At 43.3% G+C, this 104,118-nt stretch carries 104 protein-coding genes, 5 pseudogenes and 2 riboswitches; of the genes and pseudogenes, 27 read left to right on the forward strand and 82 right to left on the reverse strand.

The genetic code is table 11. The features are described 5' to 3' along the window. Together JL57_RS19210 and JL57_RS19215 are read left to right on the forward strand one after the other, a co-directional pair. Window positions 1-259 (forward strand): annotated as a pseudogene (locus JL57_RS19210) (hypothetical protein); the annotation flags it as partial. A gap of 101 nt (window positions 260-360) precedes the next feature. Next, window positions 361-864, forward strand: coding sequence for a helix-turn-helix domain-containing protein (locus tag JL57_RS19215; protein WP_291300282.1), 504 nt, complete (start codon window positions 361-363; stop codon window positions 862-864). A gap of 239 nt (window positions 865-1,103) precedes the next feature. Here the strand turns inward: JL57_RS19215 and JL57_RS34870 are convergent. The 3 genes and pseudogenes from JL57_RS34870 to JL57_RS19230 all read right to left on the reverse strand — a co-directional run. Further along, window positions 1,104-1,467 (reverse strand): annotated as a pseudogene (locus JL57_RS34870) (GMP synthase (glutamine-hydrolyzing)); the annotation flags it as partial. A gap of 371 nt (window positions 1,468-1,838) precedes the next feature. Further along, window positions 1,839-2,933 carry a macro domain-containing protein gene (locus tag JL57_RS19225; RefSeq protein ID WP_291300304.1) on the reverse strand — a complete coding sequence of 365 codons (1,095 nt, stop codon included), beginning with the start codon at window positions 2,931-2,933 and terminating at the stop codon, window positions 1,839-1,841. Next, entirely contained in the window at window positions 2,908-3,540 is a 633-nt protein-coding gene (locus tag JL57_RS19230) for a DUF4433 domain-containing protein (protein ID WP_291300283.1), read from the reverse strand. The genes JL57_RS19225 and JL57_RS19230 overlap by 26 nt, the downstream gene beginning before the upstream one ends. Before the next feature lie 459 nt (window positions 3,541-3,999). On the opposite strand from JL57_RS19230, the gene JL57_RS19235 reads away from it, so the two are divergent. From JL57_RS19235 to JL57_RS34875, 6 genes are all read left to right on the forward strand, one after another. Then, window positions 4,000-4,560: a site-specific integrase gene (locus tag JL57_RS19235; protein ID WP_034143593.1), complete on the forward strand. Its 561-nt coding sequence runs from the start codon at window positions 4,000-4,002 to the stop codon at window positions 4,558-4,560. Window positions 4,561-4,716: 156 nt separating this feature from the next. Then, window positions 4,717-5,154, forward strand: a complete 438-nt coding sequence (locus tag JL57_RS19240) for a hypothetical protein (protein ID WP_291300284.1) — start codon at window positions 4,717-4,719, stop codon at window positions 5,152-5,154. Window positions 5,155-5,169: 15 nt separating this feature from the next. Next, the gene (locus JL57_RS19245) at window positions 5,170-5,997 is read left to right on the forward strand and encodes a hypothetical protein (protein ID WP_034143594.1); all 828 of its coding nucleotides are present in this window, start codon (window positions 5,170-5,172) and stop codon (window positions 5,995-5,997) included. Between the two features lie 67 nt (window positions 5,998-6,064). After that, window positions 6,065-7,729, forward strand: a complete 1,665-nt coding sequence (locus JL57_RS19250) for a hypothetical protein (protein ID WP_291300285.1) — start codon at window positions 6,065-6,067, stop codon at window positions 7,727-7,729. Between the two features lie 72 nt (window positions 7,730-7,801). Beyond that, window positions 7,802-8,614, forward strand: a complete 813-nt coding sequence (locus tag JL57_RS19255; protein WP_034143596.1) for a DUF932 domain-containing protein — start codon at window positions 7,802-7,804, stop codon at window positions 8,612-8,614. A gap of 30 nt (window positions 8,615-8,644) precedes the next feature. Continuing rightward, entirely contained in the window at window positions 8,645-8,884 is a 240-nt protein-coding gene (locus JL57_RS34875; protein WP_291300286.1) for a hypothetical protein, read from the forward strand. A 1-nt stretch (window position 8,885) separates the two neighbouring features. On the opposite strand, the gene JL57_RS19260 is transcribed toward JL57_RS34875, so the two are convergent. Then, window positions 8,886-9,224 (reverse strand): helix-turn-helix domain-containing protein, encoded by a 339-nt coding sequence (locus tag JL57_RS19260; protein ID WP_034143597.1) that lies wholly within the window; start codon window positions 9,222-9,224, stop codon window positions 8,886-8,888. Between the two features lie 134 nt (window positions 9,225-9,358). Here JL57_RS19260 and JL57_RS19265 point away from each other — a divergent pair, with 134 nt between their 5' ends. Continuing rightward, the gene (locus JL57_RS19265) at window positions 9,359-10,141 is read left to right on the forward strand and encodes a hypothetical protein (RefSeq protein ID WP_034143598.1); all 783 of its coding nucleotides are present in this window, start codon (window positions 9,359-9,361) and stop codon (window positions 10,139-10,141) included. 160 nt (window positions 10,142-10,301) lie between these two features. Here JL57_RS19265 and JL57_RS19270 read toward each other — a convergent pair whose 3' ends face one another. From JL57_RS19270 to JL57_RS19315, 9 genes are all read right to left on the reverse strand, one after another. Next, on the reverse strand, window positions 10,302-10,631 hold the full coding sequence (locus tag JL57_RS19270) for a hypothetical protein (protein WP_291300287.1): 330 nt from the start codon (window positions 10,629-10,631) through the stop codon (window positions 10,302-10,304). Between the two features lie 313 nt (window positions 10,632-10,944). Next, the gene (gene fxsT, locus JL57_RS19275) at window positions 10,945-13,833 is read right to left on the reverse strand and encodes an FxSxx-COOH system tetratricopeptide repeat protein (protein WP_034143599.1); all 2,889 of its coding nucleotides are present in this window, start codon (window positions 13,831-13,833) and stop codon (window positions 10,945-10,947) included. Window positions 13,834-14,230: 397 nt separating this feature from the next. After that, on the reverse strand, window positions 14,231-14,836 hold the full coding sequence (locus JL57_RS19280; protein WP_034143600.1) for an SOS response-associated peptidase: 606 nt from the start codon (window positions 14,834-14,836) through the stop codon (window positions 14,231-14,233). Window positions 14,837-15,076: 240 nt separating this feature from the next. Then, window positions 15,077-15,607 carry a hypothetical protein gene (locus JL57_RS19285; protein WP_034143601.1) on the reverse strand — a complete coding sequence of 177 codons (531 nt, stop codon included), beginning with the start codon at window positions 15,605-15,607 and terminating at the stop codon, window positions 15,077-15,079. A 28-nt stretch (window positions 15,608-15,635) separates the two neighbouring features. Continuing rightward, entirely contained in the window at window positions 15,636-17,276 is a 1,641-nt protein-coding gene (locus JL57_RS19290) for a hypothetical protein (protein ID WP_034143602.1), read from the reverse strand. 326 nt (window positions 17,277-17,602) lie between these two features. Then, the gene (locus JL57_RS19295) at window positions 17,603-18,469 is read right to left on the reverse strand and encodes a PIN domain-containing protein (protein WP_291300288.1); all 867 of its coding nucleotides are present in this window, start codon (window positions 18,467-18,469) and stop codon (window positions 17,603-17,605) included. Between the two features lie 555 nt (window positions 18,470-19,024). Beyond that, window positions 19,025-19,738, reverse strand: coding sequence for a DUF5131 family protein (locus JL57_RS19305; protein ID WP_034143604.1), 714 nt, complete (start codon window positions 19,736-19,738; stop codon window positions 19,025-19,027). A gap of 3 nt (window positions 19,739-19,741) precedes the next feature. After that, complete coding sequence (tcmP, locus tag JL57_RS19310; protein WP_034143605.1) at window positions 19,742-20,932, reverse strand: three-Cys-motif partner protein TcmP; 1,191 nt, start codon at window positions 20,930-20,932, stop codon at window positions 19,742-19,744. 471 nt (window positions 20,933-21,403) lie between these two features. Continuing rightward, the gene (locus tag JL57_RS19315) at window positions 21,404-22,399 is read right to left on the reverse strand and encodes a P-loop ATPase, Sll1717 family (protein WP_034143606.1); all 996 of its coding nucleotides are present in this window, start codon (window positions 22,397-22,399) and stop codon (window positions 21,404-21,406) included. A 153-nt stretch (window positions 22,400-22,552) separates the two neighbouring features. Here JL57_RS19315 and JL57_RS19320 point away from each other — a divergent pair, with 153 nt between their 5' ends. Next, entirely contained in the window at window positions 22,553-24,208 is a 1,656-nt protein-coding gene (locus JL57_RS19320) for an IS1634 family transposase (protein ID WP_034143607.1), read from the forward strand. A gap of 444 nt (window positions 24,209-24,652) precedes the next feature. On the opposite strand, the pseudogene dinD reads toward JL57_RS19320, so the two are convergent. The 11 genes and pseudogenes from dinD to JL57_RS36525 all read right to left on the reverse strand — a co-directional run bounded on the left by dinD (window position 24,653) and on the right by JL57_RS36525 (window position 35,672). Further along, a pseudogene (dinD, locus tag JL57_RS19325) lies at window positions 24,653-25,507 on the reverse strand (DNA damage-inducible protein D). 476 nt (window positions 25,508-25,983) lie between these two features. Then, the gene (locus tag JL57_RS19330; RefSeq protein WP_034143608.1) at window positions 25,984-27,738 is read right to left on the reverse strand and encodes a type I restriction-modification system subunit M; all 1,755 of its coding nucleotides are present in this window, start codon (window positions 27,736-27,738) and stop codon (window positions 25,984-25,986) included. Further along, window positions 27,735-29,051, reverse strand: coding sequence for an AAA family ATPase (locus JL57_RS19335; RefSeq protein ID WP_034143609.1), 1,317 nt, complete (start codon window positions 29,049-29,051; stop codon window positions 27,735-27,737). The genes JL57_RS19330 and JL57_RS19335 overlap by 4 nt, the downstream gene beginning before the upstream one ends. Next, window positions 29,048-30,247, reverse strand: a complete 1,200-nt coding sequence (locus tag JL57_RS19340; protein ID WP_034143610.1) for a restriction endonuclease subunit S — start codon at window positions 30,245-30,247, stop codon at window positions 29,048-29,050. Before JL57_RS19340 ends, JL57_RS19335 begins: the two co-directional genes overlap by 4 nt. Beyond that, complete coding sequence (locus tag JL57_RS19345) at window positions 30,240-33,248, reverse strand: type I restriction endonuclease subunit R (RefSeq protein ID WP_034143611.1); 3,009 nt, start codon at window positions 33,246-33,248, stop codon at window positions 30,240-30,242. The genes JL57_RS19340 and JL57_RS19345 overlap by 8 nt, the downstream gene beginning before the upstream one ends. Window positions 33,249-33,330: 82 nt before the next feature. Continuing rightward, window positions 33,331-33,516 carry a hypothetical protein gene (locus JL57_RS19350; RefSeq protein WP_034143612.1) on the reverse strand — a complete coding sequence of 62 codons (186 nt, stop codon included), beginning with the start codon at window positions 33,514-33,516 and terminating at the stop codon, window positions 33,331-33,333. A gap of 281 nt (window positions 33,517-33,797) precedes the next feature. Further along, window positions 33,798-34,181: a TnpV protein gene (locus tag JL57_RS19355; RefSeq protein WP_366557059.1), complete on the reverse strand. Its 384-nt coding sequence runs from the start codon at window positions 34,179-34,181 to the stop codon at window positions 33,798-33,800. Window positions 34,182-34,187: 6 nt separating this feature from the next. Continuing rightward, window positions 34,188-34,577, reverse strand: coding sequence for a hypothetical protein (locus tag JL57_RS34880; RefSeq protein WP_291300289.1), 390 nt, complete (start codon window positions 34,575-34,577; stop codon window positions 34,188-34,190). After that, window positions 34,555-34,932, reverse strand: a complete 378-nt coding sequence (locus JL57_RS36515) for a hypothetical protein (protein WP_366557054.1) — start codon at window positions 34,930-34,932, stop codon at window positions 34,555-34,557. The genes JL57_RS34880 and JL57_RS36515 overlap by 23 nt, the downstream gene beginning before the upstream one ends. Beyond that, window positions 34,887-35,216 (reverse strand): plasmid recombination protein, encoded by a 330-nt coding sequence (locus JL57_RS36520; RefSeq protein WP_366557055.1) that lies wholly within the window; start codon window positions 35,214-35,216, stop codon window positions 34,887-34,889. The genes JL57_RS36515 and JL57_RS36520 overlap by 46 nt, the downstream gene beginning before the upstream one ends. 27 nt (window positions 35,217-35,243) lie before the next feature. Next, entirely contained in the window at window positions 35,244-35,672 is a 429-nt protein-coding gene (locus tag JL57_RS36525) for a hypothetical protein (protein ID WP_366557056.1), read from the reverse strand. Window positions 35,673-36,065: 393 nt separating this feature from the next. On the opposite strand from JL57_RS36525, the gene JL57_RS19365 reads away from it, so the two are divergent. From JL57_RS19365 to JL57_RS19370, 3 genes are all read left to right on the forward strand, one after another. Further along, complete coding sequence (locus tag JL57_RS19365) at window positions 36,066-36,335, forward strand: tyrosine-type recombinase/integrase (protein WP_034143614.1); 270 nt, start codon at window positions 36,066-36,068, stop codon at window positions 36,333-36,335. Between the two features lie 281 nt (window positions 36,336-36,616). Beyond that, window positions 36,617-36,769 carry a helix-turn-helix domain-containing protein gene (locus tag JL57_RS34890; protein WP_291300309.1) on the forward strand — a complete coding sequence of 51 codons (153 nt, stop codon included), beginning with the start codon at window positions 36,617-36,619 and terminating at the stop codon, window positions 36,767-36,769. After that, window positions 36,715-37,116, forward strand: coding sequence for a helix-turn-helix transcriptional regulator (locus JL57_RS19370; RefSeq protein ID WP_291300290.1), 402 nt, complete (start codon window positions 36,715-36,717; stop codon window positions 37,114-37,116). Before JL57_RS34890 ends, JL57_RS19370 begins: the two co-directional genes overlap by 55 nt. 112 nt (window positions 37,117-37,228) lie before the next feature. On the opposite strand, the gene guaA is transcribed toward JL57_RS19370, so the two are convergent. The 3 genes from guaA to JL57_RS19385 form a co-directional block, all read right to left on the reverse strand. Further along, on the reverse strand, window positions 37,229-38,761 hold the full coding sequence (gene guaA / locus JL57_RS19375) for a glutamine-hydrolyzing GMP synthase (protein ID WP_034143671.1): 1,533 nt from the start codon (window positions 38,759-38,761) through the stop codon (window positions 37,229-37,231). A 24-nt stretch (window positions 38,762-38,785) separates the two neighbouring features. Continuing rightward, the gene (gene hpt / locus JL57_RS19380; protein WP_034143615.1) at window positions 38,786-39,328 is read right to left on the reverse strand and encodes a hypoxanthine phosphoribosyltransferase; all 543 of its coding nucleotides are present in this window, start codon (window positions 39,326-39,328) and stop codon (window positions 38,786-38,788) included. Window positions 39,329-39,543: 215 nt separating this feature from the next. After that, window positions 39,544-40,206 (reverse strand): hypothetical protein, encoded by a 663-nt coding sequence (locus tag JL57_RS19385; protein WP_034143616.1) that lies wholly within the window; start codon window positions 40,204-40,206, stop codon window positions 39,544-39,546. 311 nt (window positions 40,207-40,517) lie between these two features. Here JL57_RS19385 and JL57_RS36530 point away from each other — a divergent pair, with 311 nt between their 5' ends. Next, on the forward strand, window positions 40,518-41,075 hold the full coding sequence (locus JL57_RS36530) for an MFS transporter (protein ID WP_366557057.1): 558 nt from the start codon (window positions 40,518-40,520) through the stop codon (window positions 41,073-41,075). Here the strand turns inward: JL57_RS36530 and JL57_RS19395 are convergent. The 11 genes from JL57_RS19395 to JL57_RS34900 all read right to left on the reverse strand — a co-directional run bounded on the left by JL57_RS19395 (window position 40,971) and on the right by JL57_RS34900 (window position 48,544). Next, entirely contained in the window at window positions 40,971-41,804 is an 834-nt protein-coding gene (locus JL57_RS19395) for a sulfurtransferase (RefSeq protein ID WP_291300292.1), read from the reverse strand. The two genes, JL57_RS36530 and JL57_RS19395, sit on opposite strands and share 105 nt — an antisense overlap. Continuing rightward, on the reverse strand, window positions 41,797-42,501 hold the full coding sequence (locus JL57_RS19400; protein WP_291300293.1) for a TVP38/TMEM64 family protein: 705 nt from the start codon (window positions 42,499-42,501) through the stop codon (window positions 41,797-41,799). Before JL57_RS19400 ends, JL57_RS19395 begins: the two co-directional genes overlap by 8 nt. 64 nt (window positions 42,502-42,565) lie before the next feature. After that, complete coding sequence (locus tag JL57_RS19405; protein ID WP_034143619.1) at window positions 42,566-43,090, reverse strand: rhodanese-like domain-containing protein; 525 nt, start codon at window positions 43,088-43,090, stop codon at window positions 42,566-42,568. Window positions 43,091-43,148: 58 nt separating this feature from the next. Next, entirely contained in the window at window positions 43,149-44,150 is a 1,002-nt protein-coding gene (locus tag JL57_RS19410) for a radical SAM protein (RefSeq protein ID WP_034143620.1), read from the reverse strand. Further along, window positions 44,147-44,890, reverse strand: coding sequence for a TIGR04282 family arsenosugar biosynthesis glycosyltransferase (locus JL57_RS34895; RefSeq protein ID WP_291300294.1), 744 nt, complete (start codon window positions 44,888-44,890; stop codon window positions 44,147-44,149). Before JL57_RS34895 ends, JL57_RS19410 begins: the two co-directional genes overlap by 4 nt. Next, window positions 44,872-45,591, reverse strand: a complete 720-nt coding sequence (locus JL57_RS19420; RefSeq protein WP_045690963.1) for a TIGR04283 family arsenosugar biosynthesis glycosyltransferase — start codon at window positions 45,589-45,591, stop codon at window positions 44,872-44,874. Before JL57_RS19420 ends, JL57_RS34895 begins: the two co-directional genes overlap by 19 nt. 102 nt (window positions 45,592-45,693) lie before the next feature. After that, window positions 45,694-46,422 carry a TVP38/TMEM64 family protein gene (locus JL57_RS19425; protein WP_366557058.1) on the reverse strand — a complete coding sequence of 243 codons (729 nt, stop codon included), beginning with the start codon at window positions 46,420-46,422 and terminating at the stop codon, window positions 45,694-45,696. After that, window positions 46,370-46,813 carry a C-GCAxxG-C-C family protein gene (locus JL57_RS19430; protein WP_034143621.1) on the reverse strand — a complete coding sequence of 148 codons (444 nt, stop codon included), beginning with the start codon at window positions 46,811-46,813 and terminating at the stop codon, window positions 46,370-46,372. Before JL57_RS19430 ends, JL57_RS19425 begins: the two co-directional genes overlap by 53 nt. A gap of 19 nt (window positions 46,814-46,832) precedes the next feature. Continuing rightward, window positions 46,833-47,777 (reverse strand): selenium metabolism-associated LysR family transcriptional regulator, encoded by a 945-nt coding sequence (locus tag JL57_RS19435; protein WP_045690962.1) that lies wholly within the window; start codon window positions 47,775-47,777, stop codon window positions 46,833-46,835. A 157-nt stretch (window positions 47,778-47,934) separates the two neighbouring features. Next, entirely contained in the window at window positions 47,935-48,228 is a 294-nt protein-coding gene (locus JL57_RS19440) for a universal stress protein (protein WP_291300295.1), read from the reverse strand. Beyond that, the gene (locus JL57_RS34900) at window positions 48,179-48,544 is read right to left on the reverse strand and encodes a hypothetical protein (protein WP_291300310.1); all 366 of its coding nucleotides are present in this window, start codon (window positions 48,542-48,544) and stop codon (window positions 48,179-48,181) included. Before JL57_RS34900 ends, JL57_RS19440 begins: the two co-directional genes overlap by 50 nt. A 247-nt stretch (window positions 48,545-48,791) precedes the next feature. On the opposite strand from JL57_RS34900, the gene JL57_RS19445 reads away from it, so the two are divergent. The 3 genes from JL57_RS19445 to JL57_RS19455 all read left to right on the forward strand — a co-directional run bounded on the left by JL57_RS19445 (window position 48,792) and on the right by JL57_RS19455 (window position 49,956). Continuing rightward, on the forward strand, window positions 48,792-48,983 hold the full coding sequence (locus JL57_RS19445) for a helix-turn-helix domain-containing protein (protein ID WP_034143622.1): 192 nt from the start codon (window positions 48,792-48,794) through the stop codon (window positions 48,981-48,983). Window positions 48,984-49,070: 87 nt separating this feature from the next. Beyond that, window positions 49,071-49,532, forward strand: a complete 462-nt coding sequence (locus tag JL57_RS19450; RefSeq protein WP_291300296.1) for a type VII toxin-antitoxin system MntA family adenylyltransferase antitoxin — start codon at window positions 49,071-49,073, stop codon at window positions 49,530-49,532. Beyond that, on the forward strand, window positions 49,525-49,956 hold the full coding sequence (locus tag JL57_RS19455; protein WP_034143623.1) for a type VII toxin-antitoxin system HepT family RNase toxin: 432 nt from the start codon (window positions 49,525-49,527) through the stop codon (window positions 49,954-49,956). The genes JL57_RS19450 and JL57_RS19455 overlap by 8 nt, the downstream gene beginning before the upstream one ends. A gap of 395 nt (window positions 49,957-50,351) precedes the next feature. Here JL57_RS19455 and groL read toward each other — a convergent pair whose 3' ends face one another. The 9 genes from groL to moaA form a co-directional block, all read right to left on the reverse strand. Next, window positions 50,352-51,995: a chaperonin GroEL gene (gene groL / locus JL57_RS19460; protein WP_034143624.1), complete on the reverse strand. Its 1,644-nt coding sequence runs from the start codon at window positions 51,993-51,995 to the stop codon at window positions 50,352-50,354. A 34-nt stretch (window positions 51,996-52,029) separates the two neighbouring features. After that, window positions 52,030-52,314, reverse strand: a complete 285-nt coding sequence (groES, locus tag JL57_RS19465) for a co-chaperone GroES (protein ID WP_034143625.1) — start codon at window positions 52,312-52,314, stop codon at window positions 52,030-52,032. Window positions 52,315-52,593: 279 nt separating this feature from the next. Next, window positions 52,594-53,421, reverse strand: a complete 828-nt coding sequence (locus JL57_RS19470) for an NYN domain-containing protein (RefSeq protein ID WP_034143626.1) — start codon at window positions 53,419-53,421, stop codon at window positions 52,594-52,596. A 310-nt stretch (window positions 53,422-53,731) separates the two neighbouring features. Continuing rightward, window positions 53,732-54,073, reverse strand: coding sequence for a hypothetical protein (locus JL57_RS34905; protein WP_291300297.1), 342 nt, complete (start codon window positions 54,071-54,073; stop codon window positions 53,732-53,734). Window positions 54,074-54,169: 96 nt separating this feature from the next. After that, window positions 54,170-54,421 carry a hypothetical protein gene (locus JL57_RS34910; protein ID WP_045691171.1) on the reverse strand — a complete coding sequence of 84 codons (252 nt, stop codon included), beginning with the start codon at window positions 54,419-54,421 and terminating at the stop codon, window positions 54,170-54,172. Window positions 54,422-54,617: 196 nt separating this feature from the next. After that, window positions 54,618-55,121 carry a molybdopterin adenylyltransferase gene (gene mog, locus JL57_RS19480; RefSeq protein WP_034143627.1) on the reverse strand — a complete coding sequence of 168 codons (504 nt, stop codon included), beginning with the start codon at window positions 55,119-55,121 and terminating at the stop codon, window positions 54,618-54,620. Further along, on the reverse strand, window positions 55,121-55,555 hold the full coding sequence (locus JL57_RS19485; protein ID WP_034143628.1) for an MOSC domain-containing protein: 435 nt from the start codon (window positions 55,553-55,555) through the stop codon (window positions 55,121-55,123). Before JL57_RS19485 ends, mog begins: the two co-directional genes overlap by 1 nt. Window positions 55,556-55,658: 103 nt before the next feature. After that, a complete protein-coding gene (gene moaC, locus JL57_RS19490; protein ID WP_045691170.1) occupies window positions 55,659-56,162 on the reverse strand; it encodes a cyclic pyranopterin monophosphate synthase MoaC in 504 nt (167 codons plus the stop codon). 3 nt (window positions 56,163-56,165) lie between these two features. Next, window positions 56,166-57,137: a GTP 3',8-cyclase MoaA gene (gene moaA, locus JL57_RS19495; RefSeq protein ID WP_034143629.1), complete on the reverse strand. Its 972-nt coding sequence runs from the start codon at window positions 57,135-57,137 to the stop codon at window positions 56,166-56,168. Window positions 57,138-57,211: 74 nt separating this feature from the next. Further along, window positions 57,212-57,342, reverse strand: a riboswitch (molybdenum cofactor riboswitch). Window positions 57,343-57,499: 157 nt separating this feature from the next. Here moaA and fdhD point away from each other — a divergent pair. Continuing rightward, window positions 57,500-58,285, forward strand: a complete 786-nt coding sequence (gene fdhD, locus JL57_RS19500; protein ID WP_034143630.1) for a formate dehydrogenase accessory sulfurtransferase FdhD — start codon at window positions 57,500-57,502, stop codon at window positions 58,283-58,285. On the opposite strand, the gene JL57_RS19505 is transcribed toward fdhD, so the two are convergent. The 18 genes and pseudogenes from JL57_RS19505 to JL57_RS19585 form a co-directional block, all read right to left on the reverse strand. Then, window positions 58,275-58,883, reverse strand: a complete 609-nt coding sequence (locus tag JL57_RS19505) for a molybdenum cofactor guanylyltransferase (RefSeq protein ID WP_034143631.1) — start codon at window positions 58,881-58,883, stop codon at window positions 58,275-58,277. The two genes, fdhD and JL57_RS19505, sit on opposite strands and share 11 nt — an antisense overlap. Before the next feature lie 4 nt (window positions 58,884-58,887). Then, a pseudogene (locus JL57_RS36535) lies at window positions 58,888-59,073 on the reverse strand (glutaredoxin family protein); the annotation flags it as partial. A 226-nt stretch (window positions 59,074-59,299) separates the two neighbouring features. Next, window positions 59,300-59,974: a class I SAM-dependent methyltransferase gene (locus tag JL57_RS19515; RefSeq protein WP_034143633.1), complete on the reverse strand. Its 675-nt coding sequence runs from the start codon at window positions 59,972-59,974 to the stop codon at window positions 59,300-59,302. Between the two features lie 37 nt (window positions 59,975-60,011). Further along, complete coding sequence (locus JL57_RS19520) at window positions 60,012-61,037, reverse strand: radical SAM protein (RefSeq protein ID WP_291300298.1); 1,026 nt, start codon at window positions 61,035-61,037, stop codon at window positions 60,012-60,014. Beyond that, entirely contained in the window at window positions 61,034-62,140 is a 1,107-nt protein-coding gene (locus tag JL57_RS19525) for a radical SAM protein (RefSeq protein WP_034143634.1), read from the reverse strand. Before JL57_RS19525 ends, JL57_RS19520 begins: the two co-directional genes overlap by 4 nt. After that, the gene (locus tag JL57_RS19530) at window positions 62,133-62,555 is read right to left on the reverse strand and encodes a glycine cleavage system protein H (protein WP_034143635.1); all 423 of its coding nucleotides are present in this window, start codon (window positions 62,553-62,555) and stop codon (window positions 62,133-62,135) included. The genes JL57_RS19525 and JL57_RS19530 overlap by 8 nt, the downstream gene beginning before the upstream one ends. 76 nt (window positions 62,556-62,631) lie before the next feature. Continuing rightward, the gene (locus JL57_RS19535; RefSeq protein ID WP_034143636.1) at window positions 62,632-63,801 is read right to left on the reverse strand and encodes a (Fe-S)-binding protein; all 1,170 of its coding nucleotides are present in this window, start codon (window positions 63,799-63,801) and stop codon (window positions 62,632-62,634) included. Then, a complete protein-coding gene (locus JL57_RS19540) occupies window positions 63,798-65,306 on the reverse strand; it encodes an FAD-binding oxidoreductase (RefSeq protein WP_034143637.1) in 1,509 nt (502 codons plus the stop codon). Before JL57_RS19540 ends, JL57_RS19535 begins: the two co-directional genes overlap by 4 nt. 2 nt (window positions 65,307-65,308) lie before the next feature. After that, window positions 65,309-65,743 (reverse strand): glycine cleavage system protein H, encoded by a 435-nt coding sequence (locus JL57_RS19545; RefSeq protein WP_034143638.1) that lies wholly within the window; start codon window positions 65,741-65,743, stop codon window positions 65,309-65,311. A 14-nt stretch (window positions 65,744-65,757) separates the two neighbouring features. Next, window positions 65,758-67,299 (reverse strand): lipoyl synthase, encoded by a 1,542-nt coding sequence (lipA, locus tag JL57_RS19550; protein WP_034143639.1) that lies wholly within the window; start codon window positions 67,297-67,299, stop codon window positions 65,758-65,760. An 18-nt stretch (window positions 67,300-67,317) separates the two neighbouring features. Next, window positions 67,318-68,910 (reverse strand): 2-oxo acid dehydrogenase subunit E2, encoded by a 1,593-nt coding sequence (locus JL57_RS19555; RefSeq protein WP_034143640.1) that lies wholly within the window; start codon window positions 68,908-68,910, stop codon window positions 67,318-67,320. A 52-nt stretch (window positions 68,911-68,962) separates the two neighbouring features. Further along, window positions 68,963-69,988, reverse strand: a complete 1,026-nt coding sequence (locus tag JL57_RS19560) for an ATP-NAD kinase family protein (RefSeq protein ID WP_034143641.1) — start codon at window positions 69,986-69,988, stop codon at window positions 68,963-68,965. Between the two features lie 82 nt (window positions 69,989-70,070). Then, window positions 70,071-71,042, reverse strand: a complete 972-nt coding sequence (locus JL57_RS19565) for an alpha-ketoacid dehydrogenase subunit beta (RefSeq protein ID WP_034143642.1) — start codon at window positions 71,040-71,042, stop codon at window positions 70,071-70,073. A 24-nt stretch (window positions 71,043-71,066) separates the two neighbouring features. Further along, window positions 71,067-72,029, reverse strand: coding sequence for a pyruvate dehydrogenase (acetyl-transferring) E1 component subunit alpha (pdhA, locus tag JL57_RS19570; RefSeq protein WP_034143643.1), 963 nt, complete (start codon window positions 72,027-72,029; stop codon window positions 71,067-71,069). A 1-nt stretch (window position 72,030) separates the two neighbouring features. Beyond that, a complete protein-coding gene (locus tag JL57_RS34915; protein ID WP_291300299.1) occupies window positions 72,031-72,207 on the reverse strand; it encodes a hypothetical protein in 177 nt (58 codons plus the stop codon). 286 nt (window positions 72,208-72,493) lie between these two features. Next, window positions 72,494-73,552, reverse strand: coding sequence for a 2,3-butanediol dehydrogenase (locus JL57_RS19575; protein WP_034143644.1), 1,059 nt, complete (start codon window positions 73,550-73,552; stop codon window positions 72,494-72,496). A gap of 26 nt (window positions 73,553-73,578) precedes the next feature. Next, complete coding sequence (locus JL57_RS19580) at window positions 73,579-74,724, reverse strand: hypothetical protein (protein WP_034143645.1); 1,146 nt, start codon at window positions 74,722-74,724, stop codon at window positions 73,579-73,581. A 319-nt stretch (window positions 74,725-75,043) separates the two neighbouring features. Next, window positions 75,044-77,017: a sigma-54-dependent Fis family transcriptional regulator gene (locus JL57_RS19585; protein ID WP_291300300.1), complete on the reverse strand. Its 1,974-nt coding sequence runs from the start codon at window positions 77,015-77,017 to the stop codon at window positions 75,044-75,046. Window positions 77,018-77,121: 104 nt separating this feature from the next. Between JL57_RS19585 and JL57_RS19590 the strand changes: the two genes are divergently transcribed. Further along, a complete protein-coding gene (locus tag JL57_RS19590) occupies window positions 77,122-78,165 on the forward strand; it encodes a lipoyl protein ligase domain-containing protein (protein WP_034143646.1) in 1,044 nt (347 codons plus the stop codon). 33 nt (window positions 78,166-78,198) lie between these two features. On the opposite strand, the gene JL57_RS19595 is transcribed toward JL57_RS19590, so the two are convergent. After that, window positions 78,199-79,311: a geranylgeranyl reductase family protein gene (locus JL57_RS19595; RefSeq protein ID WP_034143647.1), complete on the reverse strand. Its 1,113-nt coding sequence runs from the start codon at window positions 79,309-79,311 to the stop codon at window positions 78,199-78,201. Then, window positions 79,287-80,348: a biotin/lipoate A/B protein ligase family protein gene (locus tag JL57_RS19600; protein ID WP_291300301.1), complete on the reverse strand. Its 1,062-nt coding sequence runs from the start codon at window positions 80,346-80,348 to the stop codon at window positions 79,287-79,289. The genes JL57_RS19595 and JL57_RS19600 overlap by 25 nt, the downstream gene beginning before the upstream one ends. A gap of 612 nt (window positions 80,349-80,960) precedes the next feature. Between JL57_RS19600 and JL57_RS19605 the strand changes: the two genes are divergently transcribed. From JL57_RS19605 to thiC, 6 genes are all read left to right on the forward strand, one after another. Then, window positions 80,961-81,269 carry a DUF6506 family protein gene (locus JL57_RS19605; protein ID WP_034143648.1) on the forward strand — a complete coding sequence of 103 codons (309 nt, stop codon included), beginning with the start codon at window positions 80,961-80,963 and terminating at the stop codon, window positions 81,267-81,269. Window positions 81,270-81,474: 205 nt separating this feature from the next. Further along, a riboswitch (TPP riboswitch) is annotated at window positions 81,475-81,575 on the forward strand. A 133-nt stretch (window positions 81,576-81,708) separates the two neighbouring features. Next, window positions 81,709-81,909 carry a sulfur carrier protein ThiS gene (gene thiS / locus JL57_RS19610; protein WP_034143649.1) on the forward strand — a complete coding sequence of 67 codons (201 nt, stop codon included), beginning with the start codon at window positions 81,709-81,711 and terminating at the stop codon, window positions 81,907-81,909. A 13-nt stretch (window positions 81,910-81,922) separates the two neighbouring features. Then, entirely contained in the window at window positions 81,923-82,717 is a 795-nt protein-coding gene (locus JL57_RS19615; RefSeq protein ID WP_291300306.1) for a thiazole synthase, read from the forward strand. Between the two features lie 3 nt (window positions 82,718-82,720). Beyond that, window positions 82,721-83,851: a 2-iminoacetate synthase ThiH gene (gene thiH / locus JL57_RS19620; RefSeq protein ID WP_034143650.1), complete on the forward strand. Its 1,131-nt coding sequence runs from the start codon at window positions 82,721-82,723 to the stop codon at window positions 83,849-83,851. Further along, window positions 83,848-84,525 carry a thiamine phosphate synthase gene (thiE, locus tag JL57_RS19625; RefSeq protein ID WP_291300302.1) on the forward strand — a complete coding sequence of 226 codons (678 nt, stop codon included), beginning with the start codon at window positions 83,848-83,850 and terminating at the stop codon, window positions 84,523-84,525. The genes thiH and thiE overlap by 4 nt, the downstream gene beginning before the upstream one ends. Window positions 84,526-84,552: 27 nt before the next feature. Then, window positions 84,553-85,830: a phosphomethylpyrimidine synthase ThiC gene (gene thiC / locus JL57_RS19630; RefSeq protein ID WP_034143651.1), complete on the forward strand. Its 1,278-nt coding sequence runs from the start codon at window positions 84,553-84,555 to the stop codon at window positions 85,828-85,830. 253 nt (window positions 85,831-86,083) lie between these two features. On the opposite strand, the gene fdhF is transcribed toward thiC, so the two are convergent. The 11 genes from fdhF to JL57_RS19690 form a co-directional block, all read right to left on the reverse strand. Next, window positions 86,084-88,765 carry a formate dehydrogenase subunit alpha gene (gene fdhF, locus JL57_RS34920; RefSeq protein WP_291300307.1) on the reverse strand — a complete coding sequence of 894 codons (2,682 nt, stop codon included), beginning with the start codon at window positions 88,763-88,765 and terminating at the stop codon, window positions 86,084-86,086. Window positions 88,766-88,815: 50 nt separating this feature from the next. Continuing rightward, window positions 88,816-90,612 carry an NADH-quinone oxidoreductase subunit NuoF gene (nuoF, locus tag JL57_RS19645; protein WP_034143654.1) on the reverse strand — a complete coding sequence of 599 codons (1,797 nt, stop codon included), beginning with the start codon at window positions 90,610-90,612 and terminating at the stop codon, window positions 88,816-88,818. A 12-nt stretch (window positions 90,613-90,624) separates the two neighbouring features. Continuing rightward, window positions 90,625-91,107, reverse strand: coding sequence for an NADH-quinone oxidoreductase subunit NuoE (gene nuoE, locus JL57_RS19650; protein ID WP_034143655.1), 483 nt, complete (start codon window positions 91,105-91,107; stop codon window positions 90,625-90,627). Between the two features lie 11 nt (window positions 91,108-91,118). Further along, complete coding sequence (locus JL57_RS19655; RefSeq protein WP_034143656.1) at window positions 91,119-91,718, reverse strand: 5-formyltetrahydrofolate cyclo-ligase; 600 nt, start codon at window positions 91,716-91,718, stop codon at window positions 91,119-91,121. A gap of 681 nt (window positions 91,719-92,399) precedes the next feature. Further along, the gene (tsaD, locus tag JL57_RS19660; protein WP_034143684.1) at window positions 92,400-93,422 is read right to left on the reverse strand and encodes a tRNA (adenosine(37)-N6)-threonylcarbamoyltransferase complex transferase subunit TsaD; all 1,023 of its coding nucleotides are present in this window, start codon (window positions 93,420-93,422) and stop codon (window positions 92,400-92,402) included. A gap of 2 nt (window positions 93,423-93,424) precedes the next feature. Beyond that, window positions 93,425-93,892 (reverse strand): ribosomal protein S18-alanine N-acetyltransferase, encoded by a 468-nt coding sequence (gene rimI, locus JL57_RS19665; RefSeq protein WP_034143657.1) that lies wholly within the window; start codon window positions 93,890-93,892, stop codon window positions 93,425-93,427. Further along, window positions 93,885-94,610, reverse strand: a complete 726-nt coding sequence (gene tsaB / locus JL57_RS19670) for a tRNA (adenosine(37)-N6)-threonylcarbamoyltransferase complex dimerization subunit type 1 TsaB (protein ID WP_034143658.1) — start codon at window positions 94,608-94,610, stop codon at window positions 93,885-93,887. The genes rimI and tsaB overlap by 8 nt, the downstream gene beginning before the upstream one ends. A 20-nt stretch (window positions 94,611-94,630) precedes the next feature. Beyond that, on the reverse strand, window positions 94,631-95,116 hold the full coding sequence (gene tsaE, locus JL57_RS19675; protein ID WP_034143685.1) for a tRNA (adenosine(37)-N6)-threonylcarbamoyltransferase complex ATPase subunit type 1 TsaE: 486 nt from the start codon (window positions 95,114-95,116) through the stop codon (window positions 94,631-94,633). Window positions 95,117-95,322: 206 nt separating this feature from the next. After that, on the reverse strand, window positions 95,323-96,258 hold the full coding sequence (locus JL57_RS19680; protein WP_045691168.1) for a DMT family transporter: 936 nt from the start codon (window positions 96,256-96,258) through the stop codon (window positions 95,323-95,325). Then, window positions 96,255-97,406, reverse strand: a complete 1,152-nt coding sequence (locus JL57_RS19685) for an amidohydrolase (RefSeq protein WP_045691172.1) — start codon at window positions 97,404-97,406, stop codon at window positions 96,255-96,257. The genes JL57_RS19680 and JL57_RS19685 overlap by 4 nt, the downstream gene beginning before the upstream one ends. A gap of 515 nt (window positions 97,407-97,921) precedes the next feature. Continuing rightward, the gene (locus tag JL57_RS19690) at window positions 97,922-98,281 is read right to left on the reverse strand and encodes a helix-turn-helix domain-containing protein (protein ID WP_034143659.1); all 360 of its coding nucleotides are present in this window, start codon (window positions 98,279-98,281) and stop codon (window positions 97,922-97,924) included. Between the two features lie 127 nt (window positions 98,282-98,408). Here JL57_RS19690 and JL57_RS19695 point away from each other — a divergent pair, with 127 nt between their 5' ends. Beyond that, a complete protein-coding gene (locus JL57_RS19695) occupies window positions 98,409-98,768 on the forward strand; it encodes a PleD family two-component system response regulator (protein ID WP_291300303.1) in 360 nt (119 codons plus the stop codon). Window positions 98,769-98,794: 26 nt separating this feature from the next. After that, entirely contained in the window at window positions 98,795-99,469 is a 675-nt protein-coding gene (locus JL57_RS19700; RefSeq protein WP_034143661.1) for an HD-GYP domain-containing protein, read from the forward strand. Window positions 99,470-99,617: 148 nt separating this feature from the next. On the opposite strand, the gene JL57_RS19705 is transcribed toward JL57_RS19700, so the two are convergent. From JL57_RS19705 to JL57_RS19720, 4 genes and pseudogenes are all read right to left on the reverse strand, one after another. Continuing rightward, window positions 99,618-101,786, reverse strand: coding sequence for a Tex family protein (locus tag JL57_RS19705; RefSeq protein WP_034143662.1), 2,169 nt, complete (start codon window positions 101,784-101,786; stop codon window positions 99,618-99,620). Between the two features lie 102 nt (window positions 101,787-101,888). Then, complete coding sequence (locus tag JL57_RS19710; protein WP_034143663.1) at window positions 101,889-102,584, reverse strand: DUF2225 domain-containing protein; 696 nt, start codon at window positions 102,582-102,584, stop codon at window positions 101,889-101,891. 209 nt (window positions 102,585-102,793) lie between these two features. Further along, window positions 102,794-103,411: an MATE family efflux transporter gene (locus JL57_RS19715; protein WP_291300308.1), complete on the reverse strand. Its 618-nt coding sequence runs from the start codon at window positions 103,409-103,411 to the stop codon at window positions 102,794-102,796. 444 nt (window positions 103,412-103,855) lie between these two features. After that, a pseudogene (locus tag JL57_RS19720) lies at window positions 103,856-104,118 on the reverse strand (preprotein translocase subunit SecA); the annotation flags it as partial.

The raw sequence follows: 104,118 nt of genomic DNA on the forward strand, positions 1-104,118 counted from the left end.
AGTTCCCGAGTTTCCCAATTTTACGGTCTCCGGATTTGAAAACGCCAATCCCGAATACTATACCAGGCAAGCCGAATCTCTGTTTGAATTTCACCGCGGCAATATTCACCGCTCTTTTGACCAGCTCAAGCTGTTGTTGACCGTGCTGACCACGAAGGATAAGGAGATGAAGGAGAGACTGCGAAAGCAGCTCAAATCCTTCCTTGAGAACATGGCCAAAATCATAACCCGATGGCCTCCGGCGATTAAAATGACTTAAACAGGACCGGTTGCCGCCTTACTCATGCTTTTTTTAAATCGGTCTATCTGCCTGATGTAGAAAATCTCCTTCTATTTTTCGCTAACAATGCCGGTGTCATTGTGGCTACGAATAGGGATCTAGAAAAAGAGGTAGAAATAGGAGATTTCCGTGCAGATTTGTACTACCGCATTAACGTTGTAAGCATTGAACTTCCGCCCCTACGAGATAGAAAAGGGGATATCTCTCTATTAATAGCTCACTTTGTCAAAAAAATGGCTGAACGAATGGAGACGAAAATAGACAGTATCGCCTCAGATGTTTATCGGAACTGTGCACTGTATGATTGGCCAGGGAATGTACGCGAGTTGCAGAACATAATAGAAAGGGCAGTGACTATGGTAGAGGGAAATACAATAAGTTCGCAATTATTCCCGGAAAGATTGGCTAAATTATCAATTGATTTTCCTCATAATTCGGAGGCGTGCAAACTTAGAAATTTTAGGAAGACGTTAGAGCATGACGCTATTCAAGCGTGCATTGAAACATGTGGAGAAAATATGACCCAGGTGGCTAAAGAGCTAGGTATTTCTCGTGCTACACTTTATCGTCAATTCAAAGGTTGAAAGTTAAAATAAACTACCACGTGAAGGAATCATAGAAAACATGGATTTTAGTTAAAGAAATCGTATTTGACACACGAGATTATTCTCTCACCTTCATTTTACCAACTAAAATTAGTAAGCCGATAACGACAAAACAGGGGTTTTGATGACGCTAAAAAGTAGAGAAATTCATAAACCCCTACCAAATACTCAAACACCCCTCAAACCCTTACAAATCCAGCATTCGCAAGCCTTCCACCCTACTCCCACTCAATCGTTCCAGGAGGTTTCGAGGTAATATCATAAACCACCCTGTTAACCCCCTGCACTTCGTTCACAATCCACGAAGAGATGTTATGGAGGAACTTCATACGGGAGCCTGGCCCAGTCTGCCGTCATGGCATCTTCGCTGGTGACTGCCCTCAAGATAATGGGGTACTCGTATGTACGACCATCTCCCATTACGCCGACACTTTTGATGGAAGGAAGTACTGCAAAGCTTTGCCATAATTCTCGATAGAGACCTGAGCTCCGGATTTCCTCTAAAATAACGGCATCCGCTTCCCGCAAAATATCTAGTTTTTCACGGGTTACTTCTCCAAGAATTCGAATTGCCAGACCTGGAATTCGAATAGCTAGACCCGTGAAAAAGACTTGGCGGTTTAGAAGTTTTCGAATATTGCGGTTTAGAAGTTATCGTTTACCAAACCAATTTTACTATTTCCAGATAACTACTTCAACCTCTAGCTAATGACCTTGCTACAAAAATTAGTTATAGTATACAAGTCTATAGTAATGTTACACAACAAACATTTGTCACATACAAAGATCTGTGGAAAGTCTGTTTCAATTGGCTTCTAGGGATCTTTGGTCTTGAGGCTCTTTAAACTTCATAGAATATACCATATTTACCAGCCATACTTATCGTTTTGTAAGTATTCTAAACTCGCAAAGAAAAAAAGAGCTAAACAAATAGCTCAAAAAACTTAGATAACTTATTGAACGGCAAACTTTAGAAAGTCTAAACTTCTTAGATGTTTCCAAGTTGTCTCGATGTGACTTTCTTTAAACGTTGTACGTTTACGATCATTCCAATCATAAACCGCTTTGATAACTTCAGAAGGACTATGCACTATATTTGGGTTTTCTTTCATTGTCCAGTGCACAGTTGCTAATAGTTCCATTCCATATGGAGACTCGAACCCCATTATGATCTCCGAAACATGTTGAAGACGTTCAATAGACTCAGTTTGATCTTTTAAAAATTCTGTAGCTTTGGTAGCAGCCTCTTGTAACAGATACACTTGTACATCCTTTTTACGGCTACCATCGCCGACACCCCTAATGTAATGACCCTCTAAAACTTGTAATACAAAATTAAGATTTTCTGCGTATGGACCATAAGCACCTTTTTCAAACTTAAGCTTGAGTGGCTCGCCAGCCTCCTGAAGGAAGTATGCAAGTTTTTGAACTTCCAATAAAGTCAGTCGATAGCCAGGAATTCCATATCTATCCATAAGCGAGATTAGTAAGGCCCTAGCCATTGTTAAGTGAGGCTTCTTAGTTGCTATTTTAATTTCCTCAGGTGCAGGGCTTCCTGAAGGAGCATATAAATAAACTTTAACGTCAGGAATACTCTTAAAAGCCACTTCAATTTTTGTGCGAACTACATTCCAATCTAATCCTCCATTACCACACCCGAGCGGAGGAATAGCAATGGAGTTTATCCCCAAGTCTTTAATTTCTTTAACTAAGGCAACTAAACCTGAATCGATATCTTCCATTCGGGAATTACCTTTCCAATGCCTCTTTGTAGGAAAGTTAATGATATATCTGGGGTTTACCAACAAACCACCGACTGACACTGTAAACATTTTGCCAGGTTTTACATTATTAGCTTTGCAAGCTTTGTTGTACTCAGTAAAGTTCTTAGGAAAGGCCTGTTTAAATTGTAAAGCAATACCCTTCCCCATAACCCCAACACAATTAACAGTATTAACCAAGGCCTCAACCTCGGCTGTTAAAAGATTACCCGTCTTTAGTTCGATCAGCTTTCTCACCTCCTTAGTAATACCATGTTGATCGAACATCAATTGGAATACTATATCCTGCATTTTCAATTATTGCTTTTACAGAACGAGCAATATTTGAATTGTAGACACCAATTACTTGAAAAAGATTCCAAGGGAAAAATTTGTGAACTAAAAATTCTGCCTGCCTACGTCGCTTACGATCTGGGTCTTGATCGGTGTCGTTCCAATATTGTGATTCCATTACGTCCCAATCTACTTCATCTAAATCTTGTAGATCATTATAATAATTTGAGTAAGCCATTATCCCATGCCCATCAGTAAAGACCCAAGGCCTTACTCCATCAACTGCTTCTATGTTTGAAACGAGATGTAATATCGATCTTTGACCATCATTATACCCTTGAACAAATCCTCTATTAATTGTGTAGAGCATAGGCGAACGGGGAGCAAAATAAAATGGAACATAGTCATGTAAAGTTCCGAAAGGTTGAACAGGTACTCGTTTATTACAACGACGATCCTGAATAGAATCATGAGCAATGTTAGTATAGGCTAGTCCATTTGTTTGCATAACAGAGTTGGCATTTAATCCTCCGTCACTTAGTATAGCTTTTAAATTGTCCATTGCGGTTATATGATATATGGGAGTCAACTTTGGAGCCAATATTAGTACCTCTTATTCTAAATTTTTATAAGTTACTAATACTACACTTGCCTTCTAAAAACCTCTTTCATAAGCTTAAATAAATATTAAAATTATTTTGTCCTAAATAGATGCAAATAAACCAGAGGACTTCAACTCATAGAACATCGAAGTCCCAATTCCGAACACTTGTTTGGTTTGCAACTATATTATACAAGATTTTTATCGATTTGTGTTAACTTTTTGCTCCTTACGAGAAAAAGTTTATGCTTCCCTAAGTGAAGCAACTTGAGTAATTCGAATATCGATAAAACTCTTCAATGTAACACAACCCCAGCGAGTTGCATTCGCAAATCCCTGGAACGCCTGATATCAGAGGCTTCCAGGGATTTCTTGTATCCAAGGGCATTTCCAACCCCTCCGAACATGACATAACCCCCGCCACCAGCCAATAAGGCACATAGCGAAAGGAGCGCAAAAATGGAATACGTCCAGCCAATTAGAGACAAAAAGGCCCTAGAAACTATGAAGAAGATCCTAAGATCAAGTAACCAAAGAGATTACTGTCTCTTCGTCCTCGGCATTAATTCGGGGCTACGCATAAGCGATCTTTTAACCCTTACGGTAGCTTCAGTTTGCGATGACAAAGGCAAGATCAAAGACCGCATAGTTATCAGGGAGAAGAAGACCAACAAGCTGAAAGACTTTCCCCTAGGAGAAACCTCGAAGAAGGCCTTGAAAGAGTATGTGGTTACCTTAAAACCTGGGCAAGCACTATTCGCCAGTCGAAAAGGATACAAGCCAATTACGAGGCAGCAAGCTTATAGGATTCTCAATGATGCTGCCAGAGCAATAGGTATCAAAGAGCAAATCGGGACTCATTCTCTTAGGAAGACCTTTGGCTACCACGCGTTCAAGGCCGGTGTAGATATTACACGGATCCAGAAGCTGCTTAACCATTCCTCTCCTAGTGTTACTTTAGCCTATATCGGGATTACGCAGGATGAATTGGACAATGTTTACATGAATCTTAATCTTTAGCCAATGCGTATTCGGATTCAAATATCAGTAGAAATAATATATTTTCAGCTGATTGGTTGTTGAATTGAACATGCTAGCCAACAGAGGGCAGGAGGAATACAAAAATGTACATCGTAGAAATGAAATATCGCCGTACTAATTGGCGGGAATAAATTTATGTGGCATTATATTGCAAGGGATAACGACCTGATAGCAATGCTTACCGCACTAGAAAAACGGTTCTGGCACAACGTTGAAACATTGACTCCCCCACCTATGGATGGGTCTGAGGCTTCTTCTGAATTACTTAGCCGACTGTATCCCAATGCAAATAATAAGACCCAAATTACCCGAGATGATGCTTTGCCCTTAATAACGCAATTCGAAGAAGCGCTCGATGCCGAAAAAACAGCATCAGAACGTAAAGACGAAGCGGCAAATAAGTTGAAAGCTTTAATGGGGGCGTATGAAATCTGTGTTGCCGGAGATCGAACAATCACCTGGAAAAACATTTCTTCGGAACGGCTTGACTCAAAGGTCCTAAAATTAGAGCGACCCGAGATTTATTCCAAGTACGTTTCCAGGAACTCGTATAGACGATTCAGTATTAAATAAAGGGGAGTGTTACTAATGTCCAATTTAAAGGCAAAGCTTTCCTCACAACTAAATAAGGTTGAAGTACAAAGCCTAAACGTCACCCAGGAGCCCTGTGCTATAGCGTCTATAGTCCCTGAAGACGAAACCACTGCCGTAGCTCATAATGCCCAGCTAATTCAAGTTGTTCCTGAATTCGCTCTGACCTTCAATGAAGCTAAGCAACGACATGCCTCGTTAAGAAGCTTCGTTAAAGAATTGATGATACCTGGACTAGATTATGGCCTAATCCCTGGCTGTCAAAAACCTTCACTCCTAAAGCCTGGCGCAGAGAAACTTTGTGATATTTATGGGTTCTCTAAACTAATTGCTGTGTCCAATCGAATGGAGGATTGGCAGGATGGATTCTTTAGCTATGAGGTAAAAGCTACTCTAATAAATAAGAGGACAGGCCTTGTGGAAGCAGAAGGTGTTGGCTGCTGCAACTCCAAGGAACGAAAGTACAAAAAACAGGACGGTTTTAGCATATCCAATACAATTCTCAAAATGGCCAAGAAACGAGCAATAGTGGATGCAGTCTTATCCGCCACTCGCTCATCTGGGATCTTCTCACAAGATATCGAGGACTTCAAAGAATATGAAGCTTCCCCTCCACTCCGTGCCCTTTCAGTTCAAGTAGATCAAATGGTTAGTAAAAAACAGCTAACAGATATCTTTACCCTGGTTAACAATAAGCAGATTCCGATCGAGAAAGCTAAGTCTTTAATGGTAGAGCGATATAAATTTGATGAAAGTAGAAAACTTACATCCTCTCAAGCGGATGATTTCTTAGCTTATCTTAGGAACCTTAGGCAGGCAAATTAAACAATGCTAAGTTTTAAGAAAGTGGCTCACATAAGTGGGCCACTTCTTCAATTTAAAGGAGGCAATCATGATGGAAAACGTAACTATAAATGGAGTTCTGTACAGGTACTGTGAGCAGTTTGACGTAAATCTTACACTGCAATACGAAAACGAGCGCTGGAGTGAATGGCACATTATCAGGGAATTCATGAGCAATGCCCTGGATGCAGTTGGTGGTCAGATAGACGACTTTAGCCTTACTGAGGAAGATGGGTTTATTCACATCCACGACCATGGGAACGGATACCCAATTAACTATGCTAAAAGAATTGGAGCAAGTTCCAAGAAGAATGAGGAGCAATCTATAGGCCAGTTTGGGGAAGGGACTAAAATGGCAATATTAACCTGCTTAAGAAAAGGAATTTCTGTTAGATTGGCTAGTCAAAACTGGCTCATTATTCCAACATCAATGCCCGTTGAAGATGACTTAGATGTGTTGTTTTTCGATATTTATCAGTCAGATCAAAGTATCCAGGGCTCTCTTGTCAGTATTGAGGCCATCCCAGAAATTAAAGTCATACTCAAGAACAAAGGGCAATATTTCCTTCAATTCAGCCCCCTATCCCCACTGTATGGTTCCATGAACCAAGGCATTTACCCAAGCCAGGGTAAGACAAAACTCTATAACAAGGGCGTTTATATCAAAGATATCGATGCTTTATACACATACGGGATCTCTATCAGTCAACTTAACCGCGACAGGGATCTAATCGATGAAGAAAAGTTAAGCCAAAGGATCAGCGACATCTTGAATAATGCGGATAACCCCTCAGTAATTCAAAGTTACTTCGAAGAAAGCAGTCGCATTGCAAACGGGGTGAGTTTAAGCAATTACAAAGAATTAAAATACTCTCTTTATCCTGACTTAGAGGTTAGGCAGACTTGGGTTAATACGTTCTACTCCCTATTTGGCAGCAAAGCCATAATCTCGACCAGTGATTTAGCTTCAAGGGAAGCTGAATGCTTAGGTCATACCCCTATTCGATTAGAATACTACGGGAGAACACTAGCAGATTTCATTGGAATCCCCAAAGATATACACGTGATCTCAGATGATTATGAGTTTACCTGGACAGATGATCTCAATGACCACGAGGAAAAACGGCTCTCGTTATTTAACCAAGTGACTGAACTTCTTGATCTGCAATATCCAGAAACTGTTAGGGTCTTTGACACCTATGCTAAAAGCGAGAACGTTGTTGGTCTCTATAATCATGATAAGGATGAGATCTATTTAAAGCGGGAGCGTTTAAGCGGCAACCTTGAAGAAGCCTTGGGAACCTTTATCCATGAACTCAACCATAAGTCTACAGGAGCAGACGATACCGACAGAAAGTTTGCGGATGGTCTTTCTTCCTTAACGACAAGACTTGTTCTTCGGCTCATTAAGACTGTAGGTATACCCACAACCCTTAAACTAACCGACAGGGGTTTTAAGCTGCCAAAAAGCTTCAGTTATCAGGCTGATAAGCTAATGAGCCATATCACTGCCATCGGAAATCAGATTATGATTCAGACCAACGGGCACATACTGAGCTCAAAACTAAGTGGGTTAAATTTAAAAGCCCATTGTTCTGAGAGACCAGTTACCTTCTATAAAGGAAACTTTTATATCAATATTCCAAACTCTATCAGACAGTTTCTTCCGGAAGAGGTTTCCTTTAATGTGACGATCAACGCAGAACAAATCTAATATGGAGGCCACACGTTATCGTGATGGCCTCCATTATATTTTAGAACCAATATATTAAAGGGGGAAATAAAAATGCTAGCAACTAAATTTGGATCCTTCACCAAAATGGATCAAGGAACTTCATTGAACGACGAACAAATTTACAGAGCAGCCCCAAGTGTATTTGCGGGGGGAAAACATTCTTCACGTTCAGAGAGATACACGTACATTCCCACAATTGAAGTCCTAAATGGTTTAAGGGCCGAAGGCTTCCTACCTTTCTCTGTCTGTCAGTCTAAAACTCGTATCGAGGGTAAGGCTGACTTCACGAAACACATGATCAGACTCAGGCGGCAGGATCAAATCTTAGCCCCAGAAGCTAATGAAATAGTTCTTTGTAATTCCCACGATGGAACGTCAAGCTATCAAATGCTCTGTGGCTTGTTTCGGTTCGTGTGTGCTAACGGTCTTTTAATTGGGAACACAGTGGAGGATATTAGGGTTCAGCACCGCGGAAATATAGTAGATAATGTGATCGATGCAGCCTATACCATTGTCGATCAGTTTCAAATTGCTAATGAAAGCATGGGAACAATGAAGGAGATCCAGCTATCACGTCCAGAAGAGGAAATATTTGCTCGGTCTGCCCTTGCACTAAAATATGGCGAAGAGTCACCAGTATCGCCAAGACAGATCCTACTGCCAAAGAGACTCGATGATGGCAAGAGTGATCTCTGGACGAAATTTAACGTGGTCCAGGAAAACCTGATGCGAGGTGGACAACGAGGCCATGCCTCCTCAGGGAAAAGGGTTACAACTCGGCCCGTCCAATCAATCGACAATAACATTAAGTTAAATAGGGCACTTTGGATACTAGCGGACGAGATGGCCCGGTTGAAGGCCTAAATTCCCTATTTAGAAAGGAGGTCACCCAAATTGAACCGCACAATCCCCATCTTAGTCATCGCCGACGAAACTGGCGAATTAAACCGACACTATGAAGATTGCCCTGTATGTAACGGACGCCACTCAGTTAAAGTATACGTAGCCAGCTTCAAGACCTGGTGTTATGAGGAAAGGACCTGCCAGTCCTGTTCCTTCTTCGATAAGACAATTCACCGTAAAAACTCTATAGCAAAAATGGAGGCATCACCTAAACGTGACAGCCTCCATTAATTTATTCCATCCTCAATTTGCTTGAGTGTTCGCTGATCATCCTACAAATGTTTAGCATCAATCTGAGCTCATCCGTATCTTTATTCTTCGCTACGGATATTAGTTCATTGATTAAACTGTTAGGTTCAACATGAACTTCTTCCTGAAGAAGGTAATCGACTGTGACCCCTAAGGAGTTAGCAATACTTACCACTGTTTCTAAGCTGGGATTCTTCTCTGTTCGCTCAACTTGACCTATGTATGACTCATTTACTCCTGCAGCCTCGGCAAGTTGTTCCTGAGTAAGTCTGAGTTTAGTCCTCTCTTCTCTAATTCGCTTACCTAAATACTCAAAAACCATCTTCACTGCCCCTTCCGTTTACCACTATATGGTATTTGCAGAGGGGCTTGAAGGTGCTATTTGTATTATTTATGTTGACTATTGGTATTATTAAATGTTAGTATTTTCCTGAACGCAAAATGAGGAGGAAAAAAATGAAAACTATTAGAATGAAGGGAAATTACTCAAATCTGTTCCTAACGCTAATTGCCATGTTGATCCTCGTAGGTTGCTCTAATTCATCTCCTACAAATAGTTCACCCATTGAAAAACAAACAGCTGAAGATGTAGTCAAAAACTATATTATTGCAAGTGCAAACGATGATGCAGATAAAATTTCTAAGACAATATTAAATCCTGACCTTTACGCAGAAAAACTTAAAGGATTAACTAAAAGTAGTAAACAACGAACGGTGGAATTTACAAGAAACGCTGCAAGAAATCAGGATGTACCAATAGGCAAATATGTAATCGTAGATTTTCTTGTTCAAGGTCAAGCTACTCCTAAACAGATATACCTAAAAAACACAGATCAAGGTTTTAAGGTAGATCTTGTACGTTATTGGGGTTTCTCACCTGTATCATTTGCTCAGTTTAAGGCTGAAAAATCTACCACTGGGGTAAAGTTTTATATTTGGGCAGAACTTGACGATTATTTTAATTATGAATTTAGCGGTAAAGACAATCAATATTATTCTATAAAGATATCAGACTCGGAAAATAAGCATACATCTCTACATGCTTATCTATCTAAGGATGACTTAAGATGCAATGAAGCATATGATGTTTTAAAAGATGGAAAGTCACATCAAATGGTAGTTAACCTTAAGTATCCGACCCAGAGAAAAAATAGTTCCGATGGTGTATTGGTAGACAAAGTACTTACAATAGGCGATTGGTTAGATGTTCCATCTTCTGAACGAGTTGATGGAAAATAATAAAGATTATTAGGCCAAGCATACTAAGAGCTCGTGAAAGCAAGCGAAAGTAACCAATGAGAAAAGACCCTTGCAATTGCAGGGGTCTTTTGAACTATTTAACAATATTTTATTCCTTGAAGGAGACGCGTACTACTATACAGCCTCCCATTTCCATTACTTATTTCACATCAGCACAGTAGCAGCACTGACTCCGAGTATCAAAAGCCGATAATCGCTTGTTATGGCCTGCACCAGTATCGATACCGATCCGATCCCGGCTAATAAATATTTCCCCCTTGCCTGTAAATGCGACAGTCGGGTTATGGCCAAATACGACTATCTTACTTGTTGCTCCAGATAGATCCGAAGCATTTAAGAAGTCGTGTCTAATCCATAGGAAATCCTGTTCTGTTTGGTCTTCAATTTTCCTCGTAGGGTTAACCCCCGCGTGTACAAAGAAGTACTTATCACTCTCAACATATAGGGGTAGGCCCGCGAAATATTCCATGTGACTCTTCATAACCGTTTTACTTTTGTACGAATCGAGAGTTCTCTGTCCACCATTGACTAGCCACTCTGTTTTTATATTGCTTAGAATAGTAAAACCTTGAACACCCTTGTCACCATTCCAAAGGGATTAAAAAATTAGCCGCATAGAGCGGTATATTTTAAAAGCGTATTTTAAATAGGTGACAAGACTTTGTTTGGGCATCTACGAGTGGTTGACTCTCATTCCACGCTCCTAGATGCTTATTCAACGTCAGTGCTTTAGACAAACCGACAAAGGTTCACATCCCACTTCCAGCCAGTCTAAGATTTCCTTATAAATTATCAAACTGGATAAGTTCGTGAATTGTGGCATTGGCATGCTCTCGCGAGAGGCCCATTTGCAACAACAATTGAATGTAGTTGTTAAGACTAGCTTGTTGATAAGGATGTGGATGCCCGTTGCAGAGGCTGAAATTGAGCAGAATGCCCACCATTCGACGCATCAACAGCTCAGCCTCCTGAATCCGATTAGTGGCCTGCAATAGTGTCGCCAAATTGTTAATATCGGTTGCAACGGCTGGATGGTTCTCTCCTAAGCTCTGTTCATCAATGGCCAGCGCCCGTCGCATCAACAGCTCAGCCTCCTGCACCCCATTCGTGGCCTTCAACAGTGTCGCCAAATTGTTGAGGCGGATGGCGACGTCAGGATGGTTCTCTCCTAAGCTCTGCTCATCAATGACCAGCGCCTGTCGCATCAACGGCTCAGCCTCCTGCACCCGATTAGTGGCCAGCAACAGTGCCGCTAAATTATTAATATGGATAGCCACAGTAGGGTGGTTCTCTCCATAGTACTGCTTATTAATGGCCAGCGCCCGTCTCATCAGCTGCTCGGCCTCCATCAAACGATTGGTGTCCTGTAACAGTTGCGCTAAATTATTGAAATGGTTGGCCACTTTAGGGTGGTTCTCTCCATACCTCTGCTCATCAATGGCCAGCGCTCGATGAATCAGCTGCTCGGCGTCCTTCAGCCGATTGGTGGCCTTTAATAGTCCCGCTAGATTGCTAAGAACTATGGCAACGCTAGGATGGTTCTCTCCTAAGCCCTGCTCATCAATGGCCAGCGCCCGTCGCAACAGCTGCTCGGCCTCCTTCAACCGATTGGTGTCCAGGAACATTCCCGCCAAACAGGTGAGGTCTACGGCGACTTTAGGGTGGTTCTCTCCATAGTACTGCTCATCGATGGCCAGCGCTTGGCGCATGAGCGGCTCAGCCTCCTTCAACCGATTGGTCGCTCGCAATAGTTGTGCCAAATTGCTAAGACGGATGGCCACTTTAGGGTTGTTTTCTTCATAGCTCTGCTCATCGATGGCCAACGCGCGTCTCATCAACGGTTCAGCCTGGGCATAAAGTGCCTTGGAATAGAAGAAAGTACCAAGTTGGTTCATCAACCGATTTGTGGGCTCGTTGATTTGAGCTTTGTCGGCAAAATGCACGCACGTTTGGGCGTGAGGTGCCAGAGGGTCCAGCGTGGACCACGAGCGTACGTCTTCCGGGTCGCCGACAAAGGCTTTATCTATCCAATCCATGGCTCCCGTTAGTTCATGGTGCTCCCCATCACCCTGTAAACTTCGACGGGTTACATCCTGCACCAAGCGATGAACGGAAAATGTGGGCACGTCATCGGCGCGTGTCACTAGGGAGAATGTCTCTAGGTCGGCAAGTGCATCGAAGAGCTCAGTTGGGAGTTCTGAGATTCCATACTTCCCTGAATCGTCTAAGGAAGAGACTTCGATTGTGACGTCCAGCAACGTTTCAGGAATCGGATCCGGGGAGAACCATGCCAACCGGTTTAGTAATCGACGAGCGGGTTCCGAGAGTTGATCGAATGAGGTCTGCCACGTTACCGCCACGCTCAATGGGTATTGCATTAACCGCTCGTTAAACCACATCAGCACTCGGTCATGCTGGGTCTGCCATTGTTCGAGGTATTGGGCAAAGGACATCCGTTTTGTCTCGATCATAGCTCCGGCCTGTTCCAACGCTAGGGCAAGCTTGCCAAGTGTCACCGCCAGCTTGTGAGCCTGTGAGGCGTCATCTGCCTGTTTTCGTCGCCGATTCGCAGTGCGTTCAAGCAGGAAGCTCTCTGCATCCGCTTCGGTTAAGACATCCAATGCAAGGCTCTCTACAGCCCCTGACCAGCGGCTAATCCGCGAGGTGATGAGTACTTGCCCGGCGCTGGAGAGTTGACCCAATATGTTCTCCACCGCTTGTGCGGCTTGCTCTGTGTCCACGTTGTCTAATATTAATAACCAGCCAGGATGCTGCTGTAGCCAATGTAACGTTGCAGCAACCTGTACATCGAGTTCTTTAGTATCCTTCTCCTCAAGATCGAGCACACTTGGCCTGCAGAGTGCTCCAAGGTTAGCCTTGAGGCCATCTGGAGAATCAGCTCGCACGAAGAGTAAGGCAGTGTAATCTTCGAAGTGTTTGTGGGCGAACTCTAAAGCCACACGTGTCTTTCCAATCCCACCCAAGCCATGGACGGAGGCAACTGTAGCACTGGCTGTAATAGCTGCCACACGCTGGTGCCCGCAATACTCTGCTTGTGACAGCATAGTGTGAATTTTCTCTAGGAATCCCTCGCGTCCTTTAAATAGCGTGCCGAGAGTTTTATATGGCAAATTGTTCACCTTGTGATTTAGTTCCAGGCACAGGTCGTGGAAAACTTCTCGAACAAGCTGATGCCAGCCGTCAAAGTTCGTCCTATGTTCGCCGGAGTCGTAAATGTGCTGTACATGAGCCTGCTGAAGCCGAGCGTCGTCGTCACTCTGGCGAATTGGCCAACCGAAGTCGCGCGGAGCCTCAGGTTTGGCGAAATAGACCAATACCTCCTTCTTAAAGTAGCGGGCAAGTCGGTATTCCCACTGGGTGTAAGACCAACCTGAAAACGTCGCGGAGTCAGTTTTTCCAAGGGTCTGGAGAAGGGATTGCTCATGTTCCTGGGTGGGTCGGGCACCGGATGCCTCACCAACGAGGTGGATGACAAGATCACATTTCCGGACGTAATCTGCGAGGCTCTCCAATAGGATGTGTCCACCTTGCTGAAAATCTTCCTGAACTTTAACTTCATAGGGGTGGCCTTTAAGTGCGCCTAGTTGATTTGCAAGCTTTAGACGATAAGATTTGAACTCGGTGCTAACGCATGATAGAAAGATTTTCATACTTGCTCTCTCCTCCATAACAAACATTCTTCATAGGGGTGAGTCCTTGCTTATTTGAGTGACCTTTCCTCTTCCGTAGGTTAAGCATTACTAGCAACTCCGATAGAAGGCAATTATAGAAAGACCTCAAGCACGTCAGCACAAATCCATTTGCAGTTCTCCCTCAGCCCCTGAAAACCATTCGGTTTGAAGACAAGCAATATTCCGTCCGTTAAGTAATAATGCTAGAAACTCTAAGATTTCATCTGCTTGTAACACTCGTTAGGCCATATCCACCAATTTCCTGTAAAGAACCAAGCATTTTCGGTTTTTCTAACAACAAAAGTAGCCAATTGCGGCTTTGTAAATTAGTGTCCCCTAAGCCGCAGATTCGAAGCGTATTAAAGACTTAGTTAAGCTAAAACAGTTTAGCTCCCACAGGAACCAAGCACTCAGGCCCATTATTCTTAACTGAATTCACCAACTCAGAAACCTCATAGGCAATCATGGACTCCGCTGGGTAAGGCACTAACAAACTCTTAAGATACCCCGCGTCCACAATACTCTGATCCAACCAGGCACGCTCAGCATCTCGCGACAAGATGACAGGCATGCGATCATGGATCCCCGCCATTAGCTCATTATGAGTAGTCGTTATTATGGTGCATGAATTAACTATATCGCCATCGGGTGACTTCCACGTGTCCCAAGGGCCAGCGAACCCGAAGAGCTCTTTATTCTTTAGAGTTATTCTGTAAGGTCGTTTGGTGCGCCCCTCTTTCTTCCGATCATAGAACCCATCTGCTACTATAAGGCAACGCTTTCGTTGGAGTCTATGCTTGCACCTTGGCTTATCATCTACAGTTTCTGTCCTGGCATTGATCATTTTATGGCCGATAGCTGGGTTTATGACAGGGACATTTTGAGTCGGGGCAACGTTGTAGTTAGGTTTTAGGTGTATTGGTTCAGCTTTAAATCGTTCTCTAATATCCTCAATATCAATAAAAGTAAAGCGTCCGCACATGCTAGCTCTTCTAAATTTAATCTTAAGACCATTATAGCCTAGTCATCTACTGAAGTAACTGAAGGACTGAAGGGTTTATCGGTAACTCTTTATAATAATAAAAAAATTTATTCTTGAAAAGTTACTGTTTTATCCTTCAGTTGGTGATTATCCTTCAGTAACCTAAGAGCCCCCCTGGCGAGAAGCTAGTTCAATATGGGCAAAAATGGGCTTAATAAATAAGATTGCAATCCGTAAGAGCTAGAACCAAAGATCCAATAGAACTATCTTAACGTTAGGATACTTACTCCTGACATTATCTACGTTACGCTTATCAGGGGAATAGTAAAATACATACTTATGTAGAGCTCCAGTCTGAGCTCTTACCCTAATGCAATCCTTTTTTAATTTATCATTACTGCTCGGACTCACAGCTGAAAATGTTTCAGCAATAACTACCTCGTCTTTTGAGACTACATCGTAGCCAGGGGATGTTCCCAAGTTAAGAATAAATGGTGCATGTTCTGGGTGCGTCTCTAGAAGATATTCCGTAGCCATTAGCGATGTCAGATATGTAAATGTTTGGTTCAACTGCTCAACTAAGTTTAATGCTCGATCTTCCAAGGGATCCTGCCCGAATTCATGAAATCGAATCTCATGGAAAAGGTCAATTCCTTTTTTGTGCTCAAGTAATTCCTTTAATTTTGTTGTTGTACTTTCGGCAGTTTCCAAGATGCTTAGTTTTAATTTGGCTAATTCCTCGGCATTATTGATTTGTACTTGTTTGCTCAATTTTTCTCCTCCAAAAAATTGTAATAAATTAGGTTAGCAATTGTTGATCCAGATACTCTAGGAATTCCGTTGCCTGCTTTAAAACATCCTCAAAGACGATTGCAAATGGTCTTTCACCCAAATGAAAGTAGGTAGCCCCCCTCTGATAGTCTTTTCCCTTCCTATGACCGGCCCCGTTTCTCAAATCCTGTAAAGACCTGAGAAATTTAATATGCTCCTCTGACCCAATCAACCCCATCTCTTGAAACCAAAGAGATAATTTGTTAATACCTTTTGAATTCTTGGGGACTTCCCCTAGTATCTGTGCCTGAATCTCCTCTTCGTTAAGGGAATCAACTAGAACTTTTGTGAGGGCCATGGATTGCTGATCGAACTCAGATTGGTCATTTGAGACTGGAACCCTCAGCACTTTGAAGTTATGCTCATCATCTTCAGATAGTGGCTTGAATAGAAGCCACCCAAATTTCTTTGACCACTTCTCTTGAAAGATATTAAACTGGTGCTTAAAAAGTAGATCAGCCTTTTCTGGATTAGTAAACTCGGCCAGGAAGCTCCGCTTCCAGTTCACATCACTAATTGTACCTTCTGGTGGTACGTTGTAACTCTTCCAATACCCACGCTCTTCAGCAGGCAGGTCCCGACCAAGGTCACCCAAGAACACTATTATGTACTTTCCATGGTTGTTATCCATTTGCAGGCCCCATAATGTACCGCAACTGAGGTAACCATCTTCTACGGAGTACATCTCTGGTTTGGAGTAGTATTTCGTTAAAACATCCCTCCTAAAGTACACAGGTGTTAAATAATGTGGAGCGTGTGGATTCTTGCCGAAGTAGTTCGATAACTTATCTTCGTTGCAGGTGTACAGTTTGGGGTCCCCGTTACCGTCTATGCCGATAATAAAGTCCTCGTAGTCCGCCTCTGCCTCGAAAGGCCAAATCCCACTTTTCTCCTTAGGCATTCCCTGGATTAGTTTCTTCCCTTCCAACCGAGATAAAGTTGGTTTATCATCTTTATAAGAGACTCCCGGTTCATCGATGTAGCGAAAATAATGTAAGTTTCCTTCTTTTACAACCTTTCGAATCTCGCTCAGGCCCAGGTTAGTAAGAGTCTTGTCTGAGTATCGATCGATGGAGAAGTAGATTGCCAAATGCATCTCCTTAATGGCAAGGAATTGCTTTAGAGGCTTTAACTTAATCTGTACCCGATCTTCCTCGATAAGTATATAATCCTCTTCGGCCCCACTTTTATTGATCTTCACAAACTTATTAAAAGACTTATCATAATAAAGATTGTGAAAAAGCCGAAACTCTTCGGACACCTCTACATAGTTCTTTTTAATGCCATGGAATTCACGGCAGTGAATAAGCGGTTCTATCCCGTCGTCGTTTCCGAACCTATGATAAGTTATCTGGCTTTCAACTTCGTGGCCAAAGTACTCAGTGCAACCCGGCATACCATTACCCATGCGTAAATCCCACGACTCGTTGTTTAAAGCCTCTTCTACCATAGTGTTTTGAATGAGGGCACTGAAAAAATACGTTTCTCCCCAGTCCCCCTTATTAATGCAGTAAACCGTTACCCACTGTTCCTGCCCGACTTTCTTCTGTATGTAATCCATCCAATCCCGGAAAAGAATATCTCCCGGTATGTTGTTCTGTTTGTACATAATTGCTAACTCCTCCTATTCCCCCGAGTTTACCTGTAAAGATTCAGATATCCAAGTAAACTTAAGCCAGGATTTAAAACCTACTTTCATAATAAAATATGCATCAGCCTCCATCGTCAATTGGCATTTTTCGGAGCTCAATACATTCACTACTGGCTACCACCTTTAAATTCTACATAACTTATTTCTGTTAGGCTTAAAGCATTTACTTTGCCGCACTATCTTTAAACCTTACCCCGGCGAAATACTCCCCCCGCTAGAACGTGCGACCTGCCAGGAAGGGAATTTACTAGTTTTGATAAAGTACCCTGGTCCCCAGACTTAACTTACTCTTCCTTAGGCGGTTCAAGAAAAGGTAGTCTGGCATATTCAGCTTTGTTCTGTAGATTTATATCCGAGGTAACTAGAATCACAACAGAGTTTGGGTACCCCTTCATTATCTCCATGAAAGATGCCAGTAGCCTATCGTCTTTATTGTCTTCTTGTAACCAGGAAAAAGTTTTTTCAAATTCAGGTTCCACTGCCAATGCCCTTATCATGCTTACATTCTTTTTAAGGGTTACACCTTCTGTAAGTCTTCCACGTCTTCTGTATTCTTTGATAGATCTAATAATAGACTGAGCCTTGTTTCTAACCTCTTCGTTCCTACCAACCATTTTTAGTTGGTCTAATTCGGATAATACCGATGGGGTAAGTATTATCTCAAACTTAACTGCATCTTCAAAAGTCCACTTATCTAAATGTGGGTTAATAAGTATTGCATTCGTGTCAGGCACAAAGATATGACCGCCATCGTTGTTACTATATAAATTCTTCACTAACTCAAACTGTTTATCCAAATTCCCATGTACTTTTTCAAAAACTTCCGTTGTCGAGGAGTCCCACACTTGCCGATTCTGTTCTATACAGGAAAGCACTTCACCTTTGCATTCTTTAAAAGTCCGTTGGTATTCGGAAGGTAATTCAGATATCAGGGTTTCCATTAGCTCCGCAAGGCAACTATATTCTTTATATAAGCGTGCTTGAATCTGCTGGCCTTGGTGATCTATTTTAACCCACTCGTAACTACTAAATCCGATTACACCCTCAATTTGCCCACAGTACCTAATTTGTGAGTGATGCAAAAGGAAATCCTCAGCTAAGTTTTTGATTTTACCTAAATCCACTGCAATCTGTTCAACAACTGTATTCATTTGTACTCCCTCATTGCTTTCAGTTTTTCGTCCAATGTATTTCACCTGACGTCCTAGCCAGATGGCAAATGATAAGACTTATAGTCAGCTAACTCCTTACTAGAAAACATCATTGGTCTAAAATAGATATAATCACATAATTAATTGGTACTCTCCAGGATGAAACTCTTTCAAGAACACGTAATTCTTCTCGGACATTTTGTAGAGCTATTTCCTTCCTGAGATACGGGGACCATATCTGCCATAGGAGTACCAAAATCTTTCCATACGTCCCCATATTTCTGTCACACCCATGTGTCAACTTCATGTTTACTTCTTGTTCCACCTGTAGCTTTAAATGCTTCAATAATTGCCTCGGGTTGCGTCATTTTCATTCTCCTCTCTAGGGCTCGTATATCTTCAAGTTCATTCCATTATTCGCCATTCTTATATGCTAATTCTTGGTAAGTTTCTAAATTCCTCCATCTTGGTATGACAAATATTCTAAGAAAAAAGACGCTTATTCAAGCGTCTGATCTTGCACTAAATTAAGTTCTCGGCCTACATCCAATTGCCTTATTCCATTTGGGGATATTCATCATATGTCCGGCCTTCAAGTAATCTTCCATTCTTTTTTTTGTTTGTTCCACCCCATTGTTTAAAGAAAAATGGAACCCCAGTTTCTTTCGCATTATCCCTAAGGCTAATCACCCATTCTTCTTCCATAGGGCGACAATAGTGACCAGATTCTCCGCCAACTATAATCCAATCGATGCCATTGAGATCTAAACCACTCAAATCGGATAGTAAGGGTTCCGCAGATATAAATTTCACTTGAGCATTGGTACTCTTTAATTGCTCAGCCCTATACAAATAATCACTGCTTTCAATTGAAACGCCCATCCAAATATTATTAGTCCAGTTGATTCGATTTGATAAAGCCTGGAGGCGTTCAGGTCTTTTTGTTAACACTTGAAATGTATGCCAAGAGGCCTTATTCATAGTATCAAATATGCTAAGTATTATCTCATCCTTCAGGACTTCATGAAATAGATCAGACATTGAATTTACGAAGACCTTTCTTGGTGCTTTCCATTTTACAGGCGCTGTTATTAAGTCTTCATGAATCGTCACGTTGAATCCATTTGTATATCTGGGGTTATGCATTGCCTCAAGCCTTTTAGCAAAAGTGGCTGCATAACAGTTTTGGCATCCAGCCGAAACCTTAGTACAACCTGTTACCGGATTCCATGAACACTCGGTCCATTCGATTTTAGTTTTATTAGCCACTTTTTACACCAACATTTCTGTTTTGATTTTATAATTTCTGTCGTTGGTAATATTCTCTCTAATTTTTTTATTTGGTTCTACGATAATTTCGATTAAACCCTTTTTATCTAGGACTTTTAAGGCCCCTTTGACCTCTTCAAACGAATATGGGGTAACTTGATATACCAAACTCATATTGAATGCGTCAAGTTCTTGCAACAAAGAGGCGATTGTCCAAGTCTTATCTAGATAACTTCGGTTATTTCGGAAACGCCGTTTTATTAAATCAATAATTGCCTCATCGAGAAAATCCTCTCTATGGAAAAGTGAAATTTGTAATAGATCCTTACTGTCAAATCCTAATTGTATGTTATTCGTATTGCTGTGTTTTAACATGACCTTTTTCATTTCTATAATTGCCTTGTGGTTTTTTGTGATAAATACTATGTGGTGACTTATTTTTTCTTTATCATCAGCCTCAAAACTGAAAGGTAATACAAATAACTTGTAACCAGAGTAATCCGATTTACCCATCACATTACAAAGGTTCTTGGAAAACAATTCGACTATTTTTTGTGTCTTTTGCTTTTGATTCATTTGCCTATTATCTACCACTTTTTCAACTTCAGGTAACTGATCGCCGAATATTGGTTCAAAATAGCATAACCGTGATTCCTTAGGCATGTCCATCAAAAAACGGTTTGAGTTAAAAAACAGCACACAGTCCGAACCAATATTTTCCACCAGCGCCCAGGTCTGTTCAGCAGAAACATCCTTATACCCCCAAGGATCAATAAAAGAGAAAATGGGAACCTTTTTGTTCAAATGGACTTCTATATCAACTTTACCAGCTTTTTTATTAGTAATAACGGGATCATAATTAAGCTTAGATCGTACATCATGATCTGATACCAGACTTTTTAACTTCTCGATGTATTCACTATTTTCGTCGTTAAATACAATTCTTAACTTATTACGTATGTCATCAGATTTAAAGTTATTAACCATGTCTAATAGAGCTAAGGGAGTAGATGGTTCTCCATCATCAAACTTTCCTGGACCACAGAATAAATCAATATAAATGATTTCACGCGCATTTTGTCCAACAGAATTGTTGATTATTGAAAAGTACGCCTTGAAAAAATCCGTTACTATTAAAGTTTTTATCCTCGATTTGTCTTTCTGCTGTCCAAAGAAGTTATCTGTTGTTGACAATTCTAAGCCCCCTTATCATCTCTTCAGGTCCCTGTTAATCTTTCCCCCATGAAGCCGATTTTCCAGTTCCCGCCCTCGTAGTGATGTGGATTAATCCTACTTCTCTTATTTTCGACCTGTTAACAGCCTAAAGAATTCTAACTGAGTCATTTCACTCTCCTTGCTACTGCTCGTTGATCTATATGAACTTGCATGTCTTCATGGTATTCCATTATTCACCATTCTTATATGCTAATTCTCGGTAAGTTTCTATATTCCTCCAATTTGATAAGACAAATATTTACCAAGAAAAAAGACGCTTTATTCAAGCGTCTAATAAATTAAGCTCTCGTCCCACATCCACGATTTCTGGGTTATCCAGAAACTTTACAAATACATCGTTTCCGATGCTTTCAAGGCAGTCTCGAACCCTTCTTCAAGGGTTTTATTGAGTGATTTTCAGACGGCGTATGTTAGTATTGTATTGTACAATTACATTTCAGCTAGTTTCTTTCTAAAAGCCGGGTGTATATCGAACGTACTAGTACTTGGACTGACAAATTTCTCTTCTATACTTGTTAGATATTTAGTCCTTACGCCCAGTTTAAGAATGACCTTTCTAAGAAACCCTGCAAGAAATAAAAACTTAATAAGATCATCTTGTCCTAGGTGTTTGTTAGAAATTTTATTATAAATTTTCTGCTCATCACTTAAATTACTATAGTGTGTAACCAAATCCGCATATGACAATTGCCAATTCTGACATGCTCCTGAAAAGGATAATATACAATTTTCTAAGTTTTCATATGTCTTTGAATACTCACCGACTAGATCCCGTACTTTCCAGTTCGAATACTCCCTCTCCGCTATATGTACTGCATCCTGTAAAACTGGTAATTTCTCGCTCTGGCTTTTTTCTATAATATGTCTACAAAATTGTAAAAACTCCCTAGGCCTTGAAAACGTCCTTTCTGTTATATAGGTTGTAAGATATTTGCCCGGTACTTGTCCATAATTCAATCTCAAGGGATAAAAATAAGACCACTTGTTGTCAAATGCAAGTAATGAATCATTTAACTCTTCTTTAAAATATGTCGCTATCCTAGTAGCTAATAATTTTCTTAGGCTGAAGTTATTATCGTCTTTCCACTTTATTCTTAAAATTTCGTTTTCTGAATCAAATAAATCACTTCCTTTTGCTATTTCATCGTAGATGTCATCTCTTAAGAAAGTAATAATCTTTAAATTATTAAAATCTCGTTTAAGCTGTCTCATTGAAAGGATTAAACCTCTTAACCAGCTATTCATTTGATTGCTATTAATCCATGGTTCGTCAAGGTTATCAATAAGAACATAGAAATTGTTATTTTTAATTATTTCTAATAAGGCGGACTTTATTTCTTCAGCTTCTGGTGAGGTTATTTCCTTGAACCCTGTAAAATCTAGATCTATCTCGGGTTCGACAGTCCAAAACCGTTTTAGGCACATGAAAAAATTTCAAATCCTTCAACCATGCGGGTTAAAAGACTTATCCACAAGTGGATAAGTCAAAAGTGTGTAGGCACACGAATCTGTGGATAACTTCAAATAAATACTGACATTCTATTGATTAATGTAGGTGCGCAATGATATAATAGTACTATGTATATTCGTGTAAGTTCCCGCAAAAACAAAGATAATAAGGTCGTTAAATATGTTCAGTTGGCTCATAACGTTCGAAATCCGAAGACGGGTACACCGCAGGCAGAGGTGATTCATAGTTTCGGACGGATGGATGAACTGGATATGGATGCACTTAAGCGTCTGGCTCGGAGTATCCAGCGTTTTCTGGGCGAAGAGCCAACACTTTTCGATGGCAAAACGCCGGAGTTGAAGTTTTTATCCAGTCGGCCTATGGGTGGAGTTTGGTTCCTAGATGGACTTTGGAAGCGCATTGGGATCGATAAACTGCTGGAAAAGCGTCTCAAGAACCGTGAGTTTCGGACGGAGATGGAACGGGTTATCTTGGCGATGGTCACTAATAGAGCCTTGGCCCCCTCCAGTAAACTTGGGCTGGAAGAATGGATCTCTAAGAAAGTCATGATTCCAGGACTGAATGATCTCGATGTCCAGCACTGCTACAGAGCGATGGATTTCCTTTTAGAATCGGAAGAAGAGATTCAGCACGAAGTTTTCAATGCCGTCGCCGATCTTTTCAACTTAGAGGTTGATCTTCTATTCTTTGATACAACGTCCACGTATTTTGAGATGGATGAATGGGATGATGAAGACTTTAAGTTACAAGGGCATTCAAAAGACAGTCGGCCCGATCTCCCTCAAATAGTGATTGGTTTAGCAGTGACGCGAGACGGTATTCCTATACGATGTTGGTCTTGGCCTGGAAACACCTCCGATATGACGGTCATTCCAGAGGTTAAGCGAGACTTAACCGGTTGGAAGCTTGGTCGCGTAATTACTGTAGCAGATAGAGGTTTTTCATCCGAGGGAAACCTGCGCGTTCTCCAAGAGGCGGGCGGACACTATATTGTAGGGGAACGAATGACAGCTGGTAAACCCATCGTTGAAAAGGCACTAGCTCATCCTGGGCGATTCCGATCTGTGCGCGAGAATCTTGAAGTCAAGGAAGTCATTGTAGGCGACGGAGAAGCCCGCGTTCGTTATGTGCTTGTCCGCAATCCTGCAGAGGCTCGACGTGATGCTGCAAGACGTGAAAAGCATCTGGAGAAACTCAAAGCGGAACTTGCTAAGCTTAAAGAACTGAATGGAAGCGCCCATTCCAAAGCCCATTGCCGTCTTAACAGTCACATCACGTACAAGAAGTATCTCAAGATGGACTCTAAGGGTAATTTTAAGATCAATAACCAAGTCGTTAAAGAGATGGAACACTTGGATGGAAAATATCTAATCCGTTCGTCGGATGACACCCTTTCCGTAGAAGACATCGCTTTAGGCTACAAGCAACTGCTTGAAGTCGAACGAGCGTTTCGCACATTGAAAACAACGCTTGAACTACGGCCTGTCTATCATAGAAAAGAAGAAAGAATCCGGGCCCATGTTCTACTGTGTTGGTTATCCCTTCTCCTCGTTAGAATCGCAGAGGTTAACACCCTGCAAACATGGCCCCAATTACGTTCAGAACTGGAAAATATGCATCTAATCGAATACGAATCGACGGACGGAAAGGTCTACCAAAGGACGGAGATAAACGAAGCTCAAAAGAGAATTCTTTTTTTGCTTAAAATCCCGGAACCCGCTAAAATACTGGATATTTCCCTTTTTCAGAGGTCAAAAATGTAGACACACGGCAATTTATCCACAAGTGCCTCTAGCCCTTGTGTCACAAGGTTTTGAGGCACTTCTCGTGGCTACAGACTGTCGAACCCGAGTTTGAGCAACTTTCTCTTTATTTTTCGCGGAGCTACGAAAACAAAACTAAGTGGTTATGATGACGTCAAAAAGTGACTGAAATCATAACCACCTAACACATACTCAGATATCTCTTAAACCCTTAAAAACACAGTGTTTATCCGATGACTAAGCGCCACTAAAACTTCACAGGTAAGCTTCCTAACGCCCTTTTAGCCCTACTCCCACTCAGGAAATCTTAACTTTTACTAAACAATTTTGTTTAAGTTTTGTGCTTTTCCATTGTACCTGTTTTCCACATTATTCGACACTTGCCGATTTTTTGTTATCAAAATGTTATCAGAACCACTCTGCTATTTCAAGTTTTTCATACCTCTATTCGTACAGCATCAGCTTTTTCTTTGAATTTCTGAGTTTACGTATTTCCTCACGCTCAACTGTCTGAACGCTTTTATCCGGCACAGGCAAGTCTTCTGGTAGTGTGGCCCCCATTTCAATAATAGCTTTGCGTATTTTCTCAGCGACTTCATAGTGCGTGTAATTTGCATCGATGGCAGTTGTTATCTCATCTCGTTTCAGTTTCTCCTCAGTCTGAGAAATTCTGAACAGATTAGCAATCAATTCTGTACTTCCCATATAATCAAGGATTTTTTCATTTTTCTTCAAGCCTTTTTTTGTATGGATGTCTGAGACAGTCATGCCACCATACAAGCCCAAATATCCGGCGTTTTGAAAAATCGCAAATTCCTCATCAGTAATCACACCGGCATTATGCGCTGCTTCTGCAAGAAGCTGATTCCACTGTTTTATATTTCCACGGACAACTAATCGTTTATTATTTTCGCCAAGCTGATTAAACTTATCTTGGACTTCCTGGCGGCGTGTCTGTATAGCGAAATAAGTTTGGCCCAAAGCAATTATTTCTTTTCTCGGGTCGCCGTTTTGAACAATCAAATAACATGCATAGCGTATAAGTTCATAATCTTTGACTTTCCTTTGAGTTAACTGCCAATGTCGACCATTTTTTTGACCTCAACAAAATGGTCTAAAACGCTGAAACCACTGTTCTTACGGCAAGTATGGCCCGATCAATAACCTTCTAAAAATTGCGCCATTCCGTATAATCTAAGATATTTGCAAGCTCGCGAGCATACCAAAGTCGTTTCCGCTTTCCCGAATATGCTTAATGCTTTCAAATGATTTATATTCCTCAGTATTTAAGTTCGACATATTCGATCTTCCATATAAGGTATTTTGGAAATTAAGGATTTAATCTCTACGCGATGTGAAACAGTATCCGATTCTATCAGACCACTTTTTATTATCTCTAAATTCACTCACGTCTATCCTCTCTCGCTCACTTGGAGCGTTTTCTAAACAATTTTGTTAGATTATGTGGTTCCTGATATTCTGATTGTCCTAGTTATCCATATCTTTTGGGTTCTCTGATTTATTGTTAACAAAGTGTTGCCGGGGGAATAGCGTGTGTGTTGTCTTGTTATATCAATAAAAGCAAAGCTATTATTGACCATAAACTCATCCAAGTTGAGAACTTTTTACCGTTCTTTCCAGTCAGGCATCAACATAGTCAGAAATCCATAAAACTGCTACGAGTGAGTAGGTTGATAAATTAAAAATCATGCATGAATACATATTCAATACGATTCCTGGGAGCTTCCAACTGGCATTTATTCAGTATACTAAATTCAAGGTAGCTCTGACAATCCAAGTTCTTTCAAAAATTTATTATGGATAGTCTTTGCTTTATTTACTGTATCCTCAATTTTAGCCAGATTTTTGTGAACTTCGGTAATGTCAACAATTTCTGCCGCTGCTGCTGTGCTCACATATCTTGATATATTCAGATTGTATCCGCTCTTTTTAATTTCTTCCATGGAGACACGGCGTGAGTATTTTTTGTCATCTTCTTTGCGATATTGGTATGTCTCAACTATTTTATCGATATGTTCCGTCGAAAGAACATTTTGACGTTTCCCTCTGTCGAAATACTCGCTTGCATTAATGAACAGCACATCATCAAATTTCTTACACTTTTTGAGCACAAGAATACAAACTGGAATGCCAGTAGAGAAAAAGAGGTTGGCTGGCAGACCAATGATAGTATCGATGTTTCCATCTTTGAGCAATTTAGTGCGAATTTTCTCCTCGGCACCCCCACGGAATAAAACACCATGTGGCAATATGATCGCCATAGAGCCCTCATCGCTTAAAAAGTGGAAACCATGCAGCAAAAAGGCAAAGTCGGCTGCTGATTTTGGCGCGAGCCCATAGCTTTTAAAGCGAAAGTCTTCTGCCAGAGTGTCGTTAGGCTCCCAACGGTAGCTGAAAGGCGGATTGGCTACTACTGCATCACATTCCAACTTTTTTGCCGGGTTCATTTGGTTTAGAATATCCCAGTCGTTTAGCAGTGAATCTCCGTGGAATATTTGAAATTCTGAATCTTTAAGCCCATGAAGAAGCATATTCATACGAGCAAGGTTGTAAGTTGTTATGTTCTTTTCCTGTCCGTATATCTGACCGATACTGTTAGCGCCAAGCTGCTTTCTAACGTTGATAAGGAGCGAGCCGGAGCCACACGCAAAGTCAAGCACGTTTTTAAGCTGCTTCTTTTTGCCTGTGCTTGGGTCTTGGCTGTCAAGTGTGACTATACGAGAAAGAATGGTTGAAATCTGCTGGGGAGTATAGAACTCTCCCGCTTTTTTGCCTGAGCCCGCTGCAAACTGCCCTATTAAGTATTCATAGGCATCGCCTAAGATATCACTTTCGTTAGGGAATTCGGAAAGCCCCTCGGCAATTTCAGTTATAATTGAGCACAGCATTGTATTGCGCAATTCATAATTTTTCCCAAGTTTATCAGAGTCAAGATTAACCTCGGAAAATAAACCACGAAATGTACTATTAAAGGATTCATTTTCTATATACTTAAAACCTGCTTGCAAGGTTTTCAAAAGATGCTTGCTTTGTGTGCGGGCCAACTCATATATATTGCTCCAGAGGTAGTGTGGCTTAATTACAAAATGAACTTTACGGCGCATTTGTTTTTCAAACGTAGCCACTTGATCTAAATTATCGTTATACCAAACCACAAGCGGGGTTAACTTTGTACTATCTAACAATTCATGATGCTCGCCAATCAGCATCTTCTTTGCGTTTTCTTCTAATTGCTGTTTGCTGAAATAATTCGTTATCTGTTCTTTCAACGAGCTAATTGTCTCATATCTCTTGTCAGCAATAGAGATTCTTTTAATTTCCTCTTCACAGTGCAAATAATCACTGCCAAGTTCTTTTTTTGCTGCTTCCTCATAATTATCCGAAAGATAGCGCAAGAATAGGAAAGACAGCATATAATCACGGAAGTCATCGGCATTCATGGCTCCACGTAATTTGTCAGCAATGCCCCAAAGCGTTGCGCCTAATTGTTTTTGTTGTGTATCGTTCATTCTTGCTCCTCCTGAACTTGACCGTCTTCAAATAGTTTTTTATTAAAATTATAATCATCTAAAAAATTATTTAGTATGTTTTTAAAGTGTTCTTTGTTTTCTTCAACCATTTCTTTAGGGTCGAATAAAGAATAGTTACCATGGCTCAAAAGATTTACTAGTCTTGTATAGACAGGTTCATCCTCGTCCACTCCCTTTCTTATACAAGACGAGAAGTGTGCAAAACCATGAAAAGATGCTGTCTTTTCTAATATATTTCTAAGAATATTAAAGTGATATGTATATAGTTCATCTGAATCAGACGCTTTTTTCAACTCCTTTAATAATGCAACATGATGAAAGAAAGGTGTTTTTGTGGTGTCTTTAAGTATATAGGTACCACTCTTGGCGTTTTTCTGTAAAAATAATTGTTCTGCTTTATTAATTTCATTACATAAAACATTAAAAAACAATGTATGATGTGATGAAACAATTACTTTAATATCATTACCACTCATTAATTGTGCCAAATGACTTGCAACGGCAATAACATTATTATCATCCAAAGAAGAAATTGGGTCATCGACATAGATATACTTTACCCAATTATACGATTCCGCTTTATCTACAACCAACTGAACAATAGCAAGAAAGAAGCACCAAATAAAGATGTTCTCTTCGCCACGAGATATCTTTATGTTATCAATCCTCTGAGTAGTTCCAGAAATTAATACATCTCTGAAAAAAATGATTCCTGATTCCTCATACTTAATATCAAAATCAAAATCGGCGTATCTATGCAAGAAAGGTCGAATTCTGCTTTCCATTTCTAAGTCTTCAAGCCCCGAAAAGAACCTGGAGTTACTATTTAACTTTAATACGCGTTCAGTATCATTATCTAAATCATTATCCCAATTAAAAAGATCTTCAGTAAATGCATTATAGTATAATGTATCAGCTGTTTTTTCTCCGGTATCATCAATTAATTGTTGACCCAATGATTTAAACTCTACGGAAAGCCTCGTCTTACCTGTACCGTTATATGCAAATAGTACAATGTACTTTTTTTCATCTAACAGAATCCTGAAATATTTGGCAATATCTTTAATTGCATCAAATTGATTATATCCTATCCTTTTAAGTACAAAGTCCAATTTTGCAAGCAAGGCATCAGATAAATTTTCTCTTAAAGTATATTCTTCCGAATTTCTGGGGCACTTATAATTATCGCTAAACAATTTTTTGTGGTGGCTGAATTTGTCATTGTTCAATTTCTTAAGAATCATCGTCTTAAAGGTTACTTTTTCTATTTTAGAAGGAATATTATAACTCATTCTCCCACCTCCTTAATAGAGGGAAATAGCCCTTGCATTAAGCCTTTTTTATGAATGCTTAAAATTTCAACTTTTTGTGCTTGCGCTTTTATGATGTCATCTAAACCGAATAGGCACTCGGCAATTTTTTTCTGTTCTTCAATGCTTGGTAACATAATTGGCATTTCTGTAATCATTGACATTCTTACCGAATCAACTGAATTTTTCGCACTTAATTGCATTACTCTTTTGCTAAAATGCTCCAAAATATATTGAAAAACAAACCTACCTGAAACTGTTTTATCAAAATCATATATACAATAAACTCTTTGGTGAAAGTCAAATTTACCAAAGATATAATGGTAATTTTTTCCCACACCTACGCCGTCACCAGAAGTCAATATTGCTTCGCAGTCAAACGAATATGAGTTGATCCTCTCAACCGTTTGAGATCTCACAAAAAAAGGGTATTTACCGTCATGAATTTTGTTTCGTGTATCTTTATTACCAGTAGTAACCTTTGCAAAATCCTTTAAAACAGAGGTGTCCCACCCCCCGCTATCCCTAAACTCTGGAAATCTCCATTCGGGAACAGTTTCGCCCTCGGCGGGGAACAGCTTCTGCATTAAGCCTTTTTTGTAAGCCTTGAGAGCCTCAAGCTTTTCATTTTCTGCGGTAATAAGGTCATCAAGGGAGGACAGGCAATCGGCAATTTTTTGTTGTTCGTCATTGTCTGGTTTAGGTAATAGTATTGATGAAAATTGACTATAGCTCACCATCTTACCATCTCTTATGCCTTCTAAGTCTTTGTTTAGGTCTTGAATATACTTATTTGTTTTAAAATAATACTTATAGTATTCTTCCACTATTGGAGCTTTTTTGCGTAAAATAATATAAGCCGGACTGCAAATGCCATGATATAAAGAATATTCTATACCGCCTTGAAAAGACCTTAAGCTAATGATAAAGTCCCCTATTTCAACAACCTTGTAACTTTCAAGACTCTTATCCGTTACCGACACATTGTAATTAATCTGATCTCTTGGAATTGCCCCATATTCCTGTGTTATAGCGAGAACAGGAAGATCAGAGTTATGATTTTTATTACTGATTGATTCAAATATTACATTTCCTTTTTCAAGGTTAATTGCGCCGTTGTTTTTAAATTCTGGAAATCTTAGTTTCGGTACCAAAGCCATTTTATCCTTCTTATTCATACGCATTCAACCCCACAATCGTACGTCCACTTGCAAGCTTTTTCAGTAACGGAATTAAATCATCCATCAGCTCAAGTTCTTTCTTAGTCCGGTCTCTCCAGCCAAGCTCCAGCGGCTCAAATAAGTCACTGAGCTTTTCACCGTCAAAAATCATGCGCTCCATAATTTTATCTACAAAGGCTTGTAGTGATACAGGCTCTATGCCGTGTTTGTTTGCAATTGATTCCATTTCTTTGGCTGCTTTTTCCGCCTTGAATTTTTGGTATCCGGCTTTTATTTCCTTTTCGTCCAACCCTTTTCCGGCTTCCAGCGTACTGATATAAGCAATAATATCTTCACGCTCTTCCAGCATATTTGAATTTGAACAAAGCAAACTAATGAGCTGCTCACGGCTCATTTTTTCTTTTTTAGGTATATCCGGTTGCGTGTACCGCGAAATCAGCGACATGATATAGTCATAATCGATTATGGCAGAGGAAAACAGAACAAACTCAAAATCGAGCTGTTCAATCACCGGGTCTTTATCCTTAATATCCTTGCCCTGCCGCGCTTTTAACATTTGAGCTGTTTCAATGTAGACACCACGGAACGCACGCAGAGTATCTTCCGGCAATAATTCCTCGATTTTTACCGCTTGTTCTTCTTTTATATCTGTATATTGGTCAAGCTGTGTTTTAAGGCGCTGCACTTCCTTAAATTTATTGATAAATTCACCTCGTGCGGTATCACCCTTAAGGTTGCTTACTTGCTCTGGCTTGCATTCTAGCCCCTGTGATTTCATAAAATTTTCAAGCGCGGCAACCGCCTTATCCAGCTTCTCAACCACAACAGGAGCTGGATCAACAAGCCAAATTTCTTTTGCTCTGCTACTGTTTCCTTTTCCGGAGAACAGTGCAATCGCTTCATCTACATCCTTTTCTTGCCCTCTAAAGTCAAGAATGTTTCCATAAGGCTTTGTGTCGTTTAGAACACGGTTCGTTCTTGAAAAAGCCTGGATTAAGCCATGTTGCTTTACGTTTTTATCAACATACAAGGTATTTAGATACTTGGAATCAAATCCTGTCAATAGCATATCCACAACAATGGTTACATCAATTTTGTTTTTATGAGGAAAATCGGAATTCGGGTACTTTTGGTCTTTGATGCGTTTTTGCACATCTTGATAGTATAAATCGAATTCGCTTATGCTGTGATTTGTGCCGTACTGCAAGTTATAGTCATCAATGATGCTTTTAAGTGCAGCCTTTTTCTTATCGGGCTCTTGTTCATTATCGGCCTTTTCTTGCTGTAGGTCTTCTTGAAGTTGCTTAACATCTTTGTTTCCTTCAGACGGCGGAGAGAAAACACATGCAATATTTAGCGGTTTGAAGCTTTCCCCCTCATTGTTTTTGCGTTCCTCTTGTAACGACTTGAAGAGCTCAGAGTATGCTATTGCATCGTTGATAGAAGCAGTGGCAAAAATTGCATTGTATCGCCTACCATTGGTAGCGGCATCGTGTTTTGATAGTATTGCTTCGGCTATCGCTTTTTTACTTTCAGTGTCAGAAGCTTTTGCTGCTTTTTTGACATCCTCCGGCTTAAAATAATCGATGTGAAAACGAAGCACATTCCCATCATCAATAGCATTCGTTATGGTATAGGGATGCAGCTCTTTTTCAAAAACATCTTTTGTTGTGATATAAGAACCAATCGTGCCATCGTTTTTTTTATAGGTTGCATTTTCTTCAAATATTGGTGTTCCTGTAAAGCCAAAAAGCTGTGCTTTTGGGAAAAAGTTTTTAATTGCTTCATGGTTGTCGCCAAACTGTGAGCGATGGCATTCGTCAAAAATTATGGCGATACGTTTGTTGCTGAGCTTTGCCAAGCGGTCTTTGTAGGTAGGTTCGCCCCTTTTCTTCTTCTCTTGGTTGCGCTTGCTATCTTCATCAAGAGCGAGCCCAAGCTTTTGAATTGTGGTAACAATAACTTTGTCACGATAATCATCCGAAGTAAGCCGTTTAACTAAACTTTCTGTGTTGGTATTCTCTTCAACGCAGCCTTCTTGGAACTTGTTGAATTCTTCCCTGGTTTGTTTGTCGAGGTCTTTTCGGTCAACGACAAAAAGGCATTTTTCAATGTTTGGATTGTCTTTTAAAAGCGTTGATGTCTTAAAAGATGTAAGAGTTTTTCCGCTTCCGGTGGTATGCCAAATATAGCCGTTTCCACGGTTTTGCTCAATACAATTCATGATGGCCTTAACCGCATATATCTGATATGGACGCATAATTATCAATTTCTGCTCACTTACCACAAGTACCATGTAGCGGCTTATTAGTTGCCCGAGAGTGCATTTTGGCAAAAACTTATCAGAAAAATCATGAAGATGGGTAATTTTGTTGTTATCCTCGTCTGCCATCTGATAAATTGGCAAAAAACGCTCGTCTGCATTAAAACAAAAGTGCTCCTTGTGATTATTTGCAAAATAATATGTTTTACTCTCATTGCTCACAATAAAAAGCTGCATAAAGCAAAGCAACGAGTTTGTATAACCATTGCCCGGGTCATTTTTATATTCTACGATTTGCTCCATTGCTTTTTTAGGTGTGATTTGCAGTGACTTCAGCTCAACCTGAACAACAGGAACACCATTGATGAGGATAATAATATCATAACGATGATTGCTGTTATCTGTGTTTATGCGTAGTTGGTTTATCACTTCAAATTCATTTTTACACCAGTCTTTGATATTAACGAGTGAATACTGCAGTGGCGTATCATCATCGCGTTTAAATGTATTTATTTCTCGTAATGTTTTCGCCGCTGTAAACACATCAGATGAAATAATTCCATCTCTTAGGCGTGCAAATTCAGAGTCGCTTAAATTCACTTTGTTTAGTCTTTGAAAATGCGCTCTAAAATTAGCTTCCAGCGAAGTTTTATCTATAATATCTTCACGGTATGTGTATTTTAAATCTTTAAGCTTATCAATAAAAGAAGCTTCTATTTGCTTTTCAGCTTTCATTATTAATCTCCTCTCAATTTAGTTTTCGTACCAAAAACCGCTGTGTTTTTCATGAGCACACCTCACCAAAAAAAGATACCATTTATCGTTTTGTTTCTTTCGCCATTATTGTTCGCCCATCTATCGGCTTTTCGGCATTTTGGGGAATAGCCCAAACACGACCGAGGCGATAAGCTCCGGGGATACGACCTTTATCACAGAGCACTTCAACTCTGCGCTGGGTAAGACCCCATTCTATTGCTTTATCTTTCGGTGTAACATAATCCATAGCAAAAACTCCTGTTAAAGTATGTCAGCATTATTATACATCTCTCAAGCGAATAATAAAAGGTCTATTGTCCCAAATAATGGATAATATCAAACGTGCAAAAAAACGTGTATCCATTGAAACTACACAGTCTTTTGCATTTGAGCTTAAGAGGGGACTTGAACCCATGACCTGCTGATTACATGCGAGAGACCTCATACCTTAATCGCTATCCTACGACAGGAGATCTTTTTCATGTCCGATTCCGAAGGGGCAACGCATTTCTGCAAACCCTCCATTTTTTAACTGATTATTTCATTCCTGATTACTTCTTCAACTGCATTTTGAATATTGTTCATTCTCCCGACCCATTCCATCTGATTTTTGGCTTTTAACTGCTCGGTTACTCCTTGTTGCAGGGAATATTCTCCGGCCAGCCTGTCATACATCTCCAGGGCTTTAATGTCAACCTCGTGTAGGTAAGCATTTAGCCGTCCAGAAAAAAGGAATTCAGTATAAATCATTGGCTGACTCTCTTTTAGATATTGCAGCAAATGTTCTCTACCGAATATCCCGATTTCGCATTCCTGTTTTTGTGAAACCAAACTAGAAATATGGTAATCGCCGTTTTGGGTATTGCTAATGCTTGTTTTCTTATCTGTGAAATGATTTTTTATAAATAAAATTTCCCCTTATCGTTCATAATCTTGTTTTCCAGAAATTTTCCATGTTGCCGTTCCTTCGCTTCCCCTTCCAAAAACTTCACTTTTCTTTTCACGCTTTTCCTTATCCGCTATTTCCTTTACCTTTACTTCACTAATTATCTCATCTGTCCTGTCACCTCCCAAAAACCGGCGTAGCCGGTTGTAGTCTTTCTCAATTCCTTTAAGGCGTTCACCTTTAACTTCGCTTATTTCAAGTCGTTCATATAGGCTTCGGATTTGACTATTTGCCCTATCAAGTTCCGTAATTAGCGCTTTTGTCTTTTCAAAGAACTGTGATAAGATACTGCGAATTACTTCTTTAAGCTTTTGCACCAATGATTCTGCTACTTTCTCTCTATAACTTTTTGCTGTCATCAACGGCTTTGTCTCCGACAACAAATACTCCGATCATTATCGTAATGGCGGCATTTTGGGCGATAAACCTTTCTTTGCTTTCCACAGTCTCCAGCTGATCTTGGACATCTACCAGCCGAGAAAGGAAACCGTCAAGTTCATTTTTAACACTCATTTCCTTGTCAACAAGGTTGTTGATCTCTTCTTGCTTGCCGGAAATTGTTTCCTCAAGCACAGCGACTTCTTTGGCGTGCTGGACTTTTTTGTAGTCGATGACACTCAGGTGCTCTTCGTGGGTGCCAAGCTGTTCCCACTCAATGCCGTGGCGCTCCATCACCTGCGAAAGCTGCACTTTCTCTGATTGACCCATTGGTTCCACTCTGTGTCACCCCTGGTACCACCCGTGAAGCCTTGATTAGCCAGCGCTTGGTTTAGGGAAACACGGGTGTCCAGCCCGCGCTTGCTGCCGGTGGTAAATGGTATAAAATCCACATGCAGATGCGGCGTCGCCTCATCCATATGCAGATGAGCAGAAAATACTTTTAAATAGGGATTGCGCCCTTGAAAGCTACTCATGAACTCGCCGATCCTTTGCCGCGATCTGACCATCCGCAGATTTTGAAGCCATATTTTCCATGTTGCCCACCTGAAAAATGATCTCATAAAATAATATTTTTACAGTTTGGCAGTTCAGATTTTTTCATAATAATCGTTAATGCAGCGGTCGGCTCTGGTCTGCTTCGCATTGTATCGCTGAAGTGCATCATCAAAAAGCTCATGGTACACACCTTTGATGGGGATATTGCAATAAGATATATTGAACTGTGACCTATCGCTGTCTATATTTGATGCTATATAATGTCGGCTGTTATGATTGACCGAGCCTTTGCCGAGCATGACGCTGATTGTTCGTTTCATATACTCTCTTTTTCTTTTTCGGTTGGTATCCGGGGAAGTCGGAGTTTTGTTACTTTTTTCAAAAGTAATGCAAAAGCATTTTTGACACTGCGTATCAAAAATGCATTGCGCCATATCGGAAATATCGCGGCTTTTGCCGCCTATTGCCTTGCGGCGCGTGACGGTGTGACGATATTTCTGATAGTAGACCCATACTGCCAATATTAGTCACACCGTCACATATCGTCACGCCTCAGTCCGCTCAAATGTAAGGTTGACCGTCCTTCCAGCGTGACTTCGATTACTTTCGTAACAAATATTGTAATCGTTCCAGTATATATCAGATTTCCTTTATGATTATGCTCCGAAAATGCTTACAAACAGCGAACGCACACTGAAATCTTATAAGGACGCTTTAACTCTTTATGTTCTGTTCCTTGAGTCAGAATGCACTACGCCTTCTGGTTTTACAAAGACGTGTTTTGAACGACTGTATATTGAAAAATGGATCTGCTGGCTTAAAGAAAACCGCAGATGCTGTCCGGACACATGCAATGTGCGGCTTGCATCATTCCGTGTCTTTCTTGAGTATGTCTCAAATGGGGAGCTCCCCATTTGAGACATGCAAAAGCTTCCCACTGGATTGAAGACGGGCTTAATGTCTTGCAGGTCAGTTTTCTTCTTGGACATGCTCATCTGGAGACGACCATGGTTTATTTAGACATAACGACGGAGGACAAAGCTAAAGCACTGGCAACTCTTGAAAATGAGACAGATAAAAAAATCACCAAGAAACGGAAGAGGCTGGATGGATCACTTAGGGGATTTTGCGGCTTGATAAACATAATTCCAGCGATAAATAAAATCCAAACTTTTTATCGTTGAACATAGCTTCTTTCCTTTGTTATTGCTTAAAAGTTTGGATTTTATTTTAGTTTTGATTTCGGAATATATGTGGTGTGACTGCTAGGTCGCGGAATCCGTCCTTTTTAATGCTGTCCGGTTTGGAAAGAATAATTCGCATCTCATCGCCAGTTAGATAGGATAACCAGGGATTTTTCACATTTCTTATTTGGGATAGCCAATATTTTCTGGGTTTCATAAAGGTTTTCAGGGAACTCTTTCTGGCTAAACCGACAGAAGGAGCTTCATCTGGAGGAATCACTATGGCCGTAGGAGATAGAATTAAGAGAATCCGCAATTTGCGCGGCCTAACTCAAAAAGAGTTAGGACTTGCCATCGGCTTCGACGATAAGACTGCGACGTGCGTATTGCGCAATATGAATCCGGCACACGAACACCCAAAGAGGAAATGCTGAAAAAAATTGCTGAAGTGCTGGATGTCAATTACCGTTCCATCTATGAACCTTCCCTTTATGCTGCGGAAGATGTGATATATACACTATTTGAGTTGGACGAACACTATCCTATATACCTCCATGATATTGAAGACAGCACTGCACCTCTATCTCCTGAAAAGCACATTGCTGTTGATTTTAACTCTCACCTCCTTGATGATTTTTTTATAGAATGGCAGCAACGCAAAAAAGACCTTGCCGATGGGGTAATCAGCAAGGCCGAATATATGGAATGGAAACTAAACTGGCCGCAAACATGCAACGATGGCAACCTGAGAGAGCCAGCGAAAAAGTGGCGCAAATCCTAAGCCACTGGATACCTAAAGCACATGAAAAGCTAAACTGTTATCAATCTGTTATCACTGAGCATAAAAACGCCCCGAGAACCTTGATTTACTGAGGTTCTCGGGGCTGTGTTTATTACTCCCACTCAATCGTCCCAGGGGGCTTTGAGGTAATATCATAAACAACCCTGTTAACGCCCTGCACCTCGTTCACAATCCTCGAGGAGATGTTATGCAGGACTTCATACGGAAGCCTTGCCCAATCTGCCGTCATGGCATCTTCACTGGTGACTGCCCTCAGAATAATGGGGTACTCGTATGTGCGACCATCTCCCATTACGCCGACGCTTTTGATGGAAGGAAGTACCGCAAAGCTTTGCCATAAGTCTCGATAGAGGCCTGAGCTCCGGATTTCCTCCAAAATAATGGCATCCGCTTCCCGCAAAATATCTAGTTTTTCACGGGTTACTTCTCCGAGTATTCGAATTGCCAGACCCGGTCCTGGGAACGGTTGACGCCAGACAATCTCTTCACTCATTCCAAGTTCGATGCCTAGTTCACGCACTTCATCTTTAAAAAGCATCCGCAACGGCTCGATCAGCTCAAACTTCATGTCCTCCGGTAAACCACCGACGTTGTGATGACTCTTGATCGTTTCCGCTGTTTCCGTCCCGCTCTCGACAATATCAGGATAGAGAGTTCCCTGGACTAAAAAATCAACCTTACCGAGCTTTAAGGCCTCTACTTCAAAAACTCGGATAAACTCATTCCCTATCGCTTTACGTTTCGTTTCGGGATCGGATACCCCGGCGAGTTTTTCCATGAACCGTTCATGGACATCGACAAAGACCAGATTAAGTTGGAATTGCTCCATGAAAATCTTTTTAACCTGTTCTGCCTCATTCTTACGCATGAATCCATGATCCACAAAGACACAGGTCAATTGATCTCCTACTGCCTTGTGCACTAACGCCGCTGCTACTGAGGAATCTACCCCACCGCTTAATGCGCATAGGATATGCCCATTACCGACCTTAGCTCGGATTTCAGCGACTTGTAACTCGATAAATGACTCCATGGTCCAGTCCCCACTGCATTTACAAACTTCGAACAGAAACTTTTCTAACATCGCTTGACCATCTGGAGTATGTTTTACTTCCGGGTGGAATTGAACGCCATAAAAATGTCGCTCTACGTTCATCATTGCCGCAACCGGAGTATGCCCTGTATGAGCAGCGACTACAAAGCCCTCTGGCAATGAAATAACAGAATCACCATGACTCATCCAACACGGACGGTCTCCACCTAAGCCTTCCCATAAATCCGTCGGTGCATCAACCGTGAGTACTGCTTTGCCATATTCACTAGCTACTGGATGTTCTACTTTACCCCCTAGTTGTACAGCCATAAGCTGCATCCCATAGCATATCCCCAAAATAGGAATCTCTAAGTTATAAATTTCGGGATCAACTTCGGGCGCATTCTGTTGATTGACACTTGCCGGTCCACCGGATAGGATAATCCCTTTTGGTTGACGAGCCCGGATTTCCTCAATTGAAGTTTTATGGGAAATCATCTCAGAATACACATGAGCTTCACGTACACGGCGGGCAATAAGTTGATTATATTGTCCTCCAAAATCCAAAACTAAGACAACTTCCTGAGCCACTATCATTCACACCATTCTTATTATTTATATAATTTCGTAGGCCTCTTGCTTTAAAACTCCGACATAGGGCAAATTACGATACTCTTCGTTAAAGTCTAAGCCATATCCCACGACAAATTCATCGGGGATCGAAAATCCATTGTAATCAGGAACAACATTGACTTTACGACGTTCGGATTTGTCAAGGAGAGTAACGACTTTTACACTAAGCGGATTCCGAGCTCTTAAGTTTTCGGTCAAATACTTTAAGGTTAGGCCCGTATCCACGATATCTTCGGTGACTAGAATATGAACGTCTTCAACACTACGCTCTAAATCCTTGAGGATCCGCACAACACCCGATGACTGAGTAGACGCTCCATAACTCGATAACGCCATAAAATCATAGGCTAAAGGCAATTTGATCTCACGAATGAGATCTACCATAAAGGGAACAGCGCCTTTCAGAATTCCGAGGACTAAAATATTCTTACCTTCATAATCCCTAGTAATTTCAGCTCCAAGTTCGGCCACGCGCTTGGCCAATTCCTCTCGAGAAAACAAAACTTTTGCAATATATTCTTCCATCCAAGGACACCTCCATTATACTATGCCAAAACTATACCAGAGGCTAGTCCATTGTGCAAACGCTTTTCTCTATCATTGTGTTTTCAGCACTAATTTTGTATATTCTTATACTATTATTGCGTTTAGAGACATTTTTAATAGACAAAATGAATTAAAGAGGCAAGAATATCCCCCACAAATAGGGTCTATTCCTGCCTCTCAGTGTCTACAACTCTTTAGATATCCGGAACATGAATATCGATCTTCTTACCAATATCTTTAAACTCAAGTGTCATCGTCATGGGGTCGGACTTAGCTTTATTCTTAGCTTCGATAGTTGCTTTTACAAGCATTTTATCAGATTTGCGTATATAAAGCGTGTATTGGAACTCGGTCCAAAATACCTCCATCATTTGATTCTGTACACTAGGTCTTAATTGAAATACCCAAGTCTTACTTCCGTTAACCTTGTCTTGACCTTTAAGCATCACCTCACCGAGTTCTTTCAATTGAAGCGAAGATAGGGGGTTGAGCTCCGCCAGAAAGACTTCCTGAGCTGCTGGAGCATTAGCAAACCGTATCCACTTCTTGCTGAAAGGATCTTTGCTGTAGGTAGAATCTCCAATTTTGATCATTTCCACTTCGCTACCGACCAGCTGTCCTAAGATTCGAGTATTCCCACCATCCTTTTCTCCTAGAATCTGAGTGAGTACGCGATCTTTTCCCTCCACCCATTGATGTTGGGTTAGACTGTAGCGAAAAGAGGTCGCTGTGTTCAATCGTTCTAAGCCGTGTGTGACTAAATAAGTGGGGTCTGGCTGCCAATAATAGCGTCCTAGAAATCCCCCCATCAACACGATGCCGATACCGATGAGTAACCATAATCCTCTTTTCTTCATATCATGCCTCCCTGGCGGAGTTCTTACCCTACAATATGTGTTTTAGGCTTGCTCTATTCCACTTAGGTAAGAGCGTAAATATATTTTCAAAACACGTTAACTCATTCGATTTTTTCACCACGATTATGCTTTTCTAAGCAAGGTTAGTTTATCCTTGTATAATTAAAATTCAACCTTTTTCCATTAATATTTCATTCCAGTTACTGTCATCCAGCAGGTGTTTCTTGAGCTGGAGCTGGCTATTTTGATATCTACTTAAACTGGAAATAACTACTTGAATTGAGAAGAAAGATGTATACTAAAACTAACTAATGAAGACCCTGGCAGATACCGGGGTCACTTGGAAGCATGTTCAGTTAGAAACGTTTAGATATAGTCACTGCCATTTTCTAACGACGCTCAAAATAACACAGCTAAAGAAAGAAGTGGTTATTCTCTTGTCGAGAAAACATGCGCACAAACTTCCCTTTGACTATGCCTGGGTGATACTTGCCATACTATTCCTTGGTCTGTTAGTCACTTTTGGAGCACGCGCCTCATTTGGAGCTTATATCACGTCTTGGGAGCAAAACTTTTCTGTTGATAGGACAGTGGTTACTTCGATATCAATGCTGAGTTTTATCGTATATGCTTTTGCCCAGCCATTGGCAGGAAAACTTAACGACCATTTCGGCGGGCGTATTGTAACCACAATCTGCTTGTTGCTCATTGGAGGGAGTTTACTCCTGTCCTCCCAAGCAACCCACATCTGGCATACCCATCGTTCAGTAAACTACAAAATCGTCTTGTGGAGTAACTCCCAAATCTGCCATCATCTTTATGATTACTTCAGGGGATTTTGGAGTTCCATTTTCATTGAGCAAGGATGACCAAACTAAGTGCTTTGCTCCCTGAATATGCCCTCCTCTGGCCTCACCTGAATCTTGGCTTCCCTTATATTCCTTTTCCGTCCTAACATCTATGATGACTGTTTTACCAAGGTTGGCATAGATATAAGCTTTGTCCGCTGAGTAGCTTTTATCAAACTCTTTAAGCGTAAGCCCCGTAACCGAAAAAGGCTTTGGAGGTGCCTCTTTGGTCATTTCAAAGCCCAGTTCCTTCCAATAAGGATTCCCTCCGTATAAAAGCTTAACATTGTCAAGCCCAGCCATCCTAAGTTGCCAGACACTTCTTCCATCAGAACCCGGTCCAGGCAGCAAATTTGACGTGAATACCACAAGCGTACTGTTCGTCACTCCGTAAGACTCAAGCTTTTTAGTAAGCTCCTCTTTGTCCAGAGTTGTTCCCCATAAAGGATCTCCTGGTTTACCCACTATTTTTGAAAGTCCATGCCAACCAATTCCGATGGCTCCTGGAATGTGTCCTTTTTCATAAACATCTGGTTTGTTTGTATCCACTAAGATGGCTGATTTATCTCCCAGCTTCTTTTGAAGCTCCTGAGGCGTTATAAATACATCGCCATTTTTATAAACTGAAAGATCAGCTGCTACTTTAGTTTGGCCTGAGTCAGAATTCGCAGGTTTCTGCTGCCCACATGCGCTTAATAATAGCATTAAGCCTAATAAAAGCACCCCACTGCCAAGGAACTTTTTAAACACTTTTTTCCACCTCCTTTTTTCTATCATTCCAAACTTGCTTGATTAACACCATAAAGGCAGTAACTGCAAACAGCATTAACAACCCAAAGACCAACGTCTTGGTTGTACCCGTTAACATACCTCCGATATAAGAGTAAACAATAGTTGCTGGCAGTTGTCCAATTCCTGTGGCAATAAAGAACGGCCAAAATCTCATCGACGTTAACCCAGCTGCATAACTCACTATGTCAAACGAAACAAAAGGAAGTAATCGAGCAATTACGATGGCGAATTTCCCATACTGTTGGAAAAAATGATCGGCCTTCTCTAAGGCTGTTCGAGAGGTCAGTTTCTCAACCACGACTCGTCCTAAATACCTAGCAATATAAAAACACAATGCAGCCCCTACCATAGCACTAGACCACGAAAGAATCGCGCCGTATACCCAACCAAACAAACTAGCGTTGGCAAAGGTGATGATAAAGGCGGGCAGGGGCGCTATTACAGACTGGAAAATCATCAACAGAAAGGAGACTATTGGGGCCCAAATGCCAAACCCTAAAATATAGCCCCTCACTAAATCGACATCCATATTACTAAGAATAAAAAAAACTTGATTAATATTTATTTTTATCACGGGAATAAAGTAGTATAGCCCTAGCACCACTAACAATACTAAGAGTTTTCCTTTATATCCACTTAGAAAGCTTTTTACCACATTAACCCTTCCCATCATCGATCCACTCTAAAGAACCAAACTTCTATAAGTCGTGTTCCATCTTCTACTTCGTTAATAGCTCGGCATAGGGCCATCCAGCTTGGCCTTTTTTCAGAATCAAGAGCCTGGATTCCGCAATGCCTTGATCGGCTAAGTATTGAATTGCACTTTTGGCTCCACCGCCCCCTTTAGGGCAAACGACCACGATCGGATCCTGCGAAGCCTTCAGTTCTGGTAAAACCTTAGCAAGTTTAGCTTTTTCCTCATCGGTTTTAACGGGATACGCATAAGTTGGGATTACCCCTTGAATGTGATGGGCATTATACTCTGCTTCCACTTGAATATCCACAATTTGCAGAGGAGTTTTCTTCTCGATGGCTTGCTTGAGCTGGTCGGCAGTATAATATTTAAAGTCTTTGATCTCCTTACTAGGTGAATCCGGCGTGCTATTCGACGCAGTATTAGTTGCGGGTGTCGTTGGAGTGGGTTGCCCGGTGGTGCTGCTGGAACCACAACCAGACAGTACCAAAGTTAATGTTACAGTCAAAGCCAAAGCTAAACGTTTCCCAAAAATCATCTTCTTTTCCATTAATAGTTCCCCCTCATATTTTATGAACCATGCTCTTTAAATTTGCCATTCGGGACTTTTATATCCTTCTCAGCACTGCCGGGGAAGGTCCATCGGCAACCTTCCAATGAGCTTCACTCAAGACTGTTTGGCAGCCCTCCACAGAATAACCCCGGCTGGTTTGTTCTCGGACATCCCGTGGGTTTGAGCCTTCTTCTGCCCACAAAATACTTGCCCCTGCCAGAACCCCCATGCCGTTTGGTTCATGGGTACAGTTTAATGGTACCGTGTAGCCCACGCCTAGGCGGACAACCGCTAGGATCAGTGCCATAGTTGCTTCTGACACGATTCCCTCTTGGGCAAGCACAGTACCGGGAATAGGAATACGCCGAGCGGCACCACTAAAGACGGGCGCCATTTCTCGGGTGAGAAGGGTCATTTCTGTTAACTCCTCCACACTGTGTTCCGGACCGACCGGTTCCACACAGGTCGCAATCACCAAGCCCACGTCTTTAGCCGCTTGGATTGTCCGCAAACGAGTTTCCGGCTTAATTAGTGTGACCTTTCCTTCCCTCAAACGGACTGCATGATAGATTCCCTGAAAGCCAGCTTGGCGCAATGCTTCCGCTCCCTCATGCCCGAAATCCCCGGTATTAGCAAGCAAGACGGCTTCTGGCCCTAGAGCAGCCCGAACCTCGCACCCCATCTTCAGAAACTCGACAAAATCAAAATTGGCCGTCATCATCAAGTAAATCGCGTTTGCGCCTGCCCGTTGAAAGTGATCACACCGTTCAATAATTTCCTCCATCCCTAGTACCGTAGCTGTCTTGAAAATCCCATGACAGGCTGCAAAGGAGCAAAAAACACAATTACGAGGACAGGGCCCAGCATTAATGCCCACCTGAGCATGCACCTCAGCCAACCCCTGAGCTGCTTGCTCACTCACAGATCGAGCGGCATGAAGAATCATGAAGTACTCTTCCGAGAGCACCGGAACTCGAAACAATGCTTCTATTTCTGACTTACGAAGTTCACCACCCGCTACTGCTTTACTTAGGTACTCTTTAATCCGCAAATTCAAGACATCATCTCACTTTCTACTGTTTTCAATCCGTCACCTATCGGACACTGCAATAAATAACTAGCATAACGCCAAGCCAGAGTTGACTTTCCTCTACTGCCCTCGGTCCGGCCTTTCCATGCTATGAGATCCTGCCAACGGTCAATATCTTGCAGTTCTGGCAATAACGCTATTCGCAACTGATGTTGCCGGGCGGCTTGCAAGGTTTGCTCCAGCACCTGTCCACTGCCCCATTCAATATGGCGAAAAAGAAATCGATTAACATCTTTTAAACCGATTAAATAATACCCTCCATCCATGGCTGGCCCCAGCACAAGATCATGCTGCCGAAGTTCCGCACTGGCCTGTTCCAAAAGAGTTTGATTAATACCAGGAATATCCGAACCGATTAGAATTACTTGCTTAAATTCAGTCAGACTCTCCTGTACGGCGCAAAGCATCCGTTCTCCCAGATCCCTGCCTTTTTGCTGAAATAAAACGAAATTTGTCCAATCCAATCGCTCCAAACAGGAAAATCCCTCCGGCAGCGCATGGGGAAATGAGGAGCAGAACTCCTCGTTGGCCCCCCCCGCAATATAAATTCTGGCAGGTATTCCACAAGTACGTAACTCCACCTGTAAGTCATAAAGACAGGCCCGGTGAAACAAAGCTGCCTGCAGAGTACCAGCTTTTTCCTGTAGACGGCTCTTGCTTCTGCCTGGCAAGGGAACTTTGCTCATCACTATGACACCGGTTGACATTCTTTTTCTCTCCCACTCCCTCGGTAAAAGCGTTCAATGAAAGACAAAGGAAATCCTAGTGCAAACAGTGCTTTTACCCCTTGCATTTTCCAGAAAGTATACCAAAGACCATGCTGTCTAAAACGCCTGGTGCTGGTGATAATCTGGTCCTTCAAAACACAGGCCTTCACCCTACTCCGCGCGCGCTTTGAAAACTCTAAATCCTCTAAAAAAGTCCAGTCCTGAAATCCTCCAATACTATCAAAAAAAGTTCGCGTACAATATATCCCTTGATCACCGTAGCACATCGATAAATAACGGGCGCGCCAGTTGGATGTTTTGGCCAGAATCTTAAAAAACCGAGCTTCTTCATCAAACTTCAGCTGACAACAACCCCACTGAGTTCCCCTGCTTATGGCCTGTCTGATCTGGGCTATTGCCGATACTGCTAACCGGGAATCAGCATGCAAAAACAGCAAAATGCTCCCTGCTGCGGCCTGAACTCCTGCGTTCAGCTGGACACCCCGGCCAGGCTTACTTTGCACAGCGACGCCCCCATATTGGCTGATCAGCTGAATCGTACCGTCCGTACTTCCCCCATCACTTACAATGATCTCCAACGCCGGAATCCCTTGCAGAGATTTAATTAACCGGCCGATGGTTTCAACTTCATTGAGGGTGGGTATAATCACGGAAATTTTGGTCGGCACACTTCTGGACATCTGCCCATACCTCCTCTAATATCCCGGCAGGTTTGGTTGTCAGCACAATACAACCTTTTCCTCCTATTGACTTGCAACCAACAGTATAATTTTGGCTTTGCTTTAGTGAGCACCAAAATGCTTCCGTTTCAGTAGTAATCCCAACAAGAACACTACGATTAAGAGGGTGCCTGCTATTGTCAAATAAGCCCATCTATTTGAAGGTGAGGTTATTCCTGCAGTGCCGATGGTAATAAATGCCACACCCGGCAACATAAACAAAAATGTATAGCTGGTATATTTCCAAAAACCAATATCAGTAATCCCATAGGCAAAGTTTTGTAGATTATAAGGGAAAAGCGGGACGAGCCTAGTAATCATCAGTAGCACCAAATCACTTTTACCAGATTCACCGAACAATAGCTTTTTTAGAGTTTTATTTTTTTCCACTAAGGGCTTAATCGCATCCTTTAAGAAAAAACGGCCAACAATAAAGGCAATAGAGGCACCCATTGTGGTGGCAACTAAACAAATAATAATTCCAAGCCACGGGCCAAAAAGTATACCCGCAAAAACAGCGAAGGTGATACCGGGCAAAGCGAACACTACACAGCTGATAACCGTTATGCCTATATAGAGTAAAGTTGCTTGCCAAAGTTTGCTCTGAACCATTTCTTTAAGAAATTGGAGATTATGAGTATTTCGTAAATAATCAGACCACCCATGGTAATGATTCAATAATAAAGTCACTGCCATGATCGAGATAAAAATAATGACCTTTAAGGCCCGGGTGTCAGCCTCATTGAGCCTGGGTATAATCACTGCGATTTTGGTTGGCACTCTGCTGGACATCTGCCCATACCTCCTCTAGAATCCCGGCAGTTTTGGCTGTCAGTACAATGCAGCCTTTCCTGCCAATTTTCTCCCATAAAGGCCTTTGCTTACAGATCACACGACAACAGGTAGAGCCGAATTCCCCTCGAAAACGAGACGTTAAATCTGCAGCCAACTTATCCTTCAAAGGATGCCCATAACGGTTTTCTAGAATACCGGAGATCATGACCATACCCACTAAGGCACCACAAGTACACCCGCTGTCCATACCTTCTTTAAACAATGAGGTAACTGCTACGACCTCAGGCGCAAGTTTCAAGCCCCAAACTGTATCTGCTGCTCGCACTACCGCCTCACAGCAATTATTTCCCTGCTTCATAAATTCTTCAGCACGCTTGGATAGCATCATCCGCTTACTCCTTCGTTATTCACTCCTGTTCACTGAACCAGGGGATCTCTGCGAAGATCTGATCCAAAGCACGCTTTCCTTCATCACCGAGGATAAAATCGAGAAACGCTTGAGCAGATCGACGCGTATTCTGGGTGGAGCGAATGACATACAACTGACGTTTCATACTTAGATCTTTCAATCGTCTAACCGCCAGCGTTTTCCAAGCTAAAGGCCTAACAACAGCCCAGATTGAGACAATGGACAGACCTAAACCCGCTTCAACGGCTGCCACGACCGCACCCGTGCTACCCAGTTCCAGATCTCCCTTTTTCTCCTCCAGCTTAACTCCAGCTTGAGCCAACCAGCCCTCGACGGTCTTTCGAGTCCCTGAGCCAACTTCTCGCCACACTATTTTTTCCCTGTAAAGATCTGCAGCCCTAATCTCCTCTACCTGCGCTAGGGGATGGTCTAAGGGAAGGATCAGTACCAATTCGTCCTCTGCGCAAGGGTAACATTCTAACTGCCGCTCTTTCACCCTATTCCCAACCAACCCGAGATCCACATTGTTCTCTAACACGAGACGGGTAATCTGACCGGTGTCCCCCATCTCCACCACTAGGTCTACATCCGGATAGCTACGGTTGAATTCACCTAGGACAAAGGGCAGAATATACTGTCCAGGAATCGAACTTGCTCCTAGACGTAATGATCCTTGAACGGTTTTGCTCACTTCAGCCAACGCTGTATCTGCTTCATCCATTAATCGGAGTATTTCTACAGCATAACGATAAAGGAGGTGCCCTTCTTCTGTGAGCACAGCCTCTCGAGCGGAACGATCAATAAGAGATTTCCCATAGTACTCTTCCAAGCTTTGAATGTGCTTGGTTACAGCTGGCTGGCTAAGGTGAAGATCAAGCGCGGCCTTGCTAATATTTCCACTTCTAGCCACCATGACCAAAGTTCGTAAACGTGTCAAATTCACGTAATCACACCCTTCACTAAAACAGGTTATTCGCTGCACAATTATAATATTCCTTTATATAATGTATTCCATTTTGGAATATTAACAACTAAATACAAAAACCAGTAACCTCCTCAACAGTCGCTGTAGGAGTGTTACTGGTTTGGGTTGTTTTCATCTATTTGACAATTAATACAGGACAATTAGCCCTTTTTACCACCTTGTGACTAACTCCTCCTAGAACCAATTCCTGTACACCGTTTAAACCCCGGCTCCCGATTACCACGACGTCAAATTCACCATCATTCGTATATTTTACAATCGAAGGGCCTGGCTCACCGTGAATAAACCTCACTGTATAATCAACTTGGCCTGTTTCAACTTCACTTGTATTGGAAGCAGCTTTTGATTCCTTTTTAAGGTTATAGCGTCTGTATCCATATCTCGTAATACGTCTGATTTGGACGTTCACTATTGACTACATAGACAATCTCAATGGTAGCATTGGGGTTATGTTGAGTTAAAAAGATTGCTTTTTCAGCGGCTAGAAATACGGCACAATTATCATTAGAGTCTCCATTGTTATCTGCAGATTGGGTATAGAAAAACTGGGTAAGGACCGGGTAATGATTCCCATGTCTCCGATCATGGGGACCTTGGCGTCGAGTGTCATGGCAATTGCAATCATGCCAACAATCACCACCAGCGTCGAAGGAATTGACTTTATAACCAGTGGTAATCCGTAGATGATCACTAAGGCAACTATTGTCATAGCGTACGATGGCCATGTTTGTCCAAAAAGATAAGGAAATTGAGACGTAAAGAATTGTACATTACCACAAATGAACATAAACCGTAATTTTGATACGACTGATTGAAGGGCTCAATGTTTGTATGGTCTTTATATTAACTAGTATAAAAAAGCGATAATTCGTGAAAAATATCCTTCTTTGGAAACATAATATATAATTAAGTTATCAGTTCTGATCAATATAATCACTCGTAGTATGGCAAAGGATTAAGGAGTGAGCATATATGGCCGAAGAGAAAGAAATAATGACCATACGCCAGGTGGCTGAATACCTACAAATTAGCAAGGTTACCACCTACCGTCTGGTTCAGGCCAATAAAATTCCCGCCTTTAAAATAGGTCATAGTTGGCGGGTCAAAAAAGATGATCTTAACGAGTTTATTGAAAAACAAAAACGTGGGGAACGGTTCCTATAATTGGAACTATAGTTCACTCCTTTTTTAAAGGACAACTGTTACATAAAGGAAATTACTGGTATAATAATCCTAGGGATGGTGATTAATATGATTTTTGATAGTAAACCCTTCGATTTCAAGTTCATTCGCGAAAGACTTAAGGGGTTACCCCAATCATTAGCGGGCTTAGAGCAAAAAATCAGTGCTGTAATTCTCTTCGGCTCTTTAGCTACAAACAAAGAAACCCCCTTAAGCGATGTTGATCTGGCTATTTTATATCATAAAAATCTTAGTCTAAATGAACTCGATAAGCTTCACCTTCAAGTCATGGGAATAATCACCAACTTACTTCAATCAGATGACATTGATGTAATCAACTTAAACACTGCTCCTCTAACCATACAGTATGGAGCAATAAAACAATCGAAAATTCTTTTACTTAACAATCGCGAAGAATACGTCGATTTTTGGGAAGAAACAGTTAAGTATTATCTGGATTTTAAACCATTGCTCGATGAATGTAACAACACACTACTTAAAACTCTTTCAGGGAGGACTGTTTATGGATGAAAAACTTGCTTTTCAAATGCGTCAAATCTCCAAGTATCACGGACGACTGAAGGAAGTCGCTCAAACATCCAGTGAAGATTATTTGAATAATTCTATACTACAGAGTGCCACTGAGCGTTATCTTCAGTTATGTATCGAATCCTGTATCAATGTTGGCAATCGCCTTATTTCCATGCTTCAAGTAAATCAGCAATTCGAGGTTCCCAAAACTTATGCCGACGTTTTTCGGGAATTAGAAAAACATCGAATAACTCAAGACTTAGAACCCGCTATGGTCGAGATCACTAAATTTCGCAACCGCTTAGTCCATGTCTATTGGGATATTTCACCTGAGGTAGTCTATAATATTATTCAAGATAACCTCGAAGACATAAACCGATATCTCAAGCAAATTGCCCTCTATGTAAGTGAGAATAATCTTTAGAAGAGATTATGTAAGACTTAGTTTCAGAACTCCAGTAACCATCCTAGTTCAGGTTTTGGTCAATTTATAAGTCACTGAAGAGTAAAACAACATCCCTCATGATACCGTTTTTGGCGTTCAGGGGGATGTTTTTGACTTAATAAGAGTAGCGTAACCTCTTCTTCGTCTTCTAATCGTCACTCAGACTACTGCAGATAGTATTATCTGCCACCACAAAGACACGAAAATAAGAGGCTTCCCACAAGTTCAGTGAACTCATGAAAAGCCTCTAAATATCCCATACTACCAGGGGTATCCATATTTTTTTTGGATTTGTTACCTTTTCGTTACCTTCTGGGGTATTTAAGCATTTTTGCAACACAAACCCTTTGGTACCAACGGTTACAGGGCTTTAATTACATCATGCCGCCCATACCACCCATGCCGCCCATGCCACCCGGCATACCGCCACCCATTCCGCCATCTTTGACAGGCAGATCAGAGACTAAGCATTCAGTGGTCAGAAGCATAGCAGCGATGGAACCTGCATTTTGCAGAGCCGAACGAGTAACTTTGGCTGGGTCAACAATACCAGCAGCAATCATATCTTCATAGACTTCAGTTACAGCATTGAAGCCAATTCCTCGCTTGCCGGATTCGCGAACCTTACCAACAACAACGGAGCCTTCATGCCCAGCATTGTTGGCGATTTGACGAAGTGGCTCTTCAAGTGCACGGCGAATAATATTAACACCAGTTGCCTCATCACCGACTAAATTAAGGCTATCTAAGGCCTGGATAGCATCAATCAAAGTAGTCCCTCCACCAGACACGATTCCTTCTTCAACAGCAGCACGAGTCGCAGCTAAAGCATCTTCAATGCGGAGTTTCTTCTCTTTCATTTCTGTTTCGGTTGCTGCACCGACTTGAATTACTGCAACACCGCCAGCTAATTTAGCTAAACGCTCTTGGAGCTTTTCACGATCAAAGTCGGAAGTAGTTTCTTCAATTTGTCGTTTAAGGGCTTCAACACGTTTTTTAATATCGTCAGTGTTACCAGCACCTTCAACAAGCGTAGTTTCCTCTTTGGTTACACGGACTTGGCGGGCACGGCCCAGCATTTCAACCGTGGTGTTTTCTAGTTTTAAGCCTAGATCTTCTGTGATCACGGTTCCGCCTGTCAGTACGGCAATGTCTTCGAGCATTGCTTTGCGACGATCTCCGAAGCCAGGGGCTTTAACTCCGACACAAACGAAGGTTCCACGTAGCTTGTTGACAACGAGGGTAGCTAGTGCTTCCCCATCAATGTCTTCGGCAATAATCATCAGTTGACGACCCGCTTGAACTACTTTTTCCAAGACTGGTAAAACGTCTTGAATAGCACTGATTTTCTTGTCAGTAATCAGGATGTAAGGATCATTAAGTACGGCTTCCATTTTTTCCGTATCTGTGATCATATATGCAGAAATATATCCGCGGTCAAATTGCATTCCTTCAACCACTTCAAGTTCAGTTGTCATGCCTTTAGCTTCTTCAACTGTGATGACGCCGTCTTTGCCGACTTTCTCCATGGCTTGAGCGATAAGATCACCAATGTTCTTGTCGCTAGCAGAGATGGAGGCGACTTGGGCAATAGCTTCACTCGTCTCAACGAGTTTGGCATTAGCTTTAATGTCTGCAACCACAACTTCCACTGCTTGCTCAATTCCACGTTTAATGCCCATAGGATTTGCACCAGCTGCAACGTTCTTAAGCCCTTCGCGAATGATCGCTTGTGCTAAAACAGTAGCAGTTGTGGTACCGTCCCCAGCCACATCATTGGTTTTGGTAGCAACTTCTTTAACAAGTTGAGCTCCCATATTTTCAAACGGATCCTCCAATTCGATGTCACGAGCAATTGTTACTCCGTCGTTCGTGATCAGGGGCGATCCAAACTTCTTATCGAGAACGACATTACGTCCCTTAGGTCCTAGGGTTACACGAACAGCTTCAGCTAGAGCATTAACTCCGCGTTCTAAAGCGTGACGTGCATCTTGATTAAAAATAATTTGTTTAGCCAACGTATTTCACTCCTTATAAATAATTCTTATTGAACTAGCCCATAATGGCTAAAATATCTGACTCTTTTAGGATAAGATATTCTTGACCGTCATACTTTACTTCGGTCCCTGCGTATTTGGAATAAATCACACGATCGCCTGCCTTAACATCGAGAGCGACGCGAACACCCTTTTCCATTTTGCCAGGTCCTACAGCGACAATTTCGCCTTCTTGTGGTTTTTCCTTAGCGGTATCCGGCATAATAATTCCGCTTTTAGTTTTTTCTTCCATCGGGAGTGCTTTAATGATCACCCGATCTGCGAGAGGTTTAATGTTCATGAAGAAAAGTCCCTCCTATGTTTTTTATTTAATATTTGTTAGCACTCGACTCTATTGAGTGCTAACAATATATCTATAATAATATGCAAGGGGCCGCAGGAAAGCAAGCCCCCTAATACTCCAAAAACAGGTATTTAACTAGCATTTTCTTTATCAATCTAATTATTACTCCCGTTTTCAGGCAATAGATATTTAATAAATGCTTAAGGCCTCCCCCCACACGCATCACCATATCGTCTACACACTATAATTGCCAGTTTTGAACTCTTCTATGCACGATTAATTCTCTTGAGTTAATTTTAATTGCCGCTGAGAAACTTCCTCCAAGATGGAACCTAGAGCTTCTTTCACTGTACTATTTTCTAGATTAAGCAGATAAATCTTGGTTTTACCAATTTTCAAATTATGATCCGGGTGCTCCTTCTCAAAAAGGATAGTTTGCTTTAAGGTGTACCGTATGAACTCCTTAACTTGTGGGATTGACCGCCCCAAAAACTCTGTCAAGGCAGCCCTCGCTTTTGTAGACGCAACATAAGGCAAGCGTATCTGAAGAGTTCCTAGAATTTGAATCCCTTGTTCCAGATCCTGCTCTGGATGATACTCTGCTTCGTGTTTTTCATGAAGTACCCACTGTAAAAGATCATCTTCTTCACAATAAGGTTGCAGAGCATGATGGACACTTCCGGCTACCCCTATCACCTTAACGTCTTTTCCCCAAGCACGGACTTTTCTAAGGAGAGAAAGGAAATCTCCGTCCCCAGTAATCAATAAAAAAAGGTCAAAGGTGGATGCTCGTGTCAGCAGGATTTCTTGGGCCTCGAGCATTAACTCTAAATCCGCAGCATTACGGCGAAGTCCTGTGCTCGCGTAATTGTTCTTCCCAAAGACATGACGTGTAAAGACATTTGTTTTCTCAAAGGTCGTTTGTGTCCGCCAAAACTCCTCACGGTCGAAGTTAGCGTAAAGATAGATTGCCAATAAATTTATATTATTTCGCTCTGAATAAAGTTGTAAAAACTGTACCAACTGTTCCGGAGATAATTCATACCCTCGCTCTAATAAACCGGTCCAAATATTTTCGTAATCGACAAACGCTATGGCTTTCAAATTGTTCACCTCACAAGCCACTAATCTACTATAGTCTACGCTAAACTATGGACAGACGTGACAAGCTAGACAATAAAATGTACTTGGATATCAATTTGGTCCGAAGTAACATTATCGGCATCTGTCTTATCTTAGGGGCTGTCGTCTTCGTTCAGATTTCCGAAAATCGAGCGGGAATCGAATCTAGGTCAGAAATAGTGGATGTTTAATTTGTTCTTATAATGCAACTGAAGTTTCGCACCCCTCTAGACCCCCGTTTATCTAATTTCCAGGTAGCCTAATGCCATTATTTCTTTTTGGTTATTAACGATTAACTAGCTTTTTCAAGGGCTTTTAGCTGGTTATTAAGAAAAGAATTCTCAAAGAGCTCTTTCAAATACTCATATTCAAAGGAATTCCTAAATTCCAAAATGTTGACTAAACCGGACTTGGCAATGCTTGTGATCACTACTTGTAGCAAATCGTCAAATAATTCCCAGAGTCGTTCCGCTACATTCTTCTCAATAAGGTCATCTTTGATCTCAGCAAACAACCCATCCAAGGAGTCATAGGCATTCACTCGGCGAAAATAAGCCAGAAAAGTATAGAGAATATAACAGGTTGTTATATGGGCGATTTGAGCATCGAAATCCCTTGATAGGGAAAACGGCAAAAATACAGTTTGACTAGCCCGATTCCTTCATAGTTAACAACGGCTTCGAAGTAACGGGTATTTCGCTTCCGACAGCGTTTTTCTTGCCCCTCGCTTTTAAGAAGCTTTTGTAATTGATTGGCATCGAGAGAATCCCCTTTGTAGAGATACTTTTTTCAGTAACATCAGGGGGAACATCAACATAAGCGTGAGGATTTCCGTGGTACTGTAGCCCGCCTGTTTTTGAAAGCCAACTTGGATGCACAGTGTTTTAAGCTTGAAGGTCTTCATAACTTCACATATAATATTGTTAATCGAATAACCATGGTTTTGGAGCACGTTTTCAATTTCTTTGACAGATTTCCGCATGATAACACCTCATTTTTGGTTGATTTGGTTTAGCATCTTTATTATACCAAAAACCGAGTGTTCATGCGGATTTTCATTGTTTTTTCGTCTCTTTTTGGGCTGGATTTTGACCTGTTTTATGGGTGCGAAACTTCAGATGCAAAAGAGACTGGCGATTATGCCAATCTCTTTTGCATTTAAAACTAAAATTTAAGAGTTACTTGTGTTTGAAATTTGCCGCACATTCACTAGCTTCCCCTTTGAGAATTTGAATTCCATGAGGAATCGCAGGGGCAATTGCTGCAAAGCATTCACGCACCGCTTTAGGACTGCCCGGCATATTTATGATCAGGGTTCGCTTTCTAAGGACAGCAATCGCTCTGCTCAGCATTGCTTTAGGCGTCACTTTAAGGCTTTCCATCCGCATTACTTCAGCAATGCCTGGAACCATACGATCTGCTACAGCTAGTGTTGCCTCAGGTGTCACATCCCGCATCGAAAACCCAGTTCCACCCGTCGTCAAAATCAAGTCCAAGCTACGTTCATCGGCCCACAGACGCATCGTTTCCTCTAGTAACTCTTGCTCGTCCGGGAGCACCACATACTCCACCACCTGTCCACCGATCTCTTGAACAAGCTTGGCGAGGGTGGGACCAGATAGATCCTCCCTTTCTCCTCGCGATCCTTTGTCACTTGCAGTAATTACCCCCACTTGCATCATCAAGACATCACCTCAATATCGTCTCCTACGCGAACCGTTCCGCCTTCCAACAACCGGATAAAAATCCCTTCTTTCGGCATAACACAGTCCCCAGCCTGATAGAAGATCGCACACTTCGTGTGACATTCTTTACCGATTTGTGTCACCTCGCCAATACTAGTTTCTCCGATTTTAAGCTTAGTTCCAATCGGAAGAGTAAATAATTCCAAGCCTTCAGTCGTCAAATTTTCTGCAAAGTCCCCTGGACCAACGTCCAACCCTTTGTCCGTCATCTTCTTGATGCTCTCCATGGAGAGTAAGCTCACCATCCGATGCCAATCTCCACCATGCGCATCCCCTTCAAGACCAAAATTGACTTTTAAGATCCCTTCTCCTACGTTCTTCTTGCGCATTCCTTTTTTCTCGCTCGTACAAACAGCGACTATTTTCCCCATCTAATATGCCTCACTTTCATCTCATTCAATATTTGGAAAAGCTTACTCCCCCCACTGAATCTACCCATGGCTAAAGCCAGGGGCACGGCGCTAAGCCTTTTGGTCATTCTTCAACCTTCGAACCTCGAGCCTCGAACCTCGAACTTCGATAATGTCCGCTCTTTCCCCCAAGCTTCTCAACCAGATAAATATCTCCAATCGTCATTGTTTTATCAATGGCTTTACACATATCATAAATGGTTAAGGCGGCAACACTAACCGCTGTGAGGGCCTCCATTTCTACCCCAGTCTTCCCATGGACCTTGACACTAGCTTCGATATCAATTTCACCCGGTTCTACTAATTTAAAATTAAGTTTTGCCCCAGTGATCGCTAACGGATGGCACATAGGAATCAATTGGGAGGTTTGTTTTGCTGCCATAATTCCCGCCACTTGCGCGACTGCCAAAACATCTCCTTTGGCGATAAGGCCTGAACGAATGCGTTCCAGTGTCTCTGGCTTCATTAGTACTTTACCCTGAGCAACCGCAACCCTCGCTGTTTCTGCTTTGTCACTTACATCCACCATCCGGGCGCGTCCTTCTTCATCAAAATGTGTTAAATCCACTGCTTACCCTCCGATCTGAGACATGACACGCGTATCTTGCCACGCTTCGTTATTCATATGATGTTCTGCGGGTTTATGCCAAACTGCTTGCGCAAACAGCTTCATAATATCCGAGTCCGAACTATTCTTTCGCAAAGGCTCACGCAAATCAACTTCATGTTTACTATGCAAACACGGACGTAGTTTCCCATCCGCTGTTAAACGCACCCGATTGCACGAATCGCAAAAATGACGGCTTAGAGCACTGATAAATCCGACACTCCCTTTATATCCTTTCGGTCGAAAATACTCTGCCGGCCCGCCCCCAAGTATCTCTTGGGTAGGAACCTCATGATGGATCCCTAAACGTTCTTTCATTTCCGATATGGGGACGAACTCCGTCCGATGGTCTGAACTGACTCCAATCGGCATGAGTTCAATGAATCGGATATGCAACGGGTATTGCTTAGCTAAGGTCAGGAAATTAGGCAACTCTTCCGTATTAAAATCTCTGACAACCACGACATTGATTTTCACCGGATTCAGACCTGCTTCGAGTGATCGGAAAATGCCTTGAATCACTTTCGAAACATCTCCACCTCGAGTATTTTCAGAAAAGCGCTTCGGATCCATGGTATCCAAACTAATATTAACGCGTTGAACACCCGCCGCTTTTAGGTCAAAGGCCATTTCTGGGAGTAACATACCATTAGTTGTCAGCATAAGATCCTCAACCCCTGGAAGTTGAGCTGCTTCCCGTAGAAATTCTAAGATCTCCTTGCGAACTAAGGGTTCTCCTCCTGTGATACGGAATCGACGGAATCCTAATTGCGTGCTTATCTTCATGAGCCTTAGTATTTCTTCGAAAGAAAGAATCAACTCATGAGGCATCCATTGAACTCCATCTGCGGGCATACAGTATTTACAGCGCAGATTGCATCGATCCGTTACAGAAATTCTAAGATAGTCAATTTTCCTAAGAAATTGATCCTGCATTGCCACTCCTCTTTTCAAGACTAAATTTGGGTAAACAAAAAAACCCGCGGTCTGTAAACAACCGGGGAATCTAATCCACCTGTCGACAGACTCCTTTCCAGCAGGAGATATTACAGTTTCCCATAATACCCGAGTGTCTTTCGACACTAGTCTGGTCACCATAGCCTAAGCTTTAGGGGATCCAGCTTCGGAGCGAGACGATTCAATTTAACCTTATAGAGATAAGTTCGTGATTAATAGTTGAATTCCTTTTTTTTCACATCAATTATTATACGTTTATTTTTTCTTATTTTTCAAAAAATGATTCAGGTTTACCTTAAATTATTGTACACTAGAGGAAAGAAATGCTTCAAGGAGGTATCATGTCGAACGAAACGGTTACCCATTCCATTCTTAAAGCCCATGGGCCAAAGCTTGAGTGGTTGCAGGACACTGTGGTCCGAGAAGTCCCTTTAACCATCCATTATAACCGTGAGGAGATCGCTACCCTTTTATGCTCCCCCTCTCAAACTGAAGAACTTACTTTTGGCTTTCTGATCAATGAAGGCTTTATACAGGTTCCTGAGGATGTCTATGAAATTCGCCACGATCCGGTTGACCACTTGGTTTGGGTGGAAGGAAAACCTTGTCTTTTGCAAAAAGAACTCATGAGTAAACGATTTGTTTCCGCTTGTTGCGGTAAAAGTAGAGCTTCATTCTGTTATGCCAATGATGCACTTATGGTTAAACCGATCACGTCAACCTATAGCATCTTACTCCAAGAAGCGTATGAATATGCAAAGTACTTGGAATCTTATCTTCCACTCTTTCAAGAGACGGGTGGTATCCATAGCGGCGGAGTTGGGAATCAAGGTGAGATTGTCCTGACAAGCTACGATATCGGTAGACATAATGTCTTTGATAAACTCAGTGGAAGTGCCTTTCGCTCTCGTATTAGTCTTGAAAACCATGTCATTTTCTTCAGTGGCCGAGTCTCCTCGGAAATCCTGCTTAAGGTTGCCAAAATGAAAGTGCCCATCCTGATCGCTCGTGGTGCGCCGACGGATATGGCCCTTTCTCAGGCGAACGCTTTGAACATCACTGTCGTGGGGTTTGCAAGGGATCGCCGCCTAAATATTTATACTTGTCATGATCGGATTAGTAATTAAGAATCGCCGACCAATCGTCTGGTGTATTCACGTTACAAAAGACTCTGCTCAAATCAGAAAACCCCTCAAGTTCCGTTTCTTCCACATACCGTACGGCACAAGACGAGTAAAAATCTATGATCTTGAGGCGATCTGCCTCAAGATTTTTTTTGATAGACGGAAGGCAACGTTGATGATAATAGGCATGCAGAGGGTGAAGGCCGGATTGTAGCTTTGGGACAACGGCGTCATACTTTGAAATCCGAGTAAACAGAAAACGGATCATCTCCGCTCTCAAAAAGGGCATATCACAAGCCACAAAAAAAACCCACTCATTGGTTGCCGATTTCAAACCTTGATAGAGCCCTTCTAAAGGGCCTCGCTCAAGAATCTCGTCTTGAAAGACGGGTACTCCATAGCCTGCATACAATTCAGGCTTGTTGCTGCTAATTAAAACTTCAGTAAACACTGTTTGTAAGACAGTTAGACTCCGCTCTACTAAAGGCTTTCCTTCCAGTTCCAGGAAGGCCTTGTTTTTTTTCATTCGTGAGCTTTTCCCACCGGCTAATAAAATCCCGGTCGCTTGCAATTTGGGAAGTTGGTTTCCAAAGTCCTGCATTGGCTTAGTAATTTTTGAAGACCTCCTCGTATTCAGCAGACGAGAAGCGGGTCAGAGTCCGTTCCCCCACAATGGTTACGGGAACTCCGATAGCATCGGTCACCTTTCTCATTTCTTTTAAGTGCTTAGGAACTAGAATATTTTTCTCTGTAAACAAAATCCCTTTACCCGAAAGGAATCGCTTAGCGCGAAAACAGTGGGGTCAAAGAGGTACCGTATACATAATCACTTCTTGATTCATTAATACCACTCCTCAATCATCGGTTCTTGCTTAAATGTACCACAACTAACTTTTCCTGTCACGTAGGAGCAAAGGGGACGGTTCTCATGCTTCCTTTTCCTTATGGCAATGATCAATAAATAAAAGAGAGCCACAAAATAATATTTGCGTCTCTCATTTTTCAGATATCCAACGATCATTCTTTTACCCACTTGGCGACCATAAAACTAGGGTTCGTATTTTTTTGCTTTTCCATTGTTAAAGCTCGTTCTACCGAAGACACCTCAGGCGGAAAATAAAGTGCTTTGCCAATTTTAAGCCGTCCGCCTACCTTCCATTGACGAATTTCGGATTCCGTGTAAAACCGTGCATGGGCAAAAACGGATTCAGGTTTCGTATTAGCTTTCCTACCATAGAACTCGCTCCAGGGAGATTCTCCCGCAATCACTCCAATCACCAGACATCCTTTGGGCTCTATATGCTCAAATAATCTAGCTAAAATTTCCTCCGGATTTGGAATAAACTCGAAAGCACTCATCGAAAGAATACTATGATATTGCTCAAGTTGATCTATAATTTGAGTGATATCCGCATTGAGCCACTTAACCTGATATCCTAAGTTCACAATTTTTTCTCGCGCTCGTGCCATCATTTTTTCAGATATATCAACAGCCGTAATATTATACCCCTGTTCCGCTAGCTTAGTGGTGTATTGTCCGGTTCCACACCCAATTTCTAATAACATGGGACCTGATGGTTGAAAGAACTGAACGGCCAGGTCCCGCTCTACTTGATCGGCTACTCGTCCTATGTCTGTTTCGTACCAATTGTCATAATCTTCAGCTATCTGATCAAATAGTTCAATCGGCATTATAATTACTCCCCCTTTAGTTCTTTCCGCTTTTCCCCTACAGCCCACCACAACACATCTCACTCATGACAGGTTTCAAACCATTCGTTAAAGCGAAGTCTATGGTTTCATCAAGTGGAAAGGCCAACGTATTAACTCCCGCCGCTATGAGCCCTCTCTCCAACCAAGCCTTTTGAGTATAGGGTCGAGCACAACCAAAACTAATTTTAAGCAAGGGATTCAAGAGACGAGTTTGAGCGGTTATCCTGATGATCTCAGCCGGATCCGGTCCAATAACTCCGCCCATCAGAGTACCAGGCACAGCTCGTAAAGCAACCAACACCAACGTTTCCAAGAGATAATCACTCAACGTTTGAATAAGGTTTTCTTCTCCCATGATTTTCCCGTAGTTTAAGCCGAGAACCACATGCGGGACGACATCTAAATCCTCAGCTAGCAGAATTTCTAAAGCATCTCTAAAGGCACTAGGCTTACGGTCAAGATGATAAACCTTACGAATTGTAGCGGCATCAGCGATCATATCCAGAAAAACTTTATCAACTCCAGCCTGTTTCAACCCAACAGCTGTTTCCTTATCTGCTAAGCCGGTATGCACATGAATCGTGAAGTTCAGGGATTTTAGATAAGTTAAAGCCGACAAAAAAGGCTTAAGGGGGACCTGGCCCTTATGATTACATCCTCCAGTTATAAGAAGCCCTGTAACTCCTTTTTTCCGCAGGTTGGTTCCCAGTTCCTGTAGTTTTTCCGGTGTTGGAGCTGGAATCATTCCCTTCAGCATTTTTCCCTGACAATGGTCACATTGAAGAGCACAGGAGGCTCCCGTGATGCTTACATTGAGGAATCGTCCTGAATTGCTAAAGTTCTTACCGTCATAGTGCCTTCCGCCGGGAACTGCAAAGTGGATGAAATCAGGGAAGGTTTTCCGGCGCAGGTTCCAGGCTTCTTTTAGCAGATTAGGTAAATTTGCACTTTGATCAAATTCCGTCCAACCTTCAATAATTGTCTTCCCGATCATCTTCTCTTCATTCTTTTGGCGAAGTTCGGAGCACTTTAGTGAATTCACAATTGTTCAACACCCTCCATGAGCCCGGCGTAAAGTTCACCCCTTATCTGCTCCACATCTCCTATATTAGGAACAAAAGGATAATTGGCCAGGGTAATACCGGGGCGTTCATTGCCATAGGGTCGATTACAGGCAGTTTCTCCATCATGCCCGGGACAGCCGGACGTACGAAAAGGTTGGCCGGAAGCGACAAAAGGTTCGACATCCATCCCAAAATCATAAACTTGTTTAGAACTATTAAAGCACATAGTTTTGGCACTCGCAAAATCATTCATAATTACATAGCGGGCTAATTGCATACGGCGGTATTGACCAATGGAGGGTGCCGCTTTCTCAGCCAGAGCACTCCCCGGTTCGGGATAGAACGAAAACAGATGACCCACCGCGCCTAAATCGTGTACTTGCTGAAAAGCCATGACCATCTCTTGTTCGCTTTCTCCCAGGCCGACAATAAGATGAACACTGACCTGGCCTTGTCCAAAAACATCAACCCCCTTTCTTAAAATCTCCCAGTAATGATCCCAGCGATGAGGTCCCCGTACACCTTTTCCTCGGTATTTTTGGAAGATTTCTGCGGTAGCTGTGTCAATCGACACCCCAAGTTGATCGGCACCAGCCTCTTTGAGTTTTTGCAGGTCTTCCGTCTTGTGGATCAGCGTCGGGGCACAAAGAATACTAATCGGCAAATTGACTTCACTGTGTAAACGGGATACAAGCTTTAACGAATCCTCAAAGGCTCTCTTATGGGTAATCATGGATAGGCAAATTCGTTTCAAAGAGTTTTGATATTGTTTCGCCCGTTCGAGAATGAGATCAAAGGAGTAGGTGGGCCAAGCAACTCGGATGAACGTTGTCCCTTTGGTTTTTTCTGAACGTTTTTGTTCCAAACCACAATAACCGCAGCGTCCCTGACAGCCCTCTTGATAAGTCAGGAGCAAGTTTAAGCAGGTGAGCCGGGCATTGCGATAAAAAATACCGCCCTTTAAACCGAGTGTCATCGCGGCCGCAAGACTCGTTTGGATAACATCCGGACTTTCTAAACCCATATCCTCGATCTCCTGGGTAAGTTCACCCTGGGAACGATAAGCGTGAGTGTTAGACATCACAGGCCTTCTCCCTCTCTAACTCCAGGTCTAACCATTCCTTGAGTTGCTCTACGGTCATAAGCATTTGCCCTTCAGAGGAATGAGTTTTTATTTTAAAGAGCCAACCGTGCCCATAGGGATCTTGATTAATCAAGCGTGTGTTTCCCAGAACCTCCTTGTTCACGGCACAGATTTCCCCTGCCTGGGGAGCATAAAAACGCCCGACCCATTTTCCCGTTTCCAGAGAACCTACGGCCTCTCCTGCCTTCACCTGAGTACCGGATACCGGCAAACTCAAGAACAAAATATCTCCCCTGATGTATTGCCCGTAATCGGTTAAGCCTATGGTTATATCGTTTCCTTCTCTTTTGAGCCACTGATGGTGTTCATCATAGAGTAGTTCTTCTGGGAAATGCCACTCTCCGACCTTCATACCCTCACCCTCCTTTATTGTTATCGCTCTCGTGCAAATAACCAAGATCCTCTTCTATTTCAAGAACGTGAATAGACTATTCTTCCAAGGATCGCCACAGCAATTCAGTTACGTCTAAGACCTCAAGCGGTAATTTTTCCTGTCTTGCCGCCATTTGCAAAGTCTGTACACATTGCTGGCACGCAGAGGTTAAAATAGTTGCCCCGGTTGCCACAGCCTCACGTACTCGTTTCACAGCAATAGCTTGACTTAAATCTTTATCTACGGCAGCTAGATTCCCTCCACCACCGCAACAGTCGGCCATTTCCCGGTGATGAGGCATTTCTACAAAGTTAAGCCCCTCCATGGCCTGTAGAAGTTCTCGGGGCTCGTCATAGATCCCGCTGTTACGACCCAAATCGCAGGGGTCATGATAAGTGACGGTTACATCTAAATTGCCAGGCACTAATTGTCTTTTACGGATTAATCCAGCCAGATACTGTGTAGCATGAAGTACCTCAAAGCCAAGATTCCCCTTAAGGATCGTCGGATATTCGTGTGTCCAGGTATGATAACAGGAGGCACAGCCCGTTATTAAGGTTTTGACCCCAAGAGCGCGTACCTTTTTCACATTGTGTTTTGCTAATTCAGTGACTTGTTGAGTGTTTCCCGAAGCGATGAGGGGGAATCCACAGCACCATTCCTCACTTCCCAGAACGGTATAATTAACGTTTGCTCGGTCCAATAGGCTTACAATGCTTTGGGAGATGCCAACCGACATCGGATAGAAGGAAGACACGCATCCTACAAAGTAGGCGACCTCACTTCCGGCTTTTGAGACTTCTACTTCAACTTCATCTAAATCTTCCACCCAGTCAAGGCGGGCTTCATTAGAGAACGTACTAATATTGTGCGTCGATTTAATTTGCAGAACCATCTGGGTTAAGTTGGGATGCTCCATTCCCCGAGCCCTTAATTCTTCACGCAGATTCAACCAGATCTCACGTGTTTTAATCCCAGCTGCACATATTTCGGCACATTTACCACACAGCGTACACTCCTGCAAACGCTGGGCATATTGGTCCGTGACTTGTTGCTCTTTTTTCTTTAGAAATACCTCTTTGGCCAAAGCAAGTTTTCTGCGGGGTGCCGAGGATTCCCAACCAATTTCTCGGTAAACAGGACAGACACTTCGACAACTGCCGCAGCTTCCACAGATATAACTGGTTTTGGCTATTTGCTCCCGAAGTTCTTCAATAGTTTTCATCGTCCTTTTCCTCCTTTGAGGATTTTAAGGACCAAAGGTCGAAAGAAACCAATCATGATCATACCAAACCCAAAGACATAGCTGTTCAGAATAATGGACGGGGGATTGTAACCCTTTCCGGGATTGAGTAGCGCTTGGGGATCTAGCGCTTGTTTGCGCTGACGCCGACGTTCTCTCTCACCACGGTCATATACTTTTCCCAAATAGGGAGTATTCCAAAGCCCAATGACGTAAGGTTTACCACCAAAACTTTGTCCCAACTTGTAAATCTGGCTGATAAAACTAAGATCGGCAATATAACGGATCGTGTTAAGTTCATCTGAGGGATAAAGAACCATGACTAAGGCCATTTCAGAAGACACGAGATGGGCATAAGTAACGCACAGGGTCTTACTCTTTTGGCCCAATTTACTTAGCCCCTCATAAAAGGCCGCAAAATTACTGACAGGGAGTGTAATTTCAGCCGCTTGTAAGGAAGGAAGTGTTTGTTTAAGCCGAAGGGATTTAAACCGATCGGCCCATTCCTCTTCTCCTACCTCATCAGGCAATAAAGTCCCGCCTAGGACTTGCACATGGTTTCTAATGCGAGCAACCGCTTTATCCACTTCGTTACGCTTGCCCTCAAGATCAATTTCCAGGCTGTACTTTCCCTGAGAAATCTCATGAGCGTATCCAGCTTCCTGGAGCGTCATGATCAATTCTGGACTACTAAAATGAACATTGTACAGAGAAATAAAATTTTCTCCGCCTAGCCAGGACATCATCGAGCCAGTATCGGTTTCGCTATTAAATACTGCTAGCAGGTGTTCCTCTTTTTCTGGAACGTCACGCACCAACAACTTAATCTCCGTAATAATTCCCCGGGTTCCTTCAGTGCCCATCATATCATTAAATTGTAAGCCTAATTCCTTAGATCCCTGTATCTTTACAGGACCTTTGTCAGGTCGTGAGAGTTCCACTATTTCCCCAGCGGCCGTCACCCCCCGAATGGCCATAACTTGATCGTGAACTGGACCATAAGGGACAGAGCCGATACCTAACCCCCCCATGGAAACCCATCCTCCGATAGTAGCGGAGGGGGCACTGCTAGGGCTAGAGCAAACCGCACACCCCTGCTGTCGCAATCCGTCATCCAGGTCTTTCCAAGTCATCCCTGCTTTGACCCAGACCATTTTTCTATTGCTCCCCTGGCTTAGCTCAATTTTGGAAAACCCTTGGAGGCGATTCGTATCAATCACTAAACCACTTCGCATCGGAACGGAATTGAAATAGGCGGTAGAGCCTCCACCCCGGACGGTAACTGGTATTTTGCCTTGTTTTGCCCACTTGATCAAACTAGAGATTTCTTCTGCCGAGATGGGCTGAACCACGGCTTTCGGTACGGGATTTGTCAGTAAATGGACAAGAATACCGGGGATATAGGCTACATCTTTAGCATATGGGGCACATTCAAAAGGGTCGGTTGTGACCCTTTTCCCACATATTTTTTGCAAAGCTTGTTCCATGACTACCCCTCCTTACCCGGAACATTCCGGGTAATTTCTCCCTTAAGCCACTCCGCGGCTTTCGCACCATCCATGAGTTTGCCCAAGTCCTCCTGGAAATTGTTAGGCTCAATCAACGCAATCCAACCATTTCCATAACAATCCTGGTTCATCTTTTGCGGTTCATACAATAACTCTTTATTGACCTCCACGATCTTACCTGTTACAGGTACCTCGATACGTCCCGCCCACTTTCCAGACTGCATAGAGCTGAGAAGTTTACCTATTGTTACGTCTTTTCCGACTTTGGGTAGTTTAACAAACGAGATATCTCCCGCCAATTTCTGGGCAAAATCATTCATTCCTACTCTGACTAAATTTCCTTCCACTTTCACCCAGGCATGGTCTTCCGTATAGTAGAGGTCATCCGGTAAATTATATCCTTCAATAATTGCCATACTTTCCACCTCCATTATGGTTGCGCATGATAGGAACTGCGGACTAATGGGCCACATTCCACTTTTTCAAAGCCACGCTCCAGGGCCTGTTCCCTGTACCAAGCAAACATATTCGGAGAAATGTATCCCATTATTGGCAGGTGCTTCGGCGTGGGCTGTAAGTATTGGCCGATGGTCAGGTAATCACACCCTGCCTTGCGCAAGTCCTCCATAACACGACAAACTTCCTGTGTTTTCTCTCCAAGGCCAACCATCAAACCACTTTTAGTTTTGATCGCAGGATCCAGTCTTTTAACATCTGCCAGGACCTTCAACGAGCGCTCATAATTTGCCCCTGGCTGTACGTGAGGATAAAGATCGGGTACCGTTTCGATATTGTGACCGATGACCTCTGGCTTAACGGCAACAATCGTTGCCAGCGCTTGTTCTGATCCCGCAAAATCAGGGATCAACAGTTCAATACTTGTTTTTGGGGTCTTTTTTTGCAAAGCTCTAACAACTCGTACAAACTCCCCTGCTCCACCGTCTGGTAAGTCATCCCGAGTCACTGATGTGATGACTGCGTGTTTAAGGTTAAGGGTTTTTACGGTTTCCGCCACCGCTTCCGCTTCTGCCGAATCGGGAGGACAGGGGATTCCTTTGCTCACGGCGCAGAAACGGCATCCCCTGGTGCATACGTCACCAAGAATCATAAACGTGGCTGTACCTAAAGCAAAGCATTCACCCGCATTAGGACAACATGCTCCCTCACAGACCGTATGCAAGCGCCCTTTTGCCAAAACCCCTTCCATTTCTTCCATCACACCCGCCGGAGGAGCCTGAACCGTTAACCAACTTGGTCGAAAAGCCTTTGCTTCCAGGCCGTCAGCAGTCAACAATATTTCCACATTTCGGGATAGCGAACGAATTTCCCATTGAAAAAGCGCACACATTTCTTCAATGACCCTATTTTTGACCTCGGAAATACTAATCGAGCGTTTCAGTTCTTCGGCAAGCGAGGTCATTTGCACACCAGGCAGACCACAAGGGACGATGGTCTTAAATTGAGACAAATCCGGGTTGACATTAAGAGCAAAACCGTGAATTGTCACCCAATGATTTACCCCTAATCCGATACTGGCAATTTTCTTCTTCCCAACCCACACTCCAGGTAACCCAACACGTCGCGACCCTTGGATTCCAAATGCAGAAAGCGTTTTTATCAGCATTTCTTCTAATTTATAAACCAACAAATGGACGTCTTTATTGTATGCATTGAGATCTAGGATCGGATAGCCTACAAGTTGGCCCGGACCGTGGTAAGTAACATCTCCACCCCTTTCAATCTGGAAAACCTGGAATTCATGAGCAGCTAGCCATTCTTCACCAACCAAGATATGTTCACTGAGACTATCTTTCCCCAACGTGATTGTGGGAGGGTGTTCAACCAAGATAAAGCTATCCGCAACCTGACCTTCAATCCTGAGATTTTGTAAATTCTTCTGAAGTTGCCAAACCGGTTTATAGTCCGCTTTCCCGAGGTCAAGAAGATACGTGGGGTGAAAAGACCCAACCATCGGTTATCCCCGCTTTCTTTAACCGCCAAAAGCTTTGATGCATTCACGAACTTTTGTTACGGTATATGCCATTGCCGGGCCGCCTCCAAAAGCAACAGCGACCCCAGCTGCCTCCAGCACTTGATCACCAGATGCTCCGGCATTCATAGCATTATAAACATGAGCGGCAATACAGTACTCACATTTGCCATAAATGGCGATGGCCACCGCCATTAACTCTTTTTCCATGATCCCCAATTCACCTTCGCAAAAGACCGGCGCCATAAGGCTTTCGAAACCAATCGCCAATTCCGGAGCTTCTTCTTTCAATTCGGCCAACCCACCAGAAAACGCTTCCAATAGATCATGTGGAGATTCTTTCCCACCTGTTTGAATGACAAGGTCTTCCATAACTTGGGGTTGTAACTGGAACCAGGGATAGGGATTTTCCAACATTTCTTTAAGACGACCCAAAAACTCTGCGGCAAGTGAACCATCGATGATTCGATGATCTAAGGAAAGGCTCAACGTCATCAAATGGCGGTTTTCTAAACGTCCCTCGACCATAATGGGTTTCTGTTTGATTGCCCCAACCCCGAGAATTGCGGTTTCTGGCCGATTAATAATGGGTGTAAACCCTTCCACTCCGTATGCTCCCAGATTGGTAATCGTGAAGGTCCCTTGTTCGATCTCCTCCGGATTGAGTTCAGAATTGCGTGCTCGCGTGGCTAGATCTTTAATTTTAGCCGAAATCTGTTCCAGGGTAAGCATTGGAACATTTTTTAGATTGGGAACGACAAGTCCTTCTTCTAAAGCAACGGCCACCCCAACATTGACCGCTTTTGGTAATTCGATTTCCTGCTCGGTACTCCAAGAGTTCACAAGCGGAAATTCTGATAACGCCTGTCCGGTAAACTTAACTAAGAAATCCGTATAGGAGAATTTGACTCGTTTCCCACCACCCGACTCATTTAATTGCTCACGCACATCTTTCAGAGCGGTCAAATCTATTTCTTCCATGAGTGTGACATGGGTAGCCTCTCTCCGACTCTTAGACATCCGCTCCGCAATGACACCCCGCATGCTCAGGGCATCAATTGGACGCAGTTCAGAGGTTCTATCTCCTTTAACTTGAGCTATATAATTTAAGACATCCTCTTCAACAACCTTGCCATTTGCCCCGCTGCCAATAATTAATCCAAGATCAACGCCTTCCTTATCAGCGAGTTTGGCAGCACGAGGGGATGCCTTGCCAGCACCGGCAAAAACCACAAAGGGTTTAATAGGTTTTGTCTCTTTTTTCTTCTCCGCGTCACCGCTCCCGCCGGCTAATGCCGCTTGCAAAACACTTAGAGCTTCAGCCAGAGAGCCTTCTAAAGAGGCGGAATCTTCCCCTTCTTCCGCCAAAACAGCTAGCGGAACGGAGATCGGGTAACTCGAACCTGGAGCACCAATAATCTTATAAAGTACTCCACTATAAGGTGAATCAACTTTAATGTTTACTTTTTCCGTCATCACTTCTAAGAGTGCTTCTCCCAGGGCAACCGTCTCCCCTTCGTTTTTTAGCCAGCTAACTATTTTTCCTTTTTTCATAGTTAAGCCCAATTTTGGCATTAACATAATATGTGCCATTTTTCCTTTACCTCCTAATTTTTGACTTATAAGTTCTACTCTTTAAGCTAATTTAACTATTTATGAATAAACCTTTTTCTGCAGCACGTTTTAAGGTGCTTTTGACATCGACCACATACGGTCCTGTTGCCACTAGTTCTACTTCGGCACAATCTTTTGGGCCGACCAAAATCTCCCTTTCTCCATCAACCGCTATAACACAAGGGACATGGCGTACTACTACTTTCTGTCCGGGGCTCATTAATTCGTATGAACGAACTGGAACCGATCGAATCAGGCCAGGTCCTACTGCGGCTTTTACCTGGATTGAGGAGCCTTGAGTTGGATCTCGCGTTTGCTCGCTACTTTCTGCGATGATTAAGTTGATCCCCTTGGCTTCCCGCTTATTAATGGGATGCAGCGCCCCGACGATTGCCGCAATACCAATATGAAAGGGCTCGCCGCAGGTAGCCACAATCTGCCGGATCTTACCCATGTCCCAAATGGCCCGCGAACCGATGAACTGCTCAGCTAGCACAACAGCATCTATTAAGGCTATATCCACCGCTTTACCGTTGATATAGATAATTAGCTTTTTGGTCCGAATCAGAGAAAACTCTTGTTCAACCACACCTGTGGCAACTAAACCAGCTGCCAATCCCGCTATTGTTCCTTCCACCATAACAGAGAAAACATTATTGGTTCCTGTGGAAACAGGCATGATCGGAACCTCCCCGACTCCTTTAGCTACAACCCGGTTCGTTCCGTCACCACCCAGAGTGATCAAGCAGCTAGCGCCTAATTCTACCATTTTGGCTGCTGCCAACTGCGAATCCTCTTGATTCGCCTTCCACTGCATGGGTAAGAGCTTTGTCTCCATGGTTAATTGATTCTCACCGCAGAAGACATCTAAAGCCCGCTCGAAAAAACCAAAATAGTCGGGCATAAACCAGACCCTTTTAACCCTTGCCGCTTGAAGCCCAAGCAAGATTCTCCGGATCAAATTCACTTTTTCCTGATTATCGAAGACAGTAGCGTGAGCCACCAAACGTCGGATATCTTTTCCTGAAGCGGGATTTGCAATAATTCCTGCAATCATTTCTTCCCCTCCTACCCAAGAGCTAAGGGCAACCGAACGATCGGCCGCCCTTCTCGGAGAACGATTTAACCCTACGGACTATTTAGAAAAAGGATTTCACCGCTGCGATAATTTTTGCCTCATCTGGAATGTATGCCGCTTCCAAGTTAGCTGCAAAAGGAATAGGAGTAAAGGGTGCCGCAACCCTTTTAATGGGAGCATCGAGAAAATCAAAGCATTCTTCCGCGACCATTGCCGCGATTTCCCCCCCAAATCCTCCCTGTTTGACGGCTTCATGCACAATAACCAGTCGCCCGGTTTTTTCTATGGATTTATACAACGTTTCCTTGTCAAACGGTACAAGGGTACGTGGATCAATCACTTCTGCTTCGATTCCATCTAGAGCTAAGGTTTCCGCCGACCCTAGCGCTTTATGAAGCATCATAGAATAAGCTAAGATCGTGACATCTTTTCCTTCCCGCTTGATATCTGCCTTTCCAAGTGGGATCATATACTCCCCATCGGGGACTTCCCCGATTACCCCATAGAGGGCTTTATGCTCTAAGAATACGACCGGATTATCATCACGGATGGCCGATTTCAACAAACCTTTAGCATCTGCTGCCGTCGCCGGCATAACTACTTTAAGCCCTGGAACATGACACATCATTGCCTCTAGGCTTTGAGAGTGTTGAGCCGCTGCACCCAATCCGGCCCCGCAGGCCATCCTTAACGTCAGCGGTACCTTAGCCTTTCCACCAAACATATAGTGCATCTTTGCTGCTTGGTTTATCAGCTCATCTAGACAGACCCCTACAAAGTCGGCAAACATGATTTCTGGAACTGGGCGTAAGCCAGCGACTGCAGCCCCTACCGCTGAACCCATAATAGCGGTCTCCGAGATCGGTGCATCCAACACTCTTTCGCCGCCAAATTTTTCAAGAAGCCCTGTCGTTACTCCAAAACACCCACCAAATGCCCCAACATCTTCTCCTAAGATATATACTTTCTCATCCCTATGCATTTCTTCCTCGAGTGCCTCATTAATCGCTTGGGAATAGGTCATTTCTGCCATAGTAATCTCACCCCTTCAAATTCCTTAGGCGCAGTATACATCGCTCGTTAGTTCATCCAGAGTGGGCACAGGACTATTCTGAGCAAATTCAACCGCATCAGCAATAACTTTTTTAACCTCAGTATCGATTTGATTAATTTCCGCCTCTGTAGCCATATTCATTTCTTGCAATCGGTTCGTGAACCGTGGCAAAGGATCCTTCGCTTTCCAGGCGTTCACTTCTTCATCGGATCGGTATACGCAGGGATCCCCTTCAAAATGGCCGTGATGCCGATAAGTTTTACATTCAATCAAAACGGGGCCTCCACCGGCACGAGCACGCTTCACAGCTTCTTCTGCTGCTTCATAGACAGCCATAACGTCGTTGCCATCAACGACCATACTCGGCATTCCATAGGACCCTGCACGGTCTGCAATGTCTGTAATGTTCTGATGCCTTTCCTGGCTCATCGAAATACCATACATATTATTCTCGTTGACGAAAATCACTGGCAACTTCTGAATACTCGCCATGTTCAACGACTCATGGAACGTCCCCCGGTTTGATGCTGCGTCCCCGAAAAAGCAGATCGCGACTCCATTGGTCTTCATATATTTAGCGGCAAAAGCCGCCCCGGTTGCTAAGGGCATACCTGCACCCACAATCCCATTCGCGCCAAGAAATCCCAATTCCACATCGGCAATATGCATGGAACCGCCTTTTCCTTTACATTCTCCGTCGATCTTGCCAAAAATCTCAGCCATCATTTTGTTAATCGATGCTCCGCGGGCAATTCCATGCCCATGCCCCCGATGAGTACTTGCGATATAATCCTGTTTTTCTAAGTTCGCACAGACTCCGGTTGCCACAGCCTCTTCACCGATATACAGGTGAACAAAACCAGGAATTTGACCTTGTGAAAAAAATTTAGCCACGGTCTCTTCAAATTCACGAATCGTACGCATTTGACGATATAAGTCAAGCATTTGTTCTTTATTAAGCGCCACTTTAAATCACTCCTCTTCCGAATAAGCTTTGATTCCAGTCCAAATCCACATAGACTGTCAGACAAACCTTAACAACTTGGATGCTATCAACGCCATCGCCTAATCCCGGCGCTAACATCACCTCTACTTCCATCCCCCCTTCCTTGATATCTTTTCTACCGAACGGATGTAGATTCATACAAATCCCTTTCCTTGGAATGCCCGTCTTGAATGATATATAAGCAAACCCTGTGCCAGCCTAAACTTGTATAGAAAATACTATGAATAATACGAAAATTCCTTGAAGGAACAATGTTTACAATTCATTTAAAGATATCAAAGTTGTATATTTGATTTTGCCGGTATCCTTCTGTTGGTCGCGAATTGAACACCTGTTCGATCTTCGAACAACAAACAACAATCTATAACTATTAAAATTGAAACGCCTAGATATTCCAGGCGTTTTTTCAGACAAATTGTATTACTTAGCGCGGAGAAACCAGTATTTTAATATTTGCCTCTTTCCGGTTTACCAGCTCTTCAAATCCCCTTTCAATAATATCTTCGAGTTTAATTTTTCCTGTAATCATGGGTTCTGCAGAAAGCCGCCCATCATTCAACAAATCAATCGCTGTAGCAAACTCTCCATTATAGGCCAAGGATCCTATAATGTGTTTTTCATTAGCGGTTACCTCAAAAAAGTTAAACGAACTTTCACGTTCAAAGATACCCACCATGATAACTTTACCGCTTTTTCGTGCCAATTGTATGGCCAGTGGTGCTGTCTTCTCATTCCCGACACATTCGAAAGTAATATCTGCTCCTAATCCATTGGTAAGTTCCTTAATCTTGGCCACAACGTCCACTTCTCTCGGATCGAAGACTGCCGTAGCCCCCATATTTAGAGCATATTCTTTTCTAGCCTTAGCCATTTCAATCACATAGACTCTACTTGCTCCAGCTGCCTTGGCAGCCTGTAAAGTCGCGAGCCCAATTGTTCCAGCCCCTAGGACAACAACTTTGTCTCCTTCAATAACTGGTGCCTGTCGAACAGCATGGATTCCAACTGCTATCGGCTCGATGACAGCTGCTACTTCGTAGGACATATCATCTGGAATTTTATACATAGTATAGGCTGGGACATTGACATATTCTGCAAAGGCACCATCGGTCATCAACCCAGTAAACGCTAACTTTTCACACATACTATAATTCATGCGTTTACAATGATAACATTCCCAACACACTTGGCAGGCATCTGGTGCAACCCGATCTCCCACCTGAACATTCTTAACTCCTGGACCAATTTCAACCACTTCTCCGGAAAATTCATGTCCAAGAATAATTGGTGCTTTACTTCCCGTGAGGGCATCTGGTTCAGCGACCGGAATGAAAATCGGACCTGCCAAGTATTCATGGAGGTCGGAACCACAGATCCCGCACCACTCCACCTTAACCTTTACCCACCCTTCACCCGGTGATGGTGGCTCTGGTACATCTACAACGCGAACATCTTTTCTTCCATACCACACTGCTGCTTTCATTAATCATCTCTCCTTTATTCCAAACCTTATTTGTTCTTTTTAATTAAGCCATAAGAACCAAAATATACGGCATAAATCAACATGACTAAAATCATTAAATCTATCCACGTTAATGGATCTCCACCGAACCCTTTGCTGATCTCAGCTTCATGCAGTATCGAAATCGCAAACCACCGGGTATAAACCAAAAATGTTATCACCCCCAGGCCGTACGTAATTACTACTCTAATAACCTTTTTCGAGACAGTATTTAGAGGTTGATTGTCAAACACTGTCGACCACGTTAGGACCCAGAACAAGATACAAACCCCTAATTGAGCCGGCCACATTGTAATGGCTACTCCAAGAGATTTTTGCGCCTCAACGGGAATCAGAAAATTCTTAAGCATAGCCAAGAACAAGAAATAAATTCCTGTACCGATGACAAAATTGCCAAAGAGTGATGCCAGAGCAGTTTTGGCTCTTGAACCCAATCGGCTCCACGGCCAGTTATCTAAGGCATTAGCTGTCGTAAGCCAAGAGACAATAACTGAATAGAACCAACCAACCGCTGTGACCAAGGGAAGAATCACTTTTCCGCTCTGTGACCAACTGGCTACGCTCGGATAAATTAAGACCAGATAACCCAAAAACGCCAGGAAAAAGCCTTCAAAGAACTCAATAATCCCGACCCATGGCTGCTTTAGCCCTAAATCCACCCATGGCCAATGCCCCATATTTGTTGCTAAGATACCGAAAAAATAAAAACCCATTAGGACAATCATGCCGGTTGCCGTCCAACCTGCTCCGCTTGGATTAAAAGCCGGTTCAAAACTTCCGATGCCGAAAACGAGTATTCCCACTGTTAGAAAAGCTAAAACTGCGCCGGTGATAAATGTAAGCAATCCTGATAAAGGTTGCTTTAGCCGATGAAAGGGCCATAGCTCACCATTAAATGCCAGGAATACGACCTCTAAAATGAACCAGAACATGACAGCATCAAAGGGCTGTGGGTACAGTTTCCATATACCTTGCTTTGGATCCGCAAACACATTCCAAACCACAAGACTAACCACCAGAATTATTGTTAGGTGTGCCATTGCAAAGGTAATCGGGTTAACAGATAAACCAAATTGTTTCTTGGTGCTAATAATCTCACCACCCTTCTCTGCTGCATTAGTAGAAGCATCCATACCCTTACACCTCCCAATTAAATTGCCTTTTTTTCCAATTCTCCATTTACAATTCTTCCAAAACAAAATCTCCCATGGTTAATGTTTACTCTCGAAATACCTCCTAATTATTAATTTGGCCAGCCAATTTTCAATATATTGCAACTATTATGCCAACGTTTCAATGTTATCTATCTTTAAAGAAACCCTCTAGACAGTACTATCTTAAGCAAGGAATGTTCAGCTTTTTATATACGATCTCTAAAAAGAAGTGCTCGGGAACTGAACAGTATGTTCGCTTCCCGAGCACTTCTTTCACGTCAATTGTGTCAAATCCAGTCTATGCTCTAACCCCCAATTTTCTCAACTTGTCATATAACGTATTGCGTCCAATTCCTAAAGCTTTTGCCGTTTTAGTAATATTGCCATTAAACCGGTTTAATGTTGACTCAACAGTAATCCGCTCTATTTCTGTTAATGAGATGACTTTCCCCACTTCTTTCAAAAAGTCCGGTTGCCGGTGTATGTTGCGGGGTAAATCCGTAACGCTGAGATATTCCCCCTCAGCCACATTCATGGCATATTCCACCGCGTTTTGTAATTCTCTTACATTCCCAGGCCAAGAGTAATTTCTGATTGCCTGTAAAAATTCCGTTTCTGCTCCTTTGATGTGTTTGCCCAGGCTCTCCGAAAAAACTCTGATCAAATACATGGTCAGGAGTTCGATATCTTCTTCCCTTTCTCTTAAAGGAGGGATATGAATGCTAAATACATTCAAACGGTAGAATAAATCCTGGCGAAAGCGTCCCTCATCAATATCCTTGAGCAAATTCTTGTTGGTAGCAGCTATGATGCGCACATCAACCGGAATTTCTTTGTCTCCTCCAACCCTGGTCACTTTTCGTTCTTGTAATACCCGCAAAAGGTTAACCTGGAGTTCCATGGGCATATCCCCGATTTCATCCAGAAAGATGGTCCCCTCATTGGCAAGTTCGAACTTGCCAGGATTTCCTCTCCGCTTAGCCCCGGTAAAGGCTCCCTCATTATAACCAAAAAGTTCACTTTGGATGAGTTCTCGTGGCAAAGCTGCACAGTTAACTGCGACAAAAGGACCCTCCGAGCGACCGCTATGATTATGAATCGCTTGGGCAAACAATTCCTTCCCAGTACCGCTTTCTCCTGTCAAAAGAACGTTTGAACGGGAATTCGCGGCGACAGAAATTAATTTCAAGGCATTTTTCATCACTTTAGATTCCCCGATAATATCCTTACAATAAAATCGGGCAGTAGCTCCTACCATCTTGTTTACCAAACTGCGAACCTTATTTATTTCCCGCAAGGTAAACATCACACCGGCAATTATGCCATCCTTCTTATAAAATGGACGGGCGGAACATATACAATGAATTCGGCCCCGTCCTTGATCGTGCACAATTTCTACATCCGTTTTCCAGAGAAGCTGGTTAGCCATTTCACTGAACTTCTCGTTAGGGCCAAGGATCGATTTCAGAAGTTGGCCTGTCTCAACTTTATCGCCCAGGCCAAATATTTTTTGGGCAACCGGATTAATATGAATAATCCGCCCTTCATTATCAACAGCCAGCAATCCTTCAGTCACACTCTCCGTTGCTGCACTCAATAGTTCATATGCTCGTTTCTTTTCCTCCTGGATTTCTTCCTTCCGCAATTGATTTTCTATGGCTTCTACTGCCGTGACAACCATACCATATGTATGCAAATACACATATTCGGCGGGGCCGGAGATATCAAAGCATCCGATAATTTTCCCGAGAGAATTATGAATCGGGGCTCCAGAACATGTCCAGTAATGATGCGATTGGCAAAAGTGTTCGGGCCCAGAAATTTGAATGGCTTTATTCATGGCCAACGCTGTCCCGATGGCGTTGGTCCCCACAGCCTGTTCCGACCAGTTAGTACCCTTTATAAATCGAATTGTACTTGCAGCTTTATCCAGAATCCCTGAATCTCCGCAAGTGTGCAAAATCCGCCCTTCCTTGTCTGTAATCACGACCATGAATCCCGAACCCTTTACACTTTGGTAGACGGTATGCATGAAGGGTTTGGCTACCTCTACTAATTGAGAGTTAGAAATGAAAAGTTGTTGTAATTCGTTGTGATCCGATCTATCTTTACCTATGCCATCATAAGGATCTACGCCAAGTGCCCGACAGCGCTGCCAAGATTCCAGGATCTCTGGACGTGTAACCACTACATCAGTGATACCCCTCTTGACAAAATTTTCCCACGCCCGAAGCGGATCTTTTACATATTTCAGGGATTGGGTGTACATCATAAGCACCTCCAAAGCTTTAAAGTTTAACACGAGATCATTTTTGGCACAGGATTTGCATCAAATAAAAATAAAGGTTTAACTCTTTGAAGTTAGGAGTTCTCAGTATGGAATTTTACAATCTTGGCACCGTTCCTTGGTTTGAATCACAGGTTATATATCACGCCTTAGCCCACCTAAACCGGGAGGCGTTAATACTCTGTACCCCGGCAACCCCTTATGTTTGTGCAGGGTTCCATCAAGATATACCCAGTGAAGTCGATTTAAAAGCTTGTAAAGAACTCGGGTTCCCCCTATTTCGTCGCGAAGTTGGAGGCGGATTAGTATTTCTGGATCATCGGCAAGTTTTTTTCCAAGTTGTCCTACATCGAAACAATCCAATCATTCCCACCAACCGGGAGCTTTTTTACAGAAAGCTCCTTGAACCTGTAGTGCAAACTCTTCGGGATTTCAACTTAGCGGTGGAGTTACGCTCGCCTTGTGACTTAATTGTTAACTCCAAAAAGATTTCTGGCAACGGCGCAGGTCAAATTGGAGAGTGTAATGTCTTAGTTGGGAATATTCTAATGGATTTCAATTTTGAGGTTATGTCTTCTATTATCCGTGTCCCATCAGAGGATTTCCGCCAAGAGTATTTATATCAAATGCAAGCAAACCTCACGACATTGCAGTCGGAAATGGGGAGAGCTGTAAGTCGAGAGGAAGTAATCGAAAGGCTTAAAATCAACTTCGCCAGAGCCTTCTCGCTTACTTCAGCCCAACCAGATAACCGGGTCCTTGAAGAAATCCGCAAACTCTCCCCTATGTTTCAATCCAAGGAATGGCTCATGGAAGCCGGGCGTCGCCTCCTCTATCGGGAGATTAAAGTAGCTGAAAACTGTTATATCAGAGAATACCAGGTCTCTCTTGATATTACTGACCTGACCTGCCGTTTAGTCCTCGCTGGTCAGCGAATTACCAAAATAGCCTTGAGTGACTCCAATCGCTTAATCCCTCCCTTACTTTTACGACGGTTGGAATACTGCCTCCAAGGAAAAAAGATGGATTTTAATACATTAAATGAGGCCTGTTCGGAAGCACATGCCTTAAACCCCTTAAATGCAGAAATTCTAGCCCATACTCTTAGCGGAAAAAACGCTGTGGAAACGTGATGAGCCCTTTAGTATGACAGTTAAACTGCCGATCTAACATTCAAAGTACTCTGGGAATGCGAACCAAGTTTTCCGTACCAAGACGGAAAAATCCGTCTTTTCCCAATTTCTATTATATTCTACTTTCCTTTCAAAACCCCTTTTTATAAATTCCCCAAATCTTGTAAAACACTGCCAGGGATACTGTGCTAATAAGTTAATGTCACCCGATCGAATACTGTCAACTGCTAAAGAACCCGCGATTTTTCCAGCCACTATTGCCGGAAAAATCCCCTCTCCACTGATAGGATGAGTATGTCCTGCCGCATCCCCAACTAACATTAGGTTTTTCTGTTGCATCCTTAATCGGGGTCCTCCGATAGGAATCGCTCCTCCAGTCGTTCGTATCACTTCTTCACTAATTACCCCTTCTTTGATTAAATATTGCTGAAATTCCGCTAAAGCTGTTGCTATATTTCCGCCTAAACTCAAATCAATGCTAACCCCGACATTTGCCAGATTATTTTTAGGAAAGAGCCAGGCATATCCGCCGGGGCTGGATGGACTAAAGTAAATTTGAGCCCATTGCAACCTTTTCCTCAACTTGACCGTGATTTGCTTAGCATAGGCCAAAACCTGAGGCGGGCAGTGTATCGCCTGGGCTACCACGGATTTAGGTCCTTCCGAACCTATAACAATTCCCGCTTTAACCATGGATAATCTTCCCTGTTTATTAATTAAAACGCCCTGATCCTTAACTGCTACTGCCTGTGCTTTAGTGAATAACTTAACCCCAGATTGAACTGCTCTCTCAGCTAAATAACGATCAAAGACATCCCGGTTAAGTATGTAACCTGGTGCCCGTGTTTGAGCCACTTGTTCTCGATGAATATAGGTAATGAAACCTTCCACCCTTTGAGCTATACAAGCAGCCGGAACAGGTACTTCTGCAGCTAAACTCAACGGTACATACTCTGCACATTGAACTGGTAAACCTATATGCTCTTTCTTGTCCAACATCAAAACCGAAACCCCACCGGCAGCCGCTGTAGCGGCAGCGGAGCTACCCGCTGGGCCAGCTCCGATTACTACAACATCAGATTTAGCCAAAATAGGAGGCTCGTCAATTTCAAACTCAGCGTTCATCTTAAGGCACTGCGCACACATGACTCCACATCCTGAGCGCTCACACCGGGAATTTGATCTGGGTAAGCCTTGAAAAAGGACCTGATTATCTCCTCAATTTTGTCCCCTTCCAAGGGACAATCTTTTAAACGGGCCTCAAGCTCAAAGATAACCGACGGATTATGTGTAAAGAAATCCCCGCTAATTAATACGCTTTTCAAAACTCGTGCCATTAACTCCGTCTTGACAACCACCCGGATTAATCCGCCTGGTGTTTTAAGGCAAGCTTCCTTTATTTCTCCCGCCTCAGTTGATAAATGAACTTTATAAATCCATTCAGGCGAATGAAAATACATTCTTTTCTCTCGAAATAATGCCTCTTCCCATGAATTAAGTTCGTCCCTAATAAATTGCATATCCATAACAGATGTGAATGCCGCACAAATGACTTCTTTAATCTTGGACATATCCGGAACCTGACCGAGCTCTCTTTTAAGCCACGTTACCCGGTCCTCTACCGCGCTAATATTTTTATCACTTATTTTTTCCATTGGAATTTTCAGTACCTTGACCATGCTCTTAACGTCAAAATCAACAAGTAAAGAGCATTGGAAGACAAAGGCTTTGTCTAATTCTGCCCCCCCTGTACCGCAAATCTTACGATTACCAACTTGAATATCGTTACGGGGCCGGAACATTGCCTTTACTCCAAGATCGGCCAATGCTTTGACCATAACTTCACACAACAGCTTATAAACCTCATCGAGATTTCTTCCCGCCAGCCAATCCTTACCCGCATAAATTTCCCATCCTAGTTCGGACGGTCCCCAAAAAATCGCTCCCCCTCCTGTGATACGACGGTTGATTTCAATACTTTCTCTCCGACAATATTCTTCATCAATTTCTAACTCTACCGCTTGATGCAAACCCAATAGAGCACAACGGGGAGAAAATTGGAGAAAGCGCAATGTATTCGGGCATTTCCCTGCGCTTCGGGAAGCAAGCAGGACCTCGTCTAAAGCCATGTGGTCAGCTGAAATTAATGGATTATTGTCAAGTAGTCGCCAATTTATCACCACTAGAGTCCTCCTTTAATATAGTAGTTTGTCGATCATGTCCACTGTTCGGTTTTCGAACAGTGGACGAAAATCGAACAATAAATAGTGCCTCCTTTTATTAATGCACGTTAGTAATTCAGCCAATTTTAGCCTTCGGGTATTCTTCTTTATTTTCATCCTTATATCTTTTCTTAATATCAATATGCAATTCATATGCCAAGCCTAGTGAACTCGTTCAACAAAAGTTGAACATCGAGACTTCGGTGACGTAAGTCTCCAGTACGATAGTATCCAGTGGAGAGTATCGCCGTAGCCGCAAACCCGAAAAGCATACCTATCGGCGTAGGATAGACTTATGCCGAAGGCGCAGATCCACTAACGAATACTATCGCGCCGTAGGATGGAGTCTACTTCCTTCGCCGCCAAGCGGTCCTATTGGGAAAGGAGGCTTTCGTCACCGAAGCAGAGTACGGGGTACCACTCCCACTTACAAGAAGTGGGAGTCTCACGATTGGATGAAACTTCTTGGCATATGAATTGCATGTTTATTATAGTCATCACAGGTATGCACTTGTTTTTCCGTTCTACTCTGTGAATCCAAAAATAAATTAGTATGGAGAGGATGTGATTTAATTGTCATTAAAAGCCGCCTTTATTTTCCTTGCACCTCAAGCCGACCCTTCACTACATCAGGCAGATATTCAAACTCCACAGGTTACTCTACTCATTCGGGGAGTCCAAAATTATCAGGAAGCTGTTATTCTTGCACAACAACTGGTTACTGAAGGAGTTCAGGTGTTGGAATTATGCGGAGGATTTGGTAACATTGGGACGGCAAAGATCGTTGAAGCTGTAGAACAGAAAATTCCAGTGGGTACAGTACGATTTGATAGTCACCCCGGTTTGAGCGGAAAAAGCGGAGATGATCTATTCTTAACTTAGCCACCAAGGGCTGTAAGGATAACTCATCAAACTCTTACTGTCACGTTAGAAATCCTGACACCATAGCTAATCAATTTCCCCGAGAGAAAAACTCAAATTTTTCAATATACTTTATTCAATATTTACACCTTAACTCTTTTAGTTATATAATGGCATAGATGTAATACTAACGCAGGCAAATAATGCCCACTCACAACTAAATACGTCTTTTTGCTAGGGGCGCCCTTCGGGGCTGAGATGAGGAAACTCGATCCCTTTGAACCTGATCTGGTTAATACCAGCGGAGGGAAGCTAATCGTTATGCTTATAGAAGTATAAATGAGAACTGCTTACCGCAGTTCTCATTTTTTTTTAGTTTATACCCTCCCTGGTTCCTTGGTAGTGAGACGGGAATCCTTAGCAAAAAGGTATGAAGAACAGATGAAAGGAGGATGGTCTGTTGCAGATTATTCTAAACGGTGAAGCGCAGGAGCTTACCCCAGAATGTACCGTATTCCAGTTGCTCGAAAACAAAGCTGTGACCCTAAAAGCTGGGGTCGTGGAGCTCAATGGGAAAATTCTAAAACAAGAGCTCTGGCAAAGTACTGCAATAAGTGATGGCGATAGTTTGGAAATCTTAATTTTTATGGGAGGTGGCTGATACCGTGAACGATATCATACAGGGTATAAATCCATCGGATGACAGTTTACTCATCGGAGGAGTCAATTTACTCAGTCGTCTGTTCGTAGGAACCGGTAAATTTTCGTCTCATGAAATTGTGCCCCGAGTACTGGAAGCTAGCGGCTCCCAGGTGGTAACAATGGCTTTACGCCGAGTAGATTGGAAAAACCCTCAGGAGAATATTCTAAATTACTTACCTCAGAACACCATTTTATTGCCGAATACCTCCGGTGCACGCACTGCTGAGGAAGCCGTGCGAATCGCCCGCTTGGCTCAGGCTGCCGGCTGCGGGAACTGGGTTAAAATCGAGGTTGTACAGGATCAACGCTACCTTTTGCCGGATAATTGGGAGACGATTCGGGCCACAGAACAACTCGCGAACGATGGATTTGTGGTACTTCCTTATATGAGCCCGGATTTGGGGGCAGCCAGGCGTCTGCAGGATGCCGGCGCGGCAGCAATTATGCCCTTAGGGTCACCAATTGGAAGCAACCGTGGCTTACAAACCAAAGAACTTATTCGGATTTTGATCGAGGAAATTTCCCTACCGATTGTTGTCGATGCTGGCATCGGACGACCATCCGAGGCAGCAGAGGCCATGGAAATGGGAGCGGCTGCCGTACTTGTAAATACGGCAATTGCGACAGCAGGAGATCCGGTGTTCATGGCCCAAGCCTTCCGCTTGGCCGTAGCCGCAGGACGGCTGGGCTATTTAGCTGGACCGGGAGAACGACGAGTAACAGCCGAGGCGTCTTCCCCCTTGACTGGTTTTTTGCAGGAGGGTTAACGTATGTTCTACGAGCAAAAGACTGAATGGCAACAAAGGCTCCCAGAATCGATCTGGACGAGTTATAGCAGAGTAGACGTAGAGCGGGTGTTAGCCCGTGAAACTGTTCTCCCAGAAGATTTGGCGATCTTGCTTTCCCCAGCTGCCCAACCATACCTAGAGCCAATGGCCAAAAAGGCTCAAGCTTTAACTATCCGCCATTTCGGCCGCACGATCGGTTTGTTCACTCCCTTATATCTTGCTAATTTTTGTAGCAATAGCTGCCTGTATTGTAGTTTCCACGCTGGAAACGAAATTGTACGGTGCAAGCTAAGCGTCGAACAGGCTATAAAGGAAGGTGAAGCCATCTCATCGACTGGGCTGCAACATTTGCTGCTCTTGACGGGAGAATCCCGCTCACAAAGCGGACCCGCTTACATCGAGCAATGCGTCCGTGCTTTACGACCAATGTTTGCCTCACTGGGACTTGAAGTGTATCCCCTATCCACTGAGGAATACCGACGTTTGTACGAGGCGGGGGTTGATTCTGTCACTCTTTTTCAAGAAACCTACCAGGAAAGCACCTATGCTCTGGTACACCCTTCCGGACCAAAGCGGGATTATCACTACCGCTTGGAGGCACCGGAGCGAGCCTGTTCTGCTGGAATCTCCTCCATAAACATCGGAGCGCTCTTAGGTATCTCGGACTGGCGGCGGGATGCCTTTTATTCAGCACTCCATGCCGACTACTTGCAAAGAAAGTACCCCGGGGTCGAAGTAGCTATTTCAGTACCACGCCTTAGGCCCTATGCCGGCAGTTTTAGCTCATTTGCGACTCCCGTAACGGATGCCGCTTTAGTTCAAATTATTCTGGCTTACCGATTGTTTCTACCTCGGGCTGGGCTTACCTTGTCCACACGAGAAAGTCCGCAAATGCGGGAAAATTTGCTTCCCCTCGGAATTACACGAATCTCGGCCGGCGCTCTCACTTCCGTTGGTGGTTATAGTGAGACAGACAACGTAGGCAGTGCCCAATTTGAAATTGCTGACGAACGATCCGTTCCGGAAGTAGTACAAATGATCCGGGCCAAAGGCTATCTACCAGCTTTTTGTGACTGGGTGAATATGCGGGAAAGGAATGCTGTAGCACAATGAACCATTTAATGACTGGACTGAATGGACTTTCAAATAGGCATACCCTTCCCGTAGGCATTTATGCCCTTACCTCTGAGCTTCACTCTCAAGGCCGGAGCAATATCGAGGTGGCCAGTGAGATCGTAGCCAGCGGCGTACCGATCCTTCAGTACCGGGAGAAGTCCAAGAAGGTTAGGGAAATGTATGAAGAGTGTCTGGTGTTGCGAGCCATGACCCAACAATACGGTGCCTTGTTTATTATCAACGACCACTTAGATCTGGCTCTAGCAGTGGGCGCCGATGGCGTACATATCGGACAAGACGATTTGCCGTTGTCGAAGGTGCGCGAGTTAGTTGGCCACGATCTCCTGATTGGGGTTTCTACCCATTCGCCGGCCCAAGCATTGGCCGCGGTAAGCGGTGGCGCAGATTACATCGGAGTAGGACCGTTGTTTGCCACCAAGACAAAAATCGATGTGTGCGATCCAGTGGGACTGGACTATTTAGATTACGTCGTCAAGAATTTAGATATCCCCTTTGTCGCGATCGGCGGAATCAAAGAGCACAATCTGGCTGAAGTGATCCAGGCGGGGGCCCGGACTGTCGCCTTAGTCACCGAGATTGTAGGAAATCCGGATATTATGAGCAAGATTAAGCGTTTACAGTTCATTATGGAACACAATACCCAACTATAAGAAAAGTTTAAGAAGGAATGTGATTAGATGAGTACACAAATGGAACAGGCTAAAAATGGAGTAATCACGGCGGCAATGCGAACGGTTGCTGACAAAGAGGGGCTTACTGTTGAAGAAATTAGGCTCCGGGTGGCAGCGGGCAGCATTGCCATCCCCGCTAACATCAATCACACATCTTTGAGTCCGGAGGGCGTTGGTCTTGGACTTAAGACGAAGATTAATGTCAATTTAGGTATCTCTCCGGAGTGTGCCAACCTCGACAGTGAGCTGGCCAAAGTACGCATGGCTCTAGACATGAAAGCGGAAGCAATTATGGACCTTAGCAACTACGGTAAAACTATCGAATTCCGCCACCGGCTCATCGAAATGTCCTCTGCTATGATCGGCTCTGTTCCTATGTATGATGCCCTTGGCTATTTAGATAAAAAATTGGAAGACATTACACCCCAGGAATTCTTAGCTGTGGTGGAACAGCACGCCCGAGACGGCGTTGATTTTGTTACCATCCACGCTGGCATCAACAGGGAAACTGCTCAGCATTTCCGTCAAACCTCCCGAGTTACCAACATCGTTTCTCGGGGAGGATCTTTACTATACGCCTGGATGGAATTGACCGGGCAGGAAAACCCTTTTTACGAGTATTTTGATGATCTTCTGGATATCTGTGCGGAATACGATGTGACCTTGAGCCTAGGGGATGCCTGCCGACCGGGAAGCATTGCCGATGCCACAGACGGAGCTCAAATTTCCGAATTGATCGTGATGGGAGAATTAACTCGAAGGGCTTGGAAACGCAATGTTCAAGTCATGATTGAAGGACCCGGCCACGTTCCCTTGCATGAAGTTGTGGCTAATGTTCAGTTGGCAAAAAAGCTTTGCCACGGAGCACCCTTCTACATTTTAGGGCCGTTAGTCACGGACGTTGCTCCTGGTTACGATCACATCACCAGTGCGATCGGCGGAGCTTTAGCCGCCTCAGCAGGAGCAGATTTTCTCTGCTATGTGACGCCGGCCGAACACCTTCGTTTGCCCACTTTAGATGACGTACGCGAAGGAATCGTTGCAGTCAAGATCGCAGCTCATGCCGGGGATATCGCTAAAGGGATACCTGGAGCCGCTGAGTGGGACAGGAAGATGAGCCAAGCCAGACAAGATTTGAATTGGGAAGTAATGTTTGGTTTAGCCTTGGATCGTGAAAAGCCCGAGCGCTATCGCCAAGAGTCCTCTCCTGAGCATCAGGATAGCTGCACGATGTGTGGGGAAATGTGTTCAATGCGCCTTATGAACCGTATCATGGACAAATAGGTTATTTGCGGAAAGGGGACACACCTGCTGAAGTAAAAGCTGTTCTTCGGGACAGGAATGTCCCCAACTAAGTATCCGACACATAAGAAAAACTTGGCTGGCGCCAAGCTCTAAAAAACAAGGGCCTTCATTATTGAAGGCCCATTTTCCGTACGGTTTTAGGGGGATGTGTTGGGGGGGACGGTCCTTTTAACACGCCCCCAACACGCGTGCCCATAGTAAAAGGGACCCCTTTAAGGGTCCCTTTAAGAACTTAGCTAATTTTTGAAATTTGTACGCCACACACTTTATACTCGTAGGTTTTAGTGACTTTATCATACGCACCATTGGTGAGTACGTTGGTTGGAGAATCAAAGTAGTGAAGGGTCATAAAGACCATACCCACTGGCACCCGTTCCGTGATTATGATTTTGGTTTTTAATTCACCACGACGGGAAGAGATTTGGACGACTTCGCCCTCTTCCAGTTTGAGCCGTTTGGCATCTGAGGGATTAATCTCTGCTAACTCTTCAGGCGAATAGGTTTCCAGAGATGGAGAGTGTTGAGTGAAAACGTTATAATGGGAAAGTTTACGCCCGGTATTGAGTAAGAATGGATACTCCTCATCCGGTAATTCCGCAGGCAGCTGATTATCAATCGCCACAAAGAGCCCTTTGCCACGGTTGAATTTCCCTTCATGCAAGAACTTGGTTCCGGGATGTTCCGCATGCGGCACCGGCCATTGCAAGCCTTGCGTTCCTAAACGCTCATGGGTAATCCCTGCAAATTGAGGAGTAAGTTTGGCAATTTCCTGCATGACTTCTTCCGAAGATTGATACTCGAAGGGGTAACCCATTCGAGTTGCTAAGGCACAAATGATCTCTCCATCTGTCTTAGCGTTACCGATCGGTTTAATTGCTTGATTGACCATTTGCACTCGCCGCTCAGTATTGGAGAAGGTACCTGTCTTCTCAGCATAACTAGCCCCAGGTAAGACGACATCCGCCAATTTTGCAGTTTCTGACAAGAAGATTTCTTGGACTACCAGGAAGTCAAGAGCCTTAAGGCCTTTGCGAACATGGTTCGCATCAGCATCTGTAATGACTGGATCTTCGCCCAAAACATACAATGCCCGCAGATTTTTACTAACCGCTGCATCAAACATGTCAGGAATCATAAAGCCAGGATTAAGGTCGAGAGGAACTCCCCAAGCAGCTTCGAATTTGGCCCGTACTTCAGGGTTTATGACTTGTTGGTAACCAGGATAAACGTTAGGCAGTGCCCCCATATCGCAGGCGCCCTGAACATTATTTTGCCCACGCATTGGGTTAACACCCGAACTCTCTTTACCAAGATTACCTGTAAGCATGGCTAAGTTCGCCAGACTCATGACGTTATCCGTACCACAGGTATGCTCTGTAATCCCTAAGGTGTAAAAAATCTGAGCCCGTTCGGCAGTCGCGTAAATTCTTGCAGCTTCTTCCAGCTGTTCTACCGGAACTCCCGTTATTTGACTTACGACCTCGGGAGTATATTTTTGAACGGCTTCCCGGACTTTTTCAAAGCCTTCGGTACGTTCTTCAATAAATGCTTTATCTTCCCACCCGTTGGCAAGAATAATGTTCATAATTCCGTTGATCAGAGCAATATCTGTTCCCGGACGAAGCCTTAACCAAACATCGGAATGGTCAGCCAGATCAATTTGTCGAGGATCGACCACGATCAGCTTGGCTCCCTTGGCGAGGGCTTGCTTCATTTTTGTCCCAATTACAGGATGAGCCTCTGTCGCGTTTGAACCAATTACAAACATGACTTTGGTGTTCGGAATCTCATTAATAGAGTTAGTCATCGCTCCGGATCCAAATGAAGTGGCCAGACCGGCCACAGTGGGAGCGTGTCAGGTCCTTGCGCAGTGATCGATATTATTCGTACCGATGACCGCGCGCATGAATTTTTGCATGAGATAATTTTCCTCGTTCGTACAATGAGCCGAACTTAAGGCAGCAATAGAGTTAGGTCCATAAGTCTTCTTGATCTCACCTAACTTCGTAGCGATTAAATCTAAGGCCTCATCCCATTCTGCAGGGACTAATACCCCATCTTTTCTAATCAGAGGAGTAGTTACACGATTTTCACTATAAATCATGTCCATCCCAAAGCGACCTTTGACACATAAAGCCTTGCCATTAACTGGCGCATCCGGATTCGAGGTCACCCCGATCACTTTTCCGTCTTTGACATTCAGGTCAAAGTTACATCCTACGCCACAGAACGGGCAGGTCGTTTGGACTTTAGAGACTTCCCAAGGACGTCCCTTACCGACCATTTGCTTCTCTACCAGTGCCCCTACTGGACAGACCGAGACACAGGATCCACAGAAATCACAATCCGACTCGTTATAGGGTAAATTGAAGGCCGGACCCACCTGGGTATCAAATCCGCGAAATGAAAAGTCTAAAATGCTTTTTCCTTGGATCTCAGTGCAAGCCTTGATACATTTTCCACAGAGGATACATTTATTGGGATCCCGCAAGATGAAAGGATTTCCATCATCAATCGGAAGGTTACGTTTTTCCCCATGGTAAACTTCACCAGTTACCCCATATTCATAAGCATACTCTGCTAAAGAACAGTCCCCCATTTTCTGGCAGGTCATACAGTCTAAGGGGTGGTTTGCTACTATTAACTCTAAGATCGTTTTGCGTGCAGTGCGCACTTTTTTGTTTTGAGTTTCTACTTTCATGCCCTGTGCTGCTTGTGTGACGCAAGCCGGGGGAAGATTGCGCATCCCCTCGATTTGAACAACACATAAACGGCAGGCACCCGCAGAGGTAAGCTCCGGGGCATGACACAATGTAGGAATCGGAATATTATTCGTACGACAGGCGTCAAGAACGGTCGTCCCTTTCGGTACGCTGACTTCACGTCCATCAATTGTTAATGTAAGCCACTCCAAGTGATTCACTCCTCTCAGTTTGTCCATTCGGGTCCGTCCGGACCCTTAGATTAGGCTCGACTAACTGCACCAAACTTGCATTTTTCCATACAGGTTCCGCATTTGATGCAATTCTCTTCATTAATGACATACGGAGTCTGAGTCTTTTTATCCCCTGTAATACAATTAGTCGGACAGTTTTTAGCACAGAGACTACACATTTTGCATTTCTCCACATCAATGGTATAACTCAGCAAGGCTGTGCAGTTATGAGCGGGACATTTATGGTCACGAATATGGGCTTCATACTCATGTCTAAAGTATTTTAAGGTTGCCAGAATGGGGCTGGGTGCAAACTGACCCAATCCACACAGGGATGTCTCTTTAATCGTTAGGGCAAGGGTCTCTAACGTATCAAGATCTTCCTCTTTTCCTTCTCCTTTGGTGATTCTATCCAGAATCTCGTACATCCGCGTGGTTCCCTCTCGACAGGGGGTACATTTACCACAAGATTCTTTCTTGGAAAAGTTTAAGAAATAACGGGCAATATCCACCATACAAGTGGTCTCATCCATAATGACTAGTCCTCCGGAGCCAACCATTGCTCCTGCTTGCGTCAAAGTATCATAATCCACGGCGAGATCAAGCATGTCTTCAGGCAAACATCCACCCGATGGGCCTCCAATTTGCACTGCTTTGAACTTCTTACCGCCTTGAATTCCATCCCCAATGTCAAAGATAATCTCCCGTAGGGTTGTGCCCATTGGAACTTCCACCAAACCAGTATTGTTAACCTTACCCGTCAAAGCAAAGATCTTCGTTCCTTTACTTTTTTCAGTACCAAATTGGCCATACCACTCTGCCCCGTTGCGTAAAATGTGCGGAACATTGGACCAGGTTTCAACGTTATTGATATTGGTTGGTTTTCCCCATAGCCCGCTTACTGCCGGAAATGGTGGGCGAACTCTCGGCATACCGCGCTTACCTTCAATAGAAGCCATTAAGGCAGTTTCTTCTCCGCAGACAAAAGCTCCAGCTCCAGCGAACACATTGAGACGGAAATTAAAGCCTGAGCCCAGAATATTATCTCCTAAATAGCCAGCCTCCTGAGCTTGCTTAATCGCAATTTCCAAGTGCTTGATAGCTAATGGATATTCTGCACGACAGTAAACGTATCCTTCGTCTGCTCCGATGGCATAAGCCCCGATCAGCATTCCCTCAATAACGGAATGTGGATCCCCCTCCAGCACACTGCGGTCCATGAATGCTCCAGGATCTCCTTCGTCAGCGTTACAAATAATATATTTTTTATCACTTGGCGTTTGACGGCAGAAACCCCACTTTACGCCTGCAGGGAAACCAGCACCACCACGACCACGAAGCCCTGACTTCTTAACTTCTTCCATGACCTCTTCGGGAGACATTTCTTTAAGCGCTTTTTGGATGCCTTTATAGCCTTCCCGTGCCGTGTATTCTTCAATTTTCTTAGGATCAATCACACCGCAATTACTAAGTACTATTCGATGTTGCTTGGCGAAAAATTTAATTTCGGAGAGTGAACTTACTGGTTTTTGAGTTGTTTGGTCTATTAGAAGAAGACGTTCAACTCGCTCCCCTTTCACAATATCTTGGGCTACGATCTCTGCCACATCATCCGCAGTGACCCGGGTATATAACGTATTATGGGGTTCAATAACGAGCGTTGGTCCTTTTTCACAAAAGCCTTGACACCCGGTACCAACAACGCTTACGGTATCTTCAAGTCCTTGCCGCTTGATTTCCTCTTTCAAGATTTCGATGATCGGCAGTGCTCCCGAAGAGGCACATCCCGTCCCTGCACAAACTAGAATCCGTTGGTTCTCAGCCATCCCTTTATCCCCCTACTCGTATTTAGCAAATATCCCGGCAATGCTCTCCGGTACTAATCGTCCATGAACCTCATTATTAATAGATATAACCGGTGCAAGACCACAGGCTCCAATACAGGCCACGATTTCTAAAGTAAACCGCCCATCGTCCGTCGTAGCTCCGTCTTTAATCTTTAGTTCTTTTTCTATAGTATCTAGTACCTTAGCTCCTCCACGAACATGGCAAGCCGTTCCCAAACAGACATTGATTAGATTTCGTCCCACAGGCGTAAGACGGAACTGAGCATAGAATGTGACCACACCATAAATTCTCGCCAACGGGATACGAGTCCCTTTACTAATGTGCTTTATCACATGGGCAGGCAAATAACCATAAACCTCTTGGGCCCCTTGTAAAATTGGGATCAGAGGCCCATTCTCATGTCGATACTTTTTGATGATTTCATCCAACTTTATTTCCTTTGGGTCTACTAACTCCTCACACGCGGTGCTCAAATAAATCCCCCCTATTGAATTCCTATAGTACTAAAATTATAGATTGTTCTTTCTGTGATCAACATGGTCATTTTGATGTCGTGTTGGTCAACGGGTACTTGTGAAATAACCTGACATTCGAAACTAAGAGCGACCTTAGGTGTTAAGGGATTTAACAACATAAAGAAGCGATCGTAAAAACCGCCCCCATACCCCAAACGATTCCCTTGTAGGTCAAAACCTGCCCCAGGCACGATGATTAAATCGATTACTGAAGGTTCTACTTCTTGATTTGAAAGCTTAGGTTCGCGAATTCCCCAAGCTCCCGGTTCAAGATCCACAGCTAGATCGCGTACTTCAAGTGGAAGAAGTATCCCATGGGGTGCACAACGAGGTAAGATTAGCTTTTTCTTATACGCAATCGTGGCCTCCGCCAAGGCAGTTGTTTCTACTTCATCGCGGAAGTTAAGAAATAACATCACTGCTTGAGCTTTTTGGAATTCCGGTAAATCCTCAACTTTTTGCTGAATCAGCAAACTATTACTTTTTCTCTCCTTCTCTCCCATAGCGGCCCGCTGTTTTAAACACGATTTGCGTACTTCATGCTTGGAATACTGTTTTTCCTCATTCATGTTAGAGCTTCCCTTTCGGTAAAATCTCGTGCATTAAGAATTATTCGATTAATAAAGGTAAATTCCTTCTGCAAATATCAGATAAATTAAATATTTTGTAATTTCTCTGATTATAAGACGCAATAAGGTCTTAACCCGAAAATTCGAGGTTTCTGTTGCTGGATCAGAAGTCTAGTCTTTTCCAAACATACCGTCTAGGCGATTTAAGCTTATTGCTAAATCAGGCGTAGTTCAACCCACAACATTATCCACATTTCAAAACTTGTATTTCCGCCTTGTCTCAGACTTATCCACATTATCCACAGGACCTGTGGGTAATGTTATCCTAAACGGACGAAATATAGGTAAAACTGCAAAGCCGCACCACTGACTTATCTACAGACTTATCCACATTATCCACAGGTCTACCTTATCCACAGAACATATGCTTCCCTTTTTCGTCTTGAACTATTTTTGCACATACTGTAAGGGTAATAAAAAACGCCGGACACAAGGTTTTTTTCCCCTAGTAACCGGCATTTTTCGTTTATTTGTTTTCATTGTTTTTCCTAAACTAGTACTGTAGAATTTTTCCAGACCCTCATCTCGCAACTCGCGATGCGTATTACCTTATAGAAGGAGCCAATTCACGAAACACATTGCGCAAGAAAATCCCTGGACGCGGGGATTTTTTTGTACTAATTACACAAGTCCCAGTCCCGGAACTGCGTTTAGTGTCCAAGGTGCGAAGTCCCCAGCTAAATAATGATAATACCCTGCCGTCGCGATCATGGCTCCGTTATCCGTACATAAAATGGGGGATGGATACACCAGCCTTACACTCCGCTCGCCCAACGTCTCGCCCAGTGTTTCGCGCAGCAAGCTATTAGCTGCTACTCCGCCTGCAAGAAGCAGCGTCTTAACTCCGGTTTCCTCGATGGCCAGCAAGGTTTTTCGGACTAAGACATCGACCACTGCCTGCTGAAAAGAAGCGGCAATGTCTGGAACGCTTAGTGTCTCTTCTTTCATGCGGGCAGAATTCAAGGTATTTAAAACCGCCGATTTCATACCACTGAAGCTAAAATCCAAGCTCCCCGGCTCTAACATAGCCCGAGGAAACTTAAAGGCTTGCGCATTCCCCTCTTGAGCGATTTTTTGAATCTGAGGTCCTCCTGGATAACCTAAGCCTAGGGTTCTAGCCACTTTATCTAAGGCTTCCCCTGCGGCATCGTCTCGTGTATGCCCCAAAACCTTATACTGGCCATGTGCTTCAAAGAAAATAAGATGAGTATGCCCTCCCGAGACTAGCAGGGCTAGGAAAGGGAATTCGATATCTTGATGGAGCAAAAAGTTGGCATAGATATGTGCTTCCAAATGATTAATGCCAAGCAGTGGAATTCCCGCAGCATAGGCCATGGCCTTCGCACCAGAAACCCCGACCAATAAGGAACCGACCAATCCAGGGCCATAGGTCACAGCGATGGCCGACAAATCTTGAAACGTAAGCCTTGCCTCATCTAAAGCTTGCTGTACGACGGGTTGAAGATGTAAGCTATGCTCCCGCGAGGCAATTTCCGGTACAACTCCGCCATATTTTTGATGCGTCGTAATCTGGGAGGATATGACATGACTGCGTAATTCCGTCCCGTTCACTAAAACAGCCGCAGAAGTCTCATCGCAGCTCGTTTCTATTCCTAAGATTATAACCTCGTTGTTCAGACTCATCGTCACGTCACATTCACTTCCATTTTCAGTTCCGTCCACATAATCAAAGCGTCCTCTCCCGTATCCGCATAATACCCTTTACGAACTCCTGCCGTGGTAAAGCCTAATCGACTATATAATGATTGGGCAGAGCTGTTCGAAGCGCGGACTTCCAGAGTCATTCGCTCCATACCCTCCTCCACCATTTTCTTCATCACATAACGCATTAGGAACTCCCCCCCATGTTGCCCCCGGTAGCCAGGAGTAATGGCAATATTCGTAATATGTCCCTCATCAAGGATATACCACAGTCCCATGTACCCAATCACTTGACCGCCTAACTCTAAACAATAATAGCGCGCATACTCATTATCGATGAGCTCAGCTTTAAAAGCCTGCATAGACCAAGGGGTGGTAAAGGAATCACGCTCGATTTCTAAGATGGCTGGGAGATCGTTGATCGTCATGGGACGTACAATCCCATTATTCATGCCCCTCTCTCCTTCGCGCTTCCTCTTTCTTTGCCCAATTGACCTCTGCTTCAGAAAAGCGAATGTAGTAAGGTTCAACTCGTTCTCCCCTGCCCGTTTCCTGCCAACGTTGCCAAACCGCTTGAACGGCATAAGCACCCCGGGGTAAATTAATATACTCTGGTAAAATTAAAGCTTGCTCCCCCATCACAGCCTCAATCTGATCCTTAGCTTTGACCACAGCATCTCCAACAAAGCAAATCGGACGCTCCAATTCCCTCAATTGTTCTAACCATTGATCTTTGGGTAACGCTTGAGGGGGTGTTATACACTCCGCCTTCTCGTTCCCTCGCGTCCAACGATAACGTGCCGTATACCACTCATTCTTGCGCGCATCCAAGATGGGAACAATGTCTTCCGTTCTACCTAAACCCGCCCAGGCAAGGGTATCGAGGGAAACTACAGCAACCAGCGGAAGCTTTAACACCTGTGCTAATCCCTGTGCCGTAGCGATTCCGATCCGTATTCCAGTAAACGAACCTGGGCCACGTACCACACCAACCATATCCAAATCCCCTAGTGACCAATCTGCGGCAGTCAGCAATTGATCGAGCATTGGAATAATACGCTCGGAGTGCGTCTTAGTGGTATGTAAAAACCCTTCTCCGATCAGCCGTCCATCTTCAGCTAAAGCTACTGCGGTCACTTTTGTTGTCGTATCAATCGTTAAGTATTTCATCGGCTCCTCCGAACCTCTCCTCAAATATTCAGGTCTACTATGCGTTGCTCCCACTCAGGTCCTCGGGGACGAAAGATAATTTCGCGCAGGGATTCTCCACTGCCAAGGATTTCAACTTCTAATCTAATTTCCGGTAAATAGTCCTCGGCAATTTTAGGCCATTCAATCAGACACACAACATCCTCTTCAAAGGCATCTTCAACCCCGATGACTTCCACTTCTTCTGGACGCTGGAGCCGATAGAGATCCATATGAATCAAACGGACCTTGGTTCCTGTCCCCGTTCCAGAAAGTTGGCCGCTATACTCTTGTTGAAATGTGAAGGTTGGGCTAGTCATATGACTCGTGACCCCTAATGACTTACCAACTCCTTGCGCGAAGGCCGTTTTCCCAGCACCGAGATCCCCGATCAGGGCAACGACATCTCCACCCCGCAAACATGCTCCTAACTGTTTGCCCCACTCCCGAGTTTGCTCAACTGTTGCACTCGTTGCTCTGTAATCCATAATCATTGATTAAGAAAACTTGGACAAACCTAACCTTTTCCTTTCCTAAGACTTTTTTCCTTCTCCAAGTTTTTATCTATTAAAACCATAACTATCGAGCCTCGAATTTAGTGTTACCTAGATCCAAGGTCATTATAAGTTTTTCAGAACGTATCCAATCCCCGGTGCTAAATCCCCTCATCCATCGCCCCTCAATACTCGAAATGCTATGCACTCTCCGCAAGGGATGTGGCGGTAGTCTTTCCAAAGATATTCGTACCCCAAACTCCTAAAATAATCAGACTGATTCCAATAGCATGAATCCAGCCAAACTGCTCTCCGCGAAAAAACACTCCTGAAAAAACCGCTACGACCGTGATAAGGTTAAAAATCGGTGCAGTCTGAGAAACGGGCAAGGCACTAAACATATAGTTTGAAAGGAAAAAAGCCAGCACAGACGAAATAGCGCTCAGGTAAAAAATTGCCCATAGCACACCCGTCAATTGAAGCGGTTTTAGATAAGATATCAATTCCCCTTGAATTACGCTTTGCCCGATACCTAGTACATTAAAGATCACGGTTCCCGCCCACATCATGACAAAGGTGATCTCCAGGGAATTGAAACTCCGTGAAGAATGTCTTGACAAAATACTATAAGCGCCTGCAGCCAATACCGCTACGAGAAGAGCAAGAATTCCCCAGAGATGTTCTCCAAACTGAAGGCCCCCTTGAACAGATACGATGATCATCACGCCGACGACAGAGGCCCCGATCGAAAGTACCTGCTTAGCATTGAGTTTCTCCTTCAGGAAAATTGCGGCCATGGTTGCAATGGCTACGGGAACCAAAGCGATCACCATGCCGGCCTCAGAGGCCGAGGTCCACTTAACACCCCAAGTTTCCCCTATGAAGTAAAGACCCGGCTGAAAGAGAGCGAGTAGAAGTAAGGATGAGATCGGTTTCCCTTTCAGATTAATCTTGATTAAGCCCGTCGCTTTCAATAAAGTCAGCACTAGCGCAGCAGCTGCGAAGCGAAAGCCAAGTAGTTGGAGCGGAAAGGTATGATCTAGTGTCTCCTTAGTAAATAAAAAGGAGAAACCCCAAATCACAGACATCCCGATGCCTGCAGCAATCGGGAGTCCAGAAGGTGATTTAGAAGTCATTCCTTTAATCCGCCTTCCTTCGGTTCGGGACTCACGATCTCACCGTCAATAATCACATAGAGTGGACGGGCGGTGATTAACAAGGGGTGCTCACTCCAAATGACTATATCAGCATCTTTTCCTACCTCAAGGGTCCCTATCCGATCGGAGACACCCAAAATCTCAGCCGGATTAATCGTAATGGCGCGTAAAGCATCCTCGATGTCCATCCCTGCTTTGCAGGCTAAGGCCGCACAGAGCGGAAGCTGTTCAATCGGTGTGACAGAGTGATCCGTCATAATTGCTACTTTCACCCCAGCTCTAGCTAAAACACCTGGGGTTTTAAAGGACTTATCCTTAAGTTCCACTTTGGCACGATTCGTCAGCAGAGGACCTACCACCGCCGGATAACCCATCTCCGCAAGTTCTTCGGCAATTTTGTGTCCTTCCGTACAATGTTCAATCACTAGATCGGCTCCGAATTCTCGGGCAATACGAATTGCTGTCATAATATCATCCGCACGATGAGCATGCGCCCGCAGAGGAATTTCGCGGTTAATCACTTTAACAAGAGTTTCCAGACCTAAATCTCGTTCCGGAAGTTTATCCGAATCTTCTTTTCCTTCGATTAGTTTATCTCGGTACACCTGGGCATCCACTAAGGCCTGACGCAGAAGTGCCGCAGTCCCCATCCGGGTCATGGGCATTTTCTTTTGTTCACCGTAGACCATTTTAGGATTTTCCCCAAATGCCACTTTCAAACCTGCAGGATCGCGCACAATCATCTTATCTACGATTTTACCAACCGTCTTCATGACGACCCCTGTTCCTCCAATCACATTGGCACTTCCTGGAACAGTAAATACCGCCGTCACTCCTCCTAGTCGAGCATCGCGAAAACCCTCATCTTCTGGGTTAATTCCATCAATCGCTCGCATGTCCGGAGTCACAGGATCGGTCATTTCATTGAAGTCTTCCCCTTCCCACCGGTAAATCTCTTCGCCAATTCCTACATGACAATGAGCGTCAATCATCCCTGGCATGACGAGACAGTCCATAGCATCGATTACAACAGCATCCGCCGGAATGTCCCCGTCCAAGGTTTCTCCGAGGGCTACAATTTTAGATCCCTCAACCAGAATATAACCCCTAAATTCTCGCCCGGCCATCGTTTTAATCTGACCGTTCTTGATTAAAAGCTTCTTCACTTCTTTATTCACCGTTACTCCTCCTGTTTAATAAAAAAAATTAACCTAAAAACTAAACTTACTTCCTATTTGAGAATGGCCACTTGATCAGCCCCGTGCCTCTCAATACTCAGTACATTTTCCAAGTTTGAGCATTCTGCCAAGGAATACTTATGACGTCTCCATTCATGACAAGCAGCCCTATAGCACAAACTCATTAGTTAAAGCACATAGCCGCTAAGGGGTACTAGCTAATACTAATTCCCCTACAATGTTAAAGGTAGCGTAAGTAAGCCAAAGATCACTCTTTCCCGCAATCTCCGAAAGCGAGGATGAGCCCATTTGATCATTATATCAGACTATTGCTATTATCACAGCTAGGGAGTAAAAAATAGTGCCATTTACGGCCAAGAAGCATTACGTGGACAAGTTTCTTGTTCACTACTGAAGACAAAAATATTGTCAGCGTTAAGAGAGATCCTTTCAAAATTTACTGGTTATCGGTGATGTAACTGATCCTTTTGGTAGTCATGGTCTTCGAGGGATTTGAAGTAAGCAGTTGCAATATTATGGACAAAGGCAACAGAGTAAGGTGCTTTGTCTGATAGTAGGGACATTAAACGTTTCATTTCATCATCGCACTTATCGGGTGAGGTTAGCAGTAAAGCAGGCTCAATTTCAAGTGCTTTTGATATTCTAGAAATCAGATCCAACGAAGGGGATTTTTGACCTCTCTCCAGATAACCGATATAGGTACTACTTACATCAAGTTTTTCTGCTAGAAATTCCTGTGTAAAACCCTTAGACAGACGGTAGAACCGTATGTTTTTTCCTACCACTTTTCGGATACTTTCCATATTATCACCTCACTACCATTGTAAAGCTCTGCATTCAACTCTTTCACAAACTCACGGTTAATAAAATATGTTGAAAATATATACTATTAGTCATAGAATGTATAATGTGTGGAGGAGGAAGATGGTCGTGGTCGAGTACATATTAGTGGTAGAGGATAGGCTACCCATTCGCAGGTTGTTTGCTGAGGTACTTGCTAACGCAGGCTATGAGTCAAAACAAGTGGGCAGCGGTGACGAATGTTTAGGGTATGCTTTGTCTGAAAACAAACCATCTCTTATTTTATTAGATAATAACATGCCAGGTATCTGTGGCTTAGACGTATTACAATTGCTAAAAAATGATGGGCTTGCAAAGGATATTCCGGTGATTATGGTTAGCGGAGAGGAGATAGAGGAACAAGCTAAGAAGCAGGGGGCCCAAAGTGTGTTGATGAAACCATTTGATATTCACGAACTTATAGATAAAGTGCGAACGGTTTACAAATAAGCCTGAACTCATTTTGGAGGTGACGAATGCGCTTACGGAATATTAGCATAATAGATTCGTACCAGATTCAAAAATCCTTTCCTGAAATTGATAGTGTTACGCATGGAAGTACAAATGCGATACCTCTCAGCGGATTTTTGCAGACTCTAGCTATGGCACTTGCCGCAAGAAACATAGAAACTTGGGAACACTCGGTTCTAGTGACGAAATATGCTGTCATGTTGGGCCTTCAGTTAGGGCTCTCTCGAGAAGAAATTAAACAACTTCGTATGGGTTCTTTGCTCCACGACATAGGTAAAATCGGAATCAAAGATGATATTTTGCTTAAACCCAGTACATTGACGGAAGATGAATATGAGCAGATCAAAAAACATCCTGAGATTGGCGCTCAGGTTTTAGAGCCAGTCAAAGCGTTAGAATTTATTATTCCCATTGTCCTTCATCATCATGAACACTACGATGGACAAGGTTATCCTCAAGGGCTTAGCGGAGAAAAGATCCCACTCGCGGCACGGATTGTTTCCTTAGCTGATGCCTTCGAGGCCATGACGTCAGGTAGGCCTTATCGAAGAGCTATGACCCTTCAGACACCTTTTGAAGAAATACAGTTACAATTTGGGAGACAGTTCGACCCTTACCTAGGGCAAGTGTTTATCGAGATGATAAAGAAAGAGGCCTATTCTAAACTCGAGGATAATTAATAGTCTGTCTCATTTTTATTATAAAGAACCTCCGAAATGACATTAAGCTAAACTATTTTATAAAGTGATCCAACAAGAAATAACCACGACTAATCAAGCCGTGGTTATTTCTTTAAAGAATTTGGAAACATGATGGCTAGAAGTTCAGCTATACAGGCTTAATCGTGGCCGAAATATCCCGCATGGAGAGACTCACTCGTTCTCTGGCCTTATCTATCCCGATCACACGCACCTTGACAATATCCCCTACAGCGACCACTTCCATTGGGTGTTTAATGAATTTATCACACAACTGGGAAATATGAACCAAACCGTCGTGCTTGACGCCGATATCCACAAACGCTCCGAAATCTACAACATTGCGAACGGTTCCTTCTAAGACCATCTCTTCGCTAAGATCCTCCATACGCGTTACATCCCGACGCAGCAACGGTCGTGGTAAATCCTCTCGAGGATCTCTGCCAGGTCTTTGCAAGGCGTCTAAAATATCGCGAATTGTCGGAACCCCAGCACCAAATTCCTGAGCCAACTCTTGAGCTTCTAATACGGCCAGTTTCTTGCGCACTTCGGTGAGCCGCTCTCGCAAATCCCCGGAGGTGTGCCCAATTTTTTTCAAGATATTTTCGGCAAGCTCATAAGATTCGGGATGGACAGGCGTATTTTCCAAGGGATTAACCCCGTCTGGAAGGCGAATAAACCCTGCACATTGAATATAGGTTTGTGCTCCCAGGCGTGGAATTTTTTTAAGTTGATCACGACGGCTGAACTTACCATGTTCATCTCGCCAGGCCACTACATTTTTAGCTACCGCCGGCTTTAACCCAGCTACATATTGGAGCAATGAAGCGGAGGCGGTATTTAAATCAACGCCCACAACATTCACACAGGATTCTACCACACCATGCAGGGATTCCTCTAAGCGTTTGGGCTGAACATCATGCTGATACTGGCCCACTCCCACAGCCTTCGGTTCAATCTTCACTAGTTCAGCTAAAGGATCTTGTAACCTTCTAGCGATAGACACTGCACTCCGTAGGGAAAGATCAAAGTCCGGAAATTCATCACCCGCTAGTTTAGAAGCGGAATAGACCGATGCCCCGGCTTCGCTTACTAAAATGAATTCTGCAGAGATCCCATCCTCTCGAATCATTTCTGCTACGACTTCTTCCGTTTCTCTAGATGCGGTACCATTTCCAATGGCAATAAGATTAGCATCAAACTCAGCTATTGCCTTGCGTAATATCGCTTTAGCTTCTTGTCGTTTTTTCTGTGGGGGATGTGGATAGATAACCCCAACTTTTAGGAGCTTCCCCGTTTCATCTACGACCGCCCATTTGCAACCTGAAATAAATCCCGGATCAAGTCCTAGCACCATTTTTCCACGGACTGGGGGTTGGAGTAACAACTGACGCAAATTTGCGGCAAATACTTTAATAGCTTGCTCTTCCGCTTGAGCAGAAAGTTCAGCACGCACTTCCCGTTCAATGGAGGGTTCGATCAATCGTTTATAGGCATCAAGTGCCGCTTTTTGAACCCAAGGCGCACACGGCCCCGTTTTGACATAACGAAGTTCAAGCAGTCTATGCAGGGTTTCTGGAGGAGCTTCGATCTTGACTGAGAGAAACTCTTCCTTTTCCCCTCGATTAAGTGCTAAGACACGATGTGGAGGTATCTTTCGAACAGGCTCTCGATAATTGTAATACATCTCAAAGGGGGAACGCTCTTTCGCTTTCTTCGCGATAGAGGCAGCTACTACATCAGCAAGGCGAAAGGTTTCTTGTCTGATCCGTTTGCGAAGAGCCGCGTCATCAGCAATCGTCTCCGCGATGATATCCATCGCACCTGCCAAGGCTTCCTCCAGAGTATTAACCTCCAGTTCTGCATTGAGATACTTCTCTGCCTCTGCTTGAGGATCTCCTCTGAAATACTGTACCATCAACCATTCCGCCAACGGCTCAAGGCCCTTTTCCTTAGCAATCGTTGCCCGGGTACGGCGTTTCTGTTTAAACGGTCGATAGAGATCTTCGACATCCTGAAGCACAGTCGCAGCCATGATTTGAGCAGACAGTTCTTCCGTGAGCTTTCCCTGTTCACCAATAAGGCGAATTACTTCAGTCTTTCGCTGGTCCAAACGTCGTAAATAATCTAACCGTTCTACGATATCGCGCAGCATATTTTCATCCAGTTCCCCGGTTACTTCTTTGCGGTAACGGGCAATAAAAGGGATGGTATTTCCCCCATCCAATAAGCTAACGGCTTCGTTTATTTGGGATATCTTTAGCCCCAATTCTTTGGCAATGACTTGATTAAACTCCAACTGTTGCTACCTCCCTAGATAGATCCATTAGTTGATAACTATTCTACACCTAAATCATTATACCATTTATAGCCAAATCAACAAAATCACTGGCTTTTCTTTTTACATAGTTCCCTGTCGATTTTCTTCAACGGCGATTCTCCATTGTTCTCTGGCTCTGGTAATTATTTTTTGTTCGTCTTTGCCTTCTTTATGCTCAATGACCTTAGCAAAATAAGTGATAGCCTTCTTATATTGCCCTAATCGCCGACTCAGCTCACCGAGCATAAATAAAACGTTTATTTCTGACATAGATGTCCCTGTAAAATCAGAGTGTAGATAGGATTCTTCATAGGCTTTGAGCGCTAAACCCATAAAACGTGTTTCTTGATCAGTATTGTTTTCAGTCCGGTAGAGCCAGGCTAAACGCAGACAAAGTCCCGCTAGAACAGCATTTTTCTCGCGCTTGAGTGAGCCTGCAAGGATTGCCAGTTTATAGGATTCCAAGGCTTGCTGGATATCCCTAACTTTACCAAAGTCTCTTTTAGCCCACTGACCCGTAATCTGAACACCAATGACTTCCTTCGTACCTTTAGAAAATTGATCTGAGAACTCCTCTGAAAAAGCAAAGCCACATTCTGGACAAACATTCACATAATAAAAATGCGGATTGTAATTCCCCGCTCTGTAGTGAGGGCAAAAATCACTGTCGACCTGATAAGGTATCGAAAAGCGAGAACGCACTCTCAGCGAAGTAAACGGCTTGCTACAATAAACACAGATCAATTTTTTTTCATAAAACGCTTCTAATGGGTGCATACATTGCCTCCTAGTTAAAAATCGGGTCGAAGCGGCCACTCCCTACATATAGAATACTGACTAAACGATATTCAACGTAATTAAAGCGTTTTAAGCTTATTAAACAAGATGTCATCACTTGCTTAATTATAGCAGACAAACCCGTTTGTCTCATCTAAGAAGTAAATAAGACCACACTCAAATGACTTGGACAGAAAAGACTTTTCATATTACCTAGTAGAGGGTTCAATTTTAGTCGGGTCCAACTGCTTAAGATCCTTCTTTAACCATACCACTGTAAGAGCAGCAGAGGCAACATCCGCCACGGGTCCCGCACACCAAACACCCGTCAATCCCCAAAACTTAGGTAAAATCAAAATCATAGGCACTAAGAAAATCAGTTGACGGGATAAACTTAAAAACAACGATTTTCTAGGCTTACCCGTAGCTTGAAAGTAATTTATCGCCATCACTTGAAAACCAATGAGTGGCAGCATCATTAAAAAAATCCTTAGTCCAAATGACCCCAAACGGATAAGTTCCTGATCTTGGCTGAAAAGAGTCATCAAGGCAACCGGAAATAATTCCACGACTAGAAATCCTAAAATCATCACGCCCATAGCACTAATCACAGATAACTTTAAGGTTTGTTTTACTCGATCAAAGTTTCTCGCACCATAGTTGTAACCTAGAATCGGCTGCGCTCCCTGTCCTAATCCGAAAATCGGCATAAATATGAGCATTGCGATACTGTTTATTACCCCCATTGCAGCGATCGATAAATCCCCGCCGTAGCTGACCAAGGTTTTATTTAAGATTATAGTCACGATACTGCCCACTAACTGCATGGAAAATGGGGAAATTCCAATCGACACAATATCTTTAACAATAACCCATTTAAGTGTGATCTCCTTTAGCTTTTCCTTCTTATAGTGCTAAGTTATTATACCAGAATCTCGTTATTTAAACAGCCTTAGTATATGACAGAAGGTATAACCACAGCTATAAAGCCGTGGTTATACCTTCTGTCATATACTAAATATACCATTCTGCGACCATTCATAAGATTTCAGCGCTTGCCTTTGCAATTGCCGTCAAAAACCATCGTAACTGAAATTTTGAAAACACTAGGCCTTTCCATTGAGCAAAAAAGCGCTTTCAAAGAGCGTCACCCAAGCATTGTTATTTAATGAAAAACAGATCGGCAGCTACCGGAACAACGACAGCGTCCGCCGCGATTTCCCAGCCTGATGTATCCGAAGCTTCGGGGATGTGCTCATGCTCACCATTCCTTACTGCGCATCTCCGCCGGGGCGAGCTTGCCTGCTCCACGTCTCGTCCTTAAGCCACACATTCAAAAGATCGTAAACTTTATTCTTATAAATGATATACGTCTCCTTGTCATGGGGGGCGATTTGGAGCAGCTTATGCTTCACTTCCTTAATGGTTTGATCCAAGTCTTCACAGAGGAAGGCGATATGGTTGGCCCTGACTTTGAGCGATGTATTAATGAAGTTTGTTTTCATCCTCTCGTAGCCCTTGGCGGATGAGCTTT

This window comes from Desulfosporosinus sp. BICA1-9, assembly GCF_000802135.1.

Coding starts and splice junctions, on each gene's coding strand:
- JL57_RS19225 (WP_291300304.1), bottom strand. CDS start 2,933: ATGTTCGATCAACATGGTATTACTAAGGAGGTGAGAAAGCTGATCGAA.
- JL57_RS19235 (WP_034143593.1), top strand. CDS start 4,000: ATGGAATACGTCCAGCCAATTAGAGACAAAAAGGCCCTAGAAACTATG.
- JL57_RS19240 (WP_291300284.1), top strand. CDS start 4,717: ATGTGGCATTATATTGCAAGGGATAACGACCTGATAGCAATGCTTACC.
- JL57_RS19245 (WP_034143594.1), top strand. CDS start 5,170: ATGTCCAATTTAAAGGCAAAGCTTTCCTCACAACTAAATAAGGTTGAA.
- JL57_RS19250 (WP_291300285.1), top strand. CDS start 6,065: ATGATGGAAAACGTAACTATAAATGGAGTTCTGTACAGGTACTGTGAG.
- JL57_RS19255 (WP_034143596.1), top strand. CDS start 7,802: ATGCTAGCAACTAAATTTGGATCCTTCACCAAAATGGATCAAGGAACT.
- JL57_RS19260 (WP_034143597.1), bottom strand. CDS start 9,224: ATGGTTTTTGAGTATTTAGGTAAGCGAATTAGAGAAGAGAGGACTAAA.
- JL57_RS19265 (WP_034143598.1), top strand. CDS start 9,359: ATGAAAACTATTAGAATGAAGGGAAATTACTCAAATCTGTTCCTAACG.
- JL57_RS19270 (WP_291300287.1), bottom strand. CDS start 10,631: ATGGAATATTTCGCGGGCCTACCCCTATATGTTGAGAGTGATAAGTAC.
- fxsT (WP_034143599.1), bottom strand. CDS start 13,833: ATGAAAATCTTTCTATCATGCGTTAGCACCGAGTTCAAATCTTATCGT.
- JL57_RS19280 (WP_034143600.1), bottom strand. CDS start 14,836: ATGTGCGGACGCTTTACTTTTATTGATATTGAGGATATTAGAGAACGA.
- JL57_RS19290 (WP_034143602.1), bottom strand. CDS start 17,276: ATGTACAAACAGAACAACATACCGGGAGATATTCTTTTCCGGGATTGG.
- JL57_RS19295 (WP_291300288.1), bottom strand. CDS start 18,469: ATGAATACAGTTGTTGAACAGATTGCAGTGGATTTAGGTAAAATCAAA.
- JL57_RS19315 (WP_034143606.1), bottom strand. CDS start 22,399: ATGTGCCTAAAACGGTTTTGGACTGTCGAACCCGAGATAGATCTAGAT.
- JL57_RS19320 (WP_034143607.1), top strand. CDS start 22,553: ATGTATATTCGTGTAAGTTCCCGCAAAAACAAAGATAATAAGGTCGTT.
- JL57_RS19330 (WP_034143608.1), bottom strand. CDS start 27,738: ATGAACGATACACAACAAAAACAATTAGGCGCAACGCTTTGGGGCATT.
- JL57_RS19335 (WP_034143609.1), bottom strand. CDS start 29,051: ATGAGTTATAATATTCCTTCTAAAATAGAAAAAGTAACCTTTAAGACG.
- JL57_RS19340 (WP_034143610.1), bottom strand. CDS start 30,247: ATGAATAAGAAGGATAAAATGGCTTTGGTACCGAAACTAAGATTTCCA.
- JL57_RS19345 (WP_034143611.1), bottom strand. CDS start 33,248: ATGAAAGCTGAAAAGCAAATAGAAGCTTCTTTTATTGATAAGCTTAAA.
- JL57_RS19350 (WP_034143612.1), bottom strand. CDS start 33,516: ATGGATTATGTTACACCGAAAGATAAAGCAATAGAATGGGGTCTTACC.
- JL57_RS36520 (WP_366557055.1), bottom strand. CDS start 35,216: ATGAGATCATTTTTCAGGTGGGCAACATGGAAAATATGGCTTCAAAAT.
- JL57_RS34890 (WP_291300309.1), top strand. CDS start 36,617: ATGGCCGTAGGAGATAGAATTAAGAGAATCCGCAATTTGCGCGGCCTA.
- hpt (WP_034143615.1), bottom strand. CDS start 39,328: ATGGAAGAATATATTGCAAAAGTTTTGTTTTCTCGAGAGGAATTGGCC.
- JL57_RS19385 (WP_034143616.1), bottom strand. CDS start 40,206: ATGAAGAAAAGAGGATTATGGTTACTCATCGGTATCGGCATCGTGTTG.
- JL57_RS36530 (WP_366557057.1), top strand. CDS start 40,518: ATGAAGACCCTGGCAGATACCGGGGTCACTTGGAAGCATGTTCAGTTA.
- JL57_RS19405 (WP_034143619.1), bottom strand. CDS start 43,090: ATGGAAAAGAAGATGATTTTTGGGAAACGTTTAGCTTTGGCTTTGACT.
- JL57_RS34895 (WP_291300294.1), bottom strand. CDS start 44,890: ATGTCAACCGGTGTCATAGTGATGAGCAAAGTTCCCTTGCCAGGCAGA.
- JL57_RS19420 (WP_045690963.1), bottom strand. CDS start 45,591: ATGTCCAGAAGTGTGCCGACCAAAATTTCCGTGATTATACCCACCCTC.
- JL57_RS19425 (WP_366557058.1), bottom strand. CDS start 46,422: ATGTCCAGCAGAGTGCCAACCAAAATCGCAGTGATTATACCCAGGCTC.
- JL57_RS19430 (WP_034143621.1), bottom strand. CDS start 46,813: ATGATGCTATCCAAGCGTGCTGAAGAATTTATGAAGCAGGGAAATAAT.
- JL57_RS34900 (WP_291300310.1), bottom strand. CDS start 48,544: ATGGCCATCGTACGCTATGACAATAGTTGCCTTAGTGATCATCTACGG.
- JL57_RS19445 (WP_034143622.1), top strand. CDS start 48,792: ATGGCCGAAGAGAAAGAAATAATGACCATACGCCAGGTGGCTGAATAC.
- JL57_RS19450 (WP_291300296.1), top strand. CDS start 49,071: ATGATTTTTGATAGTAAACCCTTCGATTTCAAGTTCATTCGCGAAAGA.
- JL57_RS19455 (WP_034143623.1), top strand. CDS start 49,525: ATGGATGAAAAACTTGCTTTTCAAATGCGTCAAATCTCCAAGTATCAC.
- groES (WP_034143625.1), bottom strand. CDS start 52,314: ATGAACATTAAACCTCTCGCAGATCGGGTGATCATTAAAGCACTCCCG.
- JL57_RS34910 (WP_045691171.1), bottom strand. CDS start 54,421: ATGCGGAAATCTGTCAAAGAAATTGAAAACGTGCTCCAAAACCATGGT.
- mog (WP_034143627.1), bottom strand. CDS start 55,121: ATGATGCAAGTGGGGGTAATTACTGCAAGTGACAAAGGATCGCGAGGA.
- JL57_RS19485 (WP_034143628.1), bottom strand. CDS start 55,555: ATGGGGAAAATAGTCGCTGTTTGTACGAGCGAGAAAAAAGGAATGCGC.
- moaA (WP_034143629.1), bottom strand. CDS start 57,137: ATGCAGGATCAATTTCTTAGGAAAATTGACTATCTTAGAATTTCTGTA.
- fdhD (WP_034143630.1), top strand. CDS start 57,500: ATGTCGAACGAAACGGTTACCCATTCCATTCTTAAAGCCCATGGGCCA.
- JL57_RS19505 (WP_034143631.1), bottom strand. CDS start 58,883: ATGCAGGACTTTGGAAACCAACTTCCCAAATTGCAAGCGACCGGGATT.
- JL57_RS19515 (WP_034143633.1), bottom strand. CDS start 59,974: ATGCCGATTGAACTATTTGATCAGATAGCTGAAGATTATGACAATTGG.
- JL57_RS19525 (WP_034143634.1), bottom strand. CDS start 62,140: ATGTCTAACACTCACGCTTATCGTTCCCAGGGTGAACTTACCCAGGAG.
- JL57_RS19530 (WP_034143635.1), bottom strand. CDS start 62,555: ATGAAGGTCGGAGAGTGGCATTTCCCAGAAGAACTACTCTATGATGAA.
- JL57_RS19535 (WP_034143636.1), bottom strand. CDS start 63,801: ATGAAAACTATTGAAGAACTTCGGGAGCAAATAGCCAAAACCAGTTAT.
- JL57_RS19540 (WP_034143637.1), bottom strand. CDS start 65,306: ATGGAACAAGCTTTGCAAAAAATATGTGGGAAAAGGGTCACAACCGAC.
- JL57_RS19545 (WP_034143638.1), bottom strand. CDS start 65,743: ATGGCAATTATTGAAGGATATAATTTACCGGATGACCTCTACTATACG.
- lipA (WP_034143639.1), bottom strand. CDS start 67,299: ATGGTTGGGTCTTTTCACCCCACGTATCTTCTTGACCTCGGGAAAGCG.
- JL57_RS19555 (WP_034143640.1), bottom strand. CDS start 68,910: ATGGCACATATTATGTTAATGCCAAAATTGGGCTTAACTATGAAAAAA.
- JL57_RS19560 (WP_034143641.1), bottom strand. CDS start 69,988: ATGATTGCAGGAATTATTGCAAATCCCGCTTCAGGAAAAGATATCCGA.
- JL57_RS19565 (WP_034143642.1), bottom strand. CDS start 71,042: ATGGCAGAAATGACCTATTCCCAAGCGATTAATGAGGCACTCGAGGAA.
- JL57_RS34915 (WP_291300299.1), bottom strand. CDS start 72,207: ATGAATCTACATCCGTTCGGTAGAAAAGATATCAAGGAAGGGGGGATG.
- JL57_RS19575 (WP_034143644.1), bottom strand. CDS start 73,552: ATGAAAGCAGCAGTGTGGTATGGAAGAAAAGATGTTCGCGTTGTAGAT.
- JL57_RS19580 (WP_034143645.1), bottom strand. CDS start 74,724: ATGGATGCTTCTACTAATGCAGCAGAGAAGGGTGGTGAGATTATTAGC.
- JL57_RS19585 (WP_291300300.1), bottom strand. CDS start 77,017: ATGATGTACACCCAATCCCTGAAATATGTAAAAGATCCGCTTCGGGCG.
- JL57_RS19590 (WP_034143646.1), top strand. CDS start 77,122: ATGGAATTTTACAATCTTGGCACCGTTCCTTGGTTTGAATCACAGGTT.
- JL57_RS19595 (WP_034143647.1), bottom strand. CDS start 79,311: ATGTGTGCGCAGTGCCTTAAGATGAACGCTGAGTTTGAAATTGACGAG.
- thiH (WP_034143650.1), top strand. CDS start 82,721: ATGTTCTACGAGCAAAAGACTGAATGGCAACAAAGGCTCCCAGAATCG.
- thiE (WP_291300302.1), top strand. CDS start 83,848: ATGAACCATTTAATGACTGGACTGAATGGACTTTCAAATAGGCATACC.
- thiC (WP_034143651.1), top strand. CDS start 84,553: ATGAGTACACAAATGGAACAGGCTAAAAATGGAGTAATCACGGCGGCA.
- nuoF (WP_034143654.1), bottom strand. CDS start 90,612: ATGGCTGAGAACCAACGGATTCTAGTTTGTGCAGGGACGGGATGTGCC.
- JL57_RS19655 (WP_034143656.1), bottom strand. CDS start 91,718: ATGAATGAGGAAAAACAGTATTCCAAGCATGAAGTACGCAAATCGTGT.
- tsaD (WP_034143684.1), bottom strand. CDS start 93,422: ATGAGTCTGAACAACGAGGTTATAATCTTAGGAATAGAAACGAGCTGC.
- rimI (WP_034143657.1), bottom strand. CDS start 93,892: ATGAATAATGGGATTGTACGTCCCATGACGATCAACGATCTCCCAGCC.
- tsaB (WP_034143658.1), bottom strand. CDS start 94,610: ATGAAATACTTAACGATTGATACGACAACAAAAGTGACCGCAGTAGCT.
- tsaE (WP_034143685.1), bottom strand. CDS start 95,116: ATGGATTACAGAGCAACGAGTGCAACAGTTGAGCAAACTCGGGAGTGG.
- JL57_RS19680 (WP_045691168.1), bottom strand. CDS start 96,258: ATGACTTCTAAATCACCTTCTGGACTCCCGATTGCTGCAGGCATCGGG.
- JL57_RS19685 (WP_045691172.1), bottom strand. CDS start 97,406: ATGGCCGGGCGAGAATTTAGGGGTTATATTCTGGTTGAGGGATCTAAA.
- JL57_RS19690 (WP_034143659.1), bottom strand. CDS start 98,281: ATGGAAAGTATCCGAAAAGTGGTAGGAAAAAACATACGGTTCTACCGT.
- JL57_RS19700 (WP_034143661.1), top strand. CDS start 98,795: ATGCGCTTACGGAATATTAGCATAATAGATTCGTACCAGATTCAAAAA.
- JL57_RS19710 (WP_034143663.1), bottom strand. CDS start 102,584: ATGCACCCATTAGAAGCGTTTTATGAAAAAAAATTGATCTGTGTTTAT.
- JL57_RS19715 (WP_291300308.1), bottom strand. CDS start 103,411: ATGCAGTTAGTGGGCAGTATCGTGACTATAATCTTAAATAAAACCTTG.